At 58.5% G+C, this 115343-nt stretch carries 93 protein-coding genes, 2 tRNA genes and 1 other RNA gene (1 of these 96 running past the window's edge); 58 read left to right on the top strand and 38 right to left on the bottom strand.

Annotation, left to right across the window (positions count from 1 at the left end; translation table 11 throughout):
- The 6 genes from ACMG4M_RS02965 to ACMG4M_RS02990 form a co-directional block, all read left to right on the top strand.
- On the top strand, positions 1–253 hold the end of the coding sequence (locus ACMG4M_RS02965) for a DUF2058 domain-containing protein (protein ID WP_035250499.1). The gene continues 287 nt to the left of window position 1, outside the view; only the last 253 of its 540 coding nucleotides appear in the window; the start codon falls outside the window, past its left edge; the stop codon is at positions 251–253.
- Between the two features lie 245 nt (positions 254–498).
- Complete coding sequence (locus ACMG4M_RS02970; RefSeq protein ID WP_272975318.1) at positions 499–1347, top strand: S1 RNA-binding domain-containing protein; 849 nt, start codon at positions 499–501, stop codon at positions 1345–1347.
- Between the two features lie 113 nt (positions 1348–1460).
- The gene (locus ACMG4M_RS02975) at positions 1461–2075 is read left to right on the top strand and encodes a trimeric intracellular cation channel family protein (RefSeq protein ID WP_035250505.1); all 615 of its coding nucleotides are present in this window, start codon (positions 1461–1463) and stop codon (positions 2073–2075) included.
- 26 nt (positions 2076–2101) lie between these two features.
- Positions 2102–2257, top strand: coding sequence for a hypothetical protein (locus tag ACMG4M_RS02980; protein ID WP_156964926.1), 156 nt, complete (start codon positions 2102–2104; stop codon positions 2255–2257).
- A 96-nt stretch (positions 2258–2353) separates the two neighbouring features.
- Positions 2354–2959 (top strand): DUF2780 domain-containing protein, encoded by a 606-nt coding sequence (locus ACMG4M_RS02985; protein ID WP_035250508.1) that lies wholly within the window; start codon positions 2354–2356, stop codon positions 2957–2959.
- A gap of 71 nt (positions 2960–3030) precedes the next feature.
- Complete coding sequence (locus ACMG4M_RS02990) at positions 3031–4074, top strand: metal-dependent hydrolase (protein ID WP_414430696.1); 1044 nt, start codon at positions 3031–3033, stop codon at positions 4072–4074.
- Between the two features lie 201 nt (positions 4075–4275).
- Here the strand turns inward: ACMG4M_RS02990 and ACMG4M_RS02995 are convergent, their stop codons facing one another.
- Positions 4276–5292 carry a zinc-binding alcohol dehydrogenase family protein gene (locus ACMG4M_RS02995; RefSeq protein ID WP_035250514.1) on the bottom strand — a complete coding sequence of 339 codons (1017 nt, stop codon included), beginning with the start codon at positions 5290–5292 and terminating at the stop codon, positions 4276–4278.
- 126 nt (positions 5293–5418) lie between these two features.
- Here ACMG4M_RS02995 and ACMG4M_RS03000 point away from each other — a divergent pair, with 126 nt between their 5' ends.
- Positions 5419–6900: an amidase gene (locus ACMG4M_RS03000; RefSeq protein WP_414430697.1), complete on the top strand. Its 1482-nt coding sequence runs from the start codon at positions 5419–5421 to the stop codon at positions 6898–6900.
- 137 nt (positions 6901–7037) lie between these two features.
- Here ACMG4M_RS03000 and ACMG4M_RS03005 read toward each other — a convergent pair whose 3' ends face one another.
- Together ACMG4M_RS03005 and ACMG4M_RS03010 are read right to left on the bottom strand one after the other, a co-directional pair.
- A complete protein-coding gene (locus tag ACMG4M_RS03005; protein ID WP_414430698.1) occupies positions 7038–7955 on the bottom strand; it encodes a metal-dependent hydrolase in 918 nt (305 codons plus the stop codon).
- Between the two features lie 41 nt (positions 7956–7996).
- Positions 7997–9748, bottom strand: coding sequence for an SDR family oxidoreductase (locus ACMG4M_RS03010; RefSeq protein WP_414430699.1), 1752 nt, complete (start codon positions 9746–9748; stop codon positions 7997–7999).
- 298 nt (positions 9749–10046) lie between these two features.
- Between ACMG4M_RS03010 and ACMG4M_RS03015 the strand changes: the two genes are divergently transcribed.
- On the top strand, positions 10047–12320 hold the full coding sequence (locus ACMG4M_RS03015; protein ID WP_272980348.1) for a TonB-dependent receptor domain-containing protein: 2274 nt from the start codon (positions 10047–10049) through the stop codon (positions 12318–12320).
- 265 nt (positions 12321–12585) lie between these two features.
- On the opposite strand, the gene ACMG4M_RS03020 is transcribed toward ACMG4M_RS03015, so the two are convergent.
- The 3 genes from ACMG4M_RS03020 to ubiD all read right to left on the bottom strand — a co-directional run bounded on the left by ACMG4M_RS03020 (position 12586) and on the right by ubiD (position 16887).
- Positions 12586–13860, bottom strand: coding sequence for an alanine racemase (locus tag ACMG4M_RS03020; protein WP_035248290.1), 1275 nt, complete (start codon positions 13858–13860; stop codon positions 12586–12588).
- A complete protein-coding gene (locus tag ACMG4M_RS03025; protein WP_335626314.1) occupies positions 13857–15224 on the bottom strand; it encodes a D-arabinono-1,4-lactone oxidase in 1368 nt (455 codons plus the stop codon). Before ACMG4M_RS03025 ends, ACMG4M_RS03020 begins: the two co-directional genes overlap by 4 nt.
- Positions 15225–15417: 193 nt before the next feature.
- The gene (gene ubiD / locus ACMG4M_RS03030) at positions 15418–16887 is read right to left on the bottom strand and encodes a 4-hydroxy-3-polyprenylbenzoate decarboxylase (protein ID WP_035248294.1); all 1470 of its coding nucleotides are present in this window, start codon (positions 16885–16887) and stop codon (positions 15418–15420) included.
- A 257-nt stretch (positions 16888–17144) separates the two neighbouring features.
- Between ubiD and ACMG4M_RS03035 the strand changes: the two genes are divergently transcribed.
- Positions 17145–19193: a TonB-dependent receptor gene (locus ACMG4M_RS03035; RefSeq protein WP_414430700.1), complete on the top strand. Its 2049-nt coding sequence runs from the start codon at positions 17145–17147 to the stop codon at positions 19191–19193.
- A 92-nt stretch (positions 19194–19285) separates the two neighbouring features.
- On the opposite strand, the gene rho is transcribed toward ACMG4M_RS03035, so the two are convergent.
- Together rho and trxA are read right to left on the bottom strand one after the other, a co-directional pair.
- Positions 19286–20545 carry a transcription termination factor Rho gene (gene rho / locus ACMG4M_RS03040; protein WP_035248298.1) on the bottom strand — a complete coding sequence of 420 codons (1260 nt, stop codon included), beginning with the start codon at positions 20543–20545 and terminating at the stop codon, positions 19286–19288.
- Between the two features lie 289 nt (positions 20546–20834).
- On the bottom strand, positions 20835–21161 hold the full coding sequence (gene trxA / locus ACMG4M_RS03045) for a thioredoxin TrxA (RefSeq protein ID WP_035248300.1): 327 nt from the start codon (positions 21159–21161) through the stop codon (positions 20835–20837).
- 234 nt (positions 21162–21395) lie between these two features.
- On the opposite strand from trxA, the gene ppx reads away from it, so the two are divergent.
- Positions 21396–22892, top strand: a complete 1497-nt coding sequence (gene ppx / locus ACMG4M_RS03050; protein ID WP_414430701.1) for an exopolyphosphatase — start codon at positions 21396–21398, stop codon at positions 22890–22892.
- 142 nt (positions 22893–23034) lie between these two features.
- On the opposite strand, the gene ppk1 is transcribed toward ppx, so the two are convergent.
- Both ppk1 and ACMG4M_RS03060 read right to left on the bottom strand, forming a co-directional pair.
- Positions 23035–25122, bottom strand: coding sequence for a polyphosphate kinase 1 (gene ppk1, locus ACMG4M_RS03055; protein WP_414430702.1), 2088 nt, complete (start codon positions 25120–25122; stop codon positions 23035–23037).
- A gap of 193 nt (positions 25123–25315) precedes the next feature.
- Entirely contained in the window at positions 25316–25444 is a 129-nt protein-coding gene (locus ACMG4M_RS03060) for a hypothetical protein (RefSeq protein WP_269530045.1), read from the bottom strand.
- A 251-nt stretch (positions 25445–25695) separates the two neighbouring features.
- Between ACMG4M_RS03060 and ACMG4M_RS03065 the strand changes: the two genes are divergently transcribed.
- On the top strand, positions 25696–26544 hold the full coding sequence (locus ACMG4M_RS03065) for an alpha/beta fold hydrolase (RefSeq protein WP_414430703.1): 849 nt from the start codon (positions 25696–25698) through the stop codon (positions 26542–26544).
- Here ACMG4M_RS03065 and ACMG4M_RS03070 read toward each other — a convergent pair.
- Both ACMG4M_RS03070 and hemB read right to left on the bottom strand, forming a co-directional pair.
- Positions 26528–26989 carry a MarR family winged helix-turn-helix transcriptional regulator gene (locus ACMG4M_RS03070; protein ID WP_272963176.1) on the bottom strand — a complete coding sequence of 154 codons (462 nt, stop codon included), beginning with the start codon at positions 26987–26989 and terminating at the stop codon, positions 26528–26530. The two genes, ACMG4M_RS03065 and ACMG4M_RS03070, sit on opposite strands and share 17 nt — an antisense overlap.
- A gap of 123 nt (positions 26990–27112) precedes the next feature.
- Complete coding sequence (gene hemB / locus ACMG4M_RS03075) at positions 27113–28117, bottom strand: porphobilinogen synthase (RefSeq protein ID WP_414430704.1); 1005 nt, start codon at positions 28115–28117, stop codon at positions 27113–27115.
- Between the two features lie 96 nt (positions 28118–28213).
- Between hemB and ACMG4M_RS03080 the strand changes: the two genes are divergently transcribed.
- The 3 genes from ACMG4M_RS03080 (at position 28214) to ACMG4M_RS03090 (ending at position 29851) form a co-directional block, all read left to right on the top strand.
- Positions 28214–28636 (top strand): VOC family protein, encoded by a 423-nt coding sequence (locus ACMG4M_RS03080; protein WP_414430705.1) that lies wholly within the window; start codon positions 28214–28216, stop codon positions 28634–28636.
- A gap of 5 nt (positions 28637–28641) precedes the next feature.
- Positions 28642–29154: a transcription elongation factor GreB gene (gene greB, locus ACMG4M_RS03085; protein ID WP_414430706.1), complete on the top strand. Its 513-nt coding sequence runs from the start codon at positions 28642–28644 to the stop codon at positions 29152–29154.
- A 70-nt stretch (positions 29155–29224) separates the two neighbouring features.
- Positions 29225–29851: a DUF502 domain-containing protein gene (locus tag ACMG4M_RS03090; protein WP_035248310.1), complete on the top strand. Its 627-nt coding sequence runs from the start codon at positions 29225–29227 to the stop codon at positions 29849–29851.
- A gap of 365 nt (positions 29852–30216) precedes the next feature.
- Here ACMG4M_RS03090 and ACMG4M_RS03095 read toward each other — a convergent pair whose 3' ends face one another.
- The 6 genes from ACMG4M_RS03095 to fadI all read right to left on the bottom strand — a co-directional run bounded on the left by ACMG4M_RS03095 (position 30217) and on the right by fadI (position 39692).
- Positions 30217–31446, bottom strand: a complete 1230-nt coding sequence (locus ACMG4M_RS03095; protein WP_414430707.1) for an alpha/beta hydrolase family protein — start codon at positions 31444–31446, stop codon at positions 30217–30219.
- A 70-nt stretch (positions 31447–31516) separates the two neighbouring features.
- Positions 31517–32407, bottom strand: coding sequence for an alpha/beta hydrolase (locus tag ACMG4M_RS03100; RefSeq protein ID WP_035248315.1), 891 nt, complete (start codon positions 32405–32407; stop codon positions 31517–31519).
- A 91-nt stretch (positions 32408–32498) separates the two neighbouring features.
- Complete coding sequence (locus ACMG4M_RS03105; RefSeq protein WP_035248317.1) at positions 32499–33701, bottom strand: CaiB/BaiF CoA transferase family protein; 1203 nt, start codon at positions 33699–33701, stop codon at positions 32499–32501.
- 121 nt (positions 33702–33822) lie between these two features.
- Complete coding sequence (locus tag ACMG4M_RS03110) at positions 33823–36126, bottom strand: acyl-CoA dehydrogenase (protein ID WP_035248319.1); 2304 nt, start codon at positions 36124–36126, stop codon at positions 33823–33825.
- A gap of 79 nt (positions 36127–36205) precedes the next feature.
- Positions 36206–38365: a fatty acid oxidation complex subunit alpha FadJ gene (gene fadJ, locus ACMG4M_RS03115; RefSeq protein WP_272963415.1), complete on the bottom strand. Its 2160-nt coding sequence runs from the start codon at positions 38363–38365 to the stop codon at positions 36206–36208.
- 22 nt (positions 38366–38387) lie between these two features.
- Positions 38388–39692 carry an acetyl-CoA C-acyltransferase FadI gene (gene fadI / locus ACMG4M_RS03120; RefSeq protein WP_272963414.1) on the bottom strand — a complete coding sequence of 435 codons (1305 nt, stop codon included), beginning with the start codon at positions 39690–39692 and terminating at the stop codon, positions 38388–38390.
- A gap of 174 nt (positions 39693–39866) precedes the next feature.
- On the opposite strand from fadI, the gene ACMG4M_RS03125 reads away from it, so the two are divergent.
- Together ACMG4M_RS03125 and ACMG4M_RS03130 are read left to right on the top strand one after the other, a co-directional pair.
- A complete protein-coding gene (locus tag ACMG4M_RS03125; protein ID WP_035248322.1) occupies positions 39867–40472 on the top strand; it encodes a TetR/AcrR family transcriptional regulator in 606 nt (201 codons plus the stop codon).
- A gap of 111 nt (positions 40473–40583) precedes the next feature.
- Positions 40584–41501, top strand: coding sequence for an alpha/beta fold hydrolase (locus tag ACMG4M_RS03130; protein ID WP_035248324.1), 918 nt, complete (start codon positions 40584–40586; stop codon positions 41499–41501).
- 135 nt (positions 41502–41636) lie between these two features.
- On the opposite strand, the gene ACMG4M_RS03135 is transcribed toward ACMG4M_RS03130, so the two are convergent.
- From ACMG4M_RS03135 to efp, 3 genes are all read right to left on the bottom strand, one after another.
- The gene (locus ACMG4M_RS03135) at positions 41637–43340 is read right to left on the bottom strand and encodes a BCCT family transporter (protein WP_084573480.1); all 1704 of its coding nucleotides are present in this window, start codon (positions 43338–43340) and stop codon (positions 41637–41639) included.
- A gap of 294 nt (positions 43341–43634) precedes the next feature.
- Complete coding sequence (epmA, locus tag ACMG4M_RS03140) at positions 43635–44570, bottom strand: EF-P lysine aminoacylase EpmA (protein ID WP_414430708.1); 936 nt, start codon at positions 44568–44570, stop codon at positions 43635–43637.
- Positions 44571–44572: 2 nt separating this feature from the next.
- Positions 44573–45142 carry an elongation factor P gene (gene efp / locus ACMG4M_RS03145; protein ID WP_035248329.1) on the bottom strand — a complete coding sequence of 190 codons (570 nt, stop codon included), beginning with the start codon at positions 45140–45142 and terminating at the stop codon, positions 44573–44575.
- A gap of 306 nt (positions 45143–45448) precedes the next feature.
- Here efp and epmB point away from each other — a divergent pair, with 306 nt between their 5' ends.
- The 3 genes from epmB (at position 45449) to ACMG4M_RS03160 (ending at position 50777) form a co-directional block, all read left to right on the top strand.
- On the top strand, positions 45449–46477 hold the full coding sequence (gene epmB / locus ACMG4M_RS03150) for an EF-P beta-lysylation protein EpmB (protein ID WP_052042849.1): 1029 nt from the start codon (positions 45449–45451) through the stop codon (positions 46475–46477).
- 223 nt (positions 46478–46700) lie between these two features.
- A complete protein-coding gene (locus tag ACMG4M_RS03155) occupies positions 46701–48467 on the top strand; it encodes a hypothetical protein (protein ID WP_272963408.1) in 1767 nt (588 codons plus the stop codon).
- Positions 48468–48689: 222 nt separating this feature from the next.
- Positions 48690–50777, top strand: a complete 2088-nt coding sequence (locus ACMG4M_RS03160) for an EAL domain-containing protein (protein ID WP_232222083.1) — start codon at positions 48690–48692, stop codon at positions 50775–50777.
- 158 nt (positions 50778–50935) lie between these two features.
- Here the strand turns inward: ACMG4M_RS03160 and serB are convergent, their stop codons facing one another.
- On the bottom strand, positions 50936–52171 hold the full coding sequence (gene serB, locus ACMG4M_RS03165; RefSeq protein WP_272963407.1) for a phosphoserine phosphatase SerB: 1236 nt from the start codon (positions 52169–52171) through the stop codon (positions 50936–50938).
- A gap of 240 nt (positions 52172–52411) precedes the next feature.
- On the opposite strand from serB, the gene ACMG4M_RS03170 reads away from it, so the two are divergent.
- Positions 52412–53605: a hypothetical protein gene (locus ACMG4M_RS03170; RefSeq protein ID WP_414430709.1), complete on the top strand. Its 1194-nt coding sequence runs from the start codon at positions 52412–52414 to the stop codon at positions 53603–53605.
- On the opposite strand, the gene ACMG4M_RS03175 is transcribed toward ACMG4M_RS03170, so the two are convergent.
- Positions 53548–54345, bottom strand: coding sequence for a hypothetical protein (locus tag ACMG4M_RS03175; RefSeq protein WP_349380163.1), 798 nt, complete (start codon positions 54343–54345; stop codon positions 53548–53550). The genes ACMG4M_RS03170 and ACMG4M_RS03175 overlap by 58 nt on opposite strands.
- A gap of 137 nt (positions 54346–54482) precedes the next feature.
- On the opposite strand from ACMG4M_RS03175, the gene ACMG4M_RS03180 reads away from it, so the two are divergent.
- Positions 54483–55250 (top strand): enoyl-CoA hydratase-related protein, encoded by a 768-nt coding sequence (locus tag ACMG4M_RS03180; protein WP_232222084.1) that lies wholly within the window; start codon positions 54483–54485, stop codon positions 55248–55250.
- A 156-nt stretch (positions 55251–55406) separates the two neighbouring features.
- Here the strand turns inward: ACMG4M_RS03180 and ACMG4M_RS03185 are convergent, their stop codons facing one another.
- Positions 55407–55868, bottom strand: a complete 462-nt coding sequence (locus tag ACMG4M_RS03185; RefSeq protein ID WP_035248340.1) for a flavodoxin family protein — start codon at positions 55866–55868, stop codon at positions 55407–55409.
- Positions 55869–56141: 273 nt separating this feature from the next.
- Positions 56142–56636, bottom strand: coding sequence for an Lrp/AsnC family transcriptional regulator (locus ACMG4M_RS03190; protein ID WP_035248342.1), 495 nt, complete (start codon positions 56634–56636; stop codon positions 56142–56144).
- A gap of 300 nt (positions 56637–56936) precedes the next feature.
- Between ACMG4M_RS03190 and ACMG4M_RS03195 the strand changes: the two genes are divergently transcribed.
- Positions 56937–58619: a 2-isopropylmalate synthase gene (locus ACMG4M_RS03195; protein ID WP_414430710.1), complete on the top strand. Its 1683-nt coding sequence runs from the start codon at positions 56937–56939 to the stop codon at positions 58617–58619.
- 146 nt (positions 58620–58765) lie between these two features.
- On the opposite strand, the gene ACMG4M_RS03200 is transcribed toward ACMG4M_RS03195, so the two are convergent.
- The 3 genes from ACMG4M_RS03200 to mtgA are packed head-to-tail and all read right to left on the bottom strand — an operon-like array spanning position 58766 to position 61550.
- Positions 58766–59455, bottom strand: a complete 690-nt coding sequence (locus tag ACMG4M_RS03200) for a type 1 glutamine amidotransferase (protein WP_414430711.1) — start codon at positions 59453–59455, stop codon at positions 58766–58768.
- A gap of 29 nt (positions 59456–59484) precedes the next feature.
- The gene (locus ACMG4M_RS03205) at positions 59485–60819 is read right to left on the bottom strand and encodes an META domain-containing protein (protein ID WP_349380168.1); all 1335 of its coding nucleotides are present in this window, start codon (positions 60817–60819) and stop codon (positions 59485–59487) included.
- On the bottom strand, positions 60816–61550 hold the full coding sequence (mtgA, locus tag ACMG4M_RS03210) for a monofunctional biosynthetic peptidoglycan transglycosylase (protein ID WP_349380169.1): 735 nt from the start codon (positions 61548–61550) through the stop codon (positions 60816–60818). The genes ACMG4M_RS03205 and mtgA overlap by 4 nt, the downstream gene beginning before the upstream one ends.
- A 208-nt stretch (positions 61551–61758) precedes the next feature.
- On the opposite strand from mtgA, the gene ACMG4M_RS03215 reads away from it, so the two are divergent.
- From ACMG4M_RS03215 to ahpF, 7 genes are all read left to right on the top strand, one after another.
- Entirely contained in the window at positions 61759–64341 is a 2583-nt protein-coding gene (locus ACMG4M_RS03215; protein ID WP_414430712.1) for an EAL domain-containing protein, read from the top strand.
- A 186-nt stretch (positions 64342–64527) separates the two neighbouring features.
- Positions 64528–66048: a cryptochrome/photolyase family protein gene (locus tag ACMG4M_RS03220; RefSeq protein ID WP_414430713.1), complete on the top strand. Its 1521-nt coding sequence runs from the start codon at positions 64528–64530 to the stop codon at positions 66046–66048.
- Complete coding sequence (locus ACMG4M_RS03225; RefSeq protein WP_335627413.1) at positions 66045–66200, top strand: DUF2256 domain-containing protein; 156 nt, start codon at positions 66045–66047, stop codon at positions 66198–66200. Before ACMG4M_RS03220 ends, ACMG4M_RS03225 begins: the two co-directional genes overlap by 4 nt.
- Positions 66197–67615 (top strand): DASH family cryptochrome, encoded by a 1419-nt coding sequence (locus tag ACMG4M_RS03230; RefSeq protein ID WP_414430714.1) that lies wholly within the window; start codon positions 66197–66199, stop codon positions 67613–67615. Before ACMG4M_RS03225 ends, ACMG4M_RS03230 begins: the two co-directional genes overlap by 4 nt.
- The gene (locus tag ACMG4M_RS03235) at positions 67612–69117 is read left to right on the top strand and encodes an FAD-binding domain-containing protein (protein WP_414430715.1); all 1506 of its coding nucleotides are present in this window, start codon (positions 67612–67614) and stop codon (positions 69115–69117) included. The genes ACMG4M_RS03230 and ACMG4M_RS03235 overlap by 4 nt, the downstream gene beginning before the upstream one ends.
- Positions 69118–69369: 252 nt before the next feature.
- On the top strand, positions 69370–69933 hold the full coding sequence (ahpC, locus tag ACMG4M_RS03240) for an alkyl hydroperoxide reductase subunit C (RefSeq protein WP_335627410.1): 564 nt from the start codon (positions 69370–69372) through the stop codon (positions 69931–69933).
- A gap of 130 nt (positions 69934–70063) precedes the next feature.
- Positions 70064–71686, top strand: coding sequence for an alkyl hydroperoxide reductase subunit F (ahpF, locus tag ACMG4M_RS03245; protein WP_414430716.1), 1623 nt, complete (start codon positions 70064–70066; stop codon positions 71684–71686).
- 74 nt (positions 71687–71760) lie between these two features.
- On the opposite strand, the gene ACMG4M_RS03250 is transcribed toward ahpF, so the two are convergent.
- The 3 genes from ACMG4M_RS03250 to ACMG4M_RS03260 all read right to left on the bottom strand — a co-directional run bounded on the left by ACMG4M_RS03250 (position 71761) and on the right by ACMG4M_RS03260 (position 75245).
- Positions 71761–73581, bottom strand: coding sequence for a S8 family serine peptidase (locus tag ACMG4M_RS03250; protein ID WP_414430717.1), 1821 nt, complete (start codon positions 73579–73581; stop codon positions 71761–71763).
- 171 nt (positions 73582–73752) lie between these two features.
- The gene (locus tag ACMG4M_RS03255) at positions 73753–74109 is read right to left on the bottom strand and encodes a roadblock/LC7 domain-containing protein (protein ID WP_272997271.1); all 357 of its coding nucleotides are present in this window, start codon (positions 74107–74109) and stop codon (positions 73753–73755) included.
- Between the two features lie 161 nt (positions 74110–74270).
- Positions 74271–75245: a calcium/sodium antiporter gene (locus tag ACMG4M_RS03260; protein WP_272997273.1), complete on the bottom strand. Its 975-nt coding sequence runs from the start codon at positions 75243–75245 to the stop codon at positions 74271–74273.
- A 467-nt stretch (positions 75246–75712) separates the two neighbouring features.
- Between ACMG4M_RS03260 and ACMG4M_RS03265 the strand changes: the two genes are divergently transcribed.
- Entirely contained in the window at positions 75713–75982 is a 270-nt protein-coding gene (locus ACMG4M_RS03265; protein ID WP_272997275.1) for a hypothetical protein, read from the top strand.
- Positions 75983–76014: 32 nt separating this feature from the next.
- Here ACMG4M_RS03265 and ACMG4M_RS03270 read toward each other — a convergent pair whose 3' ends face one another.
- Positions 76015–76485, bottom strand: a complete 471-nt coding sequence (locus ACMG4M_RS03270; protein WP_272997277.1) for a very short patch repair endonuclease — start codon at positions 76483–76485, stop codon at positions 76015–76017.
- 70 nt (positions 76486–76555) lie between these two features.
- Here ACMG4M_RS03270 and ACMG4M_RS03275 point away from each other — a divergent pair, with 70 nt between their 5' ends.
- From ACMG4M_RS03275 to ACMG4M_RS03295, 5 genes are all read left to right on the top strand, one after another.
- Positions 76556–78124 carry a DNA (cytosine-5-)-methyltransferase gene (locus tag ACMG4M_RS03275; protein ID WP_272997278.1) on the top strand — a complete coding sequence of 523 codons (1569 nt, stop codon included), beginning with the start codon at positions 76556–76558 and terminating at the stop codon, positions 78122–78124.
- A 142-nt stretch (positions 78125–78266) separates the two neighbouring features.
- Positions 78267–79745, top strand: coding sequence for an ATP-binding protein (locus tag ACMG4M_RS03280; RefSeq protein WP_414430718.1), 1479 nt, complete (start codon positions 78267–78269; stop codon positions 79743–79745).
- On the top strand, positions 79738–82416 hold the full coding sequence (locus tag ACMG4M_RS03285) for a Z1 domain-containing protein (RefSeq protein ID WP_272997281.1): 2679 nt from the start codon (positions 79738–79740) through the stop codon (positions 82414–82416). Before ACMG4M_RS03280 ends, ACMG4M_RS03285 begins: the two co-directional genes overlap by 8 nt.
- A gap of 2 nt (positions 82417–82418) precedes the next feature.
- Entirely contained in the window at positions 82419–83363 is a 945-nt protein-coding gene (locus tag ACMG4M_RS03290; protein ID WP_272997283.1) for a PD-(D/E)XK motif protein, read from the top strand.
- A complete protein-coding gene (locus ACMG4M_RS03295; protein ID WP_272997285.1) occupies positions 83353–85389 on the top strand; it encodes an AIPR family protein in 2037 nt (678 codons plus the stop codon). Before ACMG4M_RS03290 ends, ACMG4M_RS03295 begins: the two co-directional genes overlap by 11 nt.
- A gap of 166 nt (positions 85390–85555) precedes the next feature.
- Here the strand turns inward: ACMG4M_RS03295 and ssrA are convergent.
- Positions 85556–85912, bottom strand: a transfer-messenger RNA (tmRNA) gene (gene ssrA / locus ACMG4M_RS03300).
- Positions 85913–86313: 401 nt separating this feature from the next.
- Here ssrA and ACMG4M_RS03305 point away from each other — a divergent pair.
- Complete coding sequence (locus ACMG4M_RS03305; RefSeq protein ID WP_035248390.1) at positions 86314–86595, top strand: hypothetical protein; 282 nt, start codon at positions 86314–86316, stop codon at positions 86593–86595.
- Positions 86596–86656: 61 nt separating this feature from the next.
- Here ACMG4M_RS03305 and smpB read toward each other — a convergent pair whose 3' ends face one another.
- Positions 86657–87139 carry an SsrA-binding protein SmpB gene (gene smpB, locus ACMG4M_RS03310; RefSeq protein ID WP_035248392.1) on the bottom strand — a complete coding sequence of 161 codons (483 nt, stop codon included), beginning with the start codon at positions 87137–87139 and terminating at the stop codon, positions 86657–86659.
- A gap of 141 nt (positions 87140–87280) precedes the next feature.
- On the opposite strand from smpB, the gene ACMG4M_RS03315 reads away from it, so the two are divergent.
- On the top strand, positions 87281–88822 hold the full coding sequence (locus ACMG4M_RS03315; RefSeq protein WP_084573484.1) for a sodium-dependent transporter: 1542 nt from the start codon (positions 87281–87283) through the stop codon (positions 88820–88822).
- Positions 88822–89121: an RnfH family protein gene (locus ACMG4M_RS03320; protein ID WP_035248393.1), complete on the top strand. Its 300-nt coding sequence runs from the start codon at positions 88822–88824 to the stop codon at positions 89119–89121. The genes ACMG4M_RS03315 and ACMG4M_RS03320 overlap by 1 nt, the downstream gene beginning before the upstream one ends.
- 9 nt (positions 89122–89130) lie before the next feature.
- Here ACMG4M_RS03320 and ACMG4M_RS03325 read toward each other — a convergent pair whose 3' ends face one another.
- Complete coding sequence (locus ACMG4M_RS03325) at positions 89131–89628, bottom strand: outer membrane protein assembly factor BamE (RefSeq protein WP_084573485.1); 498 nt, start codon at positions 89626–89628, stop codon at positions 89131–89133.
- A 275-nt stretch (positions 89629–89903) separates the two neighbouring features.
- Between ACMG4M_RS03325 and fur the strand changes: the two genes are divergently transcribed.
- Positions 89904–90305, top strand: a complete 402-nt coding sequence (gene fur, locus ACMG4M_RS03330) for a ferric iron uptake transcriptional regulator (protein ID WP_035248394.1) — start codon at positions 89904–89906, stop codon at positions 90303–90305.
- A 247-nt stretch (positions 90306–90552) separates the two neighbouring features.
- On the opposite strand, the gene recN is transcribed toward fur, so the two are convergent.
- Positions 90553–92220, bottom strand: a complete 1668-nt coding sequence (gene recN, locus ACMG4M_RS03335) for a DNA repair protein RecN (protein ID WP_272963388.1) — start codon at positions 92218–92220, stop codon at positions 90553–90555.
- Between the two features lie 35 nt (positions 92221–92255).
- Entirely contained in the window at positions 92256–92774 is a 519-nt protein-coding gene (locus ACMG4M_RS03340; protein ID WP_272997975.1) for an RDD family protein, read from the bottom strand.
- A gap of 308 nt (positions 92775–93082) precedes the next feature.
- On the opposite strand from ACMG4M_RS03340, the gene hrcA reads away from it, so the two are divergent.
- The 9 genes from hrcA (at position 93083) to greA (ending at position 105676) form a co-directional block, all read left to right on the top strand.
- Positions 93083–94132, top strand: coding sequence for a heat-inducible transcriptional repressor HrcA (gene hrcA / locus ACMG4M_RS03345; RefSeq protein WP_272997977.1), 1050 nt, complete (start codon positions 93083–93085; stop codon positions 94130–94132).
- A 252-nt stretch (positions 94133–94384) separates the two neighbouring features.
- A complete protein-coding gene (gene grpE / locus ACMG4M_RS03350; protein ID WP_272997978.1) occupies positions 94385–94999 on the top strand; it encodes a nucleotide exchange factor GrpE in 615 nt (204 codons plus the stop codon).
- Between the two features lie 121 nt (positions 95000–95120).
- Entirely contained in the window at positions 95121–97055 is a 1935-nt protein-coding gene (dnaK, locus tag ACMG4M_RS03355; protein WP_272997980.1) for a molecular chaperone DnaK, read from the top strand.
- Positions 97056–97174: 119 nt separating this feature from the next.
- A complete protein-coding gene (gene dnaJ, locus ACMG4M_RS03360; RefSeq protein WP_272963383.1) occupies positions 97175–98302 on the top strand; it encodes a molecular chaperone DnaJ in 1128 nt (375 codons plus the stop codon).
- Positions 98303–98455: 153 nt separating this feature from the next.
- On the top strand, positions 98456–99616 hold the full coding sequence (locus ACMG4M_RS03365) for a hypothetical protein (RefSeq protein WP_232222086.1): 1161 nt from the start codon (positions 98456–98458) through the stop codon (positions 99614–99616).
- A gap of 71 nt (positions 99617–99687) precedes the next feature.
- Positions 99688–100515, top strand: coding sequence for a 4-hydroxy-tetrahydrodipicolinate reductase (gene dapB / locus ACMG4M_RS03370; protein WP_272997982.1), 828 nt, complete (start codon positions 99688–99690; stop codon positions 100513–100515).
- A gap of 199 nt (positions 100516–100714) precedes the next feature.
- Positions 100715–101848, top strand: coding sequence for a glutamine-hydrolyzing carbamoyl-phosphate synthase small subunit (gene carA, locus ACMG4M_RS03375; RefSeq protein WP_272997984.1), 1134 nt, complete (start codon positions 100715–100717; stop codon positions 101846–101848).
- Between the two features lie 66 nt (positions 101849–101914).
- Positions 101915–105133 (top strand): carbamoyl-phosphate synthase large subunit, encoded by a 3219-nt coding sequence (gene carB / locus ACMG4M_RS03380; protein ID WP_035248403.1) that lies wholly within the window; start codon positions 101915–101917, stop codon positions 105131–105133.
- 66 nt (positions 105134–105199) lie between these two features.
- Positions 105200–105676 (top strand): transcription elongation factor GreA, encoded by a 477-nt coding sequence (gene greA, locus ACMG4M_RS03385; protein ID WP_035248404.1) that lies wholly within the window; start codon positions 105200–105202, stop codon positions 105674–105676.
- A gap of 75 nt (positions 105677–105751) precedes the next feature.
- On the opposite strand, the gene ACMG4M_RS03390 is transcribed toward greA, so the two are convergent.
- Positions 105752–106066, bottom strand: a complete 315-nt coding sequence (locus ACMG4M_RS03390; RefSeq protein ID WP_035248405.1) for a YhbY family RNA-binding protein — start codon at positions 106064–106066, stop codon at positions 105752–105754.
- 157 nt (positions 106067–106223) lie between these two features.
- On the opposite strand from ACMG4M_RS03390, the gene rlmE reads away from it, so the two are divergent.
- The 10 genes from rlmE (at position 106224) to nusA (ending at position 115186) form a co-directional block, all read left to right on the top strand.
- Complete coding sequence (gene rlmE, locus ACMG4M_RS03395) at positions 106224–106850, top strand: 23S rRNA (uridine(2552)-2'-O)-methyltransferase RlmE (protein WP_335627395.1); 627 nt, start codon at positions 106224–106226, stop codon at positions 106848–106850.
- A gap of 136 nt (positions 106851–106986) precedes the next feature.
- The gene (ftsH, locus tag ACMG4M_RS03400) at positions 106987–108894 is read left to right on the top strand and encodes an ATP-dependent zinc metalloprotease FtsH (RefSeq protein WP_198030663.1); all 1908 of its coding nucleotides are present in this window, start codon (positions 106987–106989) and stop codon (positions 108892–108894) included.
- A gap of 12 nt (positions 108895–108906) precedes the next feature.
- Entirely contained in the window at positions 108907–109761 is an 855-nt protein-coding gene (gene folP, locus ACMG4M_RS03405) for a dihydropteroate synthase (protein ID WP_414430719.1), read from the top strand.
- Between the two features lie 17 nt (positions 109762–109778).
- Positions 109779–111113, top strand: coding sequence for a phosphoglucosamine mutase (gene glmM / locus ACMG4M_RS03410; RefSeq protein ID WP_414430720.1), 1335 nt, complete (start codon positions 109779–109781; stop codon positions 111111–111113).
- Between the two features lie 88 nt (positions 111114–111201).
- The gene (tpiA, locus tag ACMG4M_RS03415; protein WP_035248410.1) at positions 111202–111948 is read left to right on the top strand and encodes a triose-phosphate isomerase; all 747 of its coding nucleotides are present in this window, start codon (positions 111202–111204) and stop codon (positions 111946–111948) included.
- Positions 111949–111958: 10 nt separating this feature from the next.
- Positions 111959–112405 carry a preprotein translocase subunit SecG gene (gene secG, locus ACMG4M_RS03420; RefSeq protein WP_052042878.1) on the top strand — a complete coding sequence of 149 codons (447 nt, stop codon included), beginning with the start codon at positions 111959–111961 and terminating at the stop codon, positions 112403–112405.
- Between the two features lie 14 nt (positions 112406–112419).
- A tRNA-Leu gene (locus ACMG4M_RS03425) sits at positions 112420–112505 on the top strand.
- Positions 112506–112932: 427 nt separating this feature from the next.
- Positions 112933–113009 (top strand) — tRNA-Met (locus ACMG4M_RS03430).
- Positions 113010–113182: 173 nt separating this feature from the next.
- Complete coding sequence (gene rimP / locus ACMG4M_RS03435; protein ID WP_272998130.1) at positions 113183–113638, top strand: ribosome maturation factor RimP; 456 nt, start codon at positions 113183–113185, stop codon at positions 113636–113638.
- A 39-nt stretch (positions 113639–113677) separates the two neighbouring features.
- On the top strand, positions 113678–115186 hold the full coding sequence (nusA, locus tag ACMG4M_RS03440) for a transcription termination factor NusA (protein WP_035248412.1): 1509 nt from the start codon (positions 113678–113680) through the stop codon (positions 115184–115186).
- The last annotated feature ends 157 nt before the right edge of the window (positions 115187–115343 follow it).

The following is a 115343-nucleotide window of genomic DNA, read 5'->3' on the forward strand; positions in this document are numbered from 1 at the left end:
CTACCAGTTTGTGCAGGACAAGAAGATCAAGAAGGCCTGGGTCACCGCCAAGCAACAGGCTCAGCTTGAGCGTGGCCAGATCGCCATTGTGGCCCTGGGCGACGGCTATGAGCTGGTGCCCACGGTAGTGGCAGAAAAGATTCGCCAGCGTGAGGAGTCTGCGGTACTGCTGCTGAACGAGCGAGGCAATAACGCCGTGGACGAGGATGACCCCTACAAGGACTTCCCGATCCCCGACGACCTGATGTGGTAGCGCGCGCAGCGCCAGCTACGAGCTACGCTCGATTGGGTTGAAATGGTCTGGAAAGTTCCTAGGACCTCGGTATTCCTACGAAGCCACTGTAGGAGCGGCGCTTGAGCCGCGAACCTTGCGTAGCAAGGAAATCGCCCGCAGGGCGATCAGGAATTCCAGAACTCGACAGGTTTCACAAAATCGAACCTGAAACATGAGCGCACACCCACAGCGACCCGCACCCTTACAACAACCAGGCCCGAACCATGACCGCATCTCCCACTCTTGGCGCTCGCCACTCCCTGGAAATTCTCAAACCGATCCATAACGGGCTGCTACTGGATGGCGGTTCGTTGGGGGAGGTGCTGTTGCCGTCCCGGGAAGTGGAAGGCCAGAATCTGGGCCCCGGCGATAGTGTGCTGGTCACTCTATACAGCGATGGTCAGGGTCGGCCCATGGCCAGCCTGCGTGCCCCTCGCGCTCAGCATGGTCAGGTGGCGTCCCTGAAAGTGGTCTCCACCAGCAAGGTGGGGGCCTTTGTGGACTGGGGCATGCCCAAGGACCTGCTGCTGCCCTTCGCCGAGCAGAAGGGGCCGGTGCGCGAGGGAGACTGGGTACTGGTGATGATCACCACTGACCGGGAAGGGCGGCTGCTGGTCAGTGCCCAGTTGGACCGCTTTCTGGACGATACCAGCGACGATTACCAGCAAGGTGACGAGGTGTCTCTGGTGGCGGCCCATGCCACCGATCTGGGCTACAAGATGGTGGTGGATAACCGCTGCTGGGGCATGATTGCCAAGCAGGAGTTGCGCGCGCCGCTGCGGCCGGGTCAGCGGGTTACCGGCTATGTCCAGCGCCTGCGCGAGGACGGCAAGATCAGCCTGTCACTGAACCCCCCCGGAGCCTTGAAGAGCGAAGGCTTGAGTGAGCAGATTGTGGCTGCCCTGGAAGCCGCCGGTGGCGAACTGCCGCTGGGTGACAAGAGCAGCCCGGAAGCTATCTTTGCCACTTTCCGTTGCAGCAAGAACGCCTTCAAGCAGGCCATCGGTGGGCTTTATAAAGAACGCCGCATCGTCATCGACAAGCAATCCATCCGCCTGACGCCGCAGGACTGAGCCGGCGTCTACCCGGTATTCAGGGACTCCCCAGGGTGGCGCCAGTCACCAAGGTCGAATTCATCGCGGCCAGGATTCAGGCATCATGGCCTGAATAGTCGGAGTCTCTACGCATGTTGTTAACCCTCTATCTGATCGGCATCACCGCCGAAGCCATGACCGGTGCCCTGGCCGCGGGGCGCCTGCGCATGGATCTGTTCGGTGTAGTGATGGTGGCCTGCGTCACCGCCATGGGCGGTGGTTCGATTCGTGATGTGCTGCTGGGGCATTATCCCCTGGTCTGGGTGGCCCATCCGGAGTATCTGGCACTGACTGCCATGGCGGCCCTGGTCACCACCTGGGTGGCACCGTTGATGCGCCGCTTGCGGATGCTGTTTCTGATCCTGGATGCCATGGGCCTGATGGTGTTCACCGTGATCGGCGTGAAGGTGGCGCTGGATATGGGATTGGCAGCGCCGGTGGCGATTTTGTCCGGGCTGATTACCGGCATCTTTGGCGGGGTGATTCGCGATCTGCTCTGTAACCGGGTGCCGCTGGTGTTCCAGAAAGAGCTTTATGCGGTGGTTTCGCTGGGGGCAGCCTGCCTGTATCTGCTGTTATTGCACTGGCAGTCGCCGGTCTGGTTGGCCACGGCGGTGACGTTGGCGGCAGGCTTTATGGTGCGCCTGCTGGCGATTCGTTATCAGTGGCATCTGCCGCGTTTTCATTACAACGTACCGGAAGACTGAGAGCGTTACTGCCAGTTCATCGTCGGGTGCGTTTGTTTCTCACCGAGCAGGGCGCCAAGCTGGTCAGCAACGGGCAGCGAATCCGCGAGCAGGCGTTTGCCTCGCTGCTGCAGAACCTGGATGGGGTGGAGCGTAAACAGTTGCTGCAGCTACTGGAAAAATGTTTGCCGGACGGGTCATAGGCTTGCCATAAACTGTTGGTCCTGATGTCCCGGAGCCGGTAAGGTTTGTCGCTGCTACAGGAGCAAGGAAGTGCAATCAATCATCAAGGAGCAGGTATGAATACGTTTCGAATCGGGGTTTTGGGTGTGTCCTTCTGTCTGGTGCTGGCGTCTCCGGCGCAGGCTTTCGATCTGAAGAAGATGACGGACTCCGCCAATGCGGCGGTGGACAAGGCTTCCGAGAGCGCCGATGCGGGCATCAACAAGGCGTCCGAGACAGCCAACGATGGCATCAACAAGGCGGGTGACTCTGCCAACAGCACGCTGGATAGCGTCAATGGCGGCATGGCCGTTTCCGGTGAAGCCAAGGCACTGGTCGATTCCCTGTCCACGGATCTGGACGTGTCCGGTCAGCAGGCCGCAGGCGGTGCCGGTGCCTTGCTGGCCATGGCACAAAGCAACCTGTCCGGTGACCAGTTCAGCGGTGTCCTTAACAAGGTGCCGGGGCTGGAATCCCTGCTTGGCGGCGGAGAAGGCGGTGGTGTGGCGTCGTCCATGCTGGGCAATATTTCCAGCATGCAGGGTGTCACCAAGGCGTTCGGCGCGCTGGGTATGAGCCCGGAGATGGTCAGCCAGTTCGCGCCGAAAATTCTCGGCTTTCTCGGTGACAAAGGCGTCACCGGTCAGGTGCTGAATAGCCTCAAGGGCTTGTGGGGCGTCTGATCGTCGCATCCATCTTGACGGTCTGCTGGCGATGTCACAGCTAAAATACTGATTTTGCCAGGGGCGTATTGATGGATTCCTTGTCGCAGGTTGTTCTGGGTGCCTCGGTGGGCGGTGCGGTCATGGGCCGCACGCTGGGGCGCTCGGCATTACTGGGTGGTGCCTTGTTGGGCACCTTGCCCGACCTGGATGTTCTTATCGACTATGGCGATGCGGTGGCCAACTTCACCGAGCATCGCGGTTTCAGCCATTCCCTGCTGGTGTTGCTACCCGCCTCGTTGTTGCTGGCCTGGGTACTTCAGCGCTGGCGTCCGGCCATCAGCCTGTGGCGCTGGTGGGCCTTCACCGGTCTGTGTCTGCTGACCCACCCGTTACTGGATTCCTTTACCACCTATGGCACCCGCCTGTTCTGGCCGCTGGGTGATCCGGTGGCAATCAGCAGCATCTTCATCATTGATCCGCTTTATACCCTGCCGTTGCTGTTTGCTGTGTTGTGGGCCCTGTGGCGGCCGCCGGCCAGGACGGCGCTGGCCACCGGGCTGACGCTGTCTTCCCTGTATCTTTGCTGGAGTATGATGGCCCAGCAATGGATGACACAGCGGGTCATGCCAGTGCTGGCGGAGCGGGGGCTGGATCAGGCGCCGCGCCTGGTGCAGCCCATGCCGTTTTCGACCCTGCTGTGGCGGGTAACGGTGCTGGGTGAGCAGCAGCGACTGGAGATTGTCACCGGGGTGCTGGATAGCGGCGATGCCCTGACGGTTGAAACCTTCCCCCGCTCGCCGCAGGACTATGCCGAGGCCATGCAGGTGCCGGCGGGGCGCAAGCTGGCCTGGTTTACCAGGGGGTTCATCGATGTGGACGCCGGGCCAGACCAGTTACTGGTCACGGATATTCGCCTGGGGGTACCGGGTTTGCACCCCTTTCAGTTTGTGCTGGCCGAGCATAAAGACGGTGGCTGGAAGGCTTTGCCCAGCTATAAGCTGCCGCGGCCAATGGCCAACCCGCAGGCCTGGCCGGCGCTGCTGGACCGGACCCTGGCCCGCCAACCGATTCTTTGCCTGACCACCCTGGAAGCCTTGCCGGCCGGCAGCGCCTGTCCATCGGTGATGCCCTGACGCCCGACCCCGCTCGGCAACAGTGGTGATTACCCGGGATGATGGGGGAGTGGTGGGGAGTTAACTGTTGCGCGTGAAAAGAGAGGTTTGATCTGTAACGCAAGAGGCCGCGCCCATGGTTTGAGCGCGGCCTCTTGCGTTGAAAAAAACAGCACAAACAAATCGCGTCGCTGTTAACTATTCACTGTTAACTGTTAACTGTTAACTACTTTCCCACCCCGCCAACACCAACTTGCCAATCGTCTGCCCGCTTTCCAGCTTTCGGTGGGCGGCTTTCAGGTTGTTGGCGTTGATCGGGCCCAGGCCTTCGCTGAGGGTGGTCTGGATGGTGCCGGCGTCTACCAGGGTGCGGAGCTGGTCGAGGATGTCGCCCTGGCGCTGCATGGTTGCGGCGAACATGGCGCGGGTGAACATGAACTCCCAGCAGAAGCGGGCGCTTTTCGGTTTCAGGGGGTTCAGGTCCAGGGGGGCACGGGCATCGACGATGGCGCAGATGCCACCGAACGGGGCCACCGCCTGGCAGGCGCTGTGCCAGTATTCGTCCAGGCTCTGGGTGACCAGGATGCCGTCCACCTGGGGGTGACCGAGCAACTCCAGTTGCGGCAGCAGTTCCTTGCGGTAATCCACCACCTGATGGGCGCCCATGGCTTGGCACCAGTTGGCGGAGGTCTCGCGCCCGGCGGTGGCAATCACGGTCAGCCCAAAATGGTGGGCGGCCAGCTGGATGGCGATGGAGCCCACGCCACCGGCGCCGCCGATTACCAGCAGACTTTTTCCTTCGCATTCGCCGGGCCGGAAACCGAGCTGGTCTTCCAGGGCTTCCCAGGCGGTGATGGCGGTCAGGGGCAGGGCGGCAGCTTCCTGCATGCCCAGGCTGTCCGGTTTTTTTGCCACCAGGCGCTCGTCCACACACTGGTATTGGGCATTGCTGCCCTGACGCTGCAGGGCGCCGGCATACCAGACCCGGTCGCCTGCCTGAAAATTCTTCACCTCGGCGCCCACTGCCTCAACCACCCCGGCGGCATCAAATCCCAGTACCCGATAGCCGCCCTGGTCCACCGGACGCTGGCGCAGTTTGGTGTCGATGGGGTTCACGGATACCGCCTGTACAGACACCAGCAGATCCCGGGGACCGGGAGACGGCAAGTCCAGCTGGATATCTTCCAGCGCGTGTACATCATCAATGGTTCTGGGTTGGTTGAAACCGATCGCTTTCATGCTTTGCCCCTACAACGTAAACACACAAGCTTTGGCCCACTTGGCAGGGCAGACTATGCCACAGTAACCGGATTGTCGCCTTGCGACCGTCGCAAAAAACGATAACGTTTTCGGGAGAGCACACGCATGAAGTTCGAGGAATATCGCCAATTTGATGCCATGGGGCTGGCGGAGCTGGTGGGTAAGGGCGAGGTCGCTGCCAGCGAGTTGCTGGAGACTGCCATCGCCAGGGCGGAGCAGGTGAATCCCTCCCTGAATGGTCTGATTATTCCCCTTTACGAGCAGGCCCGGTCGCGCGCCGCCTCACCGCTGGAAGGCCCCCTGGCCGGGGTGCCCATGCTGGTGAAGGACTTGTTTCAGGAAATGGGAGGGGCGCCCAGCTATCAGGGCAACAAGGCGCGCAAGAAAAACGACATTCGCGCCGACCAGGATTCCACCCTGGTGGCCCGCTGGAAGGCCGCCGGTCTGGTGCCCTTCGGTCGCACCAACACCCCGGAGTTCGGCGCCAAGGGGATCACTGAGCCGGATTCCTATGGCCCGGCCCGTAACCCCTGGAACCCGGACCATACCCCCGGTGGTTCGTCCGGTGGCTCTGCCGCCATGGTGGCGTCCGGTGTGGTGCCCGTAGCGGGCGCCAATGACGGGGGTGGCAGTATCCGCATCCCGGCGGCCTGCTGTGGCCTGTTCGGTCTCAAGCCCGGTCGCGGACGCACGCCCTGGGGGCCCACCTTTACCGAAGCCATGCACGGCATTGCGGTGAACCATGTGCTGACCCGCTCGGTGCGTGACAGTGCGCTCCTGCTGGACCTCACTCACGGGGATGAGCGCGGCAGCCTGTTCCAGATCGCGCCGCCGGCGCAGCCCTATCAGGTGGCTGCGGCATCCCGCCCCGGGACACTGCGAATCGGTTTTTCCACGGCGTCGCCGCTGGGCACTCCGGTGGATCCGGAAGCCGTAAAAGCCGTGGAGAAAACCGTGGCCCTGCTACGGGACCTGGGCCACCAGGTGGTTGAGGCCGAGCCGCAGATGGATGCCAAGCAGATGTGCATGGACTGGCTCTCCGTATGGTTCGGTCAGTGTGCCGCCGAGGTGGATGAAGTGAAGGCGCTGACCGGTTGTGGTGACGACGGGTTCGAGCTGGATACGCTGGCCATCGCCGCCTTTGGGCGCGCGACGCCTGCCCATGAATACGTGAAATGTCAGACGCGCTGGCAGCAGTACATGATCGCGCTGGATACCTTCCTGGAGCAGTACGATTTCTGGCTGACACCGACGCTGGCCATGCCCCCGGCACGCATTGGGGAAATGGCTACACCGGGCTGGCAGCAGAGTGCCCTGAAAATGCTGCTCAAGGTGGGCGGTGAAAAACTGCTGATGAAGACCGGCATGATCGAGCAGATGGCCATGGAGAATTTCAAGTACATGCCCTTCACCCAGTTCGCCAATGTCACCGGGGTGCCGGCCATGTCGGTGCCGTTGCACTGGTGCGACAGCGGTTTGCCGCTGGGGTCCCAGTTTGTCGGTGGCCATGGCGATGAAGGCAAGCTGCTGGCGCTGGCCGGGCAGCTGGAAGAGGCGGCACCCTGGTTCGACAAGGTGCCGATGTAGAGGCTAAACGGCGAGTTACGAGTTGCGAAGAGCGAAAGGTTTTTCGTTACTCGAACCTCGTCACTCGTTTTTGATTTTTGTCATCGCTTCGAGCCTGCCGGGATCACGCCCGGGCAGGCGCTTTGTGGGATGACGTTTCAGTGCACCGCCGCTGCTTTTGCTGCAGGTGAGCGTGCCAGGTATGCCAGCGCCTGTTCCGTGTCACCTTCGTGGATCGGGTGGAAGCGGGGAGACAACCAGCGCAGGGTGGCGTTGATCAGGAAGGTGAAGGTGGGCACGTTCTCGGTGCGCTTGCCTGTCTGTTCCAGTTGCATCAGCAATTGCGGTATCAGAGTGCGACCCATTTTGCGCACGCTGGGGTCCGGGTCCTGACGGGCCAGGCTGCGACCCCCTTCGGAAATGAAGTAGATGAACAGCGGAAAGACGATGGCCATCAGCGCCTGGCGGCTCACGTAGAAACCCAGCTGTGATTGGCACAGGTGCTCGAACAGGTCAAACGCCACGGTACGGTGTTCCACTTCTTCGGCCAGGTGCCACTTGAACAGGTCCACCATGGCCGGGTCGCCGTTCTGCTCCCAGGTGTCGTTGTCCATGGCCCACTGACCCAGCACGCCGGTGAAGTGCTCGATGGCGGCGATCAGCCCTACCCGCAGTACCAGCCACTGTTTCTGGATCGCCTTGCGCTGCAGGAGTTTCAGCCCGAAGGGCGCCTCCCCCAGGAAGGTGCCAAACAGCCATTCCACCCGTTGCACATAGTCATCCACGCTCAAACCATGGCGTTCCAGATAAAGCTGGGCCTTGCTGTGGGCGCGGGAATGCACCGCTTCCTGACGGATAAAGCCTTCCACGTCGGCGCGCAGCTGGTCATCGGTGACCAGGGGTAATGCATGGTTGTAGACCCGGCAAAACCACAGTTCTCCGGCGGGTAGCAGCAGGTGGATACCGTTGATGATATGGGTGGAAAACGGATCACCCTTGAGCCAGTGCAGTGGCGTATTGTCGAAATCAAACTGCACTCGGCGGGCTTTCAGTTGATGGCGCACAGGGCTGTTCATGGCTGTTGTTCTCCCGTTGTTATGGTCAACACGTCATCAATTCAGGCGGTAATGTCCAGGCGCGCTACCTGCCGGGACAATACCGGGGCAAAGCGGCTGAGCAGTCGGGTGGTCCAGGCTTCGGCGCCCACCAGGGACAGGGCCGGGTTGCTCTGCACCGCATCGAAAATGGCGGCGGCCACCTGGTCCGGGGAAAAATTGCGGCGCTTGTACAGGGCGTCGGCCTTGGCGCGTTTTTCCGCCTGTTGCTCGTCGCTGAGCCCGGCGTACACGGTGCTGTTGGCAATGCCGGTGGCGACAAAGCCGGGGCAAATCGAGGTGACGCCGATATGGTGTTCGGCCAGCTCTGCACGCAGGCATTCGCTGAGCATGTGCACCGCGGCCTTGCTGGTGGAGTAGGCGGCCAGCTTGCGGTTGGGGGCGAAGGCGGCGGCAGAGGCCACGTTGACGATGTGGCCCTTGCGGTGGCCATCAATCATCTGCCGGGCAAACAATCGCGAGCCATGGATCACTCCCCACAGATTGACCTTGAGAAGGCGATCCCAGTCCTTGGTGGAGGTTTCCAGCACGCCGCCGGCCATGCCGATGCCGGCGTTGTTGACCACAATGTCCGCACCGCCCAATTCTTTTTCCACCCAATTAGCCAGGCGCTGCATGGCCTGGGCCGAGCCCACATCCACCTTGCGTGGCCAGGCGGCTGCGCCCCGTTCACGGGCCTGATCGGCGGTGGTATTGGCACTGTCCTCATTGATATCCAGGCACACCAGGTCGGCGCCTTCAGCGGCAAAGCGCAGGGCGGTGGCCCGGCCAATGCCGGACCCTGCGCCGGTGATGACGACGGTCTTGCCGTACAGCGGCAGGCCCAGTCTTTCCGGGCGAACGCGGGCGTGCTGCAGGGCACCGGGCATCTTGCCGCTTTCCACCCCGGCCACGAAATCGCCAATCCAGGCGGCGATGGTGTCCGGGTGGCTCAGCGGTACCCAGTGGTTGGCATTGATATCGCGGCGGTACAGCTCGTCCACCCACTCGTGCAGGTCTTCAAAAAGCTGGGTGCCCACATAGTTGTCACGGGTGGGCACGATCAGCTGTACCGGACAGGGAGCGTGGCGGGCTTCCGGGTTGATCAGCTTGTTGCGAAAGTTGGCGCGGTACAGCTGCACGCCGTGCTTGCCGTCCTTGCCCTGGGTGGGGTTGGCTTCCGGCTCCTGCACATTCTCGCGGTGCTTCAGATAGCGGGGCCAGAGCTTGTCCAGGCCTCCCTGCCAGGCACCGGGGGCCAGTACTGGCAAGTGAAAGAAACCGATGTACCAGGAGCTGAGTACCTGTTTGAACACCTTGGTCTTGGCGGAAGGAGACAGGTTCAGGGTGCGCCGGCGCATCCAGTGGCCCATGTGATCCAGACAAGGGCCGGAGATAGTGGTGTAGGACTTGATGCGTGCCTTGAGCGGTCCTTCCGCGGTGACAGATTCCCAGCTCTGGATGGAGCCCCAGTCGTGTCCCACCAGATGAAAATCCCGCCCGGGGACAGTGGCGTCCACCACTGCCGCCAGATCCGCAGACAGCAGGCTCATGCGGTAATCCGCCCGCTTGCGGGGCGCGTCGGAGGCACCGGCACCGCGTACGTCGTAGCTGATCACGAAGTACTTCTTCGCCAGCCGATCCGCCACCGGTTGCCAGATACTGTGATTGTCAGGGTAACCATGAACCAGTACCACCGGCACCTTGCTGCTGTCCCCAAAGGTATAGACCTGCAGATTGACACCCTGGCTGGTCACCGTGGCTGTGGTTGTCATAAGGCACTCCTGAAAGATGGCGACGCCAGATCTGGACGACGTCAAGTTAACCGAATGTATCAGTGAGCAATGTAACGGTCAACGAGCAGAGTGTGACTATTGGGACCGGGAATCCGGCGCCAGCGGCCAAGCAGCAAGGGTAGGCATCATGCGTTCCCGGGCGTCTTGAGAGTTCCCGTGAATGCTGGGGCCTTACAATCTTTACCATTTTGAGATCCGTTATTGTTTGATATTGATTCTCAATAACAGCAGAATGCCGCCGCTTCTATACCGATTAACGGAACGAACGGGGGATGTAATGATAACGACTCTGGTAGCACTACCACGGCGTACCTTGCTGGCAACCTTGGCCCTGGCTATCACGACAGCATCGGCGGCGGCTGAGCAAAACGGGCAGAGCCATGAGCTGAAAGCGATCAATGTGGTGTCCGCTGCCGGTTTCGAACAGAAGATCTCTGAGGCTCCGGCCAGCATTTCCGTGATTGGTGAGCAGGAGCTGCACAGCCGCCCGTTTACGTCGGTGGTCGATGCGGTGCGTGAGCTGGAAGGGGTGGATGTGGGGGAAACCCGCGACAAGACCGGCCAGGCCTCTGTTTCCATGCGCGGTATGGGCTCGGATTACACCCTGATCCTGATCGACGGGCGTCGCCAGAATAATCATGGTGACATCTACCCGAACAACTTCGGTGGCAACCAGTTCAACCATATTCCGCCCATGGATGCCATTGAGCGCATCGAGGTGATCCGTGGTCCGGCCTCCACGCTCTATGGTGCCGATGCCATGGGTGGGGTGATCAATATCATTACCAAGAAGAACTTCGACCAGCCGGCGGCCAGCATTACCGTGGGTGGCACCTTTCAGGAACAGAGCGAGTTCGGCAATGACGTGACTACCGACCTGTATGTTTCCGGCCCGTTGGTGCCCGGCAAGCTGGGTCTGGCCCTGCGCGGCAGTCTCTATGACCAGCAGGCGTCCGATCCGCAGTTTGATCCCGCCATTGCGCCGGATGGAACGGTTGTCGATCGGGAGCTGGGTTTTGGCGGTGGTGGCCGTACTGTGCGCAACAAGGACATTGCCGGTGGCTTCACCCTGCGCTGGACGCCAGTGGACAACCAGCGAATCTCGCTGGATTACGATCAGTCCGAGCAGGTGTACAACAATGACAAGAGCCAGGTCGGCACCCAGGACAGCGTGGACCGTCTGCCCATGGCCGGCTATGCCAAGAATCAGGAATTCACCCGTGACCAGGTCGCGCTGACCCATGAAGGGGACTGGGATATCGGCTACAGCACCGTTTCCCTGACGCACCTGGCGACCAACAACAAGGGCCGCACCCTGCCGCTGACGGCGGCGGAGCGTGACCAGTACGATCAGATGGTTACCAACGGGGCCACGGATCAGGAACTGGAAGCGGCCTTTCTGCCGCGCCCGGCGCGCACCCTGGAAAGCCGGGAGTGGCGACTGGATGGCAAGCTGGAACTACCGGTGAATGCCCAGCACTTTGCTGTGCTGGGTACCCAGGTGATTCGTGGCGAACTGGAAGATGGCGTGTTCGGTCTGGAGGAAGGTCGTAGCGGCCGGATTTCCGACCACAACATGTGGGCCCTGTTTGCCGAGGATAACTGGACCCCGGTGGATCCCTTTACGCTTACCGCCGGTGTCCGTTACGACAACCATGAAACCTTTGGCGATCAACTCAGCCCACGCCTTTATGGCGTTTATGAACTGACGCCCGCCTGGACCGTGAAGGGGGGCGTCAGTACCGGCTACAAGACGCCCAAGACCACGGATCTGTATTCAGGGATTACCGGTTTCGGCCGTCAGGGCACGCTGCCCTGGGTGGGCAACCCGGACCTGGAACCGGAAACCAGCGTTAACTCCGAAATCGCCCTGTACTGGGAGAGCGTCAATCGTCATAACTTCAACGTGACCTATTTCCAGAACGATTTCAAAGACAAGATTGTGCGCCAGGACAGCGCGCTGTGCTCTGCCAACGGTGGGCAGAAACCCTGCGTGGATCTGGGCGCCTACGATTCCCTGGGCGGCATCGTTACCCAGCCGGTGAATGTGGACAAGGCGGAAATCAAGGGTGTGGAAGTGGCCGGTCGTTACCAGTTCCTGCCGCGCTGGGCGCTAAAGATGAACTACACCTATATCGATAGCGAACAGAAGAGTGGAGACCAGAAAGGTTACCCGCTGACTGGCACTGCCAAGCACATGGTCAATGCCACCCTGGACTGGCAGACCACTCAGACTTTCGGCATGTACCTGACCATGGAAGGACGGCACGACCGTTTCCGCGGCTTTGGTCGCAGCGGTCTCAACACCGATTCCAGCGGCGGCGAGTACTGGAAAGATTATGAAATCTTCCACCTGGGTGCACGCTGGGCCATGAATGACACGCTCACCTTTACCGCCCGGGTCAACAACCTGCTGGACGAAGACTTCACTACCTATGACACCGCATTTGAAGATGATGGCATGGGTGGCTTCGAGCCGGTTTACTTTGACGACTACAACAACAAGGATGCCCGCCGCAGCTACTGGCTGAGCATGCAGGCGCGGTTCTAGTTCAGTTGACAGTGAACAGTTGACAGCGTCGCGGATTGACGCCTAGCAAAAGGAAGGCAAAGAGGCCGCGTCCAACCGTTGAGCGCGGCCTCTTGCGTTTAGAAGAACTCCCGTAGGGTGCACTGAGCCTAAGGCGAACTGCACCATCAAACGCCGGATCGGTGCAGTTCGCCTTAGGCTCAGTGCACCCTACGGAGCTCATTGAAAGGCCGCACCGGAAAACCGGTGCGGCCTTTGAGTTTTCGAGCGGTTTGCGGAGGTGTTGTCAGGCGCCGTCGCCCTGTGTCAGTGGCGGCCACCAGTCCTGGATGGCGCCGTCTTGCCACACTGCCAGGTCGCCGAATTGCAGCAACACGAATTCGCTTTGCGTGGGGCGCAGAAACAGTTGGTCATCCACCTGCAGCGCCGTGTCCGGGCTGCCGTTGAACATCATCTGGTTGGTGCTGTGACCATAGACGCTGTTCTCGCGGATGCCCGCCGGGGATACCGGAGTGGCTTTCCAGTAACCGCCATAAATGAAATAGGTCTGGCGACGATTCGGGTCCCAGCGTTGCCACAGCTCCCCCAGGGGTATCGGCCCGGGCAGGTTCAGGCCGTCCCATTGCTTGAGTACCGGCGCGGCGATAAACACCGCCGGTTCGAAATTCGCCAGCAGGGGCAGATCGAAGTCACTGGCTTTCACCAGGCAGGAGCCGGCGGCCAGTTCGTTGACCGTGGTGCTGTCATCATAGAGCCCGATGGTCGGGCTGCCGCCGCCGTTGAAGCACAGAGTTTCATTCCGGTAAGCCGGCGCCAGCTGGTAGAGGCGCTCGATATAGTGCAGATAGATGGCTTCGGTTTCCCGGTGACCGTCCTCGGCACTTTGAATAAACCCAGGTAGTTTGCCCACGTGGGCGTCATAGCCCATGAAACCGCTGAAACGCAGATGCGCCGGGTGGGCCTGAATCAGGGAAATTATCTCATCGAGTTGGCTTGGGTCGGTGAGGCCGCCCCGGTGCAGACCCACGTCGATTTCGAGGTTGATGTTCAGGCGTCGGTCCAGATCGATTGCCAGTTGCAGGTACTGGTCCAGCCGCGGACGGGAGTCGATCAGCCACTGCAGTTGCGGGTCCGCATCGAAGTCACCGCTCAGTTCGTTGTAGAACTGTCGGGCGGCCTGTACCGGCATGGGCTTGCCCAGCAGCATGTCCACGCCGGGCTCTGCGTCGGCCAGCGCATTCATGAAAGGCTGGTGGAATACCATCACCCGGTCGCTGCCAGTCTCGCGCATCACCGTTTGAATCATCGGCACACTGGGCAGGGACTTGGCCACGATGCGCAGCGCGCAGCGGGACGGCAGCATGGCTTTAAGGGTGTGGCAGTTGCGCACCAGGCGCTGCTGATCCACCAGCATCAGCGGCCGGCCGGGGCTGGCGTTACGCAGGTGGTCATTGATGGACTGGAAGTAGGGTGTATGCGGTGCCCCCTGATTGCCCGGCCGTAGCAGCCAGCCCCCGGCCGCCACCGCTCCCAACCCGATCAGAAATCCTCGGCGTTTCATCCGGTTTCTCCAAACAGGGTTTTCAGATGTTGGTTCAGCATCCTTCCGTGTGGGTCCAGTTCCCGGCGCACGGTCTGAAAGCGATCAAAGGCGGGATATATCTCGCGCAGTTGCTGCTGGCCCAGGGTATGCAGCTTGCCCCAGTGTGGGCGACCGGCGTAGCGGCGCAGGATCGGTTCTACCGCCGTAAACAGTGGCTGATAGTCCTGTGCGAAGTACTGATGGATGGACAGGCTGGCGCCGTCGCGCTGGTGGTACATGGACAGCAGGCTGTCGTCGGCGGCCACGTAACGGAATTCGATGGGGAAGAACACATTGATGTCCTGCTTGCGGATGGTCTCGCAGACTTCCTGCAGGCAGGCAATACCGTCTTCCGCCGGCACCGTGTATTCCATTTCGTTGAATCGCACCGCGCGGCGGTTGGCGAATACCTTGTGGGCAGGGCCGATGTAGGTGCTGTCTTCCACGAACAGGGTGACCAGCTTCTGCAGGCTGGGTGTCATCCAGCCGGCACGCATGGCCAGTTTGCAGACCAGCTCCAGCAGGTCGTTACTGTCTTCCCGTGCGCTGCTGTCGTTGGGGTCGTCAGTGATTTCCATGGTCTTGACGATGGCTTGCTCGCCTAGCGGGAAGGCAAAGAACTCGATGTGGCGGAAGTTGTTTTTTTCCCGCTCCACGAAGTCCATGGCCTCTTGTAGGGGCAGGGTCCAGGTGCGTTCCTTGAGCCGGTAGGCGGGCTCGTGGCGAAAACCGATCTCGCTGACGATACCCAGGGCGCCGACGCTACAGCAGGCGGCCAGAAAAGCATCGCCATCGTCACGGGTCAGATCCATGGCCTCGCCGTCGGGCAGGATCAGGCGCAGGCTTTCCACCTGGCCGGAGAGGCTCTGCAGACCACTGCCGGTGCCATGGGTGCTGGTGGCGATGGCGCCGGCCAGGGACTGCAGGTTGATGTCAGGTTCGTTGTTGAAGCTGTAGCCCATGCTGTTGGCCTGGGCACTGGCCATGGCCAGCCGGGTGCCGCCGCCGTAGGTGAAGACGTTGCCATCCTGGCCGCGCAGCCCCGCCAAGGCTTCCAGAGACACCAGGGTGTCATCACTGGGGACCACGGCGCTGAACGAATGGCTGCCACCAAAGGGGCGAATAGTGCCGGTGCTGTCGCGCAGGGCCTGGCGCAGCTGTGCTTCGCTGGTGGCAAATACCAGATTGGCCGGGTTGGCCCTCTGGTTGCCGGACCAGTTCTGCCAGGCTGGCGCCTTCTCTGTCTCGGCCAGCAGGGCCTGGGGCGCCAATGCGCCAGTGGCCCCGGCACTGGCCAAGGCTTTCAGAAAACGGCGTCGATCAATGGAATCCAACAGGGCCATGGTGCATCCTTTTTTTATTTGGCACCATCGTACAAGAAAAGCAATTGATAGTTAATAGTTGATAATTGATAACTGCGCGGGAGAGGTCGGGCGCCGCTTTGTTGCCTCTGTGGCCGCGCCCAACCGTTTGGGCGCGGCTCCGATGCTGAAAGACCTGGCGTCACTTGTCCGCGCCGTTATCAATTCTCCATTCTCAATTATCAATTTCCAGGCTTTCCCACATCTCATCCACCCGCTGCTTCACTGCCGGGCTCATGCTGATGGCGCGGCCCCACTCACGGTCGGTTTCGCCGGGCCATTTGCTGGTGGCGTCCATGCCCATCTTGGAGCCCAGGCCGGAGACCGGGGAGGCGAAGTCCAGGTAGTCGATGGGGGTGTTTTCAATCAGCAGGGTGTCGCGGGCCGGGTCCATGCGGGTGGTCATGGCCCAGATCACGTCCTTCCAGTCGCGGGCATTCACGTCGTCGTCGCAGACAATCACGAACTTGGTGTACATGAACTGGCGGAGGAAGGACCACACCCCCATCATTACCCGCTTGGCATGGCCCGGGTACTGTTTCTTCATGGTCACCACCGCCATGCGGTAGGAGCAGCCTTCCGGGGGCAGGTAGAAATCCACGATTTCCGGGAACTGCTTTTTCAGGATCGGCACGAAGATTTCGTTCATGGCCACGCCCAGTACCGCCGGCTCATCCGGTGGGCGGCCGGTGTAGGTGCTGTGGTAGATAGGATCGCGGCGGTGGGTGATGCGCTCCACGGTGAATACCGGGAAACGCTCCACTTCATTGTAATAACCGGTGTGGTCGCCGAAAGGACCTTCCTCTGCCAGCTCGTCCGGATAAATATGGCCTTCCAGTACGAACTCGGCGCTGGCCGGTACCTGCAGGTCGTTGCCGATACATTCCACCAGCTCGGTTTTCGAGCCGCGCAGCAGTCCGGCAAAGGCGTACTCGCTAAGGGTATCCGGCACCGGGGTGACCGCGCCGAGGATGGTGGCCGGGTCAGCGCCCAGGGCCACTGCAACCGGGAAGGGTTCTCCCGGGTGGGCCTGCTGCCACTCCTGGAAATCCAGGGCGCCGCCGCGGTGGCTTAGCCAGCGCATGATGAGCTTGTTGCGGCCAATCAGCTGCTGACGGTAGATGCCCAGGTTCTGGCGTTCCTTGTTGGGCCCTCGGGTGATTACCAGCGGCCAGGTGATCAGAGGGCCGGCGTCGCCGGGCCAGCAGGTCTGGATGGGGAGCTGGTAGAGATCCACGGCGTCGCCTTCCAGTACCTTTTCCTGGCAGGGGCCGGAGCCGCGCAGTTTGGGGCTCATGCTCAGCACCTTGCGGAACACCGGCAGTTTCTCCCAGGCGTCACGCATGCCCTTGGGAGGCTCCGGTTCCTTGAGAAAGGCCAGCAACTCCCCCAGTTCGCGCAGCTCTTCCACCGACTCGCGGCCCATGCCCAGCGCCACCCGTCGTTCGGTCCCAAAGAGGTTGCCCAGAACCGGGGTGCCGAAGCCCACCGGGTTTTCAAACAGCAGGGCGGGGCCGCCGGCGCGTAGGGTGCGGTCGCAGATTTCGGTCATTTCCAGGTGGGGGTTCACCGGTACGGTGATGCGCTTGAGCTCGCCGAGTTGCTCGAGCTGTTGCAGAAAGTCACGCAGGTCGCGGTATTTCATGGCGATCCTTTTGTCGGAAGTCAGAGGATGGCGACGTTGGTTTGAGGTGAGTATAGCAGGCTGATGTCAGGTCGCAGTGAGCAGCTATGGTATGAACAGAGTAAGTTGGGGCGACCGGAATTTCCATGCTGTGTCGCCCCATCGACGTATCAGTACAAGCCTTTCTGTTGAGCCTTTGTGGTCTCTCTTCTCTGTGGTTCTCGCGTTCCTCACGGAGTCAGGTCGACAGTGTGTAAAAATCGACAATGGGGACAGGGATGAATCGCGTGTACCGGTATGGATTTTGTTTGCTGGGGCTGGGCTGGGCAAGCTCGGTGGTAGGGCATGAGTTGGCGCCAGTAGAGGTCACCGGTGCAATGGCGCCTCTTCCTGTGTCCGCTTCACAGGGGCATGTGACGGGGGATGAGCTGCAGATTCGCCCCCTTCTCAGAGCCGGGGAAATCATGGAGGCGGTGCCTGGCATGATTGCCACTCAGCACTCCGGCAACGGTAAGGCCAACCAGTATTTTTTCCGCGGTTTTAATCTGGATCACGGTACGGATTTCCGTACTGAAGTGAACGGAATGCCAGTCAATCTGCCCAGCCATGGTCATGGTCAGGGCTATACCGATGTGAATTTCCTGATACCGGAAGTCATCGATACCGTTGAATATCGCAAAGGGCCCTATTATGCGTCGGTGGGTGATTTCTCCAGCGCAGGCAGTGTGGATATCAGCACGCGCCGTTCGGTGTCCCGTCAGCATGTGAAAGTCACCGGTGGTGAGCATGATTATTACCGGGGGCTTGTCTATGGCGGCAAGCGTTCAGGTGATCACAAGCTGGTTTATGCTGTCGAAGGGCAGACCTTTAATGGGCCATGGCGAGATATCAACGAGGATGTTGAGAAGGTTAACGTCTTGTTGGGCCACGAATGGCACCAGGGTGAATCGCATTATGCGACGACCCTGATGGTTTACGATAATAAGTGGAACAGTGCCGATCAGATTGCCAATCGAGCCGTCCGCTCAGGCCAGATCAGCCGGCTGGGTTCTCTGGATGAGGATGCCGGGGGCGAGTCTCACCGCTACTCCCTGTCATTCCAATGGGACAAACCCGGTCAGCGTGGCTCGATCTACGCCATCGATTACGGGCTCAATCTGTGGTCCAACTTTACCTATTTCCTGGATGATCCCGTCAACGGCGATGAATTCGAGCAGATCGACGACCGCGCTGTGGTGGGTGGTAATGTGGAGTACGACTACCAGTGGTTAACCGCCTTTGCCCCTTTGACGTTGCATTGGGGACTCGAGTGGCGCCACGACCAGATTCGTGATGTGGGATTGTTCAAGAGTGCTGACAGAAATCGGCTGGGGGTGGTGCGCCGGGATCGTGTGGCTCAAACCAGTGCGGCGCTGTTCGGCTCTGTGGTGTACCCCTTTGCAGAGAACTGGCGGGCCACCCTTGGTATGCGCTATGACCATTATTACTTCGATGTGCGCGATCGGGCCGGGGTTAACGTGAATGGGTTCGATTTGTCCGCCAATGGCGGCAATGCGCATGATGGTATCACCAGTCCGAAATTCAGCCTGGCGTGGCTGCCAAATGAGAAAGCCGAGTATTACCTGTCCGCCGGGTACAGTTTCCACAGCAACGATGCCCGTGGCACCACTATCGAGATCGACCCGGTTGCGGGAACCCCTGTCGATCAGGTGGACCCACTGGTGAGAAGCCGTGGTGAGGAGCTGGGTGCCCGGTTCTATCCGAATGATCAATGGCAGGTAACGCTGGCTGCGTGGCAGTTACGGCTGGCTTCCGAACTGCTGTTTGTTGGCGACGCCGGCAATACCGAGGCGAACCGCCGTAGTCTGCGGCGTGGAGCGGAAATGAATGTGGTTTACCGACCCACCCGCAGCTGGGAATTCGATGTGGAATTGGCAACCACTCGAGCGCGATTCCAGGGTGACGAACCCGGTGAAGGCCGCTTTATTGAAGGTGCCCCTGATCGAGTCATGGCAATGGGTGCTCACTATCGAGGTCAACGCTGGTTTGCCGGGTATCGTCTGCGCCATTTCGGCCCGCGACCGCTGGACAGTTTTTCGGACCAGGAATCATCCAGTACCACCATTCAGAATATCAAGCTGGGGATGCAGTGGCCGCGCTGGGAGGTGGCTCTGGAAGTCCTCAACCTGGCTGATGTTGAGCATAACGACATTGATTATTTCTATGCCTCACGACTGGCCGGAGAGCCTGCCGGTGGTGTGGAAGATCGGCATTTCCACCCTATTCTGCCGCGCACCTGGCGGCTCGGTGTAGAGCATCAGTTCTGATTGGTGACACTACGCTCTACCAGGACACATAAAAAACCCCGCCGAAGCGGGGTTTTTTATGTGTCAGCAAGCGTGACGATAGCTGACTCGCGTTACTTTCTCTTCATGGACTCGAAGAATTCCAGGTTGGTCTTGGTATGCTTCATGCGGTCGATGAGGAATTCCATGGCGCCGATTTCGTCCATGGGATGCAGCACCTTGCGCAGGATCCACATCTTCTGCAGTTCATCTTCGCTGACCAAGCGCTCTTCGCGGCGGGTGCCGGACTTGCGGATGTTCATGGCCGGGAAGACGCGCTTCTCTGCTACCTTGCGATCCAGGTGCAGTTCCATGTTGCCGGTACCCTTGAATTCTTCGTAGATCACTTCATCCATTTTGGAGCCGGTGTCTACCAGGGCAGTGGCCAGGATGGTCAGGCTGCCGCCTTCCTCGATATTTCGTGCGGCACCGAAGAAACGCTTGGGCTTTTCCAGGGCATGGGCGTCCACACCACCGGTGAGCACCTTGCCGGAGCTGGGCTGCACGGTGTTATAGGCCCGTGCCAGACGAGTGATGGAGTCGAGCAGGATGACTACGTCCTGCTTGTGCTCTACCAGCCGCTTGGCTTTCTCGATCACCATCTCGGCAACCTGCACGTGACGTGCGGGGGGCTCGTCGAAGGTCGATGCCACCACTTCGCCGCGTACGGTGCGTGACATCTCGGTCACTTCTTCCGGACGCTCGTCAATCAGCAGCACAATCATGTGCGATTCGGGGTTGTTGCGGGCAATGGACTGGGCCACGGTTTGCAGCAGCATGGTCTTGCCGGCTTTTGGCGGTGCCACGATCAGGCCGCGCTGCCCTTTGCCGATCGGCGCCACCAGATCAATCACCCGGCTGGTGATGTCTTCGGTGGAGCCATTGCCTGCTTCCATGACGAAACGTTCCGTGGGGAACAGCGGCGTCAGGTTTTCGAACAGGATCTTGTTCTTGGCGTTTTCCGGCCGGTCAAAGTTGATCTCGTTGACCTTGAGCATGGCGAAATAGCGTTCGCCATCCTTGGGAGGCCGGATCTTGCCGGAAATGGTGTCGCCGGTGCGCAGGTTGAAACGGCGGATCTGGCTGGGAGAAACGTAAATATCGTCCGGTCCGGCCAGGTAAGAGCCCTCTGCGGAACGAAGGAAGCCGAAACCATCCTGCAGAATCTCCAGCACCCCGTCTCCGTAGATATCGGAGCCGTTCTTGGCTGCACGTTTGAGGATGGAAAAGATTACGTCCTGTTTGCGGGTTCTTGCCAGGTTCTCGAGGCCGAGTTCCTTGGCAATGTCCAGAAGTTCTCCAATCGGCTTCTGCTTCAGTTCAGAAAGATTCATTGGCGTCTAGTTTGATGTCTTTGAATGAATTGAGAGGGTGCACCACAGGTGGTGCGGCGGTTGTTTTGATAATCTGGTTGATTCGGAATCTGGCCCGGCAAGCCTATAAAGGGGGCCATCAGGAAAAGGTAACCAGAGGTTCCGAAAGACTTGCTAAGGGGATGCTTGTTGTAAGCTGGTTCTGGAATCTACCACTGGAACAACAGGCTGTCTAGCCTAATTGGCTGCGGTAATGAAACGTAACACCCCCGCCGGGTAGCGGGGGTGCTAGTGGGGGTTGCTGTCTGTCTTAGAGAGTGCTGTCCAGGAATGCGGCCAGCTGGCTCTTGGACAGGGCACCCACCTTGGTGGCTTCCACATTACCGTTCTTGAACACGGTCAGGGTGGGGATGCCGCGAACGCCGTATTTCTTGGGCGTTTCCGGGTTGTCGTCAATGTTGATCTTGGCAATGGTCAGCTTGTCACCGTACTCGCCGGCCAGTTGCTCCAGGATCGGCGCGACCATTTTGCAGGGGCCGCACCAGGGTGCCCAGTAGTCTACCAGCACCGGGCCGTCCGCATTGATGACCTGGGCTTCGAAGTCCGCGTCGGTCACATTGATAATCTCGCCGCTCATTGAATTCTCCTGAGATAGGGGGTTAGCTGGCCCGACGGGCGGGCTGTTGCGATGGTGGATAATATCAGGTCGTGGGTGCCGAATTTCAAGCGAGTGAGTGAATTATCGCGGTAGAGTTTGCCTATGACACCGTAACGCCATGATATTCGGTTAGAATTCGGGGCGTTTTTCAATTCGTTGTCTACCCGTAGATTGGTGCGGAAAGGGCAATGGCCGTTCAGGAAAGGAGTGCATATGGAACATGGCGAGCATCTGGCGGCCATTGACCTGGGGTCGAACAGCTTTCACATGGTAGTGGCCCGGCAGGTCCACGGTGAGGTCCAGATTCTGGATGGTCTGTCCGAGAAGGTGCAGCTGGGAGCCGGGCTGGACCGGGATAACCGGCTGGACGGTGAGACCCAGGAACGGGCGCTGGATTGCCTGGGCCGGTTTGCCCAGCGCATTGCCGGTATTCCTCGCGGCAGCGTGCGGGTGGTGGGGACCAACACCCTGCGCCAGGCCCGCAATGCTCGGGAATTCATCGACCGGGCGGAAGCGGTGCTGGGCCACGACATCGAGATCGTGGCCGGGCGTGAAGAGGCTCGTCTGATTTATCTGGGGGTGGCGCACAGTCTGGCTGATGATGCCGGCCAGCGGCTGGTGGTGGATATCGGTGGCGGCTCCACGGAGCTGATCATCGGCGAGCGTTTCGAATCCACCGAGACGGAATCCCTGCACATGGGCTGCGTCAGTTTTGCTCAGCGCTTCTTTGCCGACGGCAGTATTACCGAAAAGGCCTTTGACCGGGCGGTGACCGCTGCCCGCCAGGAGGTGCTGTCCATCCATGCCAACTATCGACGCCTGGGCTGGCTGCAGGCGGTGGGGGCGTCCGGCACCATCAAGGCCATCAGCCAGGTGTGCGTGGACAACGGCTGGTCAGAAACCGGCATCACCATGGAGGGCCTGAAGAAGGCCCGCAAGAAAGTGATCAAGGCCGGCAAGGTAGAGCAGCTGGACCTGAAGGGGCTGCGCGAGGATCGCAGGGCCATCTTCCCCTCTGGTCTGGCGATTCTCTACGGCATCTTCGAGCAGTTGAGCATTGATCAGATGGAAGTGTCCGGTGGCGCCCTGCGCGAAGGGCTGCTGTATGACCTGCTGGGGCGTTTTGCCCACGAGGACGTGCGTGAGCGCAGTATCCAGTCGCTGATGAGTCGCCATCATGTGGAGCGCACTCAGGCGGAGCGTGTCTGTGACACGGCCACGGGTCTGTATGGTCAGGTGGCCAAAAGCTGGCAACTGGACGATGGCGAGTTGGCGGATACCTTGCGCTGGGGCGCGCTGCTCCACGAGGTGGGGCTGGCCGTTTCCCATAGCCAGTTCCACAAGCACGGCGCCTACCTGGTGACCAACTCGGACTTGCCCGGCTTTTCCCGCCAGGAGCAGCAGGCGGTGGCGGTGCTGGTGCGTGGCCACCGCCGCAAGCTTCCGCTGTCCGCGTTGTCGGAGCTGCCGGACGATGAGCAGCAGGGCCTGTTGCGGTTGTGCCTGGTGCTGCGATTGTCTGCTCGCCTGCACCATGCCCGTTGCGATGAAGTCATTCCCGAGATGGTGCTGAAAGCCGAAGATAATACCTTGTCCCTGCAGTTTCCGGCGCACTGGCTCGAAGAGCATCCGCTGACACTGGCTGATCTGGAACAGGAACAGGATTATTTTCGTGCTGGCGGCTATGAGCTTAGGTTGGTTGATAATTGAGAAGGGATAATTGATAACGGCGCGGATTGGCGTTGCTGTTGTCTTTAAACGCAAAAGGCCGCGTCCAAGCGATTGGGCGCGGCCTTTTGCGTTTCAGGGCTTGATGCCCTTTCCCACGAGTTATCAATTATCCATTAAAAACTCAGTTTCCGCCCAGGGTTTCCAGCAAGGTCTGCTGGGCAATAAACGCGGTTTCGCCCTCCTGGGGCTGTGCGCGCAGATAGCGGCCATCGGGCTGCAGTACCCAGGCACGGCTGTTGTCGCGCAGATAGTAATGCAGTCCCTGCTCAATCACCTGTGCCTTGAGCACCGGGTCATTGACCGGGAAGCAGGTTTCCACCCGGTTGAACAGGTTGCGATCCATCCAGTCGGCGCTGGAGCCATACACCAGATCTTCACCGCCGTGATGGAAGTGGTAAATGCGGGTATGTTCCAGGAAGCGGCCGATCACCGAGCGCACCCGGATATTCTCGGATAGCCCCGGTACCCCGGGTTTCAGGCAGCAGATCCCGCGTACGATCAGATCAATCTCCACGCCCGCCTGACTGGCCCGGTACAAGGCCTGGATGATCTTCTCTTCGGTGAGGGAATTGAATTTGGCAATAATCCGCGCCGTGTTGCCGGCGGTGGCCTGCTGCGTTTCAAAGTCGATCCATTCAATCAGCGACGGGTGCAGGGTAAAGGGCGAATGCTTTAGCTGCTTTAGCCGCGCCGCCTTGCCCATGCCGGTGAGCTCCTGGAAGATCTTGTGCACGTCCTGGCAGATACCTTTCTCGCAGGTCATCAGGCCGTAATCGGTATACAGCTTGGTGGTCTTGGTGTGGTAGTTACCGGTGCCCAGATGCACGTAGCGTTTGATGCCATCGCCTTCGCGGCGCACTACCAGCAGCATCTTGGCGTGGGTCTTGTAGCCCACCACCCCGTACACCACGATGGCGCCGGCTTCCTGCAGGCGCCGGGCCCCTTCGATATTGGATTCCTCGTCGAAGCGCGCACGCAGCTCCACGATGGCGGTGACTTCCTTGCCATTCCGGGCGGCGGTTTCCAGATGATCGAGGATTTCTGACTTGGTGCCGGTACGGTACAGGGTCTGCTTGATGGCCAGGACCTTGGGGTCGCGGGCCGCTTCCGCCAGCAGACTGACCACTGGCTGGAAGGATTCATAGGGGTGATGCAGCAGAATGTCGCCCTGATCCATGGCGTCGAAAATGGTTTCGGCTTTTTTCACTGCCGGCGCCAGCTTCGGGGTGTAAGGCGGGTAGTGCAGGCGCGGGCGGTTCACGCTGGTGAACATGCGCGCCAGGTTCACCGGGCCATTCACTTCGTACAGATCGATCTCGGTGAGTTCGAACTGCTCCAGCAAATAATCGGTCAGGTGACGCGGGCAGTTGTCCGCCACTTCCAGGCGCACCTCGTCACCATAACGCCGTGACAGCAGCTGGCCTTTCAGTGCGCTGGCCAGGTCTTCCACGTCCTCGTCCACTTCCATGTCCGCGTTACGGGTGACCCGGAACTGGTAGCAGCCGGTGGCTTTCATACCCGGGAACAGGTCCGATACATGGGCATGGATCATGGATGACAGGAACACGAAGTTGTCGTCGCCGCTTTCGCTGATCTCGTCAGGAATACGGATCAGCCGGGGCAGAGAGCGGGGTGCGGGCACAATGGCCAGACCGGTGGAACGGCCAAAGGCATCTTTGCCGTCCAGCGATACGATAAAGTTCAGGCTCTTGTTCACAAGCCGCGGGAAGGGGTGTGACGGGTCCAGGGCAATGGGGGTAAGCACCGGATAGATCTGTTCGCGAAAATATTTTTTCACCCATTCAATCTGTGCTTCGGTCCAGTCTTCGCGACGCAGAAAGTCCACGCCTTCCTCGCGCAGGGCCGGCAGAAGAATGTTGTTGAGAATGTGATACTGACGGTCCACCGCCTCGTGGGTCGTGCGGCTGATTTCCTTCAGGATTTCCTCGGCCAGCATGCCGTCGGGGCCCGGCTGGCCGGTGTGGGTTTCCAGCTTGTTTTTCAGGCCGGCCACACGGATCTCGAAAAATTCATCCATGTTGCTGGAAAAAATCAGCAGAAAGTTCAGCCGTTCCATCAAGGGATGGCTGTCGTCCATGGCCTGTTCCAGCACCCGCAGGTTGAACTGCAACAGGCTCAGTTCCCGGTTGAAATAGTAGTCCGGGTTGTTGAGGTCGATGGCGCTGTGTTCGCTGGCAATGTCATTCATTGGCGTCGTCCTGACCGGGCCGTTTGCAAAGACCCTATTGCATGACATTAATGTGACACGGTAATGACAGGTGCAAAATGATTTTGTGTTAACGGGCTTTTCAGCAGCCTGTTAAGCAGGATAGCGCGCGGATCGGGGAGGCGGGAAGTGGAGATGAAATAATAAAGCCGCCCGCAGGCGGCTTTATGGATACTCAGCCCTGGAAGATCCAGGATTGCTGGATTATGTCCAGCTCCTGCATCTCCTGTTCGGTTGGGGCGCGGCCTTCAGCAGCGGCCAGGCTCGACAGGCTCAGGGTGGCGATCAGTATCAGTGTACGCATTACAGTTATCCTCGGGTCAGGGACCCAGTCATCAGAATCAGCAGAAAACGGTGAAATTCTAACCGTTTCCTCATATAAGCCATTGGCTGTTCCTGCCGGGATTCACGGCTCCGGGGGCCATCCCGGGAATCGGGCTGGCTTGTCTGTGAGGATAAAGCAATATAAAGTGTAAATACACTAAATGGTAATCATGGCACAGCAAGGCGCATTTGGGTTGCTTTTGAGTGTATATACATTAAAGGAGAAGGGTTATGTTGCTATCCGTTTTTCAAACCTTGATGGCTGGCTATAGTCGGCTGCTGCCAGGCAGCGCCAGTGATACGGCACTGCATCTGTTGACTACGCCCCGGGTGTCCAGGGGGCCATTGTCGTTCCGCACATCAGAGCCGGATCTGACTGTTTCGCTGGGTGAGCGGGCGCAACTGGCGATATGGCAGGGTGGCGACGAGGCCGCGCTGTTTGTGCATGGGTGGTCCGGCCGGGCCACACAGATGTTGCCCTTCATCGATGCAGTGAATGGCAACCGATATACCCGCTACGCCCTGATTTTACCGGGGCATGGAGAGCAGGCGGATGGGCCGGCCCATGTGGGGGATTTCATTGCCGCGATTCGTCTGGCGCTGGATTTTATCGGTGGTCCTGTATCCGTTGCGCTGGGGCATTCCATGGGTGCCGGGGCCCTGGCCCACGTGGCCACACAGGAAAGCCGTATCGGGAGGCTGGTGCTGATTGCCGGACCGGCGGAATTTCGCGGCATGGTCAATAATTTCGCTTTGTTTCTGCATCTGGGTGAGCGGGCACGACTCCAGCTTCTACAGAAAATGGCCGCCCGGGTGGGGATTGGTTTCGATGCACTGAATATAGCGCGGTTGGGCAAGCAGATTCGTGGCCCGGTATTGCTGATCCATGATACCGGTGACAGGGAGATTCCTTTTGCGGAGGGGCTGCGTCTGCAACAAGCCATTCCAGAGGCTACGCTGCATCAAACGCAAGGGTTGGGTCATCGCAAAGTGCTCAGGGATGCGGCGGTGATCGATACCGTTAAAGCGTTTTCGGATTCGCCCCTGCCTTCTCAAGCGCCGCTTAAAGCTCTTGCTTGACCCGGGTACTGAAGCGATGAAGTTGACTGGCCATATTGTCCCACTCCTCTTTGCCGACCAGTGACTCGAAAGCGTTCTGGGCTTCCTGCCAGCGTATCAGTGCCCGCTGGTAGAGAGCCTCGCCATCGGCAGTGAGCGACAGACCCAGTGAGCGTTTGTTGCCTGTGGGCTCGGATTCCACCAGCCCTTTCTCGATCAGTTTGTCCACGGTGCGCTGCAGGGAGGTACGCTCCATGCCCAGCCATTCGGATAACTGAAAAATGGATTCCGGCGGTTGTGCCTTGATGGCATTGAGGATGGAAAACTGGGTAATGCGCAGGCCGGTATCTGCCAGCTTGTTGTTGTAGAGGCGGGTGACCAGACGTGACAGCACCCGGGAATGCAGGGCGGCGCAATGGCGACCCACTTCCAGGGGGGCGAGGGTGTCGGTCTTGTCTTGGCCCATTGGAGCGCTCCGCTAATGTATTGGTGTATATGCATTATAGGATGCGGGCCGGTGCCCCTGTCCAGCGCATGCTGTGGGGTATTGCGTTCAATGGAGCGAATGCGCCGGACAGGGTTTCTCAGATCAGCCTTTCAGTTTCTGCGCAGCCGCCTTGGCAAAGTAGGTGAGGATGCCGTCGGCGCCGGCACGTTTAAAGGCCAGCAGGGATTCCATTATTACCTTGTCCTGGTCCAGCCAGCCATTCTGGAAGGCGGCCATGTGCATGGCGTATTCACCGCTTACTTGATAAGCGTAGACCGGCACCTTGAATTCGTCTTTTACCCGGCGCACCACGTCCAGGTAGGGCATGCCGGGTTTTACCATCACCATGTCGGCGCCTTCGGCCAGGTCCAGGGCGATTTCGTGCAGGGCCTCGTCACTGTTGGCCGGGTCCATCTGGTAGGTGGTCTTGTCCGCCTTGCCCAGGTTGCCGGCGGAGCCCACGGCGTCACGGAACGGTCCGTAGTAGGCGCTGGCGTACTTGGCGGAGTAGGCCATGATGCGGGTGTGGATATGGCCGTTCGCTTCCAGAGCGTCGCGGATGGCGCCGATGCGGCCGTCCATCATGTCCGAGGGGGCGATCACGTCGGCGCCGGCTTCCGCCTGGGACAGGGCCTGTTTGACCAGTGCGTCCACGGTGTCATCGTTGAGCACGTAGCCATTGTCGTCGATGATGCCGTCCTGACCGTGGGTGGTGAACGGGTCCAAGGCGCCATCGGTGATCACCCCCATTTCCGGCACTGCCGCCTTGATGGCGCGTACCGCCCGCTGGGCAAGGCCGTCCGGGTTCCAGGCTTCCTTGCCGTCCAGGGTTTTTACATCGGCGGGGGTCACCGGAAAAAGGGCCATGGCGGGGACTCCCAGCCTGGCCAGTTCCTCGGCTTCTTTGACCAGCAGATCCACACTCATGCGTTCCACGCCGGGCATGGAAGCCACCGTCTCGGTCTGATTTTTGCCTTCCAGCACAAACACCGGATAGATCAGATCGTCCACGGTGAGGGTGTTTTCGCGCATCAACCGGCGGGAGAAGTCGTCGCGGCGCATGCGGCGCAGACGGGTGGCGGGCCAGGGGGCGCGGGTGACAGACATGGGGCGGAGTCCTCTAGTAACATGGGGCGCCCGACGCAGGTGTAGCAGTATCCTGCATCGGGCGGAATGACGAGAGTTTAGCAAGAGCGGTAGACGATGGAAAAACAGCCGGCCTTTCACCTGGCCTTTATGGTGAATGACCTGAAAGAAGCGGCAGACTTTTACTGCCGGGTGTTGGGTGGCCGCCGGGGGCGGGATGCCCCTAACTGGGTGGATATTGATCTGCATGGCCATCAGCTTTCCCTGCACAAAGGTGAGGATCTGACTCCGATCCAGGGCTACAGTGAGGTGGATGGCCATCCGGTGCCCATGCCGCACTTTGGCGTGGTGCTGGATTTCGCCCGCTGGGAAACCCTGGTGGAGCGCATTTACGACAATGACTGGCCGTTCCTGCTCAAGCCCCGTGAGCGTTTTGTGGGGCAGCCCGCCGAGCAGGGCACGTTTTTTGTGCAGGACCCCACCGGTAATACGCTGGAGTTCAAGGGACTGCGCGAGATCGATCGTATCTTCGAGGTGTAATCATCATGGGCCGCTGGCGACCAAAAGGCATTCCTGCTTCCAAGTACATCACCGCCGAAGGCTACAAGAAGCTCAACGATGAGCTGCAATACCTGTGGAAGGAAAAGCGCCCGGCAGTGACCCAGTCGGTGCAGGAGGCCGCCGCCCAGGGGGACCGGTCCGAGAATGCCGAATACATCTACGGCAAGAAGCAGTTGCGCGAGATCGACGGGCGGGTACGTTTTCTGAGCAAGCGTCTGGATGACATGACCGTCGTGGAGCGTTTGCCGGAAGATCAGAGCAAGGTGTTCTTCGGTGCCTGGGTGGAGCTGGAGAACGAGGACGGTGACACCGAAACCTACCGTCTGGTGGGGCCGGACGAAACCGATGCCAAGAGACATTACATCAGCATCGATGCGCCACTGGCACGGGCCTTGCTGAAGAAACAGGTGGATGATGAGGTGGTGGTAGACACCCCCGCCGGCGAGCGTTGCCTGTTCATCAGTCGCATCTGGTATGAGCAGGGCGAGAGGCGTTGAGCGAACCCTTGCCGATCGGTGTTGTCTGTTCATCACTGCTAACAACATGATAATCGAAGGCTTATAGCCCATGAGCGCCAATCGCCGTATCTGGTTCTTTATCCGCAAGTCCCTGCTGGGTGGCCTGACCATTCTGTTGCCCATTTCCATCATCGTGTTTTTCTTCCGCTGGATTTACCAGACGGTGACGGAAATGATCGCGCCGTTTACCACGGTATTTATCCGTGCCTTTGAGCTACCCAAATTCGTGGCCGACTGGTTGTCGGTGCTGGCGGTCCTGGTGCTGTGTTTTCTGGTCGGCACCCTGGTGGCCACCCGGGTGGGTAGCTGGCTGTGGCATCAGTGGGAAGAGAACGTGATGACCCGGTTGCCGGGTTACAAGACGGTGAAAGAAGTGATCGGCCAGCTAATGGGCAGCAACAGCGACAGCCCGTTCAGTCGTGGAGAGGTGGCAAGGGTGTGGCTGTATGGCAGAGACACTGATGTGTCGGTGACTGCGCTGGTGACCTCCCGCCATGCGGATGGCCATGTCACCCTCTTCGTTCCCACCGGCCCCAATCCCACCAGCGGGTTTATCTATCATGTAGACCAGAATCTGGTGGAGCTGCACCCGGAAATCGGCGTGGAGAGCATGATGAAAACCGTGGTGTCATGCGGCGCAGGCACGGCGGCGTTGTTCAAGACCGACAAGGCATAAGAGCTACGAGCTACGAGCTACGAGCTACGAGCTACGAGCTACGAGCTACGAGCTACGAGCTACGCTCGTTGGATAGGAAAAGGGTGGAAAGTTCCTCGGACCTCGGTATCTCTACGAAGCCGCTGTAGGAACGGAGCGCAGCGGAGTAACGCACGTAGTTCCGTGCGGCCCGAAGGGTGAGCGAAGCGAATAACCTATGCTTGCATGGCGAACCGCGCTTGCGCGGAAATCGCCCGTAGGGCGATCAGGAATCTCCGCGCTCGACAGGTCTATCCAAATCTACCACCTCCGATGCCCCCACAACCTCATTCGCATGTCGCAGACCCCCTTGGGGGCAGGCATGGCTCCAACGGGGAAGGGGGAATTCAGCCTCTCGCCGCCACCGACTTCTCCCCTAGCGCCGCCTTCATGAAATCGCGCATGGCTTTCAGATAGAGCCCCTGATCCAGATGCAGCAGATGATTGCCGGGGAACCAGTGCAGATCGCAATTCCCCCAGTGCTGGTGCAGCAGATGGCTGTGCTTGGGTGGCGCAAAGCGGTCGCCGGCACCACCAATGATCATGCGCCCGGCCTGGGGCACCTTGCAGGGCCAGGTGAGAGGCGAATGCAGGGCGGTGACTTCCCGCAGTCCCTGCAGGTCGGTGCCGTAGACCTTCTTCAGCAAGCCCACCTGCAGATTGATCGGGAACCAGCTCTGCATCAGGTCCATGATGCTGACCAGCGGCACATTGGGAATGGCGAAGGCCAGATCATCTTCCAGCGCAGCCAGTAACCCGGTGGTGTAACCGCCCAGAGAAATGCCGGTGGCGCCCATGGCCGGGGTGCCCTGTTCGCGTAAATAGTCCATGAAGAGACGCAGGTCATGGATGGCGTGAGCAAAGGTTTCGTTAAGCAGCGCCATACCCTGGCTGAAAAATTCCGCTCCACTGAAGGGCGCGAAGCGGCCTTTGCGCCGCCCGTGGAAGGGCAGGGTATAAAGCAGCACATCAAACCCCTGCTTGTAGAACCAGGGCAAGGCCAACCAGCGCGTGTTGAGCCAGTAAGGGTCGGCGACAAAGCCGTGGATCATGATCAGCGTCGGGCGCGGTTCGCCGTGGTGACGCCAGTGCTGGGCCCAGGCGGTGCGGTTGCGGCGATGGCCCAGGTAACGGTCACGCAGCGCCGGGTTCTTGGGCTCGAAGGGCGAACGAAAACGCAGGGTATGGGCGTCGCCATCCTCCGGTTGAAAGTGATAGGGGGCCACCGGAATACGTTCAATATTTGCCGTCTGTGTAGGCCGGGAGAAGAACGTATTGGGATCCTCTTCCTGAAGAAAGGGGCGATAAAAATCCACCAGTGCCCGTTCTTCCCTCTGCCGCGAGATATTCAGTGTGGCGGGCAGGGCCGCAGCGCCGGCCATGCTGGCCAGGCCGGTACGCGCCAGGGTGTCGATGCTGGCGGTGTAGTCGATTCGCCAGCGGGTATCATTATCCGCGAGAAAATGATCCGGCAGCGCATGAAAGTTACCCGGCAGAGTCTGCCACCAGGGCTGGGCAAGCCGGGGCAGATCCTCGTCACAATAGTCGTCCGGATGGATGCGGGGCAGTTCTGTCATTACCGTCTCACTGTCACTGTGAACTATTCAGTTAACGCCGCTGCTGCGCTGGCAGCAATGACCAAAACAGTCAGGCGGTGCGGATAAACTCGACCACACTTTTCAGATCCCGATTTGCCTCCGGCAGGAAGGGCACCATGATCGGCCAGACATGGAACAGGCCGGGGCGCTCAATCCATTTCACCCGGACACCGGCCTGTTCTGCTGCCTTGCGGACTTGCTTGCCATCCGGGTAAAGCACTTCGTCGGTGCTGGCGGTAATCAGCAGCGGACAGACACCGCTGTAGTCACCCAGACAGGGCGACGCGTAGGGGTGCTTGCGATCTTCCTGATTGGGTAGATAGACATCAATCACGGTGCGGATAATGTCCGCCGACAGCATGGCGTCGCTGGGGTCCAGCGCGGCCATTACCTTGTCATCCGGGAAGGCATTGCTGGCCGGCGAAAACAGTACTGCGCAGCGTGGCTGGGGCAGGCCCTTGTCACGGATATGCAGCAGGGTGGCCAGGGTCAGGCCGCCGCCGGCGGAGTCGCCGGCAATCACGATATCGCTGGGATTCTTACCCTTGGCCAACAGGTATTCGTAGGCTTCCATCACCCGGTTCACGGCTGCCGGAAAAGGGTGCTCGGGCGCGAATGGATAAAGGGGCAGATAGACTTCGCCATGTAGCTGTTTTGCCAGGCGCCCGGCCAGGTTGTGATAGGTCTTTGTGACCCCGCCAATATAGGCGCCGCCATGCAGATACAGCACCGTGGTGGACGGGTTGCTGACACTCAGGTGGTCACCTTCGAACTGCGGTTCGCGGATCTGGTTGAGTGTCACTTTTCGGGGCAGCAGGGTGAGAACCGGGGTGTCATTGAACACCTTGCGCAGGTGACGGACCAGTTGCTGCTCGTTGAGGCCGTGACGTTTGATCGTGCGGCGGGTCACCGCCTTGATGATTTTTGCCTGAATGCTCATGGGACGTTCCGTATTGATTATTCTTTTACCCACTACCTTACTGTTTGTGCCCGTCCAGTAGCAGGGATGATCGGGTCAGAAAGCGCGGGCGTCAGGCCCGACGCTTATCCTGGTCCGTAAATAACGGGTTGTGCTCGCCCAGTGATGGGCTCTCACCGTCGCGGGTCTGTGCGCCCACAAAGCGGATGGGGGAGCGCAGCACCGGTCCTTTCTGGCTGTCGGTTACCAGGCCTCTTGCTTGCACCTGTTCATTGGCCAGGGCTTCTTCCAGGGTGAGGATCCCGGAGACGCAGGTATCCTTGTGGGCCAGCCGGGCGTCCCATTGATCGCGGGTGCGGGTCAGCAGGATCAATTGGATGGCCCAGCGCACCGGTATCATCAGGCGTCGCAGTTTTTTCGGGTCTGCGGCCAGGCGGGTCAATGCATCGTTGCCGCTACCGGCGGGCTTGGGTTTGTCGGCGGTTGAGCTGGAAGCGTTGCCAGTTTTTTTCTTTTTCTTCTTCCACAGAAAGGCTGGCGTAATTTCCTTCAGGAATGCCATGAAGAACTTCGGTTCCAGGGAGCCCACCGCCAGGTACTTGCCATCGCGACAGCGGTACACGTTGTAGTTGGCCAGGGCGCCGGTGAGCATGTCCTTGCCGCGGGGCTGGCTGCTACCATGCTGATGATGGGTGGCCAGCGCCATGCTCTGCAGGGCCAGGGCGCCATCCAGCATGGCCACGTCCACCCAGCACCCTTCGCCACTCTGCCGTGCCCCCATGACGGCGGCGAGAATACCAATGGTGCAATTCTGGGCGCCGCCAGCCAGGTCAGCGATCTGCACGTTGGACATGGCCGGGCGCTTGCCGGCCAGCCCGGTCTGATCCAGCACCCCGGCATAGCCCAGGTAGTTCAAATCATGGCCCGGGCGATCCGCATAAGGGCCGGTCTGGCCATAACCTGTGAGGGAGGCATACACCAGTCTGGGGTTAATGGCCTTGAGGGTGTCGTAGCCACAGCCCAGCTTGTCCATGACCCCGGGGCGAAACGATTCCAGCACCACATCGGCGGTTTCCACCAATTGTTTGAAGCGAGCCACGTCTTCTGCCTGGCGCAAGTCCAGGGTCAGGGACTGCTTGCCCCGGTTAACGATATCGAACAGCTCTGGGGATAGTTCGCGGGCATAATCGCCGCCATCCGGTTCCTCAATCTTGATCACGTCGGCGCCCAGTTGGGCCAGAGAGAGGGAGCAGAAAGGGCCGGGTAACAGACGGGAAAGGTCAAGGACCTTCAGGCCGTCGAGCAATGGGTTCATGGGGGATCCTGTCGCAGAGGCAGAGTATCAATTCCTTTGCACTGCGATATGGCAGAACAAAGGAATGGAAACTGAAAGAAAGAAAACCGAACGCCCGGAAGGGCGTTCGGTGTCAGGGGAGTTATTCGCCGACCGCCTTGGCCAGCTCATACTCCGGCGGCTGTTCCACACCACCGTCACCGGTGGCGCTCATGGCAGGAATGCCACCGGCGCCGTAGTACTCGTCCTTGGTGAACACGTCCACCTCGATGGCCAGCATGCAGGCTGCGGTAGCCTCATTCAGCAGTGCCAGTTCCGCATCGCTGATCACACCTTGCTGGGCCGCTTCGGCGGCGATTTCATCCACCTTGCCTCGGCCCAGTTTGCGGGCTTTCTGGGCGGCGCGGATCTTGGCGCGAACCGGCTCAGCTTCGGTGGTCAGGCGGAAGGCCTTGAGCAGACGCCCCAGACCCTGGTCGCTTTCTTCCGGCATGTAGTTGCCGCCCACCAGACGCTTGTACTGCTCGCCGTAGCTTTGCAGGGTCAGCGCGGCTTTGTGAGTCAGCTGGTCATCGGGCAGTTTGGCCAGCGGGTTCAGACCCAGCCAGATACGGCCCACGGTTTTCAGGATCACACCCACCGGGCCACCGAAGTTTTCATAGATGCCTTCGAAGGCTTTCTGGATCTGAGTCAGGCCGTATTCACCAGAATATTGCACCAGCGCCAGGTCTTCTGCTTTGCGGCCTTCGGCTTCAAAACGACGCAGGGCAGAGGTGGTGATGTACAACCAGGCAACCGCATCCGCATAGCGACCGGTCAGATTACCGCGGGCTTTCAGTTTGCCGCCCACGAAGAACATGGCCAGGTTGGTGAGCAAGCCAAAGCGGGTGGCTGCCCAGCCCAGACGACGGTAGATGCTCTTGGTCTTCGGCTCCACATCCGGCACCTTCACGGTGAACCAGCCACGGGTAACGCCGCGTACCAGGGTCATCACCATGCCTAGCAGGAACTGCAGCATCCAGCCGGTGAGGTTTTTGCGGAAGCTGGCCACATCCTCGTTTTCCACCGCCTGTACTACTTTGTAGGCGTAGGGGTGGCAGCGGGTAGCACCTTGACCAAAGATCATCAGGGTGCGGGTCATGATGTTGGCGCCTTCCACGGTGACACTCACCGGCGCGGAGTTGTACAGGCGACCCATGGTGTTGTTGGGGCCCTGCATAACGCCGTAGCCGGCAGTCACGTCCATGGCATCGGTGCCGATCTCACGGCCCATTTCCGTGGAGTAGGCTTTCATTACCGCGGACATTACCGGCGGCTGAATGCCGTGATCCACGGCGGAGCAGCCGAACACGCGGGCAGCGTCAAAGGCGTAGGTCATGCCGGCGGCCTTGCCGATCTTGTGCTCCACGCCTTCCATGCGACCAATGGGGATGCCGAACTGCTGGCGCACCATGGAGTAGGCGCCGGAAATCATGGCGCCGTGACGCACACCGCAGATGCCGGTAGCAGGCAGCGAGACCATGCGGCCGCCGGCCAGGGCTTCCATCAGCATTTTCCAGCCCATGCCGGTGTATTCCACGCCGCCCAGTACCTTGTCGGCGCCTACGATCACATCACGACCGACGATGGGGCCATTGGGGAAGTGTTCACCAATCGGCTGGTGGTGATCGCCGATATGCAGGCCTTCGGTACCCGGGGCGCCTTTTTCGATCAGTACCACGGTGATGCCCGGCTCTTCGCCTTTGCCCAGCAGATTTTCCGGATCGTGCAGGCGCACTGCCAGGGAAATCAGGTTGGCGACTGGTGCCAGAGTGATGTAACGCTTGCGGAAGTTGAGCTTGAACTTCACTTCGCCATCGTCGTCCTTGAATACCACGCCTTCCGCTTTCAGGGAGGCAGCGTCAGAACCGGCGGTGGGCTCGGTGAGGCCGAAGCAGGGAATGAACTCGCCCTTGGCCAGCTTGGGCAGGTAGTAGTTCTTCTGCTCGTCGGTGCCGTAGTGGCCAAGCAGTTCGGCGGCGCCCAGGGAGTTGGGGATCACCACCATGGCGCTGAGCAGGCCGGAATAGGAGCTGACCTTGGCCATGATGCAGGACTTGGCCTGGGTGGACATGGGCATGCCACCGTATTCCTTGGCGATCTGCATGGCGAAGAAGCCATTGTCTGCCATGAACTTGAACACATCGTCCGGCAGCTTGCGGGTGCGCGACAGCTCGTAGGCGTCGGCCATTTTCAGCAGCTCTTCTACCGGGCCGTCCAGGAACGCCTGTTCGTGGGCGGGGAGCTGGTCATAGTTTTCGGCGAGGATGTTTTCAAAGTCCACCTTGCCGCCGAAGAATTGACCATCAATCCACACATCGCCAGCTTCCAGCGCTTGCCGTTCGGTGTCGGAGATCTGCGGGAGAATCTTGTTGTCCCGCATCCAGTTCATCACTTGTTGAAACATGCTGTGGTTCCTTTGAGGTTGTTAGGCCCTGCGGGGCAGGGCGAACGTTTACAGGCGCTAGTAAACAGGCGCCGGACGCTTACTCGTAAAAGCGTTGTTTCTTTTTGGCCATCTCTACCAATAACGGAGCGGGTGTGAAGCGCTCGCCAAACTGTTCGGCCAGCCGCTCCAGGGTACGCACCGAATTGGTGAGGCCCAGGCTGTCCATGTAACGGAACGGGCCGCCGCGGAAGGGCGGAAAGCCCAGACCGAAGATGGCGCCGATATCACCGTGCATGGGGTCGCTGATAATACCGTCCTGCAAACAGTAGGCGGCTTCGTTGATCATCAGCCAGGCACAACGGCTGACGATTTCCTCGTCATCCGCATCTTTCTCGCTGGTGACATTCATCAGCTCATAGAGAGCGGTATTCACCGGCTTTTCGCCCTTGGCCACGCCTTCATAGATATAAAAGCCGCGGCCACTCTTGCGGCCCAGATAATCGTTTTCGATCATCAGGCCGGCGGCATCCGGTGACGCCATGCGGTCACCAAAGGCCTTTTCCAGTACCGGCCCCACCTTGGTGCCAACATCCACACCCACTTCGTCGAGCAGGGTGATGGGACCCACCGGGAAGCCGAAGCGCACCAGCGCCTTGTCCACAGCTTTCACATCCACCCCTTCGGTGAGCAGGCGGGTCGCTTCGTTCAGGTAGGGCGCGAGGATGCGGGTGGTGTAGAAGCCCGGGCCATCCTTCACCACGATCACGGTCTTGCCCTGGGCCTTGCCGAAGGCCACACAGCCGGCGGTCACTTCCGGGGCGGTCTTGTCCGTGGTGATGATTTCCAGCAGCGGCATCTTTTCCACCGGGGAAAAGTAATGCAGGCCGATCACGTTTTCCGGGCGCTCGGCGGCACTGGCGATGTCGGTGATGGGAATGGAAGAGGTGTTGGAGGCAAACACGGTGTGCTTGTTGCCGTTGGCTTCCACGTCCTTGAGCATCTTGTGCTTAAGACCCAGGTCTTCGAACACCGCTTCCACCACCAGGTCGAGCCCCTTGAAGCCGCTGTAATCAGCGGTGTAGGAAATGCGACCCTGTTCGGCGCTGGCATCGGCGGCGCTCATGGCCCCCTTTTTCGCGCGCTTGTTGTAGAACTCGCTGACGTATTTCACGCCATGGGCCAGGCCGTTATCGTCCCGGTCCTTGAGGCGCACCGGCAGCTTGGCCTTGTTGATGGTGGTCAGCGCGATGCCGGCCCCCATCAGGCCGGCGCCGAGGACACCGACTTTTTCGATGTTCCGGGCTTTCACGCCGTCAGCCACAAAGGTTTCTTTCTTCAGGGTATTGGTGGCGTGGAAAATGCCGCGCAACTGTTTCGACTGGGGCGACATGGCCAGCTCGCCGAACAGACGGGCTTCGGTGGCGTAACCCTGTTCGATACCTTCCTCGAAGCCGGCTTCCACCGCATCAATGATGGCCGGCGGTGCCGGGTACAGACCGTGGGTCTTTTTCGCGGTCTGCTTGCGCGCCTGATCGAAGACCACCTTGCGGCCTAGGCTGTTCTGCTCCAGCGCTGCCTTGGTGAGGCCGTCCTTACTGAAGTAGCTGGCAAGATTGACGCTGCTTTCTTCCCTGGCGTCGGCCAGCTCCAGAGCGCGGGCCACGGCACGGTCGTAGACGGCCACGCCTTCCACCACTTCATCCACCAGACCGATTTTCTTCGCCGGTTTGGCTTTCAACTGGCGGCCAGTGAGCATCAGGTCCAGGGCGGTGGCGATACCGACCTGGCGAGGCAGGCGCTGGGTACCGCCGCCGGCAGGCAGCAGGCCCAGCATCACTTCCGGCAGACCCAGCACGGTGTCGCTGCTGCTGGCGGCGATGCGGTAGGAGCAGGCCAGTGCCAGTTCCATGCCGCCGCCCAGGCAGGCGCCCTTGATGGCGGCAACCACCGGGATATCCAGGTCTTCCAGTTTCTGGAAAGTCTGTTGGCACTGGGTGGACAGATCGCTGACTTCTTTCGCGGTCTTTGCGCTTTCAAACAGCTTGATATCGGCGCCGGCCATGAATGAGCCTGCTTTGGTGGAGTACAGCACCAGAGCTTTGGGTTTGGCTTTCTCGATGGCAGCAAAGGCGCTGTTGAAGTCGTCGGCAAACTCCGCTTTCAGGGTGTTCTGGGCATCATTGGGGACATTGATTTCCAGTACTGCCACACCGTTATCCAGCGGTTTGAGAGTAAAAGCACGTTGCGTTTTGCTCATGGGGATCTCCTTGTTCCGCTGCTTATTCCGCTTCCAGCACCATGGCGGCACCGATACCGCCGGCGGCGCAGGCGGTGGTCAGGGCCAGGCCGCCACCGCGACGCTGCAGTTCATACAGTGCCTGGCTGATGACGCGGGCGCCGGTGGCACCGAAGGGGTGGCCGTAGGCGATGGAGCCGCCGTTCACGTTGAGAATGCTGCGATCTACCTCGCCGAGAGCGGCGAGGCCGGTCTGGCTGCGCACATAGTCGTCATCGGCCAGGCCTTTCAGGTTACAGGCCACCTGACCGGCGAAGGCCTCGTGCATGTCCACCAGGGTCAGATCGTTCAGGGTGAGGCCGGCGCGGGCCATGGCCATGGGGGCGGCCAGCACCGGGCCCATCAGCAAATCATCCTGCGGGCTGCGGGCAGCAAAGGCGTAGGAGCGGATATAGCCCAGCGGCTGGTAACCCAGCGCCTTGGCTTTTTTCTCGCTCATCATCAGCAGGGCGCCAGCACCATCGGTGAGCGGGCTGCTGTTGGCGGCGGTGACGCTACCGGACACCTTGTCGAACACGGGCTTCAACTTGCTGTAACCAGCGCGCTCGGAATTCTTGCGCACCAGGTTGTCGTCCTTTAGCGGGGTGGCCTTGGGAGGCAGGAAGGCGGTCATCACCTGCTTGTCCAGACGGCCTTCGGCCCAGGCGCGGGCGGCGTTGCTGTGGGACGCATGGGCCAGGTCGTCCTGCTCCTGGCGGCTGATGCCCCATTTCTTCACCATCTTCTCGGTGCTTTCGCCCATGGTCTCGCCCACCGAGTATTCGGTGATGGACGGCGCCTGGGGCAGCAAATCTTTCGCCTTCAGCTGGCTGAGCAGTTTGATGCGGTCGGTCATGCTCTTGGCGAAGCTCACATCGCGCAGCACGGCGCTCAGCTCCGAGGACAGGGGTACCCGGGCAGAGCTGGTGGAGTCGGTACCACCTGCGATGGCGATATCGCTGTAACCGGCGACGATATTGTCCGCCACGCTGGCGGCGGTCTGGAAGCTGGTGGCGCAAGCACGGGTGATGGAGTGGGCGTCTACCGTGTTCATGCCCAGTGCCAGGGCAATCTCCCGGGCGATAAAGGGCGCTTCCGGGATCATCACCGTCATGCCGAACACCAGTTGTTCGATGTCGCGCTGGTCCAGGTTGTTGCGGGCCATCAGTTCTTTTACGGCCATGGCGCCCAGCTCGATGGCGTTCATGTCTTTGTAGTGGGTGGCGATACGGGCGAACGGGGTACGCAGACCATCCACCACGGCCACGCGGCCACTACGGCCAGCCAGCTTCATTTTGCGAACAGGCATTCCAGACTCCTTGCAGGGGTTGCCGGTCACGGTGTAATTTTGATTACACGAAATGTGACATTGAATGGTGACAAAGTGTGTCGAGACTAGAAGCCTCATGGCAGGGAGTCAATGTCGCAATGAGCTCTGTCCGACAGAGGTGTAATAAGAATTACAGTGCAAGGAAATGAGCGTGTGAGAAACGGTACGGCAGTACTTCCCGAATCCCGCCAGGACCCGGCGGTGCGCCAGCGCATCGAATGGGCGGCGGTGCAGGTGTTTGCGGACTCGGAATTCCATCAGGTCACGCTGCAGCAAATTGCCAAAGCGGCTCAGTGCAGCCTGCAGACCCTGTATCGCTACTACGGCAGCAAAGAAGCGCTGCTCAGCGCCTGTCTGCATCACGGCCTGGAGCAGTTGGCGGAGCGCATGCTGGATCACCTGGCCGGCATCGATACGTTCCGCGACCGGCTCAGCAAGGTGTTCTGGGTGGTGCTGGACTTCTTCGATCGCAACCCGCAGATGGGGCGGATGATGATCAACTCGGTGTATCCGGGCCGCTGGGGCAGCGATACCACGCCGGGGCAGCAGCGGCTTACCGAGCTGTTCCTGAGCGTGCTGGGTGAAGGGCAGGAGCAGGGTATCCTCAATGGTCAGGTGGCCACCCCGATCCTGCTGGATTTCTTCTACGGCGTACTGCTGCGCATTTCCCAGATGCATCTGCTGCGCGGCCGTACCGGGCGCATGGCGGATCAGCACGGGGTGCTGTTCGATATGTTGTGGCGAGCGATTACGGTATAGCTCGATGTGAACTGGTCGGCCCATCGGGCCAATCGCGGCGTCGGAACTTGTGGTTTGCCCGGGGCTTTTCTATGTTGATCAGCTCGCATTAGAACAATGAAGGGATCACATATGCAGTCAGGCACGGTGAGCAGTAACGGTATCGAGCTTTTTTATGAGAGTCGTGGCCCGGAAAACGGGGAGCCCATTGTCTTTGTCATGGGGTTGTCCGCGCAGATGGTGTTCTGGCCGGAACCGTTGCTGGATACACTGGTGGATCGTGGCTACCGGGTGATCCGCTTCGACAACCGGGATGTGGGTAAATCCACCCGCATTCGCAAACCGTTCAAGCAGGGGCCGCTGGTCGCCTTGCTGCGTTATACCCTGGGCTTGTCCGTGGACAGCGCCTATACCCTGCACGACATGGTGGCCGACACCGTTGGCCTGCTGGATGCCCTTAACATAGAGCGTGCCCATTTTGTTGGCGCCTCCATGGGCGGCATGATCAGCCAGTTGCTGGCTGCCACCCATCCGGATCGGGTGTTGTCGCTCTCCTCAATCATGTCCAGCAACAACAGTCCCTACCTGCCATTGCCGAAACCGGCGGCGCTCAAGACCCTGGTGGCCCCGAGAGTGAAGGTGGAAACCGAAGACCAGTTCGTGGCTTTCGGTCTGGAAATGATGAGCAAGCTGGCCGGCACCCTGCCCCAGGGCCGCGACGAACTGGAGGCCATGTACCGTGAGTGCTGGGCCCGCGGCATCAACCCGCGTGGCATCCGCAACCAGTTCCTGGCCGTCCTGGCCACCGGTACCCTCACCAAACACCTCAAACAGATCCGCTGCCCGACCACCGTGGTCCACGGCGGTGCCGACCCGTTGATCCGCCCCGCCGGCGGCAAGGCCTCTGCCCGCCACATTCGCGGCGCCAAGCTGGTCATCATTCCAGGCATGGGCCACGACTTCCCGCCGTCGGCGATTGACCGGATTGGCGATCTGATTGCCGAGACGGTGGCACGGGCCAATTCGGTGGCTCAGCCGGCAATGGCGTAAGGGCGGAGAATAGTTAACAGTGAATAATCAATAGCTCGCGGAAGCGGGGTGTTGATCAGGAAAGAAAAAGGCCGCTTCCATGATTTGGGTGCGGCCTTTTTTGTGTTTGCAGGTTGGGAATGTCCTCGCCAGCGTTCAGCCGGGTTGATCGCCCGCTGCAGCATCTTTCGACTGCACTGTATCGGCTTCTTCCGGTTCAGAGGGTAGCGTCTCCGGCGCGGTGGGATGGGTTTCTTCCGCCGCCAATCGTTCCGCTTCCCGTTCAGATTCTCGCAGTAGCAGCCGTTCAATCCGTTCATTCAGGAGCTTGTCTCTCTCTTCGCGGCGGCGCGATTCCAGGGCCAGGTCTTTATAAAGAGAATACGCCATCAGGACCATCAGCAGCATAAACGGAAACGCGGCAACAATGGAGACGGTGCGAAGACCAAGTAGGCCGCCACTAAGTAGTAACGCTGACGCCATCAGTAGCTGCAGCAGGCCCCACAGGATGCGTACAAAGCGGGTAGGGTTAAGGATGCCTTTGGAGGTAAACATGCCCAGCACGAAGGTGGCGGAGTCTGCCGACGTGACCACAAACATGGCCACCAGAATGATGGCGCCAATTGCCGCATAGAATCCACCCGGCAGTTGCTCCAGCAGTACGTAAAGCCCGGCCGGCACTTCCTGTGCAACTGCGTCAGCGATACCGGCATTCCCGAACAATTCGTAGTGGATAGCGGATCCGCCAAAGGTGGAGAACCAGAGCATGCTCAAAATCACTGGCACGATCATGACACCAAGGACAAACTCGCGAATTGATCGGCCCCGGGAAATACGGGCGATAAAGCTGCCCACGAAGGGCGCCCAACTGAGGCCCCAGGCCCAGTAAAAGATGGTCCACTGCTGCACCCAGTGTTCACTGGAATAAGGGGTGGTTACCAGGCTCATTTGTATAATGTTACCCAGGTATTCACCTACGGTTTGAGTGAATTCGCTGAAGATGAACGGGGTGGGTCCGAGTATCAGAACAAACAGTAAGAGCCCCGCTGCCAGCGCCATGTTGGCACTGCTGAGATAGCGGATTCCCCACTTCAGGGGCGTCATGGCAGAGAGAATAAATAACACGCCGAGCCCGGCCATGATCAGTAGTTGCGGCGTTGCCCCGTAGGGTACGCCGGAGAGCCTGGCTAGCCCGCTATTGATTTGCAGCGCACCCAGACCGAGTGTGGTGGCCACACCAAAAAGCGTAGAGACGACCGCCAGAGTGTCGATTGCCTTGCCCCAGCCGTGATCTACTCTGTCACCGAGCAGGGGCCTAAAGGTTTCACTGATCAGTCCGTGGCTGTTGTGACGGAAGCGCACATAGGCAATAGCCAGCCCGACCACCGTAAAATTAGCCCATTGATGTAGCCCCCAGTGGAAAAAAGCATAGCGCATACCCGTCTGTGCAGCTTCTGCAGTTCGTGGTGTGCCGATCCCGAGGGGGGGCGAGTTGAAATGCATCATGGGCTCCGCTACGCCCCAGAACACCAGGCCTACGCCCATCCCTCCGGAAAAGATCATGGCCAGCCAGCTTTTGAAACTGAACTCCGGCGGCTCGTCATCCGGGCCGAGACGAATACTGCCGAAACGAGAGAAGGCCAGCCCCAGAGCGAACAGAACAAAGCCGCTGGTTGCCATCAAGTATAACCAGCCAAAATTATTGGCTGTTGCATCAAGGATTTTCTGGGCTTGTCTCTGCACCGTTTCGGGGTCGACCATGGCTGCTGCCAGAAAACCGGCAATTAACAGCAGCGATAGATAGAAGACGGTGCCGACATCGCCCAGTAGCTGGTTTTTCCACCGTCTTAGCCTGTCCATAGTGTTCCTTGTGCGGTCAGTGTCTGTTTTTCTGGCTTTGCTATGATATGGATCACCAGGGAAGAATTGGTGTGTGCCTCCACCCCGCCATGGTCAGAAATATAGATTTGATTATCTGCAGCGTGAACGCGCTCAGAGTCATATACAAGTGGCAGCAGACCATACGCAAAGCTGAGTTTGGGGCGTTGCGATAGATCATGTTTTTAATATACGAGCTGCTGGAGAATCAGGATTTCAGGGAGTTCTTACCCTGTAACGAGTAGAGGTGGGAGCGGTTGACGTCTCCCGGGAAAATCAGGCCCTGTTGAAGGGAAACATTATTGCCTGGTCGATATTGTTGAGACGCTGCCCGGCCATGAGAAGGCGCTCAACCCCTATGGCGACGCCACTGCATTCGGGGAGAGATGATGCCATTGCTGCCAGTAGATAGGCGTCTTCCTCCATGGTGTTCATATCCTGTTCTCGCCGCAGTGCATTGTCTTTCTCAAACCGCTGCTGCTGTTCGGTAGCGTCGGTGAGTTCCTGATAGCCATTGGCCAGCTCCAGCCCCCGGTAATAGATTTCGAAGCGGCGCGCGACGATGGCGCCGTCCCTGTCCTCGCCGGTTTGCGCCAGGGCGGCGGCCCAGCCTGGGAAGTCGGTGACCACGGACAGTTGCTCAGCGGGCAGTGCGGCTTCTATCTGGGTGGCCATCAGGTAGTCCACGGCGGCGGTTTTGTTCAGGCCTTTCGGGGCGCCGCAGGATTCGGCGTGGGCGATCAGTGCCGGGTCCTCGGCGGTGAGCGGTTCCAGACCGGTGACGTCGTGGAACAGATCGCGGAAACGGTAGGTTTGTGATCGCACATCGGTGAACAGATCGGCGAACAGGGTCAGGCATTCCTGAATCAGATCATTCAGTTCGAAGCCGGGGCGGTACCATTCCAGCATGGTGAATTCGGGGTTGTGGCGGCCGCCGGCTTCGCCATGGCGGTAGGCTTTGCAGATTTGGTAGATGGGCCCGCTACCCGCTGCCAGCAGGCGCTTCATGTGGTATTCCGGTGAGCTTTGCAGGTAGCCGTAACCGGGTACCGGGATGCACTGGATATGTGGGTCGCTGACGCCGTAGCGGGCCAGCTGTGGGGTGTCCACTTCCAGTACGTTGCGGGCGGCAAAAAAAGCGCGCACCGTGCTCAGCAGCTCGGCGCGCGCTTTGATGGCCTCCAGCGAGGCAGTGGGTTGCCAGTCGCTCACAACTAGCTCTTGATACGACCCACGTAATCGCCGGTGCGGGTGTCCACCTTGACGATCTCGCCTTCCTGAACGAACAGCGGCACACGCACAACCGCGCCGGTGGTCAGGGTGGCAGGCTTGCCGCCGGTGCCGGCGGTGTCGCCTTTCAGGCCCGGGTCGGTTTCCACGATCTGCAGTTCCACGAAGTTCGGCGGGCTGACAGACAGGGGTTCACCGTTGTAGAGGGTGACCTCGCAGATGTCTTCTTCTTTCAGCCACTTTTTGGCATCGCCCACGGCAGCTTCATCCGCTTGCTTCTGTTCGAAGCTGGTCTGGTCCATGAAGTGCCAGAATTCACCGTCGTTGAAGATGTACTGCATGGACACGTCCATCACGTCGGCGCCTTCCAGGGAGTCGCCGGACTTGAAGGTGCGGTCCCAGACCTTGCCGCTGCGCAGGTTGCGCAGGCGGACACGGCTGAACGCCTGGCCCTTGCCGGGCTTGACGAATTCGTTCTCGATGATGGCGCAAGGGTCGCCATCGAGCATCACTTTCAAGCCGGACTTGAATTCACTGGTAGAATAGTTGGCCATAAATGTTGTTCCAAAGGTTGATGTATGGCGTCGCAGAGGGTGCGGGGTCTGCTAATGTTTCATTTGCGTCTCTGTTGTGCCTGCAAGCGCACCAATCTAGGCACAAGGAGAGATGTTTGGTTTTATTCAAATGAACGACTTGTAACAACGAGTGGTGCGCTTGCAGGCACAACCCGAAGGGCTGGGTCCCCTTACGTTGAGGTAAAAAGTCCGCCCAGCTGCATTGTCAGTCGCTTACATATGAAAGACTATGCCGCACTCCTTCCGCCTTGCCGGACGAAAAAATGAACTCCAGCAGAGACGAAAATGAAACATCAGCAGACCCCCATCATAACGCAGGAAAGGGACGGTTGGGAGTTACCGGGCTGGCAGCGCCAGCAGGCGGACCTGATTACCGACCCGGCAGAGCTGCTCAGCCTGTTGGGGTTGGGTGCTGAATCCCTGCCTGAAAGCCTTGCAGCGGCGAAGGATTTCCCCCTGCGCGTGCCCCGTGGCTATGTACGTTTGATGGAGCCGGGTAATCCGCATGACCCGCTGTTGCGCCAGGTGCTCAGTGTGCCGGCGGAGCTGCGGGAAGAGGACGGTTACAGCAGTGATCCGCTGGAGGAAGCCTCCCACACGCCGGTGCCCGGGCTGTTGCACAAGTATCATGGTCGCGCACTGCTGGTGGTTACCGGTGCCTGCGCGGTGCATTGTCGTTACTGTTTTCGCCGGCATTTTCCCTACCAGAGTCACCTGAGCGGCAAGCGCTGGGATCAGGCCCTGGAATGGCTGGCATCGCGCCGGGACATTGGCGAGGTGATTCTCAGCGGTGGCGATCCGCTGACGCTGAACAATCGGCGCTTGCAGGAACTTTTGGCGGCGCTGGCGGAGATTCCTCATTTGCGTCGGCTACGTATTCATAGCCGCACGCCGGTGGTTATCCCCGAGCGGATGGATGAGCCGCTGCTGGCGCTGCTGTCGGATTCGCGCTGGCAGACTGCTCTGGTGCTGCACGCCAATCACTCCCGGGAAATCAGCGATGAGCTGGTGAGTCGCTGCCAGCAGTGGCGACGGGAAGGGATCACCCTGCTGAATCAGAGTGTGTTGCTGGCCGGGGTGAACGATTCTGTTGATACGCTGGAGGCGCTGTCAGATCGCCTCCATGTGGCAGGGGTGATGCCCTATTACCTGCACCAGCTGGATGCGGTGCAAGGGGCGGCGCACTTTGCGGTGCCGGATTCGGTGGCGATGCAATTGCACAGGGATCTGCGCAGTCGGTTGCCGGGTTTTCTGGTGCCCAGGCTGTCCCGGGAAGAGCCGGGGGAGCCGGCAAAGACCGTATTGGCGGGCTAGGGCATCCGCTGGTCGGCGCGAACACAATATTTACAGGTGTGTAACGGTATCGTAAAGTCGTGTGACGAAGGACACATAGAAAACAAGAGCTACTACTTAATAACTAGAGGGCTCCTTTAACAATTTCTTGCATATTTTTGGCCTTACGGAGTCGCTGCCAAGCTTCCCGGAGAAATTGTTCAGGGTTCCCCATCTGGGTGCCACCGAGATAAGGATTATCTTCATGGAGCAACCAGCCCAAACGGTGCGCTTGAAACTGCCCGAGCAGGATTTGCCGCACCTGACACTTGGCGCTGATCAGCCAAAGAAGCTGCAACAATGGGTTGACGCTCTCCCGGTTATGAACATGGGAGAAACTGCCCGTCAGCTTTATCAGTTCATTCAGGAGCTGAACCGGCTGCACATCGACTCCAAGCAGCGCTTCCAGTTGCTGGAAGTGGTGCGTCCTTCCATTCTGCATGTCAGCGATTCCCTGCAGAAACATTACCTGAACCAGTCCCTGGTATTGCCGGACAAGGCGCGTCGCGTGGCCAGCCTGGCCCAGGCCCTGCAGGGGCACCTGGCCAGTGGTTACAAACTGGTGGCCGTGAGAGGCATGCGCAAGCTCAAGGACAAGGCGGTCCGGCGCGCAGTGACCACATCGATTCATCGTGCCATCAGTGCTCTTGGCGATACGCTGTTGCGTTGTTACCAGTTGTACTTCCCCAGCCCTCGCCATCTCTGGCTGGAGCTGCATCAGCTTTATCTGCTGGCGGAACTGCACGGCATCGCGGCTTCGCCGGTGGACGACGAGAAGGGCAATTCCAGTATCCAGTCTGCCTATGCCCGTTGTCTGTTACTGGCGACCGCCAAGCCTAACCAATTGCGCCAGCAGGAGCTGGCAGCCCTGTTCAAGGCCGCGTTCAGCTGGGGGGATCTGATCGAGATTAAGACCGCCAGTGATGATGAAGATCTGTTTGTATTCGATCTGCAGGCAGACCGCCCGCCGATTTATCGCACCCACGCCTCCCAGGCCACGGATAGCTGGCGTTATATTGATTCCACCCGGTTGGTGCAGGCCATCAGTGCCTGGAAAGCGGAGCCGGAGAACAGCGATCTGCTCGTGCCCAAGGGACTCGATGACAGCATGATGAGCCATCTGCAGCAGGTGTGGGGCGCGCTCACCGAGCGGGCCTTCAAGCGCATGGCGGAAAGCGGCGAGATCGAATTGTGCTTTGGGCTGGTGGGCGTACATTATTTTCTGTCCGGCAAGGTGCCGTTTGAAACCTTGATCGAACGCGGCAGCCTGTCGGTTATGGGGGACGGGGAAGAGAACAATCCCTTCCTGCGTAATATCAAAGTGAACACCCGGCAAAAGCAGCAAAAGGAAGACCCCTGGGCCACGGCCTATCAGTCCGAATTTCCCAATGAAACCATTGATATCGGCAAACCGGACACCTCGCTTCGCAGCGAGGCTTCACTGCCGGAGAGCTATCATTGCCAGAAGGTCAATGCCAGCCCCGGTGGCTATTGCCTGTCCTGGCAAGGCAATACGCCAAGCCTGATGCGCACCGGCGAGTTGTTGGCCCTGCGTGATCACCCGGATAGTCAGTGGATGCTGGCGGTGGTGCGTTGGGTCACCCAGTTACCCAATCACGGTGCCCGTTTCGGGGTGGAGTTGCTGGCTCCGGGAGGCCGGCCGGTGGCGGCTCGTGCTCTGCGCAAGCAGGGGGAGGACAGTGATTTCATGCGGGCTATCCTGCTGCCGGAATTGACCGGCGTTGGTCAGCCGGCCACTCTGTTGCTACCCACTGTGGGTTTCAATGAGGGGGTCAAAGTGGAGCTGGTTGAGGCCGGCGAGCCCCGACGCGTACAGTTGCTTCGCCGAACCCAGGGGGCATCCGGATTCAGCCAGTATCCGTTCCGGGATATGGCGACCCCTGCTGCTCCCGTCAGACCGGTGAGCGATGATGATGAAGGTGATCTGGATTCGATCTGGTCCAGTCTTTAATCATTCAAGGGCGCGCTGATGCGCGTCTGACCCGTTTGCTATGTTCACAGCGAGGATGCTGTGTGATGGTCTTTTGCCATTGGCCGGGTTGCTTTTCATAAACAGAAAACCCGGAATCTGTCGCGATCTTTCCCTGGAAAGGTCGGTCGGTTCTATCTTTTTCTGCTGGAAAGTTGCCAAGACAGGGTTGTCAGGCACAATGGTGGGCCGTACGAAAACAGTATGAGTCGTCACCCCATGAGCTATGCCCTGGATAATCTCCGTTTACTGATCGCCCACGATTCACAGGATGAGGCTGAGCAGCTGATGAATATGCTGCGCAATGCCGGCCGGGCGACCCGGGCGCAACTCGCGCTAGGCGAAGATGACTTGCTGCGTGCCCTCAAGGGCGGTGCCTGGGAGCTGATGCTGTGCCGGCCGACCTTTGGCGATGGCAGTTTCGAATCGGCCATGGCTCACCTCAAGCGTCTGGGCAAGGCGGTGCCGGTGATTCTGCTGGAAAACACCTTTTCTGCCGAGACGGTAAAAGCCGCATTGCTGCAAGGTGCCAGTGGCGTGGTCCCCAATGACGACCGGGACATGCTTACTCTGATGGTGGACCGGGTGGTGGAAAATCTGCGCCTGCGCAAGGAACTCCAGCATTCCGAGATTGTTCGCCACGATGCGGAAAAACGCCTGGCGCTGTTGATGGATCAGAGCCGTGATGCCATCGCTTATGTACTCGATGGCATGCATATTCACGCCAACGACAATTATGTGGAGCTGTTCGGCTATGAAAGTGCGGATGATCTGGCTGGCGTGCCGATCATGGACATGGTGTCGGCGGCCGACCACGACAAGCTCAAGCAGCTGCTGCGTAGCCGCGCCCAGGATGAAAGCCAGACCCAGGAACTGGAGTGCAAGGGCGTTCACACCGAGGGTAATGAATTCGATGCGTCCTTTACCTTCTCGTCCAGCACCTACGACGGCGAAGCCTGTACCCAGATCGTGATCCGCGCCGGCGGGGTCGATGAGAACGAAATGCAGGAACGGCTCCATGAGATGAGCCAGAAAGACCAGGTCACCGGCCTGTTCGCCCGCAAATGGTTTATGGATCAGCTTGATGATGCGGTGGCCGAAGCGGCCAGAGAAGGGCAGTTGGCTACCGTGCTGTACCTGCGTCTGGATGATTTCGAGCAACATCAGTCCTCCCTGGGGATTGATGGCGCCGATGAAATTTTGCGGGCGGTGGCCGACTGGCTTGGTGGCCAGGTTGGTGATGCCAAGCTGGCCCGGGTGGATGGCGAGGATTTTGCCGTGCTGTTGCCGGTGGCTGACACCGATGAGGCGGAAGAGTTGGCCGAGCGTCTGCGGGCGGGTATTGAAGGGCTGATGCCGGAAGTGTCGGCCAAGACCATCCACGTGACCGCCAGTGTGGGCGTGGCCTTTGTCCGTGAGGATGCCCGCAGCGGTCAGGGCACCCTGACCACGGCCCTGAAATGCTGTAACCAGGCCCAACGGGAAAACAGTGGCAAAGGCAACAGCATCAAGGTGCACGACCCCATGGACGAGGTGGCCGCAGGGTCTTCCGAGGCCATCGTCATGCTGCTGCGTCAGGCGCTGGAGCAGGGTAGTTTCAATCTGCGCTACCAGCCGTTGATGAATCTGGAAGACGACAGCGAGCATGTTTTCGAGGTGTTTGTGAACCTGCCCCAGAAACAGGGCGAAGCCATGGAGGCCGGCGAGTTCATTCCGGTGGCTGCTGAACAGGGTCTGGTGGGCAAGATCGATCGCTGGGTGGTGCTCAATGCCATGCGCGCGGCAGCGACCATGAACGAACCGGTAAAGCTGGTGTTCAATATCAACGGCGGTTCTCTGGCGGATGCCTCCCTGGCGGATTGGCTGCTCAAGGCCATGCGTGCTGCCAAGATGGACGGCTCCCGCCTGACCTTCCAGCTCACCGAAGGCGATGCTACCACTTACCTGAAGCAGGCCGGCGTGTTTGCCGAGAAGATGAAGAGCGCCGGCTGCGGCATCTCCATCAGCCGCTTCGGCGGTGGCCTGGATCCGTTCAAACTGTTCCAGCACATTCCCGCCACCATGGTGAAATTCGAAGGCTCCTTCACCCAGGATGTGGCCAAGGCCGAAGGCCGCCAGCGGCTCACCGAGATCGTCAAACAGGTGAAGGAAGGCAACCGCAAGACGGTGGTAGGTTTCGTGGAATCCGCCGCCCAGATGCAGGCGCTGTGGAGTCTCGGCGGGATCGATTACCTGCAAGGCTTCTACCTGCAAGCGCCGATGGATACGTTGCAGATTCCGGAGTCGGCGTAATTAATTGACAGTTGATAATGGATAATTGATAACGCGCATGCGGCGCTAAAATTATTCCTGAACGCAAGAGGCCGCGACCAATTCATGGGCGCGGCCTCTTGTCGTTTGATAACCAGCTAAGCTTTGTCCGCGAGTTATCAATTCTCAACTATCAATTTTCAATTGCTCTTAAGCAGCTCCGCCTGATCCTTATCCCTTACCCCGATCAAATAAAGAATCCCGTCCAGGCCCAGAGTGGAGATGGCCTGTTCGGCGTTTTGTTTGACCAGTGGCTTGGCGCGGAATGCGATGCCCAGGCCGGCTTCGCCGAGCATGGGCAGGTCGTTGGCGCCGTCGCCCACGGCGATGACCTGCTCCAGGCTGATGCCTTCCTGGGTAGCGATCTGCTTGAGCAGATCGGCCTTGCGCTGGCCGTTGACGATCTGGCCGACCACCCGGCCGGTGACCTGGCCGTTCTCGATTTCCAGCTCATTGGCATACACATAGTCGATGCCCAGCAGCTGTTGCAGCCACTGGCCAAACCAGGTGAAACCGCCGGATAGAATCGCGGTGCGATAGCCCAGGGCGCGCAGAGTGCTGATCAGCCGTTGCGCCCCTTCGGTGAGCTGGATGCGTTCGCGCACCCGCTCCAGGGCCCCTTCATCCAGCCCCTTGAGCAGGGCCACCCGGGCCCGGAAACTTTCATTGAAATCCAGCTCGCCGCGCATGGCTTGTTCGGTAATGTCCGCCACCTGCTCGCCCACCCCGGCTTCCATGGCCAGCTCGTCGATCACCTCCGAGCGGATCAGGGTGGAATCCATATCGAACACCACCAGGCGCCGGTTACGGCGGAAGGCGCTGTCGCGCTGGAAGGCGATGTCCAGATTGCGTTCGTTGGCTATGCTGAGGAAGGCGGCGCGCATGGCTTCGCCATCTTTCGGCTCACCGCGCACGGAAATCTCGATGCAGGCGCGACTGTCCTCGTTGAGAGCTTCCCCTTCCAGATGCACCCGACCGGACAGGCGGGCGATGCTGTCGATGTTCAGGCCGTTGTCTGCCACCGTGGCGGTCACGTCAGAGAGTTGCTCGGCAGTAATCTTGCGCGCCAGCAAGGTGATGATGTGGCGGTCCTTGCCCTGGCCGGATACCCATTCTTCGTAGCGGTCTTCGTCGATGGGGCGGAAGCGCACATTGATATTCAGCTTGTGGGCCTCGAACAACAGATCCTTGAGCACCGCGGAGGACTCCGCGTCCGGCGGAGTTTCCACCAGGATGCCCAGCGACAGGGTGTCGTGGATTACGGCCTGGCCGATATCCAGGATATTGAGCCGGTAACGGGCCAGAATCCGGGTGAAAGCGGCGGTCAGACCGGGACGGTCACTGCCGGATACCTGAATCAGAATGATCTCGCGCACGCATGGGCTCCCGGGGGCAAGTCAGACAAGCGGAAGGCGGAAGCAGTGGCTCCCGCGAAAACCGCGTAAGGGTAGCAGAAATGGTACCGCAAGCGGCAGTGCCTTGGGGATTAGCGATGTTTTACATCGCCAATAGCCTGTAGGTGCATCATCGCTGCTAAGGTGCGCCGATTCGGTCAACGCCATCTCTTCCTGTCGCGCTATACTGCGCGCAAGCTCAATACTACGGAATGCAACTCTATGTCTCTGCGGGAACAATGGCGGCCATGGATTCGGCAACAACGCAGCCTGCTGCGTGAGTTGATCCTGATGCTGCTGGCCATGCTGGTGGTCGGTGTCTATTTTCTTGAGCACTTCTCCGCGCGGCTTGAGCAGGAGCGCAAGGTACAGCTGCAGGCGCTGGCCGAACAGACTGCCCGCCGGGCTGCCGAGGCCCTGGCCAGCGATGACTCCATCAGCATCAACCTGATCGGTCGGGAAACCGTGCAGCTGGCCCCGGTGGCCGGGGTGCGCTTTCTGGATGCGGCGGATATTCAGGTCGGGTTGTCCGGAGTGTCACGCTCGGATTTGGTGGTCTCGGTGCCGGTGGCGTTGCCGGACGGGGAGCTGGCCGGCACCCTGACCCTGCTGGGTGATACCAGTGCCCTGCCGCGCCAGCGGCTGGAAGCCGGCTTTGTGCTGGCCGTATTGTGCCTGTTGCTGCTGCGCGTGGCTGTTGCCCTGATTCAGCAACGATTGCTGCCGCCTGTGCCGGAATCTGAAGAAACGACGCCAGTGGAGCCCCCTGCAGCATCACCGCTGGCCACGCCTGCATCGACGCAGGCGCTGGCCGAGCCCCTGCCGGAAGGCGCTGAGCCACTGGCCCAGCTGCGCCTGAGTATCGTCAATTTCGAACACATTCGTCAGCGTTATACCCAGGCGGCCATGGTCGAGGTGCTGGCGGATTATCAGCGCATTCTCGACAAGGTGGCAGGTATCTATGGTGGCCGGGTAGGCCAAAGGGTAGGTGATCAGGCCGGGCTGTTTTTCTACCAGGAGCCGGCGTCCCGCTGTGCGTTTTCCGCGCTGTGCGCGGGCCTGCTGTTCCTCCGTGTAGTGCGCCTGCTGGCGCCGTTACGCAAGCAGCAGGGCAAGCCACCACTGGAATTCAAGGCGCTGGTCACCACCGATAGGGACCAGCAGGAAGCCTGGTCCCTGTGTGTGGCCGGGGTGCCGGGTCGGCTGAATGTGCCGGAAGCACAATTGGCCGCCACCGAGCTGGATGTGAAAGCCCTGTACCAGCCGGAAAAGGCCCAGGTGGTTACCGCTGGCGATCACAAGGTACGGCTACAGCCGGTTGAGCAGTTGGCTCACCGTTACCAGAACCTGCTGCGCACTCAGGCGGATACCTTGCTGTCCGAAGAGGGCGGCGACGATGGCTCGCCCAGCAGGTAGCGGCTCATGGCCTGTTGAACCCGCTGATTGAGGTCGGGGATGCCGGTGTTGCCGAACAGGCGATTGAATTCCAGGATGTAGGGGTGGCCATCTACCATGGCTACATCAAAGCCGGCATGGTTGATGCCGAGATAACGGGCCAGCCCCTCCACCAGGGAAATGGCATTGTCCGGTACCGACAGATCGGTACGCACGCGCCCGCCCTGGCTCACGTTGTTCAGAAAGCCCACTCCTTCCCGCCAGTAGCTGGCTACCACTTCCTCGCCCACCACCACCACGCGCAGGTCGCGCACAATGGGCAGTAGCTTCTGTATATAGAGCACGGCTTCGCGCTCCGCATAATCCAGAAACTGCTGGCGGTTCTCGATCAGGTAGACGCCCATGCCTTGGCTGGAGCGCACTGATTTGGCCACAAACGGAAACCGCCATTGATCCAGCACTTGGCCAATGCCGTACTTGTCGGAAGCCACAATCAGGGTTTCCGGCACATGCTCAGGGCAGGCGGTTTGCAGAGCTCGGGTCATTTCCACCTTGTCGTGGCCCAGGTGGTAACTGCTCAGGCTGGGGAAGATGGGGCGCTTGAGCACATAGTGCAGACTGTTGATCTGCCAGAAGCCGGGAAACAGTAGCCAGTCCGCTTCCGCCAGGGTTTCGCGGTGCTGGTTCATGTGTTCCGGCTTGATATAACGCACGCCGGGCAGGCCCAAAGTGCGGAAAGGATCGAAAGTGATCAGTTTCACGGTGACGATCTCAGGAGAGGTGCGCTTTTTTAAGGTGCTTTGACCGGCTGGTCAATACCCTTTGTCGGTATTCGTCCTTGGCATGGGCGGAGCGGGCGGCTAGCCTTGCCCGACAAATAATGATTGGGAGAGCTGTCGTGACCTTGCCGACATTGGAAAGTGATCTGATTCTGGTGAAACACACCGAATCAGTGTTGGAAATTACCCTGAACCGCCCGGATAAACTGAACGCCCTCACCGGCGCCATGTACCGGGACATGATCGCCCTGCTCCATACCGCGGAACAGAGCGATGAGATTCGCGTGGTACTGTTTGCTGCCGAAGGAAAATCTTTCAGTGCCGGCAACGATCTGGTGGACTTCCTCAATGCCAAGCCCGGTGAAGTGGGTGAAGCGGCGAATTTCATCAAGGCCATTTATGCTTTCCCGAAAGTAGTGGTCGCTGCTGTTCAGGGCAATGCGGTGGGCGTAGGCACCACCATGCTGCTGCACATGGATATGGTAGTAGCCTCCGATGATGCCAAGTTCATCACCCCCTTTGCCGATCTCGGCGCGGTACCGGAAGCGGGTTCCGCCAAGCTCCTGCCGGACTGGCTGGGCTATCAGCGCGCCGCCCGCATGTTGCTGCTGGGTGAGCCGATGCTGGCACAGGAAGCTTTCGAGGCTGGCCTGATAGCCAAGGTGGTGGGTCGTGAGGACCTGCAATCCACCGCCCGCGGTTGGGCTGACACCCTGGCAAAGAAACCCCCCAAGGCCCTGCGCGAGAGCAAACGGTTGATGCGTCAGGCGATCAGCAAGCCGCTGCAGGATGTACTCGAGGAAGATCTGGCCCTGTTTGGTGAAATGCTACAGGGCGATGAGGCGAAGGCGGTGTTGGCGGCCATGGTGAACAAGAGCAAGGGGTAAGGCAGCTGTGAGCTTCTAGCTGTTAGCGACTAGACGCGGGTTGGCTTGTCAGTAATGGAGAGTCCGTGCCCGCGCCCATGGTTGGGCGCGGGCACGGACATTCAGATCCCAAAGAGTTCTACCGCGCCTCGAAGCTAGCAGCTAGAAGCTCGTAGCTCAAAGAATCCCCGCATCCAGCCCCGCCGCCAGATACATCCCCAGCTCTTCTACCTGCTGCTCGAAGGCATCCTGCCATTCTCCGCGCAGTACCAGCGGGTCCTGTACCCAGTTCCAGCGCAGACCCGTAGCAATGCTTTCCACGGCTCGACGGGTGCCGGTGCCGTCCTGGCCGGCGCGGATGTAGAGAGCGCAGGGGAGTCCCTGTTTTTCTTCCAGTACCGGGTAATAACTGCGGTCGAAGAAATCCTTCAGGGCACCACTCATGTAGCCCAGGTTTTCGGTGGTGCCGAGCAGAATGGCATCACAGGCCAGTACATCCTCGGGCCCCGCTTCCAGAGGCGGCTTCACCGTGACGGACACGTTCTCGATATCTTCATGGCCGGCACCCCGGGCGGCGGCGTCGCGCAGTTTCAGGGTGTTCGGCGACGGGGCGTGGGCGACGATCAATAGTTTTTTCATGGTCTCGCAACTCTACGCATTTGATAGTGCCAGCATATCAGTTAGGGCCGGGCCATCTGTAGGAGCGTCGCTTGACGCATGACAACGCCCTGGCCACGAAGCAACGGTAGGAGCACCTCTTGAGGTGCGAATCCGAGCCTTGGCGAAGGAGGCGGTATGCCGATGGCAATGCATTCTGGACGTGCTGCTGTTTCATGCTGGTTCTTTGCATCACGTCTGTTCGCACCTCAAGAGGTGCTCCTACAAGGGAGTCAGGGTTTGCGAGTGCGAGAGCTACGTCTCCACATAATTCAACGGCAATGCCGCCGTATCCACCACCCGGCGCATGACAAAGCTGGAATGCACCCCGCTGACCCCTTCGATGCGAGTGATCTTGTTGAGCAGGAAATGTTGGTAGCCATCAATATCCGGCACCACCACTTTCAGTAGATAGTCGGCTTCCTGGCCGGTGACCAGGTAGCACTGCTGCACTTCCGGATAGCTGGCCACCTTCTCCTCGAAGTTGGCGAAACGCTCGGGGGTGTGGCGGTCCATGCTGATCTGGATGATCACGGTCAGGTCCAGGCCCAGCTTGCGGGCGTCCAGCACGGTCTCCCGTTTGAGAATGATGCCGGCGGCTTCCAGCTTCTGTACCCGCCGGGAACAGGGGGAGGGGGACAGGCCGACGGTTTCCGCCAGCTGCTGGTTGGTAAGCCCGCCGTTATGTTGCAGGGCTTCCAGGATACGCAGGTCAGTGCGGTCCAGTTTTGCCAGTTCCTGCTTTCTCATGATGATTTCAGCCCTTTTTTGCTGTTATTGCGCAACATTATTGCTTATATGGCTGTTTTCTGATGAAAAAAGCAAGCACATTGCCGGTTTGCTGCCGTAAAGTATCTCTCGTGGGGCGATGATGCGAACCGTCAAAAGCGGGCCGCCACTCTTCGTTGCCATCCGTGCCTATCGGCGCGCTGATCGAGACCCGAGATCACAGACAGCGAGTTGTTGACCCCATCCGGCTCACCCCCTGGATTCGGTCGGGAATTCTCCTTCGGGGGCAGCCGATGCCCCTTTTTGGTTTGAGGAAATGACATGAGCTTTGATCACCGTAAATACCAGCCTTTCCCCGTTATCGACAAACCTGATCGTCGCTGGCCGAGTCAGCGTATCGAGAAAGCCCCGCTGTGGGCGGCGGTGGATCTGCGTGATGGTAACCAGGCGCTGATCAAACCCATGTCCGTGGCCCAGAAGCGTCGCTTTTTTCAGATGCTGGTGGAGCTGGGTTTCAAGGAAATCGAAGTGGGCTTCCCGTCTGCCAGCCAGATCGATTTCGATTTCTGCCGGGCCCTGATCGAAGAAGACCTGGTGCCGGATGACGTGCACATCCAGGTGCTCACCCAAGCCCGGGAAGAGTTGATCGCCCGTACCTTTGAATCCCTCAAGGGGGCGAAGAACGCCATCGTGCATATCTACAATGCCACTTCGCCCACCTTCCGCGAGCAGGTGTTCAGCGTGGACAAGGCCGGCTGCAAGGCGATTGCCGAACGCGCTGCCGGCTGGGTAAAAGCCTGTGCCTCGGCGCAGCCGGAGACCCACTGGAGCTTCCAGTATTCCCCGGAAACCTTCAGTGCCACGGAAACGGATTTCGCCATTGAGGTGATCGATGCGGTGAACGCGGTGTGGCGCCCGGACCAGGGCCAGCGGGTGATCATCAACCTGCCGGCCACCGTGGAGGTGAGCACGCCCAATGTGTTTGCCGATCAGGTGGAGCTGGTCCATGACAGCATTCAGTACCGCGAACATGTGATTATCAGTGTGCACACCCATGATGATCGAGGTTGCGGTGTGGCGGCGGCAGAAATGGCGGTGATGGCGGGAGCGGACCGTGTAGAAGGTACCTTGCTGGGCAACGGCGAGCGTACCGGTAACATGGATCTGGTCACCGCTGGCATGAATCTGTACAGCCAGGGCATCGACCCGCAAATCGACTTCTCACGCATGAAGGAGATTATTGCCCTGGTGGAGGAGATTACCGATATCCAGACCCACCCGCGCCACCCCTATGCCGGTGATCTGGTGTTCAGTGCCTTCTCCGGCAGCCATCAGGATGCTATCCGCAAGTGCCTGGCCCGCTATCAGGAAGGGGATATCTGGCAGGTGGCCTATCTGCCCATCGATCCGGCGGATGTGGGACGTCGCTACGAGGAAGTGGTGCGTATCAATTCCCAGTCCGGCAAGGGCGGGGTGGCCCACGTGCTGGAGCGGGATTTTGGTATCGATCTGCCGCGCTGGTTGCAGCAGGAATTGGCCGGTGTGGTGCAGCGCGATGCGGAAGAGGATGGTGGCGAGATCACCAGCGAGCGGGTGCACCGTCGCTTCAACAGCGATTATCTCAATGTGCCGCTGGGCTGGATGTTGCGCTCCTATGACCTTAACCGCAGCAACGATCAGGTGCAGGCCCAGATCAGCATCGGCGATGCCAGCCAGCCGGTGACCCTGTTGTCCGGCCGCGGCGACGGTGCCATGTCTGCATTGGTGGACGCGCTCAACCGTCGTACCGGTGGCGAGGTGAAGGTGGTGTCCTTCGATGAGTACTCATTGGGCGATAACACCGAAGCCAACGCCATGGCCTGTGTGCGAGTGCAGGTGGGGGACACTGTGCAGAGTGCCGTGGCTACCGCGGCTGATACGACCGCGGCTGCCTTGCAGGCGATCCTGTCGGCTGTGGGCAGAGTGCAGGAAGGTAGTGAACAGTTAATAGCGGCAGAGAGGTAATTGATAATTGAGAATGGATAATTGATAACTGTCGCGAGACAGCAATCCATGCTCAGAAACGCACGAGGCCGCGCCCATACGATGGGCGCGGCCTCTTTGCTTTGAGAAACCCCAACGGCTCATTCGCGCCGTTATCAATTAATGCTCTAGCGCAGAAAGGTGCTCAACACTCGCCCCAGTAACTGCCGGGCATCCTCAAACCGTTCTTTGTCGGCAAGCATGCTGTCGCGGGGTTCTACCCAGGGGCCGTCTGCCAGATCCTCCGGGCAGGCATCGCACAGGGCGGCGGCATTGTCGGCCTGCAGCTCCAGGTGAAACTGTAAGCCCAGCACATTATCCCCGTAACGAAATGCCTGATTGGGGCAGCCTTTGCTTTCCAGCAGATGTACGGCGCCGTCAGCAATGGCAAAGGTGTCGCCGTGCCAGTGCAGCACCGGCGGGGCGCCGGCAAACAGTTTGCCGATGCTGTCGGATTTGCCGGCACTGGTGGGGTAGACCGGAAACCAGCCGATTTCCCGGTCCGGGTTGGCGGTTACCGGGGCGCCCAGCACCCGGGCAATCAGTTGGGCGCCAAGACAGATACCCAGTATTTTTTTGCCGGCGGCGATGCTGTCGCGTATCAGTGCTTTTTCCGGGGTCATCCAGGCATGGCTGTCATCATCATCGGCCCCCATGGGGCCGCCCATGACCACCAGTACATCAAACTCGCCGGTGTCAGGGAGTGGGTCACCCTGAAACAGCAGCGACTGGCTGATGGTGGCGTCGCGCTCCCGGAACCAGGCGTCCATGGCCCCCAGTTGTTCGAACGGCACATGGGACAGGTAATGGATGCGCATGGTCTTTCCCTCCAGGACTCAGCGGGCGGTTACAGCGCGATGGCCTGGAAACCGGCCAGCGACTGATTGTTGTCATCGAACAGGGTCAGCAACTCGCCGTCGATGCGGAAACCATTGGTCGCTTTCAACGCCTGCAAAAAGGCCTGTTCTCCTGTCATGTCCGGGCACGCCTTACGGGTAGTCGCGATGGCGCCGAAGGAGAGGCTGTCGTTATTGAGTTGATAGCTGCCGTTGAGGCCGTTGCAACCGGCATTGCCATGCACGTTGCCTTCACTGTCCAGGGTCAGGTAGGGCTGTTGTTTACTGCTCGCATCAAGCGTCTTGTCACCGAGCGCACTGAGCTGCCAGCGGGTATTGGTCAGCTCTGCGCTGGGCAGGCGGCAGTCGTCATAGCCGCTTTCCAGGGAAAAGCTTTCCACGATGATGCCACTCTGGGTGCTGCCTTCCTGTTCGCCGGGCACCTTGCGCAGCAGGCCACTGATGGTGGCCACGCGTGGCTGCAGCGGATACTCGCGGGCGGCTTCATAGGCGTCGATCAGGTCGTCGCGCTGGGGGCCGGCCAGTTGCAGGCGGCGATCGCTGTTGCAGAGGATCAGGCTGGTGGTGCCGTACTGGTATACCAGGGCGCCGCGCAGGGTTTCGCTGGCGGTCATTACCGCACTGAGGGGCAGGGTGATATCGGCAAACTGGCCCCGGGTGACGACCAGCGGCGTGGGTTCGGACTCGAAGAACAGGCCGCCGTCGGCAAGGATCTGGCTGCGCACCTGATAGTCGCTATCTGCATTCACTGCGCTGGCCGGGTAATACAGCCGGAAGGGCTGGCTGAGAGCATCGCTGGTCAGGGGGATCAGGCGGCGGATCACCGCCTCGTCGTTGCTGGTGAGCAGGGATACGGTCAGCACCGCCTTGTCGGGCAGTTCGCTATCCTCGGGGAGTTCCACCTTGCCGCTGAGATGACCGACGGCGTCGTTGGCGCGTTGATAGTCGCCGGTGAACAGAGGGCTGTCGGTTTGCTCTTCTTCCCCGGTAGAGTGGGTGGAGGGGCTGAGGCTGAGTGTGTCCTGCTGTTGCTCGCCACTGGCACTCTGGGTTTCCACTGCCAGCCGGCTATTATCCAGATAGCGGAAGGTGAAGGTGCCATCCTGGTTTTCCCAAGTCAGGCCCTGGCGCTGGTTGTCGGCGGGCAGGTAGAAATCGCCGTTTTCTTCCAGTACCAGTGTCTGTTCGCCGTTTTGCCAGGCGCCTACCAGCGGGTTACTGGTGTCACCGGTGGCCGGTGACGAGATCGGCGGAGTGCTGCTGTCATTGTCGCTACAGCCCAGCAGGGCCAGACCGGTCAGGCAAAGTACTACAAACTGCTTCATTGCGTGTTTCCTTGGAGAGGGTCAGGTTCAGACGGGGATGGCAGCGGCAGGTTCCCGGGATCGGGGATGCGCACCAGTGCCATTTGCTCCTGAATCCAGTTGGCCCGTTGTTGTACATAATCGGTCGGCCCCTTGAAATCATAATAATTGGGGCGCGGCAGCATGGCCGCCAGTTGCGACGCCTGGACGATGCTGAGTTCGGCGGCGCTGACCTTAAAATAGTGCCGGGCGGCGGCTTCGGCACCGTAAATCTGGTGACCCCACTGGGCCACATTCAGATACAGCTCCAGAATGCGGCGTTTGCTCAGGCCGATTTCCAGCATCAACGCAATCATGGCTTCCTGAACCTTGCGGGTATAACTGCGGGCGCCGGAAAGATACAGGTTCTTGGCCAGTTGCTGGGTGATGGTGGAGCCACCAGCCACCGGCTTGCCCGCTTCCATGTTGCGCCGCAGCGCGTAACGGATGCCCTGCCAGTCAAAACCGCTGTGATTAGTGAACTGGGCGTCCTCGGAAATCAGTACCGCGCGCTTCAGGTAATCGCTGATCTGATCGTAGTCCCGCCAGTACTGTTGCACCTGCCCCTGAGCCTTGGCCCGCTGCATATAGGCGCTGGCCTCCGGATTCTGGTGTTGCAGGCGCAGCACTTGACCCAGATACCAGAGCTGGGACAGGGCAAAGGCCACAAACAGCAGGGCGAGGCATTGTAGGGCACGGTATCGGAGCGTCATGGTCTGCACAGCCGGGTCGGCGATACTCCTTTTGCGGAAAGCGATTGGCAAGCCGCGGGCGAATGTTGGGGCGGGAGGCCCTCTGATAGTCACCCAATTGTCGGTGAAAGTTCCGGTTTTGTCAGGTGGCGCTGGCAAGTAAGGGCTGGGCAGTTCAAAAAGTGAACAGGTGATCAGGAATCATAATAATCAACAATGGACGTGAACCATGCAGGCTTTGCTGATTGGGGCAGCCGTGGGGGTAGTGGCCCTGGCGGTTATTCTTTTCCGCCGTGAACGAGCCGGGCGAGCGGCCCTGGCGGAGCGGGAAAAACGTTTCAGGCTGACCATGGAGTGTTCGCCGATTGCCATGGCGCTGATGGGCCCGGATGGGCGCTGGTTGGCGGTGAATCGGGCCCTGTGCCGTCTGAGTGGCTACCAGGAAGAAGAGCTACTGGCGAGTTCCTTCCAGCAGATGATCTACCCGGATGACCTGCAGGAGGATCTTCAGCAGCTGGGGGCGTTACTGGCAGGCCGCGTGGATAGCCTTCGGCTGGAAAAGCGCTATGTCACCAAAGCCGGCGAGTTGGTCTGGGTGCGCCTGTCCATTGCCGGTGTCAGTGAAGAGGGTAACGTTCGCTATCTGATTGTTCAGTGCGAGGATATCCGGGCCGCGAAGGACGCCGAGCATGCCCTGGCGGAAAGCCGTCACCAGCTGCAACTGGCCCTGTCTGCCGGAGGCGTGGGGATCTGGCAGTACAACACCGTCACCGGCCAGCTGAACTGGGATGAGCGCATCTACGAGATGTACGGGGTCCAACCCGGGCAGGAGGGCGATGGCACTCTGAAAATCTGGTACGACCGCATTCACCCGGACGACCTAGCTCAGCTGCGCCCCAGGCTGCAACAGGTGATGGACGCTCCCGGCGAGCTGGACGGGGAATTCCGCATCCTCACCCCGGATGGCGAAGAGCGCTATATCCGCGCCCGTGCCGAGACCACCCTGGTCGGCCCCGATAAAGTGCCCCTGATGGTGGGAACCAACTGGGATGTGACCGCAGAACGGACCATGCAGCACTCACTGGCCCACGAGAAGGAAAGCCTGCGGGTAACACTGAATTCCATTGCCGACGGGGTTATCGCCACGGATCAAGGCGGGCGGATTACCTTTATGAATCCGGTGGCGGAATCGCTAACTGGCTGGCGGGAAAGGGATGCCGAGGGTACGCCGGTGGATACGGTGTTGCAGCTCAGTGATGAAGAGGGGCGGCCAACACCTACCAATCCCATTGCTGTGGCCCTGCGCGGTGGCGACATGTGCTTTTTGCGCGAGGACTGTTTTCTGCTGAGCCGCGATGGCAGTCGCTATGAAATCCAGGATTCGGCAGCCCCGGTGAAAACCGCCGACGGTGACGTGAGAGGGGCGGTAATGGTGTTTCGAGATGTGAGCGCCCGCCGGGCCATGCAGAAGAAGCTGCGCTATCACGCCACCCATGATGCGCTGACCGGCCTGACCAACCGGCGCGAATTTGAAAACACCCTGCAGCAGACACTGGATGAAGGCATCGCCGAGCATAGCGTGTTGTGCTTTATCGATCTGGATCGTTTCAAGGTAGTCAACGATACCGCCGGCCATGTGGCCGGCGATGCCCTGTTGCGCGAATGCGCCCGGGTCATAGGCCGTCAGATTCGCGACGGGGATGTGGTGGCCCGGCTGGGCGGCGACGAATTTGGCCTGTTGCTACGTAGCTGCCCGTCAGACAAGGCCGTGCAGATTGCCGAACGACTGATCGCGGCCCTGGGAGACATCCGTTTTGCCTGGAAGGATTCCCTCTACGATATCGGTGCCAGCGTTGGTCTGGTGCAGCTGGATGGCAATCTGATCAGCGTGGAAGAGGCCATGAGTCGGGCAGACGTGGCCTGCTACGCCGCCAAACATCGGGGGCGTAACCGGGTTTCGGTGTACACCCCGGATGACAGCGAAGCCTCTCGCCGGCACCTGGAGCTGCAGATGGCCGCGGGTCTGCGCGAGTCTCTGGAGTCGAATCGCTTTCTGCTCTATGCCCAGGAAATCCGCCCCATCGGCGGGGAAACAGGGGCCTCCCATTACGAAATCCTGTTGCGCCTGCGTGACCGCAACGGCGACATTCTCAATCCCGGTGCCTTTATCCCCGCGGCGGAACGCTACCAGATGATGCCGCACATCGATCGCTGGGTGCTCACTCAGGTGCTGGTTACGCTCAGCGAAGAATTGGCAGCCCTGCCCAACCTGCATCTGGCGATCAATCTGTCAGCCACCTCCCTGGATGACCCCACCTTTATTCCGTTTCTGGAGGAGCTGCTTGATCACACTACCGTAGCGCCCGAGCGGCTTACCTTCGAGATCACCGAAACCACCGTGGTCAATCAGCTGTCCAGTGCCAGCGAATTGCTGGCGCGGATTCGCCAGAAGGGCAGCAAGGTGGCGCTGGATGACTTTGGCAGTGGCTTCAGCTCGTTCAATTATCTCAAGCATTTCCAGGTGGACTTCATCAAGATCGATGGCAGCTTCGTGCGCAACCTGCTCTATTCCAGCGTGGACCGCACCATTGTCGAATCCATCAGCGGAGTGGCCCACCGGCTGGGTGTGAAAACCGTGGCGGAGTATGTGGAGGACATTGCCATGATTCCGGTGCTGGAGGAGGCCGGTGTGGACTTTGTGCAGGGCTACGCCATCGGTCGCCCGCAACCACTGACCATGCTGTTCGAGCAACTGGTGGAATCCTCGCTGCTCCAGGGGCGGCAACTGCGGCTGGTGAATCGGGACGCTTGAGTCCGGCAGGGCTTGTTGTCTCCCTGTTCCCAAGACGCCAACAATGAGGGGTTACTCCTTGCCCAAGGTGACCGGCGCCAGGCTGTCATCCGCCTTTCACTTGTGCAGCTCCCGGGTCGGGTTCCTTCACCCGGCGGCCACTCCCCTGACGGCATTCTTGAGCTTTCAGATGTTGCGGGAGAGGTCGTGAAAGTCGGAATCATTCTGGGTGACCAGCTCAGCCTGTCCCTGCCCACGCTGCAGGCGCTGGACAAAAAGCGCGACCGGCTGGTGATGGCGGAGGTGCACGCCGAGGCCACCTATGTGGGCCACCACAAGCAGAAAATTGCCTTTATCTTCAGCGCCATGCGCCACTTTGCCGCAGACCTGCGCGAGGCCGGCTGGCACCTGGATTACTTTGCCTATGGTGAGCATGACCATGGCAGCCTGCCTGAGGTGCTGGGCCCGCTCTGTGAGCAGGCCGAGGAGCTGGTGGTTACCCACTGTGGCGAATACCGTCTGCAGCAGCAGATCGATGAGCAGTGGCCCAGACAGTTATCCTGCCCCGTCACCTGTCTGGAAGACAGTCGGTTCCTCTGTTCCCCGGCCTTCTTCCAGCGCTGGGCCAGCGGCAAGAAACAGCTGCGCATGGAGTTCTTCTACCGGGAAATGCGTCGCCACACCGGCCTGCTCATGGAAGGGGATGCGCCGGTGGGCGGTCAGTGGAATTTTGATGCCAGCAACCGCAAGGCCTACAAGGGTGACGTGCCCTTGCCCGTGGACCTTTCTTTCCCTCGCGATGCCATCGACGAGCAGGTGCTGGCGCTGGTGGAGCAGCACTTCCCCGATCACATCGGCAACCTGACAGATTTTCGCTGGGGCACCACCGCCGCCCAGGCACAGCAGGCACTGGCACATTTTATCGAACAGCGGTTGCCGCACTTCGGTGATTTCCAGGATGCCATGGTCACCGGGGAAGACACCCTGTTCCACAGCCTGCTGTCGCCCTATCTGAATATTGGTTTACTGGATCCGCTGGTGGTCTGTCAGGCCGCCGAGCAGGCTTACTGGGATGGTCAGGCGCCGCTCAATGCGGTGGAGGGGTTCATTCGCCAGATCCTGGGCTGGCGGGAATATGTGCGGGGCATCTATTGGCTGCTGATGCCGGATTACGCCGGCGAAAACCGGCTTAACAATCAGCGTCCGCTGCCCGGTTATTACTGGAGCGGCCACACCCGCATGCACTGCATGTCCGAGGCCTTGCGCAATACCCTGGACCACGCCTATGCCCATCACATCCAGCGTTTGATGGTCACCGGCAATTTTGCCCTGCTGCTGGGCGTGCTGCCGGAAGCCATTTGCCAGTGGTACCTGGAAGTGTATGCAGATGCCTTCGACTGGGTGGAGCTGCCCAACACCCTGGGCATGGTGATGCATGCCGATGGCGGCTACCTGGGCAGCAAGCCCTATGCGGCGTCCGGCAGTTATATCAATCGCATGTCGGACTACTGCAAGCACTGCCAGTACAACGTCAAAACCGCCAGTGACGATGACAGCTGTCCGTTCAACAGCCTCTACTGGCATTTCATTCATCGGCATCGCGGCCAGTTCCAGAACAACCACCGCATGCGCATGATCTATCGCAACCTGGATCGCATGGACCCGGCCAAGGTCAACGCCATGCTGACTCGGGCGGAACAATTGCTGGCGGACCCGGAGGCCCTGTGAGCAGCGGCTGGAAAGGCAACAAGGCGGCGCTGCCGCAGAAGACCTGCCCGGTGTGTCAGCGGCCCTTCAGCTGGCGCCGCAAATGGGCGCGGCACTGGGAGCAGGTGGTGTACTGCAGTGAACGCTGTCGCCGCCAGGGGAGACCGCAATGATTACCGTGGTCTGGTTCCGGCAAGACCTGCGCGTGGCGGACCAGCCGCTGCTGCAGCGGGCGGCCAGTCTGTCGCAGCCGGTGCTGGGGCTGTATCTGTTGCCCGACCACTGGCTGCAAGCGGATGCGGATGGCATGGACCGGCTGGGCCCGGCCAAGTCAGCGTTTTTACTGGAAAGTCTCAGCGACTTGCAGGCGCAGTTGGCACAACGTGGTCTGGCCCTGCAGTGCCTGCGGGCGGAGCCGGTAACGCTGCTGAGCTACTGGCACGCCCGGCAGCCGTTGCAGGTGATAACAGCGGCGGCCCAGGCCCCGGAAGAGGCCGCCATGATCGCCGCGTTGCGACAGGCCGGTATCCGGGTTATCGAAGAAGAGACCCAGACCCTGCTTGCCGCCGAGGCCTTGCCCTGGGAGGGATCTTTCCCGGCCACCTTCAGCCGTTTTCGGCGCAAGGTGGATAGTCGCGATGGCGTGCCGGTGTCCCAGCCGGACGGTCCGCCGCCGTCCCTTACCGCCGCCCAGTCATTGCCCACGCCTCCCTTCGCCGAGCTTGCCCGTGAGCTTTTGGCGAAACGCAGCCAGCACTGGCAGCGCAATTCCCAGGACTACTTTTCTCTGCACGGTGGAGAGCAGGCGGGCCTGCAATGGCTGGAGCATTACCTGTTTGAGACCCGCAGCGCGGACCACTACAAGCAGACCCGGAACCGGCTGATCGGGGAGCATTATTCCAGCCGTTTGAGCGCCTTCCTGGCCTGGGGGAATCTCTCTGTAAGGCGGGTCTGGCAGCGCATTCTCGACTACGAAGCCGGTCATGGCGCCAACCCGGGCAGTGAATGGCTGCGGGTGGAATTGCTATGGCGGGAGTTTTACCACTGGTCGCTGCGAGAACACGGGGCCCGGGTGTTTCACTATGCCGGGCTCAATGACCAGGCGCCGCGGCGACCGGCAACGTCACTGGCCCGTGAATACTGGCAGCGTTGGTGTCAGGCCAACACCGGTCTGCCCTTTATTGATGCCAACCTGCGCGAACTGATGGCCACCGGCTATGCCTCCAATCGGGGCCGGCAGAACCTGGCCAGCTTCTGGGTGCACGACATGGGGCTGGACTGGCGCCGGGGTGCCCGCTGGTTTCAGCACTACCTGGTGGACGATGATGTGGCCTCCAACTGGGGCAACTGGGCCTACATCGCCGGCGTGGGGCACGATGCCCGCGGCGGCCGTCGCTTCAGCCCTACTCGCCAGTGCCAGCACTACGATCCCGAGGGCGAGCACCTGCACTATTGGTTGCCCGCCTTGCGCGCACTGTCTGCCCGCCAGTGTCTGTCGCTGCATTTCACCTTCGGGCAGGATGATCCGCTGCCGGATTACCCGGCGGCCATGCTGCCGCTTCCTGCTGCGGATCTGAAACTGGCATGACGCTGCAAGTGGTCTGGTTCAAGCGTGACCTGCGGGCACATGATCACGGCCCGCTGGCCCGCGCCTGCCGGGAGGGCCCGGTGCTGCCCCTGTATATCCTGGAGCCTGGTTACTGGCAGCAGCCGGACACCAGCCTGCGCCAGTGGCGTTTCGTGGCGGAAAGCCTGCGGGATTTACGCGGCCAACTGGCCCGGCTGGGGTTGCCGCTGTGGGTGGTGGAAGGGGAGGCCGTGACCGTGCTGGCGAACCTGCAACAGCGCTTTGGTGCCATGGTGCTGCACAGTCATGAGGAATACGGCGGCGCCTGGACCTATGCCCGCGACCGGGCCGTGAAGCAGTGGTGCGGGGAGCGGCGGGTGCCCTGGCATGAGGAAGCGCCCTTCGGGGTCCAGCGTCCCTGCCTGGACCGGGATCACTGGGGGACACACTGGCAGGATTTTATGACCCGGCCCCAGGCCACGCTGCCGTCCACTATCCAGGCGGCGGCCCCCGCCGATCCCTGGCCGGACCTGCGCACCGCCCGTGGTGCAGACCGGTCCGACTGCCCGGGGCGTCAGCATGGTGGTACCGATACGGCGGAACCGGTCTGGCAGAGTTTTCTGGAGCGACGGGCACGAGGCTATCGCGGTGGCATCAGTGCGCCGCAGAAAGCCGAACACTGCGGGGCGCGTATCAGCCCTTATCTGGCCTGGGGCTGCCTGAGCCTGCGCCGGGTGGTGCAGGAGACCTGGGAGGCGTTGGAGCAGGAAGATGACCCGGCCCTGCGGGCAGGCCTGTCCGCCTTCGAATCGCGCCTCTGGTGGCACTGCCATTTCATCCAGAAACTGGAAGACCAGGTCTCCATGGAAACCTGCAGTGTGCACCCGTTGTTGCGCAACCTGCGCGACGGGCCTGATAACCCGCAGTGGTTGTCGGCCTGGCAAAGCGGTCACACCGGCTGGCCGCTGGTGGATGCGGCCATGCGTTATCTGCATCACCATGGCTGGATCAACTTCCGCATGCGCGCCATGTTGGTTTCCATGGCCTGTTACCCGCTCTGGCTGCACTGGCGCGAACCGGCGCTGCATCTGGCGCGCCTGTTTGTGGATTACGAACCGGGCATTCATTTTCCCCAGGTGCAGATGCAGGCCGGTGTCACCGGTATCAATGCCCTGCGTATGTACAACCCGACGTTGCAGGCCCGCAAGCTGGACCCGGAGGGCACCTTTATTCGCCGCTGGGTGCCCGAGTTGAGGCAGGTATCGTCTACCTGGATCCACCAGCCCTGGCAGATGGGCCCGCGTCAGCAGCGGGACGCCGGGGTGGTGATCGAGCGGGATTATCCCGCGCCGCTGGTGTGCTTCGACACGGCGGTGCGGGCGGCCCGTCAGCGCCTGGCCCAGGCCCGTCAGCAAGCCGGCTTCCGGGACGAGAGCCGGGTAGTCAACCAACGCCACGGCAGCCGCCGACGCCGCTCACGCCGTGGTAGCAAGCCCGATGACTCCCAGTTGTCCCTGTTCTGAACCGTTTTTGAGCTAACCCGCAACAATCCTGTTGTTTGTGGGAAGCGATGCTTGCATCGCGAACGGACGGCGAGATCGCGGTTATTCGCGTTGCGAGCATCGCTTCCCACAGTAGAAAAGACGTTATTGCGAGGGTTGTTAGGTACTCCCTATCGCCGCCATTAGAAGTTTCAAATTTAACTATCAGTGCAGATTCCCCATTCTACTTCTCGCCGAAACAAATCAACGACCAAGCTAGGGAGTCCTAACCACATGGCACTGATCAACAGCGAGATCCAACCTTTCAACGCCACCGCATTCAAGCAGGGCGAATTTGTCGACATTTCCGAAGCCGACGTGAAAGGCAAGTGGGCCATTTTCTTCTTCTATCCGGCCGACTTTACTTTCGTCTGTCCCACCGAGCTTGGCGACGTGGCTGACAAGTATGAAGAGCTGCAGAAGCTGGGCGTGGAAGTGTTTTCCGTATCCACCGATACCCACTTCACTCACAAGGCCTGGCACGACACCTCCGACACCATCGGCAAGATCAACTACTACATGGTTGGCGACCAGACCGGCACCATCACCAACAACTTTGGTGTGATGCGTGAAGGTCAGGGCCTGGCAGATCGCGCTACCTTCCTGATCGATCCGGATGGCGTTATCCAGGCCATGGAAATCACCGCCGAAGGCATCGGCCGCGACGCCGACGACCTGATGCGCAAGGTCAAAGCGGCCCAGTACGTCCGCAACAATCCCGGCGAAGTGTGCCCGGCCAAGTGGAAAGAAGGCGAAGAAACCCTGGCGCCTTCCCTGGACCTGGTCGGCAAGATCTAAACCGGCCTATCCCGCTCCCCGTTAACACCTGCCTTCAATGGAAGGGCCCCTCTCCCGCTTGCGGGAGAGGGACAGGGAGAGGGTATGTTTTTTAGTCACTGATTACTGAACTCACGCTAAGGGAAGACTCATGCTCACGAATGACATCCTGCAGGCCCTGAAAGGCTATGCAGCCAACATGCAGAAAAAGATCACTTTCGTGCTGCAGACCGGTGCGCACGAAAAGCGCGATGAACTGGTGACGTTTCTCTCCGACATCGCCGGTGTCAGTGACAATCTGGCCTTCGAGGAACGGGACCTGGGTGATGCTCTGCGCAGCCCCATTTCCTTCCTGCTGGAGGCGGACGGCGAGGACACCGGTATCCGTTTTTCCGGTATCCCGGCCGGCCACGAATTCAATTCCCTGGTGCTGGCGTTTCTGCATGCATCAGGGACCGACATCAAGCTGGATGACAGCCTGCAACGTATGGTCGCCAACGTGAAAGACGACCTGCACTTCGAGGTATTCATCAGCCTGAGCTGTCACAACTGCCCGGACGTGGTGCAGGCGCTCAACCAGTTCGCCCTGCTCAATCCGCGCATCAAGAGTGAAATGATCGACGGCGGTCTGTTTCAGGACACGGTGAACGAGCGCGACATTCAGGGCGTGCCCAGCGTGTACCTGAACGGTGAGCTGTTCGCCAACGGCAAGGTCACCGCCGCCGAGCTGATCGACAAGTTGCTGGCTTTCGACCCGGCCATCGCCCAGGCAGGCGGCGAAGAAAAACTGCCGTTGCAGGACGTGACCGTGATCGGTGGTGGCCCCGCCGGCGTGGCGTCGGCCATCTACAGCGCCCGCAAGGGCCTGAAGGTCACCCTGATTGCCGATCGTATCGGGGGTCAGGTGAAAGACACCATGGATATCGAGAACCTGATCTCGGTGAAGAAAACCACCGGCCCGGAATTGTCCGGCGCCCTGCACGCTCACATGAATGACTACGATGTGACCGTGAAGGAACATCTGAAAGTGGCCGAGGTACGCAACGGCGAGATTAAGACCGTGGTGCTGTCCTCCGGTGAGGAAATCGATACCAAGACCCTGATCGTGGCCACCGGTGCCAAATGGCGAGAGTTGGGTGTGCCCGGCGAGAAAGAAAACATCGGTAACGGTGTGGCCTACTGTCCGCACTGCGATGGTCCCTTCTTCAAGGGCAAGGACGTGGCGGTGATCGGTGGCGGTAACTCCGGCATCGAAGCGGCACTGGACCTGGCCGGCATCGTCAAATCTGTCACCGTGTTTGAATTCATGCCCGAGCTGAAGGCGGATAAGGTGCTGGTGGACAAGGCAGAACAGAAGGCCAACGTCACCATTCACCGCAACGCGGCCACCCGTGAGATCAAGGCCAGCAATGGCAAGGTGAGCGCCATCGAGTATCAGGACCGTGCCACCGAAGCCGTACACGAGCTGCCGCTGGAAGGGGTGTTCGTGCAGATCGGTCTGGTGCCTAACAGCGACTTTATGGATGGCGTGGTGGAGCGCTCCCGCTTCGGCGAGATCGTCATCAACGAGAAGTGCCAGACGTCACAAGAAGGTATCTATGCCTGTGGCGATGTCACCACTGTGCCCTACAAGCAGATCGTCATTGCCATGGGTGAAGGGTCCAAGGCATCGCTGGCTGCCTTCGAATACCTGATGACTCAGGGTGACCGTCTGGAAGACCTGTATGAGGGTGAGCAGAATCATGATGAGCAACAGGATGCTGCCGTGGCCTGATCCTGCTGACGCTTACCGGTAGAACGAAAAAACCACCGCACGCGGTGGTTTTTTCGTTTAAGGGCAAGGCGTGTTTAGCGCGGGTTCGCCAACAGCGTATAAGCGCCGGAGCCGCTTTGCGCTGTGACGCGCCATCGGTAGGTGCCGCTGCCCACCGAGCCGTTCAGCTCTGCCACACCATTTTGCGGTTGCGCACTAACCACCTGGGACCAGCGACAGCCGAAAAAGAGGAAGCAGCTACGTTGCTCCAGGGCCAGTGAGAAGGCGCCACCGGCAGGGCTGTACAGGTAGGCCTCCACATTACCACCACCGTAGCTGAAGCCACCGGAAGGCAAGGTTACGGAGCTGCCATTCCCCAGATTGCCTTCATAGCGTGTGCAGCTTGGGCAAGGGTTGCTGGTGTCTTCGCTGGTCACGCTCTTGTCGATGCTGGCGGTTTGGTTGGCAGTGTCGGTGACGGTCAGCGTCACGGTAAAGCTGCCGGCGCTGCCGTAGTCATGGCTGATCTGTTCGCCGCTGGCCACATTGCCGTCGCCCAGGGTCCAGTCCCATGCAGCCACGCCAATATCATCGCTGCTGCCGCTGGCATCGAACTGGCAGACGGTGCCGCTGCACTGGGCCGTAAAGGCGGCCGTGGGCAAACGATCTATCACTGTGCCGCCATCGTCTTCACCTACCTGCAACAGGCGGTTGGGTGACTGGCTGCCGGCATTGCTGATCATGCCGGTGGCGCTGCCATCGACCAGTGCCGCGAACACCTGCTCAGGGCTGGCGCTGGGATTCGTTCCCAGATACACGGCCGCTGCACCGGCAGCATGAGGGGCTGCCATGGAGGTGCCGTTCAGGCGTGCGGTCTGGGTGTCGGATTGAAACCAGGCAGAGGTAATGTCGCTACCCGGGGCGAACAGGTCCACACAGGCGCCGAAATTGGAGAACGAAGAGCGCTGGTCTATTCGGGTGGTTGCCCCGACAGTCAGGGCTTCTGCCACCCGATTGGGGGAGCCGTTACAGGCGTTGGTGTTGTCGTTACCGGCGGCCACCACCATGCTCACCCCTGCGGATACCGCATTGCGCACGGCGGTATCCAGGGCGCTGGAGCTGCCGCCCCCCAGAGACATATTCGCCACGGCGGGCTTGCGGTGATTGCCGGCTACCCAGTCCACCCCGGCAATGACGCCGGAATTGCTGCCGCTACCGTTACAGTCGAGGACTCTTACGGGGGCAATCTGTGCCTGCTTGGCCACCCCGTAAATGGTGCCAGTGGCCGTGCCGGCCACATGGGTGCCGTGGCCATTACAGTCGTTGGTATTGGCCGGGTCGACGCTGCCGCCGCCAAACAGGAAACCGCCGCCACTGCTGACGAAGTTACGGCCAGGACTGACCCGCCCGCTGAATTCGTTATGGCTGGCGCGCAGACCGGTGTCGATCACATAGACGGTGACATCGTTACCGGCGCTGTTGGGGTACTGGTAGCTGCCATCCAGTGGCAGTGCCGGCTGATCCACCCGGTCCAGGCCCCAGGTGGCGTTTGCCTGGGTAGCGATGGCCTGCACCCGACGGTCCTGTTCCAGACCGATCACACCGGGCAGCTGGCCTAGCAGAGTGGCCTGCAGATCCGTTAGCCGCACTGTCATGCCGGTGAGCGCATGCTGGTAGGTATAAAGCACGTCGCCGCCACCCACCGTGGCCAGCAGGGTGCGAATCGCCGTGGTCAGATCCGTAACACCAAGGCGCTGAATAATGTCCGGGGCCAGTGTCACGATGTACTGATTGTCGATGACCTCATTCTGCGTTTGCGTCGCAAAAGACGGTGAATCATCCGCCCACACCGGGCTGAGCACACTGCCACCCAGTAGCGCCGCCAGCAGGGCGCCAATACCTGTTTTTCTCTGCATGAAGATCCCTCCAAAAGTCGTGCTCTGACCCTAATTAGTACGGGTGTATCTCTCTATGCAATGGCTGTGTTTTTTTGTTGCGCTGAAGAGAATTCAGGAGGTTGGAGGCCGCGTAATTGCTGGGCAGGATGCATTTTGTGATCTGGGTGTGAAGGCAGGGTGAGTGAAGGACTAAACCAGTGCTCCCAGGGCCGATACGGTTTTCCAGGCGAGCATCTGCATGTGTTGAGAGTTCACGGATGGCCGTGCCATACAGGCAAACACCATATCGCCCACGGGCCAGATACAGATGCATCCTTCCCGGCAGCGGATGAAGATTTCTTCGCTATGACCCAGCCGTAACCCGTCGAGTACCCGGTCACAGGCTTTTTTCATCTCGAAAAACAGCGCACTCTGCTCGTCATAATCCAGCCCCTCACCAATATGCACCACCGGCATACCGTCACTACTGATCAGCGATACCAGCAGGATATCATCAGAGGAATCGTGGAGAGCCTGCAGGGGCGGAGTAAGGGTGGTGAGCTTCATTATTGTTATCCCTGCATGGTGGCTTTCAGGTCAGCTTAAGGGCAGGGGTAACTGGAATCAAAGCCAATAACGGTGTGGCCCGTTATTGGCAGGTGAAAGTCGCCGTGTGTCCGATTTACGGTCGCTGGTTCGGCTCGCCATCGGCAAGCCGCATGTGGCTATTACGCCTGGCCGAATACCGTACTGAGCAAGTAAAGGGTATAGCCAACGTAAGCAGCCAGCAGCAGGGTGCCCTCAATGCGGTTGATGCGCCCTTGCTCCCGGAACCCGTAACCGATCACGAATAGCGATAGGGTCAGCGCCGCCATGACCAGCATGTCCCGATTGAACACCTCGGGTCCCACCGCCAATGGATGGATCGTGCCGGCGATACCTACTACGGCAAGGGTATTGAACAGGTTGGACCCCAGGATGTTGCCCAGAGCGATATCGTGTTCGCCCTTTCTGGCAGCAATGATCGACGATGCCAGCTCCGGTAGCGACGTGCCCACCGCGATGATGGTCAGGCCGATAATCAGATCGCTGACGCCAAACCCCTGGGCAATCTCTACCGCACCCCATACCAGCAGCCGGGAGCTGACAATCAGCAACAACAGCCCGGCCACCAGCCAGAAGATGGCCCGCCGCAGAGGCATGGCGCGCACGTCTAGTTCCTGCTCGATCTCGCTTGCCAGCGCATCCTCTTTCTTTCGCATGCCCTGCCAGATCGTCCAGGTCATCAGGGCGCCGAATACACCGAGCAGCACCAGCGCATCAACCCGTGTGATTTCGCCGTCCAGCAGCTGCCACGCGGCCAGGCCGGTGACCAGTGCAAGGATGGGCAGCTCCTTGCGTAGCACCTGCGAATGCACGGCGATAGGGCTGATCAGGGCGGTAATCCCCAGGATCAGGGCAATGTTGGTGATGTTCGAGCCATAGGCGTTACCCAGGGCGATTCCCGGATTACCCTGCGAGGCGGCCAGCGCCGACACCACCATCTCCGGCGCGGAGGTACCGAAACCGACGACCACCATGCCGATCAACAACGGCGGCATACCGAAGTGGGAAGCCGTGGAGGCGGAGCCCTCCACAAACCGGTTGGCACTCCACACCAGCAGCAACAAACCAAATGCGATAGCAGCAGTGGCCAGAATCATAGGGATCAGGCGCTCCTTAGCGTCGATGAACCGACAGGTTGTTTGTCAGTGATTGGGTGGGCAAGCGTTCACCGCTTGCTGCGCAAATGGCAGAAACTGAAGCGCTCTCCAGAGATTGCCAACCTACCCGCTAGCTTAAGGCTGAGAGGAGCCGGAATTAAAGTGATTAATGTGTTTTCGTCAGAGGCGGATGCGTGGTCTGCGACCATCGTTAGGAGTGGTTGGATCCAGGTTTGAGAAAGTTCTCGATGGCGAAAGAGTCAGCCGTCGCAAGCACACCCATTCCCGTGGGGGATTGTCGGTTTTTATGTGGGTTAGAGATTACGGGCTGGGTGATCATATATGTCCCCGATTTTTTTGGTCAAAAAGAAGCAGACAAGCGCCTCTCGACAAGGGTTTAAGGTGCCGACAAAGGCTGCTTTATATTTGCTGTCATTATGTGCAGTATAAGGTAAAAGGAGGTCGTCATGTTCAGTGAAATGGATATTCCTGACTGGAACGATGAAAGCAAGTTCGGGCTCTTCGAGTGGTGGGATGAAATGGCGAGTGGAGGGATGGCCTTCCACCCTGATGATCCCCCGTCAACCACTGTGTTCATTAAGGGCGGAGAGCAGATGTTCGCGGCGTTAGCATGCAGCAAGCCCGAAAGCATCTTTGCCAGGATGGAACATCAGCATGGAAGCAGGGTTTACGATGCCAGTCTTCAAGCGGTATGGGAATGCCTGGCGACAAGTTGATTAAGCAGGATGGAAGGTGGCATCGAGAAACGTCACTTTGGCAAGTCAGCAGGTCTCTCTCTGATCTCGGCGTCATTTTCATCAAACTGTAGCCAGCGCACAGCGGTTTCTATTGTGTTCTGAGTGCCCAGCTTGTTTTTTCCCTTCAGTGCACATTCCCAGATAGTGAGCGTTTTCCAGCCGAGCGTTTGATATTCGACCAGGTTGGCGGCATCTCGCTGGCGGGTTTGTTCAATCTTTTGGTGCCAAGACGCCTGTCTGGTGCTGGGCCACTTAAAAAGGTGGCAGTCATGGCCATGCCAAAAACAGCCGTTAATCAAGATGATCGCCTTGTACTTGGGGAAAACCAGGTCGGGTTTTCCGGGTAGTCGTTTGTCGTGTAGCCGGTATCTGAAGCCCCTTTTGTGGAGGGCAGACCGCACAAGTAGTTCGGGCTTGGTGTTTTGCCCCTTAATGTTGGACATCATTTTTGATCGTGTTCGGCTATCAACGACATCAACCACGATTAATCTCTCCTGGCATGCCCCTTCTTTCCTGGTATGCTAGACCCATCAATAAAAGTCGGTTCGAAAAATGTCAAAAAATATCAACGTCATAGATCTGTTTGCAGGCCCTGGGGGCTTGGGTGAAGGGTTTAGCGCATATGAGCCTGAAGACGGGGTTGATGGCGGCTTTCAAATTCGAATGTCTGTCGAGAAAGAGACTAGCGCTCACAAGACGCTCTCTCTAAGGGCTCTGTACCGACTATTGAAGGGCACTGGAGACGCCAGACACTACCATCAATATTTCGCAGGACATACAGATCGATCTGAGTTCCAGGCGAAGGTTCCAGACGCGTGGCAGGAAGCGAATATCGAGTCTTTGGGTGGCCCCAAGGCGTTAGGCGAAGACAATGAAGTGATTCACCAGCGCCTGAAAGAGCTGGTGAAAGAGAAAAAAGGGGAGCCTTGGGTCGTTATGGGTGGCCCACCATGCCAAGCATACTCGCTGGCTGGGCGATCTCGAAATAAAGGAATCAAGGACTACAAGCCCGAGGCGGATAGCCGGCATTTCCTATATCAAGAATATTTGCAGGTTCTTTCGATTGTCAAGCCTGATGTGTTTGTCATGGAGAACGTAAAGGGTATTCTGACTTCTCAAGTGGGAGGTTCCCGTATTTTTCCATCCATCAAGGCTGACCTGAAAAATCCTTGCAAGGCTGTGCAAGGAAAGCGGGCAACAGGGAAGCAATACAAGATTTACTCCTTTGTGGCTGAGTCTGATGAATGGGATGAATCCGGCAATGGATATGCCAATGATTCTGACTACATTATCAAGGCTGAAAATTTTGGTGTTCCGCAGGCTCGTCATCGAGTGATTTTGCTAGGGGTGTGCACAGACATTGAACGAATCCCAAGCCTGATAGCAACGCAGGAGCCTGTTCATATTGAGAGTGCTCTCGATGGGGTGCCCCCGCTGAGAAGCAAATTGTCAAAGATGGCTGATAGCCCTGAAGCTTGGGAAGATGTCATTAAAGGTCAGGCTCGCTCTATGATTAGAGAGCTGGGTCGGCGAAGGTGCAATGCTGATTTGGTGGCATGCATTGAGAGAAATGTAGAGAAGCTACAATCCCGGAATCCGACTCTTAGCAAGAAACGGAAAAAGACACCCTTTTCAAGAGATATACCCATGGGCCTTAAGGCTTGGCTTGGTGATGACCCGCAAGAGGTGTTTAGGAATCACGAGTCTCGAGGCCACATGGAATCCGACTTGGGGCGCTATTTTTTCAGCGCTTGCTGGGCAGAGACGTTTTCAGTTGCGGAAAATCCAATCCCAAAAGCGGCAGACTTCCCAGATTGTCTTGCGCCAGCCCATGCAAACTGGAAGTCTGGACACTTTGCTGATCGATTCAGAGTGCAAAGAAAGGGGCGGCCAGCCACAACAGTGACCAGCCACATTTCCAAGGATGGGCATTACTTTATTCACTACGATCCGACGCAGTGTAGGGCGCTGACAGTTCGAGAGGCTGCCAGGGTGCAAACATTTCCTGATAATTATCTGTTTGAGGGAAACCGAACACAGCAGTATGTCCAAGTTGGAAATGCTGTGCCGCCATATCTGGCTAGACAGCTTGCTAAAACTGTATTTGATCTGATTGTCTAAAGGGTGTAATAAATTACACGTTTTTGTTTCCGGGTCGGTTGTCAAAGAAATCCTGTAAACTGGGCGCGACGTGGTCGATATCCAGATCTTTGAGAAAAAATAAAATAAGCTATAGGATTTGTGAAATTTTTAAAAGTGTTCAATGAGTATGGAAAATAATAAGCCTGATCTTCTTCCGAATACACCGGACGCATCATCTCTTATAGAGTCCCTTCGTGATATTGGGTACACATTTAAAGCTGCCCTTGCTGATATTATCGACAACAGTATTGCAGCGAATTCTACTCGGATTGAAATAAATGTACGTTGGGCTTCGGCTAAGCCGGTAATTTGGATTAAAGATAATGGCGCTGGGATGACCGAGAAAGAACTATTTCTCGCAATGAAGCCGGGTAGTAGAAATCCAACAGAAAGTCGTCACGAAGATGATTTGGGCCGTTTTGGGCTTGGGCTAAAAACTGCAAGTTTCTCTCAGTGCAGGAGGCTGACGGTGGTCTCAAAAAAAAAGCGTAGCTTATCCGGCTATCGCTGGGATCTCGATCTTGTAGCCCAAAAGAAAGAGTGGCTGATAGAGAAACTAAGCAAGCAGCAAATTGATGAGTTTCGCGATCAGCTATCATCCTCCGGGACGCTAGTTATATGGGAGTCTGTTGATCGGTTGGTTGATTCCACTTCTTCGGATCCGGAGATAAGCTTTAATGAAATATTAGATCAGGCAAGAAGCCATATTGAGCTCGTTTTTCATAGATTTATGCAGGGAATAGGTAAGAAAGATAAGGTGGTCATAACAATTAACGGAGATACTCTATCCCCTTTTGATCCGTTTAATCGCCAAAATTCCGCCACTCAGCATCTTCCAAAAGAATCAATTTCTGTTGGTGGCGGCACGGTAGTAATAGAGCCCTTCATTCTTCCTCATCATTCGAAGTGCTCAAGAGAAGAATTTGAGAGGCATGCTGGAGCTGATGGATACACTAAGAATCAGGGGTTTTATGTTTATAGGAATAAGCGTCTTATAGAGCACGGAACTTGGTTTCGTTTGGCTCCAATGTCCGATGCAAATCGCTTGGCGCGTGTATTAATTGATATAGGCAATGAGAGTGATCACCTTTGGAAGGTGGATGTTAAAAAGTCAAGAATCATCCCGCCATCAAAAATTCGAAACGAACTGAAAAGAGTTATCGATCAAATTACAACTAGGAGCAAAAGAGCATACAGCCGAAGAGGGTACACTCGCAGGCATAAAGACGCGACCCCTTTATGGGAAAGGCACGCTTCACAAGGACGGATTGACTATAAAATAAAAAGAGATCACCCCGTAGTTGATCAGCTATTAAGCTTTATGGAAGAGGACGGCGAAAGGTTGAATAATCTTCTAAAGTTAATAGAGGGTTCCTTTCCTTGTAACCAGTTATTTGCTGACATGTCAGCGGATCCCAAGGCTGTTGATAGGGATAAGGATGAGCGAGAAGTTCTTTTAATTGGATTAGAGCTGTTAAGAGAAATGCGGGAAATTGGCGTGCCGGAGGCTTCAATACAGGCGACCCTTAAAATGAGCGAGCCCTTTTCTTTATACGATGGCCTATTCGAAAAGATCCTTAAGGAGTCTGGAAATGGGTGACATAAAGATATTGCGAGACATGGTCGTCGCCTCGATTGGGAATGGCGCTGTTGACCTCGACGAACTGGCAGCCCTTGCTACCAAGATCGGGAAGGTGATGTCATACGCGGATGATGAAATCCAGGACGCGATCAAACAGATTCAGGCTGGAATGGATGTTTCAATGGAGGAGGGTGCGGCTCTTCTCGCTGCCGACCATGTGAAATGGGTAGAAAATTCCAGGTCAGATATTGCTTGGCAGTACTGGGAGCGCTATGAACAGTATCTTCTGAAAAATGGCTACCCAAAGCCGGTTGTCAATAAGATTGCGAAGATTAGCGAGCGAATTTTAGACTCTGCAGGAGATCCCAGAAGAAAGGGGGCATGGGCAAGAAAAGGAATGGTTATCGGGGATGTACAATCTGGAAAAACAGCTAATTATACCGCAGTACTGTCTAGGGCCGTTGATGCCGGCTATAAGGTAATAGTAGTCATCGCGGGCATCCACAACAATCTCCGATCTCAAACACAAGCAAGAATCGATGAGGGGCTATCGGGCCTTGATAGTACGCTTGCTCTGTTGAAAAAGCCGACAAGCGTAGGAGTCGGCAAGATCCGAAGAATCACACCTTCAATGGTCTCACTAACAAACACTGAAAGTGATTTTAATACGACATCTATCAAGAGTGTGGCTGGAGCGCCACTAACCGGATTTGCAGGGCCGGTCGTATTTGTTATCAAGAAAAACAAGTGGACACTAACCCGGCTAATTGAGTGGCTTAAAGCTCATAATGCGGACAAGAGTGGAATCATACGTTCTGCTCCTATGATGCTTATAGATGATGAGGCAGACAACGCCTCAATTAACACCTCCTCAGATCCTGATCGATCAACTACAATTAATGCGCTAATTCGGCAACTTCTCCAGCTCTTTGACCAGCGGGTATACGTCGGATATACAGCCACTCCATTTGCGAACATATTTATTGATCACGATAGCTTCAATGACGAAGAGGGGGACGATCTTTTTCCAAGTCATTTTATCCACTCACTAGAGGCTCCAAGTAACTATATGGGGGCTGAAGAATACTTTGCAGAGCCGAAGCGAAAACTGATTTTCATTGATGATATGGAAGCCGTCCTGCCACTCAAGCATAAAAATCATGCGGAATTCAATGGCATGCCTGAGACTCTCGAGAAAGCGATTCTTTTGTTTGTTTTAGTAAGGGCGATAAGACTAATTAGAGGTGATAAATCAAGCCACAACTCGATGTTGGTTAATGTTTCTAGGTTTACTAGTGTTCAGAAAAATGTCGGGGATGCCATTTTTTCTAAGCTCGACGAGTTTAGAAAAGATATCAGGTTGAGTTTTAAACTGCCAACAAAGGATGCTTTACAATCAAAGACGATACGAGCATTGAAGGATGTGTTTGATTCAGAATATGAGCATATAGAAGAAAATTGGAGTGATGTACAGTTAATCCTTAATGATGCTGTTTCTCCTATAAGTGTTGTTACAGTAAATAGCGCATCATCTGAAGGCTTGAACTATCCTGACTACGAAGAAGGGAGGAATGTGATTGCAGTGGGGGGCTTTAGCTTATCTCGAGGGCTAACTCTGGAAGGGCTATCTATTAGTTATTTCTATAGAAACTCAATCATGTATGACACACTTCTTCAGATGGCAAGATGGTTTGGTTACAGGCCAAATTATAATGATTTGTGTCGGGTTTTCATTAGTGAGGATGCTGCAGATTGGTATGAGCACATAAGCGAAGCATCGAAAGAGCTAAGGCAGGAAGTAAGGAGGATGGAGGCAAATAACCTTACCCCGGAACAGTTTGGGTTGAGGGTCAGAAGGCATCCAGATTCTCTGATCGTAACTGCTAGAAATAAAATGCAGAAAGCGGAGAAATTTACTCAAGCGATAACACTGTCAAGCCAGCTTATTGAAACGCATCTTCTGAAAGTCGATAAAGATACGATTTCCTGGAACCGGGATTTGGTGATAGATTTGCTGAATGAAGCCAAAGACAGATTGGTTTCCCCAAATGACATTTACACTCCAAAAGGAAATTTTTTCTATAAGAAAGTACCTTATTCGCTAATTCGTAAATTTCTTGGAGGGTTTCGCTACCATGAAAACTGCCTACGAGTTCAGAAGGGTCCTTTGCTCTCTTATATCGAGGGAGGGAAGAGTTTAGAACTGGAAGAATGGGATATCGTTGTCACATCCGGGCGTAGCGATGATATTTTCTCTCCACTGCAAACTCATTCGATAAATCTCCGGGAGCGAGTGATTGGAGATCAGCATGAGCCTGGTAAATCAGCAACGGTTGGAAACAAGTTTCGAGTGGGTCAGGCAACTGACGAAGCAGCAGGATTAACAATCGCTCTTTATGAAGAGATAAAGAACAATGCTGATAAAAGCCCATCTGGTAAGGATTTTAGAGCTCACAGGGAACGTCCGCTTCTGATTGTTCACCCAATTAACCTATTTGATCGAAAGCCAGCCGAAGGTGAGTTTCCCGCATACAATAATGTTATAGCGTTTGGTATTAGTTTTCCTGCCGCTCAGGGTAGAGAGCCTAAGGCAGAAGAGTATATGGTTAATACGGTTTGGTGGCGTGACTTTCTTCATGCTGAAGAAGACGAAGATGATGAAAACCCAGATTCGAATAAGGAGGCATAGTCATGTCTACGCCTTGGGCTAAAATCAATACTCCACAATCTGAACTGATGACTCGCAGGGTTAATGACTCTGGCAAGTGGGAGTTCTTTTGGGCAAAAGACACTTCTTCAAAATTCCTGTTTATTTATAGGACTTCGATTAATCCTTATGGGATGAAGCTTCCTTCAATTGATGGTATTTGCGTCGAGCTCAAGGCGTTTTCCGATGGAAACTTTGGGGTTGCTCTAATATTAATAGAGAAGGTTCACGCTGAACTGTTTGAAACAATATGCTTGGATATCATTAATGAGTCAGAAAATGTACCAGGCGAAAAAGATATTCCTGCTCTAATTACTGGTCGTTTGAAAATGTGGCAATCTTTGTTGAAGAAAGCCAAGAGTAAAATTTTGACACCTGACCAGCAGAGAGGACTTATAGCGGAAGTGAAAGCTCTAACGAGTCTTTTGCTGCCAAAGATGGAAGAGATGGCCTCGCTTGAGGCGTGGCTTGGCCCAGACAAAGAGTCGCATGATTTCGTTTTTGGAAACAAAGCTATTGAGGTGAAATCCAGAACCTCCAGATCTAATAGTGTAATGATTTCTTCAGAGAGACAGCTATATCATGACGGGTTTTTATACCTGTATACATTAATAGTGGATGCTACGTCAGATATTCAAAGTGGTTGTTCTCTGAATGAATTTGTCGACGAGACCTGCAAAATGTTTTCCCCTGATGGGCAGGAGGTCTTTAGACAAAAGTTATTCCAAGCAGGCTATTTGCCGAGAGAGGAGTACGGCCACACTTATTACTCTATTGGTGAGTCATCAATCTATGCTGTGGATGAATCATTTCCAAAGATAACTATCGCAACCATACCTGGTCATATTGGCAGTGTAAAATACTCCATTGATATGGCAGGCTGCTCTGATTGGAAGGTGGATGTTGACGAGATAATTAATGGCAATTGAAATCCAGGAATTTTACGAAGATTTAAAGAGTCAGCTAGATATTGCTGCCGGTTCCGAGGGGCAATTTCTAGAGAATCAGTTCTCTGATTACTATTCTGAATATGTCATGGGTTCGGGGGATTTGGATGGTTTTGAGAACTGTTACATCAAAATGAGGGGGGTGAAGGTTAACGGTTACTTCTTCTCGGGTGATGATGGCGTTCTCAATCTAATAACCAGTGATTTTCGCAATACTAATAATATCGAGTCGCTTACGAATACTGATATATCGGAGGGGTTTAAGAGGTTAGCGAGCTTTTATGATCAGTCTTCAAATGGGAGGATGCTGGATAAGCTTGAGGAGACATCAGATGCCTACGAGCTAGCTGATCTTATTTTTGATTTAAGAGATTCAATTTTAAGAGTCAGGCTCTTTGTGTTCTCTGATGCGGTTTTGACAAAGCAATTCAAGCAAATACCAGATAAGAATCTGGGTGGTGTTTTGGTCACTCATAGCATTTGGGATCTCGGCCGCTTGCATCGGTTGGCGCTTTCAAGCAGGGAGCGTGAGGATATAGAGATTAATATTGGTGAGTCAGGTTATTCCATACATTGCCTCCCAGGCCCTCAGGTTAGTGATGCCTGCAAATCATGGGTGTCAATACTTCCCGGTGAATACTTGGCTAAGCTATATGATTTCTATGGGGCTAGGCTACTGGAGCAGAATGTTAGGAATTTTCTGCAGGTTAGAAGTAAGGTTAATAAAGGCATTCGAAATACACTTCTCAATGAGCCCGAGATGTTCTTGGCCTACAATAATGGCATTTCGGCTACTGCAGAGGAGGTTTACACTGAATCTTCAACGGAAGGCACTTCTATTGTACGCCTGAAAAACTTCCAGATTGTGAACGGCGGTCAAACAACTGCCTCAATCTATAGTGCCTGGAAGAGAGACAAGGTCGACTTATCAAACATTCAAGTACAAATGAAAGTTACTCAAATTGCGCCAGAAAGGGTTACTGAAGTTGTCCCGCTCATTTCAAGATACTCGAACAGCCAAAACCCTGTAAGTGAAGCTGACTTCTTTTCAAACCATCCTTTCCACGTTCGTATTCAAGAGCTCTCTCAACGAATTTGGGCTCCCCCCTTGCCGGACTCACAGACTCAAACAAAGTGGTTCTATGAAAGAACACGAGGACAGTATCTTGACCAGCAGGCCTATCTGACTGCTTCCAAAAAAAAGCAGTTCAAGATGGAGTATCCTCGCGCTCAAATGTTTTCCAAGACTGATCTTGCCAAGTATTTGAATAGCTGGGCGATGAAGCCTCATGTCGTTAGTTTAGGGGCGCAAAAAAACTTCGCCCGATTTGCCAACGACATAGCAGTTCAGTGGGAGAAGGACGATACCGTCTTTTCGGAAAGCTACTATCGGGATTTGGTCTCAAAGGCAATTATTTTCAAATCTACCGAGAGAATTGTTAGCTCGGCACCTTGGTACCAAGGTGGCTACAGGGCAAACATCGTTACATACGCAATAGCATTGATTGCCTCGAGGCTTGGTCGAGAAGGGTTAGAAGCTGATTTTAACAAGATATGGTCACATCAAGGTATAACGAATTCATTGGGTGATATCATTGCCCGTATCGCGGAAAAGGCTTGTGACTGGCTGACAGATACACCTTCACAGATATCCAACGTTACCGAGTATGCTAAAAGAGAGTTTTGCTGGAAGAATTTTGAGGGATCTGATGTGGTCATTGATGCTCTTGGTGATCAAGACTGGGTTCTATCAAAAGGTTCAGCCAATGAGCGCAGACAGAACGCAAAGCGTCAGCAACGAATAGATAATCAAATTAACGCTCAGATTGAAGTATATAATCGGGGAGCAGAGTTCTGGAAAAGCGTGGCTGAACGCGGTCTAAAAATGGAAGATCTGACCCCTAAAGAGATGGACATACTTGCTATAGCGACACAAATACCTGCAAAAAATGTTAGTGAGAAACAATCAAAATTACTTCTTGAGATCGCAAGAAGACTTGGGATGTAAATTTTACGCGGCACGGCGCCTTCTGGCTCAGGTCTTGCCTCTTGAGTACAGTGCAGGTTAAAGCTCTTCCCAGGTTAATCAGCGGGGCTATTTCAGGCATCAGGCGTCCGCAGAACGCCACCAAAAAAGGGCCACCCCAATGGGGCGGCCCTTTCTTTTTGCTGTTTGGTGGAGCCGGCGGGAATCGAACCCGCGTCCGTCAGCAATCCATCTGCAGATCTACATGCTTAGCCAAGTTTATTGATTTAAGCCTTCACAACCCAACTGGCAGGACGTGAAAGCCGGGCCCCTAAGAGTTTTAACAGCGCCATCCGGGGCGGACTTTGCTGCGAGCCTGTGTTGCGATGCTCGCCGCTCTTCCCCACAGGCAGGGTCGATTGGCGATAAGCAGGGTTTAAGCTGCTAGTGCGTAAGAATCGTCGTTAGCGATTGCTTTAATGTGCCACAAATGATTTACGAGACTCGTGACCTTCTCGGCATGCACCACAGAATTCAGTACCGGCGTCGAATCCAGGTCGGCCCCTGTGATGGGTTCATTGTAGGTGATGGGGGCAGGGAAGTCGATTCACAAGTGGGGCCGGGGCTGTTCCGGATCGGACATGTTGTGGGGGTAAACGCCATGAATCATGTTCTAAATGTAACCAGATTGTGAAAAGTGTTACTTTAATACCCGAATGCTGTCTGACAATCAGACCCGGAATACTTGTTTTGTCATTTTTCAAGCGCACTATACAGGTGTCATCACGGCACTGTGTCATTGTCCGATGGTGAGGTTGAGCGAGTGATGCTCAGGTAGCCACAAGCCACCATGGAACATCCAGCTCGAAATTGTGTATCACACAATGGCTTTACAGCGAGCCTTGAAATAGACGTTATATAAAGGCCGCTGATCAAAGCATTGTCGTTCATTAAAGGAGAAAGTCGATGAACACGATCTTTCGGTCAGCAGGGCAAGTTTCCGAGAAGGCACTGTCGCCTTTGAAGGCTCAGCCGCTGCTCTACAGAGCGTTGCAACTGGTATTCGCGCTGGCTGCGTATGCAGGTGGTGTGTACCTGGTGGATATGGCGACTCCGGAGGCACGTCTTCCGGTGATTCTGTTCGCCGTTTACTTCCTGCCTGCGGTGCTGCGCGCCTGGCTGCAGTTTTACTGGCAGCTGCGCGGCGACAGCCGGGCTCAGGACGTGAACACCCATCAGTCGGTGTAGCGCCAACCGGTACAGTCTGAAGACAGTGTCACGCGTGCAGGGGGCGGCCCGTTAACCCGGGTTAGCTGCCCTGCCGCATCAGACGCTGCTTCTGACGGTTCCAGTCGCGCTCCTTCTCAGTAGCGCGCTTATCAAACTTCTGCTTACCCTTGGCCAGGGCGATATCGCACTTGGCGAACCCTTTCTTCCAGTACAGGCTCACCGGTACGCAGGTGTAGCCCTCTTTCTGTACGCCACCAAAGATACGTCCCAGTTCGCTGCGATGCAGCAGCAGCTTGCGTGTGCGCACCGGATCCGGGTTGACGTGGGTACTGGCGGCGATCAGGGGCTCGAAGCGAGCACCGAACAGAAAGGCTTCCCCATCCTTGAGCAGGACGTAGGCCTCGGTCAGGTTGCCTTTACCGGCACGCAGTGACTTCGCCTCCCAGCCTTCCAGGACCAGGCCGGCTTCGAAGTGCTCTTCCAGATGATATTCGTGGCGTGCCTTGCGGTTTTGCGCAATGGTGGCCGACGGCGCTTTGGCTTTTTTCTTGGCGTTTCCCATAGGCGAACGATTATAGAGCATGCGTTTCGCGGCTGACAGGGCTTTGTCTGTCAGGACGACGGTGAGTTGTGCATTGGGCTTACTTGAGCCGCCCAGTTAAAAAAAAGACAATAGCGCCACGCTAACGAGGGTAATCCTGTTATGAAGCAAGAGATCAAGCCGGTCCATGGCATGTGGGCCAGCCGTTGGGTGTTTATTCTGGCGGCGACCGGGTCGGCCGTGGGGCTGGGTAACATCTGGCGTTTCCCGTATATCACCGGCGAGAACGGCGGTGGTGCCTTTGTGTTGCTGTACCTGCTGTGTATTGCGGTGGTGGGCATTCCCATCATGGCGGCAGAGGTGATGCTGGGCCGCAAGGGTGGGCTGAGCCCGATCAATTCCATGCGCAAGGTGGCGGCGGACAGCAAGGTGACCCAGCGTTGGGCGGGCATCGGCTATCTGGGCGCGCTGTCGGCGTTTCTGATTCTGTCGTTTTACTCGGCAGTGGCCAGCTGGGCGTTGTATTACGCCTGGGAGGCGGTGCGCGGCGTTTTTGAAGGTATTACCGCGACCCAGTCGGAAGCCCATTTCAACGATATGCTGGCCAACCCCGGATTGCTGCTGGGTTACCACACGCTCTTTATGGTGCTGACCATGGTGGTGGTGGCCCGGGGCGTGAAAGGCGGACTGGAAAAGGCGGTGCAGATTCTGATGCCGCTGTTGTTCGTGCTGCTGCTGGTATTGGTGGGTTATGCGGCGACCACGCCGGGTTTCAAGGAGGGGATTAGCTTCCTGTTTGCCTTTGATTTCTCCAAGTTGACCGGCAAGGCAATCATCGTGGCCGTGGGGCAGGCCTTCTTTACCCTGAGTCTGGGCATGGGCGCGATCATGGCCTACGGGGCGTATATGCCCAAAACGGTGAAGGACAAGAAGACCGGGCGCAGCCGACCGGTGTCGATCATGTCGACCGTAGCGATCATTGCGCTGCTCGATACCCTGGTGGCACTGGGCGCCGGTGTGGCCATGTTCCCGCTGTTGTTCTCAAACGGCCTGGAAGTGAGCCAGGGCCCGGGGATGATGTTTGTGACCCTGCCGCTGGCCTTCGGTCAGATGCCGGGTGGTCTGTTGTTTGGTTCCCTGTTCTTCGTGCTGGTGGTATGTGCCGCCTGGAGCTCGTCCATCAGTCTCGGCGAGCCGGTGGTGGCCTGGCTGGTAGAGCGGGGCTTGAAGCGCCCGATGGCGGCACTGGTGGTGGGCCTGGGGGCCTGGCTACTGGGTGTGGGCTCGGTGCTGTCCTTTAACGTATGGAAGGATCACACCTTCCTGGTGGGGACTTTCTTCGACAATATGGAATTCCTGTCCACCACGGTAATGTTGCCCCTGGGCGGGCTGCTGATTGCTATCTTTGCGGGCTGGGTGATGAAGGAAACCCAGGCGCGCAAGGAACTGGCCATGCAGAACTTCAAGCTCTATCTGGTATGGCGGGCATTGGTGCGGATTTTTTCACCGGTGGCGGTGATTGCGCTGTTTGTCTATTCCATCTGGGCGACCTTCGCCCCAGAAGAGGAGGCTCAGGCTGCAGAGGCGCTGGCTCAGGAACAGGTGGATGCGGTTACCAGCGAGGCGCCGGCGCAGCAGGATACTGCCGCGCCGCTGCCGCAAGAGGGTGGCACTAAGGTGCCCGTGGAGCAGGAGTCCCCTTGATGGCCGGTGATGCGCGTATTCATGTGGAAGTGACCTATGCGCTGCCGGACAAGCAGCGTCTGATCGGCCTGGATGTACCGGAAGGTACTACCATGCTGGAGGCGGCAAAGCTGTCCGGTATCGAAGAGCAGTTCGAAGGGCTGGTGCTGGACAAGGCGCCCATGGGGATTTTCGGCAAGGTGGTGGCCAATCCGGCCGGCCAGGTGCTGAAGCCCGGCGAGCGGGTGGAGATCTACCGCCCGCTGCAGGCGGACCCGAAGCTCAATCGCAAGAAGCGGGCGGCAGAAAAGGCCCGCTGATGGTGCGGATCAGGCTGCTGGTTGGCCTGGGTCGGTCGGTTCCTGAGGCAGCGTTTCCGGATCTGGCGCCGATTGCTGGGTAGCAGGGGCTGGCTCGGGGGTGGTTTCTTCCTGCTTGCGTTGGTCCAGTTTGCGCTGCAATTCGCGGTCTTGCTGCGAGCTGGTTTTCTTGCGGAAGTCCTCGATCACTTCGCCTTCATGGCGGCTGTAGCTGCCATTTTCGAAGTGCAGCACAATCTGCTGACTGACGTTGTCGCCCTTGCCGGGGCGGTAGGTCATCAGATAAAACCATTTGTCAGGGGTGAACGGGTCCACCAGAGTGGGGGCCCCAAGCACGTAGCGAACCTGCTCCGGGCTCATGCCGGGCTGGAGCTCGCCGAGCATTTCCTCGGTGACGAAGTTGCCCTGCGGAATATCGATCCGGTAGACGCCGGGAAAGCGCAAGGAGCTGCAGCCAGTGGTGGCGAGCAGGGCTGTCAGACTGAGGACGGCTAGAATTCGTGGCATGGTTTTTCGACTTCACTAAGTGTTCGGGCGATAATACAGACTTGCAGTAGCGGTACAAGTTTCCCGCTTTTTTCATATCGCCCTGAAACGGTGACTTCAGCGTGGATGCATGGCGTAGGGATTGGTTGCCACAGAGGGTTTTCTGAAGGGGGTCGTATCAGGGATGCGATCGACTGAAAAAAATCCTCTGTGGCGGCAAAGACTTGCATCAGGCGCCTCAGTGAAGTCACGAATTCAGGGGCATCGCCACCTTTTGGCAAATTGGAGCATACGCATTGGATAATCAGGATCTCAGAAAAGCGGGCCTTAAAGTGACCCTGCCGCGGGTGAAAATCCTGCAGCAACTGGAGAAGTCTGAAGAGCGCCACCTGAGCGCCGAAGACATCTACAAGTCGCTGATGGACGCCGGCGAGGATGTGGGGCTGGCCACCGTTTACCGTGTGCTGACTCAGTTCGAGCAGGCGGGCATGGTGCTGCGCCACAACTTCGAGGGTGGCTCTGCCGTTTTCGAGCTGGCAGACGAGGACCATCATGACCATATGGTGTGCATGGAAACCGGCCAGGTGATCGAGTTCATGGATGATGTGATCGAGAAGCGCCAGCACGCCATTGCCGAGGAGCACGGCTACGAAATCATGGACCACTCGCTGGTGCTGTATGTCAAGCCGAAGAAGTAGCGAGGAGGCTGCTTTACATCGCACGCGGGTGTGTCCTGCGTGTGACACGCGGCTGCCCCTCTCTCCTGGTTAGCTCCGTTGGAGCCATGCTTGCATGGCGAAAGCCCCTCGGCGGGCCCGGCGCGGTGATCGGGGCCCTTCGCTTTGCGAGCAAAGCTCCAACGGGGTGCACTCTTTTCGTCAGTCAGTGCGCGAAGGGCCTACAGGGCTGCTGTTAACTATTCACTATTAACTGTTCACTGCCTTCCTACGCTGCCTGGGCCTTGCTCAGCATCTCTCTGGCATGAGTACGGGTGGATTCGGTGATCTCCACACCGCCCAGCATGCGCGCCAACTCTTCAATTCTTGCGTTGTCATCCAGGCCCTGAATGCGGGTGTGGGTGGTGTCGTCGCCCTGAATCTTGTGTACCTGCCAGTGTTGGTGTCCTTGGCTGGCCACCTGGGGCTGGTGGGTGATACACAGCACTTGGGCGTGGCTGCCCAGTTCGCGTAGCAGTCGGCCGACGATCTCGGCCACGCCACCACCGACACCCACGTCAACTTCATCGAATACCAGACTCGGTACCGTCAGGTTGCGGGCGCAAATAACCTGGATAGCCAGGCTTACCCGTGACAGTTCGCCGCCGGAAGCCACCTTGCCAAGGGCTTTGAGGGGCTGGCCGGGGTTGGCAGAAAACAGAAATTCCACGTCTTCCAGGCCGTCGGCGCCGGGGGCACACTCGCCCAACTGGGCTTCCAGTTTGGCGGCTTTCATGCTCAACGCGGTGAGCTGTTTCTGTACCTGCTGGGTGAGGTTCTTGGCGGCACTGCGGCGGGCCTTGCTGAGCTGGCGGGCGCTGTCCATGTATTGCTGCTGGGCCGCGGCTTCCTGCTCGGACAGGGCGTGCAAGTGGGCATCCACATTGCCCAGGGCGTCGGACTCCGCCAGCAGTTGGCGGTGGTGCTCCACCAGTTCTTCCGGGCGGATGCGGTGCTTGCGGGCCAGGGTGTAGCTCTGGCTCAGCCGCTCTTCCACCTGGGCCAGGCGCTCCGGGTCCAGGTCCAGCCGTTCCAGGTAATGGCGCAGGTCATCGGCGGCGGCTTCTACCTGCAGGCGGGCGGATTCCACGGTGTCGGCGATGGTGGCCAGCCCTTCATCCTGGTTGCGAGCCTCGTCCAGCCAGTGGCTGACCTGGCTGAGATGATCGTTGCAGGTGCCGTCATCGCCTTCATAAAGGGCGTTGAGAGACTGCTGGCAGGTGCGAATCAGGCTTTCCGCGTTGCCCAGACGCTGCTGTTCCTGCTCCAGCTGTTCCAGTTCGCCGTCCTGCAGGGCCAAGGCGTCCAGCTCTTCCAGCTGGAAACGCAGCAGCTCTTCTTTTTCGTTTTGCTCGCGGGCCTGATTCAGGGCGTCGTCGTGGGCGCGGCGGGCCTTTTGCCAGTGGCGCCAGTGTTCGCGCACGGTGTTGGCCAGATCGCGGGCGTCGGCAAAGTTGTCGAGCAGCTGCCGATGGGCTTCTTTCTTCATCAGAGCCTGGTGTTCGTGTTGGCTGTGGATGCTGATCAGTCGCTCACCCAGCTCTCGCACTTCCGCCAGCGGGGTGGGGGTGCCGTTTACATAGGCCCGGGAGCGACCATCGGCACGCACGGTGCGGCGCAGCAGGCACTGGTCATCATCATCCAGCTCCCGATCGGCCAGCCACTGGCGGGCGGCCGGGTTGTCGCTGACATCAAAGGTGGCGAGCACTTCCGCCCGGTCGTGGCCGTGGCGGACAATGCTGGAGTCGGCCCGGTCGCCCAGGGTCAGGCCCAGGGCATCGATGATCACGGACTTGCCTGCCCCGGTTTCCCCGCTGATCGCGGTGAGGCCGTTTTCCGGCTCCAGTTCCAACTGGTCCACGGTGGCAAAGTGACGAACGCTCAGATGGGTCAGCATGGTATCTCTCCGAAACGGGCGAGTCAGTGTGACGATTAGCGGGTGGCAGGGACCTGTATCACCTGGGTGCCAGCCAGCAGATCGTGCAGGCAGCGGCGATCACTGCGGAAAATCAGCAGCGGATCGACCAGCATGACCAGGTTGATGCCGGGCACCTGTGCCAGCACATGGAACAGTAGATAGCGCAGGCCGTAGAGTTTGCCGGGGGGTACGTCCAGCTGCTCCATGCCGATGATTTTCATGCCCAGCAGCCACTTGCCGATGGTCTGCTGGCGGTTGAACAGCAGCCAGCCCTGCAGGGCCAGGAATATCACTTCACCGACAATGAACCAGACCAGGGTGGCGGTCAGGTCGAGTGCGCCATTGTTGGCCATCATGTCCGCCCAGGTGCCGGAAAAGAACACGATAGGGCCGATAATGGCGAGCTGGACCAGGCCGTCGATCAGGGCGCCGAAAAAGCGGTACCAGCGGCTGGCAAGCTCCGGGTTGTCCGGGGTCGGGCGATTCTGCATGTCGGCGGCGGGGCTCTGGTAGGGGTTGTTGCTGTCGGTCATGGTGACGTCCTTGTTACGATAACTGTTCTTTTGGGCAGTGTTTCTAATCTTAGGGGATTCCGGGCGCCAGTGTAAGCCCCCGATAAACTCCGAACGAGAAGGCTGTGTACCTGAATCCGTGGCTTCATCGCGGCGCCTGACGCAAGCCTTTGCCGCCACAGAACATTTTCTTCAGTCGATCGTATTGCCTGATACGACGCTTGTTCAGAAAATTCCCTGTGACAACAAATTCTTACGCCATGCATCCATGCTGAAGTCACGGATTCAGGTATATAATGTCCCACTGGTTTTCTGGTACATATACCGCTATGACGAAGCTGGATCTGAACGAACGCAAACAACGATTGCTGATGGCGCTGGTAGAGCGCCATATCCGCGATGGTCAACCGGTGGGGTCCAAGACCCTGGCTTCCGGCAGTGGGCTCACCGTCAGCCCGGCCACCATCCGCAATATCATGGCGGAGCTGGAAGATCTCGGTGTACTGACCAGCCCCCATACCTCCGCCGGGCGGGTGCCCACGGAGCTGGGTTACCGGCTGTATGTGGACTCCCTGCTGGCGTCCAGTGTCATGGAGCGCCCGGGCAACCGCTCCCTGAAAAAGGAACTGGGTCAGTTGCTGGCGCCGGAGCAGTCGCCCCAGGAGCTGATTGCCCAGGCATCGCGAACCCTGGCGGAGCTGACCCGCATGGCCGGGCTGGTGGCGGTGCCGCGCCGGGAGGTGACGACTCTGAGGCAGGTGGAATTCTTGCCGTTATCGGGCAAGCGAGTGCTGGTGGTACTGGTGGTCAACCGCTCCGAGGTGCAGAACCGCATCATTCATACCGACCGGGATTACGATGAGGTGGAGCTGCGTCAGGCGGCCAACTACATCAATCACACCTATGCGGGCTGTGATCTGAACAGTATCTGCGACGGGCTGCTTAACACCATGAATGCGGATCGAGCACAGATGGATGTGCTGATGCAGACGGCGGTTGCCGTGGCCGGCAAGGCATTGCGCACGGAGCAGGAGGATTCGGATTATGTGGTGTCCGGTGAGTCCAACCTGCTGCAGTCCGCAGAAGCCGACAATATCGGTCAGTTGCGCAATCTGTTCGATGCCTTCAGCCACAAGCGCGACATCCTGCACCTGCTGGAGCGCTCCATGAAGGCGGACGGGGTGCAGATCTTTATTGGCCGGGAATCCGGCTTCCAGCCGTTCGAGGATTACTCGCTGATCTCGGCCCCCTACCGGGCAGACAATGGTCCGGTGGGCGTCCTCGCCGTGGTCGGTCCCACTCGTATGGACTACGAAAAGGTCATCCCCACCGTGGATATCACCGCCAAAATCCTCTCGGCGGCCCTAACCCAGCTATAAACCGAATTGATAGTTGATAATGGATAATTGATAACGGCGCGGCCCCGGCTTTATTGATTTCAGGGGGTAAAGGGCGCGAGAGGGCCATGGGCGCGGCTTCCAGGATGCCTATGGCACCAGATCATCCCGCGCGCTATCAATTATCCATTATCAATTGTCCATTGCCCCTCTCCCCCCTTGAATCCTCGCCATCCGCTCCCATATATTTGCCCGCTTTCCTGGAAAAGCCCGGATTGGGATGTGGAGTAGAGAATGAGTGATCAGGAAAAAGACCCTAAAAACGCCGAGCCGCAGGTAGAGACTGCCGAAGAGCAGCAGGCGGCGAAGGAGGCTGAGGCGGCCCAGGCTGATGCCGGGCAGGCAGAGCCTTCCGCGCAAGAAGAGCCTTCTGTGGAAGAAAAGCTGGCTGAGGCGGACGCCGAGCTGGCCAAGGTCAAGAAAGCCCTGAGTGAGGCGGATATCCGCGCTCAGGCGGAAATCCAGAATGTGCGCAAGCGCGCGGAGCGCGACGTGCAGCACGCCCGCAAGTTCGCCCTGGAGAAGTTTGCTGGCGATCTGCTGAGCGTGGCGGACAACCTGGAGCGCGGCCTGGCCGCTCTGGATGCTAACGACGACGCCCTGCAGGGTGCCCGTGAAGGTATCGAGCTGACCCTCAAGTCGCTGCTCGATGCGTTTGCCAAGTACAACCTGGAGCAGATCAGCCCGTCTGACGAGCCGTTCAACCCGGAATTGCACGAGGCCATGACCATGGTGCCGGTGCCCAATGTGGAGCCCAACACCGTGATCGACGTGTTGGAGAAGGGCTACCAGCTGAATGGTCGCCTGATCCGCCCGGCCCGCGTCATCGTCAGCAAGGCGGCTGAGTAAAAAGCGGTACTGGCCCCTTGAAACGGCGCGCAGCAGCGCCATATAGATGCCAGACGAATTAACAATTCAACTGCCTGGGTCGCCGAAAGGGGCCCGGCTGGTGTGAAGGAGAACGAGAGATATGGGTAAGATTATCGGTATCGACCTGGGTACGACCAACAGCTGTGTGGCCGTGCTGGAAGGTGATAAAGCCAAGGTTATTGAAAACGCTGAAGGCGCGCGCACTACGCCGTCCATCATCGCCTACACCGACGACAAGGAAACCCTGGTCGGTCAGTCTGCCAAGCGTCAGGCGGTGACCAACCCGGAAAACACCCTGTACGCGGTTAAGCGCCTGATCGGCCGTCGTTTTGACGACAGCGTCGTTCAGAAAGACATCAAGATGGTCCCTTACAAAATCACCAAGGCCGACAATGGCGACGCCTGGGTGGAAGTGAAGGGCGAGAAAATGGCGCCGCCGCAGATCTCTGCGCAGGTGCTGAAGAAAATGAAGAAGACCGCGGAAGATTACCTGGGCGAGGCCGTTACCGAGGCCGTGATCACCGTGCCCGCGTACTTCAACGATTCCCAGCGTCAGGCCACCAAGGATGCCGGTCGCATCGCCGGTCTGGACGTGAAGCGCATTATCAACGAGCCGACCGCGGCGGCCCTGGCCTATGGCCTGGACAAGAAAGGCGGCGACCGCACTATCGCGGTTTACGACCTGGGTGGCGGTACCTTCGACATCTCCATCATCGAGATTGCCGAAGTGGATGGTGAGCACCAGTTTGAAGTGCTGGCCACCAACGGTGACACCTTCCTGGGTGGTGAAGATTTCGACTTGGCGCTGATCAACTTCCTGGCAGATCAGTTCAAGGCAGATTCCGGCATCGACCTGGGCGGCGATCCGCTGGCCATGCAGCGTCTGAAAGAAGCGGCCGAGAAAGCCAAGATCGAGCTGTCCTCCGCCGAGCAGACCGAAGTGAACCTGCCGTACATCACTGCAGACAGCACCGGCCCCAAGCACCTGGTGGTGAAAGTGACCCGTGCCAAGCTGGAATCCCTGGTGGGTGATCTGGTTAGCCGCTCCCTGGAGCCGTGCAAGACTGCACTGACTGATGCGGGCGTAAAAACCGCCGATATCACTGATGTGATTCTGGTGGGTGGTCAGACCCGTATGCCGATGGTGCAGAAGAAAGTCACTGAGTTCTTCGGCAAAGAGCCGCGCAAGGACGTGAACCCGGATGAAGCGGTTGCCATGGGCGCTGCCATTCAGGGTGCGGTACTGAGCGGTGATGTCACCGACGTACTGCTGCTGGACGTGACCCCGCTGACCCTGGGTATTGAAACCATGGGTGGCGTGATGACGCCGCTGATCGAGAAAAACACCACGATTCCGACCAACGCGTCGCAGGTGTTCTCCACGGCGGATGACAACCAGACCGCAGTGACCGTGCATGTACTGCAGGGTGAGCGTAAGCAGGCGGCTCAGAACAAGTCGCTGGGCCAGTTCAACCTGGAAGACATTCCACCGGCCCCGCGCGGTATGCCGCAGATCGAAGTGACCTTCGACATCGACGCCAACGGTATTCTGCACGTGGGCGCGAAAGACAAGGCCACCGGCAAAGAGCAGACCATCCAGATTAAAGCCTCCTCCGGTCTGTCCGACGAGGAAGTGGAACAGATGGTGCAGGACGCCGAAGCTCACGCGGACGAAGACAAGAAGTTCGAAGAGCTGGTGCAGACCCGCAACCAGGCGGATCACTTGGTGCACGCCACCAAGAAGACCCTGGAAGAAGCCGGTGACAAGGCCACCGACGAAGAGAAGCAAGCCATCACCAAGGCCGCTGACGAGCTGGAAGAAGCCGCCAAGGGCAGCGACAAGGACGACATCGACGCCAAGATCAAGGCGCTGTCTGAAGTGTCTGCGCCGTTGGCCGAGAAGCTCTACGCCGAACAGGCGCAACAGGCTGAAGGCGCGGCTGATGCCGGCGCGGGTGCCGAGCAGCAGAAAGCGTCCGGTGATGACGTAGTCGACGCCGAGTTTGAAGAGGTGGACGACGACAAGAAGAAGTAAATCGTCGGACATCCCGGTGCCGCGCTAAGGCGCGGTAGCCGGGAGATCCGCGCAACTTCTTTATTGCCGGCGCCTTGCCGGCGTTTTTGTGTGACGGGACTGATTCAAAAAGGCCCACTATGTCCAAGCGTGATTATTACGAAGTGCTGGGAGCATCAAAAGATGCCAGCCAGCAGGATCTGAAAAAGGCCTATCGGCGCCTTGCCATGAAATACCATCCGGATCGCAATCCGGATGACCAGGAAGCCTTGGCCAAGTTCAAGGAAGCCAAGGAAGCCTACGAAGTGCTCTCCGATGAGCAGAAGCGTGCTGCCTACGACCAGTTCGGCCATGCCGGCGTAGATGGTCAGGCGGGCGGCGGCGGAGCCGGTGGCTTCGGCGGTGGCGGTTTTGGTGACATCTTCGGCGATATTTTCGGCGATATCTTTGGTGGCGGCGGTGGTGGTCGCCGTGGGCCGGCCCGCGGTGCCGACCTGCGTTATACCCTGGAGCTGTCTCTTGAGCAGGCCGTGCGTGGCTGCGACGAGAAAATCCGCGTGCCCACCTGGGATAGCTGTGAAGTCTGCCATGGCAGTGGTGCCAAGGAAGGCTCTCAGCCGGTGGCCTGTAACACCTGTGGCGGCATGGGCCAGGTGCGCATGCAGCAAGGTTTCTTCACCGTGCAGCAGGCCTGTCCTACCTGTAAGGGCGAAGGACGTGTCATCAAGGATCCCTGCACCAGTTGTGGTGGTCAGGGCCGGGTGCAAAACACCAAGACCCTGTCGGTGAAAATCCCGCCGGGTGTGGATACCGGTGACCGCATCCGCCTGGCCGGCGAAGGCGAAGCGGGTATGCATGGCGCCCCCGCCGGCGACCTGTATGTGCAGGTGGCGGTGCGCGAGCACGACATCTTCCAGCGTGATGGCGCCAACCTGTTCTGCGAAGTGCCGATCAGTTTTGTCGATGCCAGCCTGGGCGGCGAGCTCGATGTGCCGACCCTGAATGGCAAGGTGAAACTGAAAGTGCCCGCGGAAACCCAGAGCGGCAAACTGTTCCGCTTGCGCGGCAAGGGGGTAACCCCGGTACGCGGTGGCGGTCCGGGTGATCTGCTCTGCAAGGTGGTGATCGAAACGCCGGTGAAACTGTCCGGTGAACAGAAAGACTTGCTGCGTAAATTCCAGGAGTCCCTGGAAAGCGGTGGCAATCGTCACAACCCGCGCAAGAGCAGCTGGTTTGAAGGGGTGAAGCGTTTCTTCGACGCTAAATAACCTCTGAGCCCAGCGTCATCCAAAGAAGCCCGGTGCATATTGCCCGGGCTTTTTTGTGTTTATCAGCCGATAGTCTGAAATTTGGCCACTGGCGTTGCCGCTTTAACATCGTCTGCGATATTGTGCATAAAAACAACAATAACAGAGGTAATCATGACCACGCGGCGACTGGCAGGGATGCTGGGGGGTATGTTGTGTTGTCTTCCCCTTTCTTTATATGCGGGGCCTGTGGATCAGGCTCACGAGCGGGCACGTGCCACTTTTGCCCAGAAGGCGCCGTTGGAGCTGGATGCGCAGGTGCTGGACACGCCCTGGGTGCCGGCGCCGTTTGAGGCGTCTTCCTATACCTACACCTATGATGACATTCGCCAGTCCTGGCCCGACTTTATGCGGGGCCTGCGGATACCGTTTCCGTCGCCGGACTATCTGGAGGCGCGCTATCAGCGTTTCCCTTCCCTTTATCGTGATCTGCATTACCAGGATGAGAATTGGGAGCAGCACAGCCGTAATGTGCTGGAGGTGTGGCAGGCCTTTTTCCGTGGGGACTTCCGCCATGCCCGTGAGCTTGGCAAGCGCTATGGCGGCTATGCCCGGGTGCCGGGGCTGGTAGCGCAGATTATTTATGCCACTTATCTGGCGCCGAGCCACACTCAAAAGCAGCAGCTGCTGCAGGAGGCCATTAACGAGATGGCCTGGTTTGGTGAGCAGGTGTCAATTCTGCCGAGCGAGAAGGGCCTGACGGCGGATTACTGCATGCTGCGTCTCGGCTTTGGCTATGCGGTGGCGCGCTTGGCGGAGGATGAGTCGGTGCCGGCCACCCTGCAACGCAACTATGCGGCCATGGTGATTAATGCGGCCACCGAGATTCTGGCGGTGGAGCCGGAGCATCCGTTAGCGCTGTCACTGAGCGCGGCCTTTGAGGCCAATGTGCTGCGCCGGGTGGGCAAGGCGGCGGGCAGGCTGACCCTGGCGGCAGACAGTGAGGATGCCACGCAGCCTTTTGAGGCATCGCTGGTGGCGGTGCCGGATCTGGCGATTGTTCGCTATGAGTACGCCAACAGTCTGCTTTATACCCATCAGGATGCGTCGGCGGATCAGGCGCTGGCGCAATTGCAGGCGGCTGCCGACATGCCGGCGCGCTTTGCCATGGAGTGGCTGGACCGGGCCTATGCCCGCAAGCGGTTGCAGGAAGTGCAGGCCTGGCGTGACAGTGGCATGAGTTTCAAGCGCTTTGACCGCAAGCGGCGCAAGTTCATGCGTAAGGAGAACATCAATCTCTACGCGGTGACCCGGCCGCCCTTTCTGGTAGACTAGCGGCCTTCAATCGTTTTGCCGTGGTGGTGCTCAAAGAGCGCCTGCCACGGTGCCATTTCCAAGGAAGTAGCATGAAAGTAGGCATTATCGGTGCGGCCGGTCGTATGGGCCGGATTCTGATCGAGGCCACTCTGGCCAACCCGGATACCACCCTGGCAGCGGCGGTGGATGTGCCCGGTTCCAGCCTGATCGGTGCCGATGCCGGTGAGCTGGTGGGTCAGGGTGTCAGTGGTGTGATGCTGGCGGATGACCTGGGCAAGGTGGTCAAGGATGCCGATGTGTTTATCGATTTCACTGTGCCGGAAGCCACCGCCCGCAATGTGGAGGTGTGCCGCGCTGCGGGGACCAAGCTGGTGATCGGTACGACCGGACTGGATGACGACCAGAAGGCCGCCCTGCGGACCGCCAGCGAAGATATTGCTATCTGTTTTGCGCCCAACTACTCCATCGGCGTGAATCTGTGCTTCAAACTGCTGGAAACCGCCGCTCGGGTGATGGCGGAAGAGGCCGATATCGAGGTGATTGAAGCCCATCACCGTCACAAGATCGATGCGCCGTCCGGCACCGCCCTGCGTATGGGGGAAGTGGTGGCTCAGACCCTGGGGCGCGACCTGAACGAATGCGCCGTCTACGGGCGTGAGGGCCGTACCGGTGAGCGTGATCGCCAGACCATCGGCTTCGAGACCATTCGCGCCGGGGATATTGTCGGGGATCACACCGTTATGTTTGCCGCAGACGGCGAGCGGGTGGAAATCACCCACAAGGCTTCCAGCCGTATGGCCTTTGGTCGCGGGGCAGTGCGGGCTGCGGCCTGGCTGGCCGCCCACGACAAGGGATTGTTCGACATGCAGGATGTGCTTGGCCTGGCGGGTGAAAGCGCCGGCTGGGGCAAGGCCTGAAAAAGCCAGCGGTCGGTTGCACCGAGCAAAGGGTGACATTTGCCCGCTGAGGCCCTAAAATAGCGCGCAGCCCGTGATGGGCGTGCGGGGCACTGATGACGAATTTCATGAAAAAGCGAGGTGGAGCAATCCATCTCGCTTTTTTGCGAATGTGCCCTGCCGCATATCTCCCTATATTCTTACCAGCCTGGAGGTTGCGTTGACGGTTCCCGCCATTCTCGCTCTTGAAGACGGAAGCATCTTTCGGGGTGTTGCTATCGGTGCCACGGGTCAGACCGTGGGTGAAGTGGTGTTCAACACCGCTATGACCGGCTACCAGGAGATCCTGACGGATCCCTCCTACGCCAAACAGATTGTGACCCTGACCTATCCTCATATTGGTAACACCGGTGTGACGCCCGAGGACGAAGAGTCCGCCCAGATCTGGGCGTCCGGCCTGGTGATTCGCGATCTGGCCATGACGGTCAGTAACTGGCGTAGCCAGCAGTCCCTGCCGGACTACCTGCGCGATAACAATATCGTGGCCATTGCGGAGATCGATACCCGCCGCCTGACTCGCATCCTGCGCGACAAGGGTGCCCAGAACGGCTGCATCATTGCCGGCGATAACCTGGATGAGGCCAAGGCACTGGAAGCTGCCAAGGGCTTCCCGGGCCTGAAAGGCATGGATCTGGCGAAGGAAGTCACCGTCAGTGAAGCTTATAGCTGGACCGAGTCCACCTGGGATCTGGAGAAAGGTCACACTGAGGGCGTCGATAGCCGCTTCCATGTGGTGGCCTACGATTACGGCGTCAAGCGCAACATCCTACGCATGCTGGTCGAGCGTGGCTGCAAGCTCACGGTGGTGCCGGCGCAGACCCCGGCCGCCGACGTGCTGGCCATGAATCCCGATGGCATCTTCCTGTCCAACGGCCCGGGTGACCCGGAGCCCTGTGACTACGCCATCGAGGCCATCAAGGAAATCGTTGCCACCGGCAAGCCGGTGTTCGGTATCTGCCTGGGTCATCAGCTGCTGGCGCTGGCCAGCGGAGCGAAAACCATGAAGATGGGCACGGGCCACCACGGTGCCAACCACCCGGTGAAAACCCTGGCCGACGACACGGTGATGATTACCAGCCAGAACCATGGTTTTGCCGTGGATATGGATTCCCTGCCCGAGACTCTGAAGGTCACTCATGTGTCCCTCTTTGATGGCACTTTGCAGGGCATTCATCGCACCGATGTGCCGGCGTTCAGCTTCCAGGGTCACCCGGAAGCCAGCCCGGGTCCGCGAGACTGCGCGCCGCTGTTCGATCATTTCATCGAACTGATGGAAGCGAAGAGCCAACAGTAAGCCAGAGCCAGACCCGGCATCGCCGGGTCCCTGATGCAGCCATTTACGTCTGACGGTTAGTGAACTATGCCGAAAAGAACTGACATACAAAGCATTCTCATCATTGGCGCTGGCCCGATTGTCATCGGCCAGGCCTGTGAGTTTGACTACTCCGGTGCCCAGGCCTGCAAGGCCCTGCGTGAAGAGGGGTTCCGGGTCATCCTGGTGAATTCCAACCCGGCCACCATCATGACCGACCCGGCCATGGCCGATGCGACCTACATCGAGCCGATCACCTGGCAAACCGTGGCCAAGATCATCGAAAAGGAGCGTCCGGACGCCCTGCTGCCCACCATGGGCGGGCAGACTGCCCTGAATTGCGCGCTGGATCTGGACAAGCACGGCGTGCTGGCCGAGTTCGGTGTGGAAATGATCGGCGCCACCCAGGATGCCATCGACAAGGCGGAAGACCGGCATCGTTTCGACCAGGCCATGAAAGCTATCGGTCTGGAATGCCCGCGCTCTGCCATCGCCCACAACATGGAAGAGGCCAATGCGGCCCTGGAAGATCTGGGCTTTCCCTGCATTATCCGGCCCAGCTTCACCATGGGCGGTTCCGGTGGCGGTGTTGCCTATAACCGGGAAGAGTTCGAAGAAATCTGCCAGCGCGGTCTGGACCTGTCGCCCACCAACGAGCTGTTGATCGACGAGTCCCTGCTGGGCTGGAAAGAGTACGAGATGGAAGTGGTCCGCGACAAAAAGGACAACTGCATCATCGTCTGCTCTATCGAGAACTTCGATCCCATGGGGGTTCACACCGGTGACTCCATCACCGTGGCCCCGGCGCAGACGCTCACCGATAAAGAGTTCCAGATCATGCGCGACGCCTCTCTGGCGGTGCTGCGCGAGATCGGTGTGGAAACCGGCGGTTCCAACGTGCAGTTCGGGGTCAACCCGGACAACGGCCGCATGGTGGTGATCGAAATGAACCCGCGGGTAAGCCGCTCCTCGGCGTTGGCCTCCAAGGCCACCGGTTTCCCGATCGCCAAGGTGGCCGCCAAGCTGGCGGTGGGTTACACCCTGGACGAGCTGCAGAACGAAATTACCGGCGGTAAGACTCCGGCTTCTTTCGAGCCGTCGATCGATTACGTGGTTACCAAGATTCCGCGCTTCAACTTCGAGAAGTTCGCCGAAGCAGACGCCGTCTTGACCACCCAGATGAAGTCCGTGGGTGAAGTGATGGCCATCGGCCGTAACTTCCAGGAATCCGTTCAGAAGGCATTGCGTGGCCTGGAAACCGATTCCGTCGGCTTTGATCCCAGTGTGGATCCGGCTTCACCGGATGCCCGCGAGCAGGTGGCCCAGTTGCTGGCCACTCCGGGTCCGGAGCGGATCTGGATTGTCGGGGATGCCTTCCGTGTCGGCATGACCGTGGATGACATCTTCAATATCACCAAAATTGATCACTGGTACCTGGTGCAGATCGAAGACCTGGTGCGCACCGAGCAGCAGCTGGCGGCCACCACCTTTAGCGATCTGACCCGCGACAGCCTGTATGCGCTCAAGCGCAAGGGTTTTTCGGATGCTCGCCTGGCACAGCTGCTGGGCGTCAAGGAATCCGACGTGCGCGGTAAGCGTGACGAGTTCGGCGTACAACCGATCTACAAGCGGGTGGACACCTGTGCGGCGGAATTTTCCACCGATACCGCCTACATGTACTCCAGCTATGACGAAGAGTGCGAATCCAACCCGTCCGACCGTGACAAGATCATGGTGATCGGCGGTGGCCCCAACCGTATCGGTCAGGGCATTGAGTTCGATTACTGCTGTGTGCACGCCGCCTTCGCCATGAAGGATGACGGTTACGAGACCATCATGGTCAACTGTAACCCGGAAACCGTGTCCACCGACTACGATACCTCTGATCGCCTGTACTTCGAGCCGGTGACGCTGGAAGACGTGCTGGCCATCGTCGCCAAGGAAAAGCCCAAGGGTGTGATCGTGCAGTACGGTGGCCAGACGCCGCTGAAACTGGCGCGTGCCCTGCAGGCCGCAGGCGTGCCGATTATCGGTACTCCGCCGGATGCCATCGACGAGGCGGAAGACCGCGAGCGCTTCCAGCTGATGGTTAACAAGCTTGGTCTGAAGCAGCCGCCCAACCGTACAGCCCGCTCCATGGAAGACGGTGTGCGTCTGGCGGAAGAAATCGGTTACCCGCTGGTAGTGCGTCCCTCCTATGTACTGGGTGGTCGCGCCATGGAAATCGTTTACAGCGAGGCCGAGCTGCGTAACTACATGATGAACGCGGTGTCCGTGTCCAACGACTCGCCGGTATTGCTGGACCGTTTCCTGGATGACGCCATCGAAGTGGATGTGGATGCGGTCTGTGACGGCACCGATGTGGTTATCGGCGGCATCATGCAACATATCGAGCAGGCCGGTGTTCACTCCGGTGACTCCGCCTGTTCCCTGCCGCCGTATTCCCTGGGTGAAGAGGTGCAGAATGTGATGCGCCAGCAGGCGGCAGACATGGCGCTGGAGCTGGGCGTGATCGGCTTGATGAATGTGCAGTTCGCGGTCAAGAGCGGCGAGGTGTATGTTCTGGAAGTGAATCCCCGTGCATCACGGACCGTGCCTTACGTGTCCAAGTGCATCGGTGTGTCCCTGGCCAAGGTAGCGGCTCGCTGCATGGCGGGTACCAGCCTCAAGGAACAGGGCTTCACTCAGGAAATCAAACCGCAGCATTACTTCGTGAAGGAAGCGGTGTTCCCGTTCGCCAAATTCCCGAAAGTAGATCCCATCCTCGGCCCGGAAATGAAATCCACCGGGGAGGTAATGGGTGTCGGCGCTACCTTTGCCGAAGCGTTTGGCAAGGCGTCTCTGGGCGCGGGCGAAGCCCTGCCGGAGAAGGGAACTGCCTTTATTTCGGTGCGTGAAGTGGACAAGCCGGCAGCTATCGAGGTGGCACGCATGCTGATCGAGCGTGGCTTCAATCTGGTGGCCACTCGCGGTACCGCCAAGGTAATTGCCGACGCCGGTCTGGATGTGAAAGTGGTCAACAAGGTGCTGGAGGGGCGTCCGCACATTGTGGACATGATCAAGAACGACGAGGTTGCCCTGATCGTGAACACCACTGAGGGCAAGCAGGCGATCCGTGATTCCTTTGCGATTCGCCGCTCTGCTCTGCAGCACCGGGTGTTTTACACCACCACAATCACCGCCGCCCACGCGGTGTGTCAGGCGCTGGGAATCAGCGGCGAGCCCACGGTTCGGCGCCTGCAGGATTTGCACGCACAAATGCAGTAAATCGTCCCATGGGGCGCTCGGAGCCGAGTGCTCCGGGCGGTTTTCATGGATTAGACGAGGATGACTATGCAACGCATACCGATGACCGCCAAGGGTGCAAAGGCCCTGCGCGAAGAGCTGGAAAAGCTGAAAAGAGAAGATCGTCCGCGCATTACCGCAGCCATTGCCGAGGCCCGCGAGCACGGTGATCTGAAGGAAAATGCGGAATACCACGCGGCTCGCGAGCAGCAGGGTTTTTGTGAGGGGCGCATCAACGAGATCGAGTCCAAGCTCGGCGCGGCCCAGATCATTGATATCACTGAGCTGACGCATACCGGCAAGGTGATTTTTGGCGTTACCGTGACCATCATCGATGTGGATACCGACGAACAGAAGGTGTACCAGATCGTGGGTGACGATGAAGCCAACATCAAGCAGGGCAAGCTGAGCGTCAATTCCCCCATCGCCCGTGGTCTGATCGGTCGTGAAGAAGGGGATGTGGTGCAGATCGATACCCCTGGTGGTACCCGGGAGTATGAGGTCGACAAGGTCGAGCACATCTGAGTTGCAAGGCAAAAGAAAAGGCGACGTTAAACGTCGCCTTTTTTATGTGCTCTGTGTGAAATCAGCCGATGGCATTCACGCGTCCTGATAACGCAGGATGTTGGATAATTTCGGGTTCGGCTTCTGCGCAGGCCGGTAGAGCAGCGCGATGTTGCCGATGCGCTGAATCAGCTCGGCGCTGCCTTTGTCGCTTAGGGCCTGAACGATGGCTGCCCGGTCATCGCGGGTTTCTGCATTGACCTTCACCTTGATCAGTTCGTGGTCTTCCAGGCGCAGGTTGAGCTCCTCGACGAAGGTCTCGGTGAGGCCCTTGCCGCCGAAGATCAGTACGGGTTTGAGGTGGTGGCCAATACGGCGCAGCCGTTTGATGTCCTGTTGAGATAGCGGCACGGTGTGGCTCCAGAGCTGCAGGGTGTTGCCAGCAGGGCAACACAAAATGAGGGAATGTCCGGGCTGTCCCGGCGATGGGCGTATTCTACGGGTTAGCAGGGTGAAAAGCAGCCGTTAAGCAAGGCAGCGGCAAAGCGGATTGACGAGGTGATCTCTGATGGCGAAATCGAGCCGTTCCAAAACCAGCAAGGCCTGGCTCAAGGAGCATTTCAGCGACCAGTGGGTGGCAAAGGCCCAGGCAGAGGGTTATCGCTCCCGTGCCAGTTTCAAACTGCTGGAGATGAACGAGAAAGACCGCCTGTTCCGGCCCGGCATGACAGTGCTGGATCTGGGGGCTGCGCCGGGTGGCTGGTCCCAGGTGGCGGGCCGGCTGATGGGTTCACACGGCACTGTCATCGCCAGCGATATCCTGCCCATGGATGCCCTGCCGGATGTGACCTTTATTGAAGGGGATTTTCGCGAAGACGCCATCTATGAGCAAATCCTTGCGGCGCTTGGGGATCGCAAGGCAGACCTTGTAATGTCCGACATGGCCCCCAATATGAGTGGTAACAAGGGCGTGGATCAGCCGCGGGCCATGTATCTGGCCGAACTGGCACTGGATATGGCCGAGCGGGTGCTGGAACCGGATGGCCAGTTTCTGGTCAAGGTATTCCAGGGTGAGGGGTTTGATGAGTACCGGCAGCTGCTGTTGCAGCGTTTTCACCGGGTAGTCAGCCGCAAGCCGGCCGCCAGCCGTGCCCGTTCTACTGAGGTGTATCAGCTGGCCAGTGGTCTGAAATGAGCTGTAAAAAAGCCGTGAAATGGCGCTTTTGCTGTCCGAACCGGCATTACGCAGGGTTCGGCAAATGGTGTAAGGTGTAAGTTCGTTAGTGTGCGCGTGAAGCGCCCGGAATTGATCGAGGTCTCCCTTGAACGACATGACCAAGAATATTGTGCTGTGGCTGGTTATTGCTGGCGTACTTTACGTGGTGGCATCCAGCATCAGCACTCAGCCTGCTTCAACCAGTATCCCCTACTCGGATTTTATTTCTCGGGTGGAGAGTGGTGACGTGCAGGAAGCCAAGATCGGCGAAAGCGCGATCACTGGCACCTACAAGGATGGCAGCCAGTTCAAGACGGTGAAACCGCCGACACTGGATACCAACCTGATGCCTACGCTGATCCAGAACAAGGTGAATGTGGTAGGTGTGGAGCCCGAGCGTCAGGGCTTCCTGATGCAGTTGTTCCTGTCGGTACTGCCGATCCTGATTATTCTGGCGATCTTCATCTTCTTCATGCGCCAGATGCAGGGTGGTGGTAAAGGCGGCGGCGGTCCCATGACCTTCGGCAAGTCCAAGGCCAAGCTGCTCGGCGAAGACCAGATCAAGACCACCTTTGCCGATGTGGCAGGGGTGGAAGAAGCCAAGGAAGAAGTGCAGGAGCTGGTCGAGTTTCTGCGTGATCCGGCCAAATTCCAACGCCTGGGCGGCAAGATTCCCCGCGGCGTGCTGATGGTCGGTTCGCCCGGTACGGGTAAAACCCTGCTGGCCAAGGCCATTGCGGGGGAGGCCAAGGTGCCTTTCTTCAGCATTTCCGGCTCTGACTTTGTGGAAATGTTTGTGGGTGTTGGTGCCAGCCGTGTCCGTGACATGTTCGAGCAGGCCAAAAAGCATTCTCCCTGCATCATCTTCATCGATGAGATTGATGCGGTGGGCCGTTCCCGTGGCGCCGGTGTCGGTGGCGGCCACGATGAGCGTGAACAAACCTTGAACCAGCTGCTGGTGGAAATGGACGGGTTTGATGGCAATGAAGGCATCATCGTCATCGCTGCCACCAACCGCCCCGACGTGCTGGATCCGGCGCTGCTGCGCCCGGGTCGTTTCGACCGCCAGGTAACTGTGCCATTGCCGGATATCCGTGGTCGCGAGCACGTACTCAAGGTTCACATGCGCCAGGTGCCAATCTCTGAAGACGTGGATCCCAGCGTGATTGCCCGCGGCACCCCCGGTTTCTCCGGTGCCGATCTTGCCAATCTGGTCAACGAAGCGGCGCTGTTTGCTGCCCGTGCCAACAAGCGCATGGTGTCCATGGAGGAGTTCGAGAAAGCCAAGGACAAGATCCTCATGGGCGCGGAACGTCGCTCCATGGTCATGAGCGAGAAAGAGAAGCTGAACACGGCTTATCACGAGGCGGGTCACGCCATTGTTGGCCGTCTGGTGCCCGAGCATGACCCGGTCTACAAGGTGAGCATCATTCCGCGCGGTCGTGCGCTGGGTGTGACCATGTATTTGCCAGAAGAAGATCGATATTCCCAGTCCAAACGCGGTCTGGAATCCTCCATCTGTTCGCTCTACGGCGGGCGTCTGGCGGAGGAAATGACGTTGGGCTTTGATGGCGTGACCACGGGTGCCTCCAATGATATCGAGCGTGCTACCAAGCTGGCTCGTGCCATGGTGACCAAGTGGGGTCTGAGCGAGAAGCTGGGGCCGCTGGCCTACGAGGAAGAAGAGGGTGAGGTCTTCCTGGGCAAACAGATGTCCCAGCGCAAGAGCATGTCCGAGCAGACCGCCGAAGAAATTGACCGTGAAGTGCGGGCGATCATCGACAGCTGCTATGGTCGCGCCAAGCAGATTCTTGAGGACAACCGAGACAAGCTGGATCTGATGGCGGAAGCGTTGATGCAGTACGAAACCATCGACGCCAACCAGATCGAGGACATTATGACCGGCCATAAGCCGCGCCCGCCGAAAGACTGGCGTGATCAGGGGCCAGGGAATGGTACCGCTGCCAGCGGTGACAAGGAGCCGGGCGATGATGCCATCGGCGGACCCGCCAATACCCATTGATCCCTCTGATCCATGATTGAAACGCTGACCTGTGGGGCGCGGACACTAAACCTGTCCGCGCCTGTCGTTATGGGGATACTCAACGTAACCCCTGACTCCTTTTCCGATGGTGGCCGCTTTACCGAGCGGGATGCCGCCCTGCGCCAAGCCGAGCAGATGCTGGTGGACGGGGCGGCCATCATTGATGTGGGTGGCGAGTCTACACGCCCCGGCGCAGCGCCGGTTTCCGAACAGCAGGAGCTGGACCGGGTGGTCCCGGTGGTGGAGGCGCTGACGGGCGAGCTCGGCGCCCTGGTGTCCGTGGATACCAGCACGGCGGCAGTGATCCGTGATGCTGCTGCTGCCGGTGCCGGCATGATCAATGATGTGCGCGCCCTGCGCCGCCCCGGCGCCCTGGAGGCTGCGGCAGCCAGCGAATTACCGGTCTGTCTGATGCATATGCAGGGTGAGCCCGGCAACATGCAGGATGATCCCCGTTATGGGGATGTTACCGCCGACGTGATCGATTTTCTGCGTCAGCGTGTCGCCGCCTGCGAGCAGGTTGGCATTCCCCGTGAGCGACTTCTTGTCGATCCGGGCTTTGGCTTTGCCAAGACCGTGGCGCACAATCTTACCTTAATGAATGAAATGGCCGCGTTGCAGGAACTGGCGCTGCCGGTCCTGATTGGTATTTCGCGCAAGTCCTTGTTTGGCAAGCTGCTGGACCGGGACGTGAGTGAGCGATTGCCGGCCAGTCTGGCGGCGGCGGCCATCTGTATTGAACGCGGAGCAAAGATTGTCCGTGCCCATGATGTGAGGGAAACCGTGGATGTGGTGCGTTTCGCCCACGCCGTGAGGCAGTCAGGCGACAGTCATCGTATAAAATAACCGCACAAGGAGTAGTCATGGCGCGTAAGTATTTCGGGACGGATGGCGTGCGAGGCACGGTGGGGGAATTCCCCATTACCCCGGATTTCGTGCTCAAGCTGGGCTGGGCAGCCGGCAAGGTGCTTGCCGCCCATGGTGGCAGCAAGATTCTGATCGGCAAAGACACCCGTATCTCCGGCTACATGTTTGAATCGGCCCTGGAGGCCGGCATTTCTGCCGCCGGTGTCGATGTGCGCCTGCTCGGGCCCCTGCCAACACCGGGTATTGCCTACCTGACCCGCACTCTGTCGGCCCAGGCCGGGATCGTTATTTCCGCTTCTCATAATGCCTATACCGATAATGGCATCAAATTCTTCGGGGCGGATGGGCGCAAGCTCAATGATGAGATTGAGCTGGAAATCGAGCGCCTGCTGGACGAAGACATGTCCGTGGTCGCCACTGACCAGATCGGCAAGGTACGTCGCATCGATGATGCCCGTGGCCGTTATATCGAATTCTGCAAGAGCACCGTGCCGGGTCTGAATCTGAGTGGCATGAAGATCGTGGTCGATACCGCCAACGGCGCGGCGTACCACATCGCGCCGGATGTGTTCGAGGAGCTGGGGGCCGAAGTGGTGGCCATGGCCAATACTCCGGACGGTTTCAATATCAACCGTGATTGTGGTTCCACCCATCCGGAAAAGCTGCAGCAGCGAGTACTGGACGAAAAGGCGGATCTGGGGGTTGCCCTGGACGGTGATGCGGACCGGCTGATCATGGTCGATCATACTGGCAGGCTGGTGGATGGTGACCAGCTGCTGTTCGTGGTGGCCCGGGATCGCAAGGAAAGCGGGGCGGACATGCCCGGTGTGGTCGGCACCCTGATGTCTAACTTCGGTTTGGAGCTGGCACTGCAGGCGCAGGGTATCGAGTTCGTTCGCGCCAAGGTGGGTGACCGCTATGTGATGGAGCAGCTCGATCAACGTGGCTGGCTGATCGGCGGCGAATCCTCAGGCCATCTGGTCTGTCTCGATTGTACCTCTACCGGCGATGGCACAGTCTCTGCCCTGCAGGTGCTGGCGGCGCTATCCCGCCGTGACCAGAGTCTGGCGGATGCAGTGGCGGATGTAGCGTTGTTGCCGCAGACCATGATCAATGTGCGCGGCTCCAGCCGTGACGGTTTTATGGATAAGGCAGAAGTGAAGGCTGCCATGGCAGGCGTGGAAGACAAGCTGGGCGGCAATGGCCGGATTCTGCTGCGGCCCTCCGGTACCGAGCCACTGGTGCGGGTGATGATCGAGGGCAAGGATGCGGATCAGGTGGCTAGCCTGTGCCGGGAACTGGCCGATGTGGTGGAAAAGGCGATTGCCTGATAACGCTGGCTGCCTGGCGCCGGACGTGGGGATGGCAAACGTCATACTCCGTCAGGCGTCAGGCATTTTTATATCCAAGGAATAACAGATGAAATCAAGAACACCGCTGGTTGCCGGCAACTGGAAAATGAACGGACGGCAGGATTTGCTAGCCGAGATGGCGCAAGTTTTGGCTGGCTATGACGGTGCGGCGGAGGTGGTGATCTGTCCGCCTTATCCTTATCTGGCAGCGGCGAGATCCGTTTTGCCGGCGACCATTGGTGTGGGCGGGCAGAATCTGAGCGATCAGGATGATGGTGCTTTCACCGGGGAGGTGTCCGCTCCGATGCTGGCGGAGGTGGGTTGTGGCTACGTGATTATTGGCCACTCCGAGCGTCGCGCGCTGTATGAAGAGACTGATGCGCTGATCGCCGCCAAGTTTTCCCGGGCTCAGGCTGCCGGCCTTGTGCCAATCCTCTGTGTGGGTGAAACCCTTGAAGAGCGTGAGGCTGGTGATACCGAAGCCGTGGTGTGCGGGCAGCTGCAGGCCGTCGTGGATGCGGTGGGTATTGCCGCTTTCGACAGAGCGGTAGTGGCGTATGAGCCGGTATGGGCTATCGGCACCGGCAGAACCGCCAGCCCGGAACAGGCCCAGGAAGTACATGCTTCCCTGCGGAAGTCTCTGGCCCAAAACGATAAGGATATCGCTGAATCGCTGTGCTTGCTTTACGGCGGCAGTGTAAAGGCGGATAATGCCGCCCTTCTGTTTGCCCAGTCAGACATCGATGGGGGTCTGATAGGCGGGGCATCGTTAACAGCCGACAGTTTTATTGCTATCTGTCAGGCGGCGGAATAATAGAGTCATTATGGATATTGTTGTTCATGTAGTGCATGTGCTGGCGGCCCTTGGCCTGATTGGGCTGGTGCTGATCCAGCACGGTAAGGGTGCCGATGCCGGCGCTTCTTTCGGTGGTGGCGGTTCCCAGACTGTATTTGGCAGTGCCGGGTCGGCTAACTTTCTGACTCGCGCCACGGCGATGCTGGCGGTGGTGTTCTTCATCACCAGCATGGGACTGGCCTGGATGGCTCGTCAGGAAGCTGAGGGCGTGCGCAGTTTCCTGCCGGAACTGGAAACCCTCGAGCAGCAGGAAGATGATGTGCCGGCTGCTCCGGCGGATTCCGACGTGCCAGCGACCATGTCTGAAGTGCCGGTTGCATCCGATGATGCTCAGGCACAAAAAGAGGTTTCAGATGTGCCGCAAGCTGGGGTAGAATCCCCGGCCCCGGCTGAAGTGCCTCAGTCGGAGCAGTAACGAAAGCGTTCTTTGCCGAAGTGGTGGAATTGGTAGACACGCTATCTTGAGGGGGTAGTGAGCTTCGCTCGTGCCGGTTCAAGTCCGGCCTTCGGCACCAATTTGGAAATGAGATCCGCTGGCGGATCTCGGTGTAACCCGGTCTGGTGGTGCTAACTCTCCGATCGGGCGCGATGAAAGTGGTTTTTCATCGCTCCATGGCATGGCGCAACGTGGTTTTTTGTGGCGCTTTCCGGTTGATTTCTGCGGCGACGAGCAGCAGAGAGCAGTCCCGGCAGCGCAGATGCCATGGTGTTTGCGGGCGCAGTCTGGAGTTCGCTCCCGGTCGTGCTAAGGCAGCGAAAAGTAAATGTTTTTTTCGCGATTGCCTTGACAGAGTGAGCGCCTCTAAGTACTATTTGCGCTCGATATTTGAGGCGGGTTGAACGCTTGGATTAGCAAGATTCAACCAGCTGGAATCGAAAAGATTTACACTCACCAGAATGTAAATCGAGTGCCGAGGGGCGCTAAAGGTTCAACGATTTTATTGCGGGGTGGAGCAGTCTGGTAGCTCGTCGGGCTCATAACCCGAAGGTCGTAGGTTCAAATCCTGCCCCCGCTACCACTTAGAGGAATCAGTCAAGGCTGGTTCAAAGCGGACAAAAGGCCCCTCTAGCAGGGGCCTTTTGTTATCCGCAGCAGTGGAATGGGCGGTGGATGTGCGGTCGATTGCATGGCTTCCTTGCAGTCACTGTAATGTCCCCAGGCCCATTTTTTGTTTGTACTGTCGGAAAGGACATGTCGAAACGCGTAGAACAATTAACGGAGCTGCTGGCTCCGGTCGTTGAAGACTTGGGCTTCGTGCTTTGGGGTATTGAACATATCCAGGGGCGCGGGGCTGTTTTGCGTGTGTATATCGACCATCAAGACGGTATTTCGGTAGATAATTGCGCGGCGGTGAGTCACGAAGTCAGCGGCGTGCTGGATGTGGAAGATCCAATTCCCGGCGAATATAACCTGGAAGTGTCCTCGCCGGGCATGGATCGGCCCATGTTTGATATTGCGCAATATGCCGACTACATCGGTGAAGACGTTCAGCTGAAGTTGCTGGCGCCGGTGTCTGGCAAGCGTAAAATGACGGCGGCCATTGTGGCCGTGGATGGCGAAACGCTGGTGGTGGAGCTTGATGGCGACACCCTGCGTATTCCTTACAGTCAGGTAGATCGTGCCCGGTTGCAGCCTCGCTTCGACTGAGCACGCCCTGAAGAACTTTGTCTTTGTAAAGGCCTGGCCATGAACAAAGAGATCCTGCTGGTAGCGGAAACCGTATCAAACGAAAAAGGCGTCAGCCGTGACGTGATTTTCGAGGCCATCGAGCTTGCTCTGGCGGCCGCTACCAAAAAACGCTTTAAGGAAGAAGACGTGGAAATTCGCGTGGATATCGACCGGGTATCCGGCGATTCTCGCACCTTCCGCGTATGGCACGTGGTGCCCGATGAAGAGCTTTACGAATTCGGTAAGCAGCTGACCCTCGATGAAGCCCATGAACAGGATACGTCGCTGCAGATCGGCGACACCTGGGAAGAGGAAATCGAATCCGAAGCCTTTGGTCGTATCGGTGCCCAGACAGCCAAGCAGGTCATCGTGCAGAAAGTGCGCGAAGCCGAGCGTCGCCAGATCATCGAAGAATATCGTGATCGCATTGGTGAGCTGATCAGCGGCATCGTCAAGAAAGCCAGCCGGGATTCCATCGTTCTGGATCTGGGCGGCAACGCGGAAGCGCTGATCACCCGTGAGCACATGATTCCCCGCGAAGCGGTGCGTCAGAATGACCGGATTCGCGCTTACTTGCTGGGCGTGAACGAAGAAAATCGTGGCCCACAGCTGTTTGCAAGCCGTGCCTGCCCGGACATGCTGGTTGAGCTGTTCAAGATTGAAGTGCCGGAAATCGGTGAAGAGCTGATCGAGATCAAGGGCGCAGCCCGTGATCCCGGCTCGCGCGCCAAGATCGCCGTGAAAAGCAACGACCAGCGTATTGATCCGGTTGGCGCTTGTGTCGGTATGCGCGGTGCTCGCGTCCAGGCCGTTTCCAACGAGCTGGCCGGTGAACGTATTGATATCGTCCTGTGGGACGACAACCCGGCGCAACTGGTGATCAATGCCATGCAGCCGGCGGAAGTGGCTTCCATCGTAATGGATGAAGAAAGCCATTCCATGGATATTGCGGTGGAAGATGAATCCGCCCTGGCCCAGGCCATTGGTCGCAGTGGTCAGAATATCCGTCTGGCCTCTGAGCTGACTGGCTGGGAACTCAACGTCATGACTCTTGACGATGCCCAGAACAAGCAGGAAGAGGAAGCCGCCCAGGCCCTGGAAACGTTCATGAAAGAACTGGACGTGGATGAGGATGTGGCCGGCATTCTGGTGGATGAAGGCTTTACCACCCTGGAAGAAGTGGCCTATGTGCCTGAAGAAGAGATGCTCGCTATCGACGGTTTCGATGAAGATATTGTCGAAGCACTGCGTCAGCGTGCCAAGGATGTCCTGCTGACCAAAGCACTGGTATCCGAAGAGAGATTTGAACTGGCCGAGCCTGCTGAAGATCTTCTCAACATGGATGGCATGGATCGTGACCTGGCGGTGGAGCTGGCGTCCCGTGGCATCGCCACTATGGAAGACCTGGCCGAACAGGCGGTGGATGATCTGATGGAAATCAGTGGCATGAGCGAAGAGCGTGCCGCCGAGTTGATCATGACAGCCCGGGCTCCCTGGTTCGCCGATGAAGGCGAAGCCGGAGCCTGACAGCCTTTATTAGTTCTGGCGGATTAGACGCGGGCACCAACAGCAGGGTGTTGAAAAGGCCACAAGGTGCTTTTCAAGCTATCTTCGCGGTACGGTCCGCAAAGATAAGCACACAATGCGCTGACCGGAATGTGCCGGGCAGTGCGGTCATTCGCCC

Origin of the sequence: Alcanivorax sp. IL3 (assembly GCF_047495465.1) — a bacterium.
GTDB classification, from domain to species: Bacteria; Pseudomonadota; Gammaproteobacteria; order Pseudomonadales; family Alcanivoracaceae; genus Alcanivorax; species Alcanivorax jadensis.

Coding starts and splice junctions, on each gene's coding strand:
- ACMG4M_RS03230 (WP_414430714.1), top strand. CDS start 66,197: ATGATTACCGTGGTCTGGTTCCGGCAAGACCTGCGCGTGGCGGACCAG.
- ACMG4M_RS03070 (WP_272963176.1), bottom strand. CDS start 26,989: ATGGGCCAAGACAAGACCGACACCCTCGCCCCCCTGGAAGTGGGTCGC.
- ACMG4M_RS03080 (WP_414430705.1), top strand. CDS start 28,214: ATGGAAAAACAGCCGGCCTTTCACCTGGCCTTTATGGTGAATGACCTG.
- ACMG4M_RS03265 (WP_272997275.1), top strand. CDS start 75,713: ATGTTCAGTGAAATGGATATTCCTGACTGGAACGATGAAAGCAAGTTC.
- dnaK (WP_272997980.1), top strand. CDS start 95,121: ATGGGTAAGATTATCGGTATCGACCTGGGTACGACCAACAGCTGTGTG.
- ACMG4M_RS03260 (WP_272997273.1), bottom strand. CDS start 75,245: ATGATTCTGGCCACTGCTGCTATCGCATTTGGTTTGTTGCTGCTGGTG.
- ACMG4M_RS03105 (WP_035248317.1), bottom strand. CDS start 33,701: ATGAACCCATTGCTCGACGGCCTGAAGGTCCTTGACCTTTCCCGTCTG.
- ACMG4M_RS03100 (WP_035248315.1), bottom strand. CDS start 32,407: ATGAGCATTCAGGCAAAAATCATCAAGGCGGTGACCCGCCGCACGATC.
- ppk1 (WP_414430702.1), bottom strand. CDS start 25,122: ATGAATGACATTGCCAGCGAACACAGCGCCATCGACCTCAACAACCCG.
- ACMG4M_RS03170 (WP_414430709.1), top strand. CDS start 52,412: ATGTCTCTGCGGGAACAATGGCGGCCATGGATTCGGCAACAACGCAGC.
- ACMG4M_RS03190 (WP_035248342.1), bottom strand. CDS start 56,636: ATGAGAAAGCAGGAACTGGCAAAACTGGACCGCACTGACCTGCGTATC.
- carB (WP_035248403.1), top strand. CDS start 101,915: ATGCCGAAAAGAACTGACATACAAAGCATTCTCATCATTGGCGCTGGC.
- ACMG4M_RS03110 (WP_035248319.1), bottom strand. CDS start 36,126: ATGTTTCAACAAGTGATGAACTGGATGCGGGACAACAAGATTCTCCCG.
- greB (WP_414430706.1), top strand. CDS start 28,642: ATGGGCCGCTGGCGACCAAAAGGCATTCCTGCTTCCAAGTACATCACC.
- ACMG4M_RS03010 (WP_414430699.1), bottom strand. CDS start 9,748: ATGACAACCACAGCCACGGTGACCAGCCAGGGTGTCAATCTGCAGGTC.
- rho (WP_035248298.1), bottom strand. CDS start 20,545: ATGAATCTTTCTGAACTGAAGCAGAAGCCGATTGGAGAACTTCTGGAC.
- ACMG4M_RS03290 (WP_272997283.1), top strand. CDS start 82,419: ATGTCTACGCCTTGGGCTAAAATCAATACTCCACAATCTGAACTGATG.
- recN (WP_272963388.1), bottom strand. CDS start 92,220: ATGCTGACCCATCTGAGCGTTCGTCACTTTGCCACCGTGGACCAGTTG.
- tpiA (WP_035248410.1), top strand. CDS start 111,202: ATGAAATCAAGAACACCGCTGGTTGCCGGCAACTGGAAAATGAACGGA.
- epmB (WP_052042849.1), top strand. CDS start 45,449: ATGAAACATCAGCAGACCCCCATCATAACGCAGGAAAGGGACGGTTGG.
- rimP (WP_272998130.1), top strand. CDS start 113,183: ATGTCGAAACGCGTAGAACAATTAACGGAGCTGCTGGCTCCGGTCGTT.
- ACMG4M_RS03095 (WP_414430707.1), bottom strand. CDS start 31,446: ATGACAGAACTGCCCCGCATCCATCCGGACGACTATTGTGACGAGGAT.
- ACMG4M_RS03000 (WP_414430697.1), top strand. CDS start 5,419: ATGAAGTTCGAGGAATATCGCCAATTTGATGCCATGGGGCTGGCGGAG.
- ACMG4M_RS03365 (WP_232222086.1), top strand. CDS start 98,456: ATGACCACGCGGCGACTGGCAGGGATGCTGGGGGGTATGTTGTGTTGT.
- fadJ (WP_272963415.1), bottom strand. CDS start 38,365: ATGAGCAAAACGCAACGTGCTTTTACTCTCAAACCGCTGGATAACGGT.
- ACMG4M_RS03035 (WP_414430700.1), top strand. CDS start 17,145: ATGAATCGCGTGTACCGGTATGGATTTTGTTTGCTGGGGCTGGGCTGG.
- glmM (WP_414430720.1), top strand. CDS start 109,779: ATGGCGCGTAAGTATTTCGGGACGGATGGCGTGCGAGGCACGGTGGGG.
- ACMG4M_RS03025 (WP_335626314.1), bottom strand. CDS start 15,224: ATGGCCCTGTTGGATTCCATTGATCGACGCCGTTTTCTGAAAGCCTTG.
- ACMG4M_RS03005 (WP_414430698.1), bottom strand. CDS start 7,955: ATGAACAGCCCTGTGCGCCATCAACTGAAAGCCCGCCGAGTGCAGTTT.
- ACMG4M_RS03320 (WP_035248393.1), top strand. CDS start 88,822: ATGGCCGGTGATGCGCGTATTCATGTGGAAGTGACCTATGCGCTGCCG.
- ACMG4M_RS03195 (WP_414430710.1), top strand. CDS start 56,937: ATGAGCTTTGATCACCGTAAATACCAGCCTTTCCCCGTTATCGACAAA.
- ppx (WP_414430701.1), top strand. CDS start 21,396: ATGGAACATGGCGAGCATCTGGCGGCCATTGACCTGGGGTCGAACAGC.
- hrcA (WP_272997977.1), top strand. CDS start 93,083: ATGACGAAGCTGGATCTGAACGAACGCAAACAACGATTGCTGATGGCG.
- ACMG4M_RS03185 (WP_035248340.1), bottom strand. CDS start 55,868: ATGAAAAAACTATTGATCGTCGCCCACGCCCCGTCGCCGAACACCCTG.
- smpB (WP_035248392.1), bottom strand. CDS start 87,139: ATGGGAAACGCCAAGAAAAAAGCCAAAGCGCCGTCGGCCACCATTGCG.
- ACMG4M_RS02975 (WP_035250505.1), top strand. CDS start 1,461: ATGTTGTTAACCCTCTATCTGATCGGCATCACCGCCGAAGCCATGACC.
- ACMG4M_RS03305 (WP_035248390.1), top strand. CDS start 86,314: ATGAACACGATCTTTCGGTCAGCAGGGCAAGTTTCCGAGAAGGCACTG.
- ACMG4M_RS03315 (WP_084573484.1), top strand. CDS start 87,281: ATGAAGCAAGAGATCAAGCCGGTCCATGGCATGTGGGCCAGCCGTTGG.
- ahpC (WP_335627410.1), top strand. CDS start 69,370: ATGGCACTGATCAACAGCGAGATCCAACCTTTCAACGCCACCGCATTC.
- ACMG4M_RS03065 (WP_414430703.1), top strand. CDS start 25,696: ATGTTGCTATCCGTTTTTCAAACCTTGATGGCTGGCTATAGTCGGCTG.
- ACMG4M_RS03280 (WP_414430718.1), top strand. CDS start 78,267: ATGAGTATGGAAAATAATAAGCCTGATCTTCTTCCGAATACACCGGAC.
- ACMG4M_RS03130 (WP_035248324.1), top strand. CDS start 40,584: ATGCAGTCAGGCACGGTGAGCAGTAACGGTATCGAGCTTTTTTATGAG.
- greA (WP_035248404.1), top strand. CDS start 105,200: ATGCAACGCATACCGATGACCGCCAAGGGTGCAAAGGCCCTGCGCGAA.
- ACMG4M_RS03155 (WP_272963408.1), top strand. CDS start 46,701: ATGGAGCAACCAGCCCAAACGGTGCGCTTGAAACTGCCCGAGCAGGAT.
- ubiD (WP_035248294.1), bottom strand. CDS start 16,887: ATGAAATACCGCGACCTGCGTGACTTTCTGCAACAGCTCGAGCAACTC.
- ACMG4M_RS03135 (WP_084573480.1), bottom strand. CDS start 43,340: ATGGACAGGCTAAGACGGTGGAAAAACCAGCTACTGGGCGATGTCGGC.
- dapB (WP_272997982.1), top strand. CDS start 99,688: ATGAAAGTAGGCATTATCGGTGCGGCCGGTCGTATGGGCCGGATTCTG.
- hemB (WP_414430704.1), bottom strand. CDS start 28,117: ATGTCTGTCACCCGCGCCCCCTGGCCCGCCACCCGTCTGCGCCGCATG.
- ACMG4M_RS03160 (WP_232222083.1), top strand. CDS start 48,690: ATGAGTCGTCACCCCATGAGCTATGCCCTGGATAATCTCCGTTTACTG.
- ACMG4M_RS03200 (WP_414430711.1), bottom strand. CDS start 59,455: ATGCGCATCCATTACCTGTCCCATGTGCCGTTCGAACAACTGGGGGCC.
- ACMG4M_RS02985 (WP_035250508.1), top strand. CDS start 2,354: ATGAATACGTTTCGAATCGGGGTTTTGGGTGTGTCCTTCTGTCTGGTG.
- fadI (WP_272963414.1), bottom strand. CDS start 39,692: ATGCCTGTTCGCAAAATGAAGCTGGCTGGCCGTAGTGGCCGCGTGGCC.
- ACMG4M_RS03325 (WP_084573485.1), bottom strand. CDS start 89,628: ATGCCACGAATTCTAGCCGTCCTCAGTCTGACAGCCCTGCTCGCCACC.
- nusA (WP_035248412.1), top strand. CDS start 113,678: ATGAACAAAGAGATCCTGCTGGTAGCGGAAACCGTATCAAACGAAAAA.
- folP (WP_414430719.1), top strand. CDS start 108,907: ATGATTGAAACGCTGACCTGTGGGGCGCGGACACTAAACCTGTCCGCG.
- grpE (WP_272997978.1), top strand. CDS start 94,385: ATGAGTGATCAGGAAAAAGACCCTAAAAACGCCGAGCCGCAGGTAGAG.
- ACMG4M_RS02995 (WP_035250514.1), bottom strand. CDS start 5,292: ATGAAAGCGATCGGTTTCAACCAACCCAGAACCATTGATGATGTACAC.
- secG (WP_052042878.1), top strand. CDS start 111,959: ATGGATATTGTTGTTCATGTAGTGCATGTGCTGGCGGCCCTTGGCCTG.
- ahpF (WP_414430716.1), top strand. CDS start 70,064: ATGCTCACGAATGACATCCTGCAGGCCCTGAAAGGCTATGCAGCCAAC.
- efp (WP_035248329.1), bottom strand. CDS start 45,142: ATGGCCAACTATTCTACCAGTGAATTCAAGTCCGGCTTGAAAGTGATG.
- ACMG4M_RS03295 (WP_272997285.1), top strand. CDS start 83,353: ATGGCAATTGAAATCCAGGAATTTTACGAAGATTTAAAGAGTCAGCTA.
- ACMG4M_RS03205 (WP_349380168.1), bottom strand. CDS start 60,819: ATGAAGCAGTTTGTAGTACTTTGCCTGACCGGTCTGGCCCTGCTGGGC.
- ACMG4M_RS03015 (WP_272980348.1), top strand. CDS start 10,047: ATGATAACGACTCTGGTAGCACTACCACGGCGTACCTTGCTGGCAACC.
- ACMG4M_RS03090 (WP_035248310.1), top strand. CDS start 29,225: ATGAGCGCCAATCGCCGTATCTGGTTCTTTATCCGCAAGTCCCTGCTG.
- ACMG4M_RS02970 (WP_272975318.1), top strand. CDS start 499: ATGACCGCATCTCCCACTCTTGGCGCTCGCCACTCCCTGGAAATTCTC.
- ftsH (WP_198030663.1), top strand. CDS start 106,987: ATGACCAAGAATATTGTGCTGTGGCTGGTTATTGCTGGCGTACTTTAC.
- rlmE (WP_335627395.1), top strand. CDS start 106,224: ATGGCGAAATCGAGCCGTTCCAAAACCAGCAAGGCCTGGCTCAAGGAG.
- mtgA (WP_349380169.1), bottom strand. CDS start 61,550: ATGACGCTCCGATACCGTGCCCTACAATGCCTCGCCCTGCTGTTTGTG.
- ACMG4M_RS03275 (WP_272997278.1), top strand. CDS start 76,556: ATGTCAAAAAATATCAACGTCATAGATCTGTTTGCAGGCCCTGGGGGC.
- dnaJ (WP_272963383.1), top strand. CDS start 97,175: ATGTCCAAGCGTGATTATTACGAAGTGCTGGGAGCATCAAAAGATGCC.
- ACMG4M_RS02990 (WP_414430696.1), top strand. CDS start 3,031: ATGGATTCCTTGTCGCAGGTTGTTCTGGGTGCCTCGGTGGGCGGTGCG.
- ACMG4M_RS03235 (WP_414430715.1), top strand. CDS start 67,612: ATGACGCTGCAAGTGGTCTGGTTCAAGCGTGACCTGCGGGCACATGAT.
- ACMG4M_RS03255 (WP_272997271.1), bottom strand. CDS start 74,109: ATGAAGCTCACCACCCTTACTCCGCCCCTGCAGGCTCTCCACGATTCC.
- ACMG4M_RS03340 (WP_272997975.1), bottom strand. CDS start 92,774: ATGACCGACAGCAACAACCCCTACCAGAGCCCCGCCGCCGACATGCAG.
- ACMG4M_RS03060 (WP_269530045.1), bottom strand. CDS start 25,444: ATGCGTACACTGATACTGATCGCCACCCTGAGCCTGTCGAGCCTGGCC.
- ACMG4M_RS03020 (WP_035248290.1), bottom strand. CDS start 13,860: ATGAAACGCCGAGGATTTCTGATCGGGTTGGGAGCGGTGGCGGCCGGG.
- ACMG4M_RS03215 (WP_414430712.1), top strand. CDS start 61,759: ATGCAGGCTTTGCTGATTGGGGCAGCCGTGGGGGTAGTGGCCCTGGCG.
- trxA (WP_035248300.1), bottom strand. CDS start 21,161: ATGAGCGGCGAGATTATCAATGTGACCGACGCGGACTTCGAAGCCCAG.
- ACMG4M_RS03285 (WP_272997281.1), top strand. CDS start 79,738: ATGGGTGACATAAAGATATTGCGAGACATGGTCGTCGCCTCGATTGGG.
- ACMG4M_RS03250 (WP_414430717.1), bottom strand. CDS start 73,581: ATGCAGAGAAAAACAGGTATTGGCGCCCTGCTGGCGGCGCTACTGGGT.